General features: G+C 43.4%; 102 protein-coding genes, 1 other RNA gene and 2 pseudogenes (2 of these 105 cut by a window edge). 27 read left to right on the plus strand and 78 right to left on the minus strand.

Features of this window, described 5'->3' with window-relative positions; all coding sequences use genetic code 11:
• Positions 1 to 300, plus strand: partial view of an amino acid permease gene (locus E0H88_RS07165; protein ID WP_131273628.1) — the final stretch only. The gene continues 1,146 nt to the left of window position 1, outside the view; the window shows 300 of its 1,446 coding nt (coding positions 1,147-1,446); its start codon lies off the left edge, out of view; the stop codon is at positions 298 to 300.
• Positions 301 to 449: 149 nt separating this feature from the next.
• Here the strand turns inward: E0H88_RS07165 and E0H88_RS07170 are convergent, their stop codons facing one another.
• Positions 450 to 1,049 (minus strand): NAD(P)H-dependent oxidoreductase, encoded by a 600-nt coding sequence (locus E0H88_RS07170; RefSeq protein WP_131273629.1) that lies wholly within the window; start codon positions 1,047 to 1,049, stop codon positions 450 to 452.
• 116 nt (positions 1,050 to 1,165) lie between these two features.
• Here E0H88_RS07170 and E0H88_RS07175 point away from each other — a divergent pair, with 116 nt between their 5' ends.
• Entirely contained in the window at positions 1,166 to 1,789 is a 624-nt protein-coding gene (locus E0H88_RS07175) for a TetR/AcrR family transcriptional regulator (protein WP_131273630.1), read from the plus strand.
• Positions 1,790 to 2,158: 369 nt separating this feature from the next.
• Entirely contained in the window at positions 2,159 to 2,890 is a 732-nt protein-coding gene (locus tag E0H88_RS07180) for a Fic family protein (protein WP_131273631.1), read from the plus strand.
• A gap of 146 nt (positions 2,891 to 3,036) precedes the next feature.
• Here E0H88_RS07180 and E0H88_RS07185 read toward each other — a convergent pair whose 3' ends face one another.
• The 26 genes and pseudogenes from E0H88_RS07185 to ssrA all read right to left on the minus strand — a co-directional run bounded on the left by E0H88_RS07185 (position 3,037) and on the right by ssrA (position 39,284).
• Positions 3,037 to 4,386 (minus strand): ATP-binding protein, encoded by a 1,350-nt coding sequence (locus E0H88_RS07185; protein WP_131273632.1) that lies wholly within the window; start codon positions 4,384 to 4,386, stop codon positions 3,037 to 3,039.
• On the minus strand, positions 4,386 to 5,048 hold the full coding sequence (locus tag E0H88_RS07190; protein WP_131273633.1) for a response regulator: 663 nt from the start codon (positions 5,046 to 5,048) through the stop codon (positions 4,386 to 4,388). Before E0H88_RS07190 ends, E0H88_RS07185 begins: the two co-directional genes overlap by 1 nt.
• Before the next feature lie 139 nt (positions 5,049 to 5,187).
• Positions 5,188 to 6,486, minus strand: coding sequence for a TolC family protein (locus E0H88_RS07195; RefSeq protein ID WP_131273634.1), 1,299 nt, complete (start codon positions 6,484 to 6,486; stop codon positions 5,188 to 5,190).
• Positions 6,483 to 6,800 (minus strand): DUF3240 family protein, encoded by a 318-nt coding sequence (locus tag E0H88_RS07200; RefSeq protein ID WP_252152001.1) that lies wholly within the window; start codon positions 6,798 to 6,800, stop codon positions 6,483 to 6,485. The genes E0H88_RS07195 and E0H88_RS07200 overlap by 4 nt, the downstream gene beginning before the upstream one ends.
• Position 6,801: 1 nt before the next feature.
• Complete coding sequence (locus E0H88_RS07205) at positions 6,802 to 9,885, minus strand: efflux RND transporter permease subunit (RefSeq protein WP_086194905.1); 3,084 nt, start codon at positions 9,883 to 9,885, stop codon at positions 6,802 to 6,804.
• Between the two features lie 10 nt (positions 9,886 to 9,895).
• A complete protein-coding gene (locus tag E0H88_RS07210) occupies positions 9,896 to 11,134 on the minus strand; it encodes an efflux RND transporter periplasmic adaptor subunit (RefSeq protein ID WP_131273635.1) in 1,239 nt (412 codons plus the stop codon).
• A gap of 72 nt (positions 11,135 to 11,206) precedes the next feature.
• Positions 11,207 to 12,071: pseudogene (locus E0H88_RS07215) on the minus strand (IS982 family transposase).
• A gap of 698 nt (positions 12,072 to 12,769) precedes the next feature.
• Positions 12,770 to 14,818, minus strand: a complete 2,049-nt coding sequence (gene brxL / locus E0H88_RS07225) for a protease Lon-related BREX system protein BrxL (RefSeq protein ID WP_131273636.1) — start codon at positions 14,816 to 14,818, stop codon at positions 12,770 to 12,772.
• Positions 14,819 to 17,137: a BREX-1 system phosphatase PglZ type B gene (gene pglZ, locus E0H88_RS07230; RefSeq protein WP_131273637.1), complete on the minus strand. Its 2,319-nt coding sequence runs from the start codon at positions 17,135 to 17,137 to the stop codon at positions 14,819 to 14,821.
• Between the two features lie 42 nt (positions 17,138 to 17,179).
• Positions 17,180 to 18,979, minus strand: coding sequence for a DUF262 domain-containing protein (locus E0H88_RS07235; RefSeq protein ID WP_131273638.1), 1,800 nt, complete (start codon positions 18,977 to 18,979; stop codon positions 17,180 to 17,182).
• Positions 18,976 to 19,953 (minus strand): DUF932 domain-containing protein, encoded by a 978-nt coding sequence (locus tag E0H88_RS07240; protein ID WP_131273639.1) that lies wholly within the window; start codon positions 19,951 to 19,953, stop codon positions 18,976 to 18,978. Before E0H88_RS07240 ends, E0H88_RS07235 begins: the two co-directional genes overlap by 4 nt.
• 4 nt (positions 19,954 to 19,957) lie before the next feature.
• Complete coding sequence (locus E0H88_RS07245) at positions 19,958 to 23,431, minus strand: Eco57I restriction-modification methylase domain-containing protein (RefSeq protein WP_171458672.1); 3,474 nt, start codon at positions 23,429 to 23,431, stop codon at positions 19,958 to 19,960.
• A complete protein-coding gene (brxC, locus tag E0H88_RS07250; protein WP_131273640.1) occupies positions 23,431 to 26,895 on the minus strand; it encodes a BREX system P-loop protein BrxC in 3,465 nt (1,154 codons plus the stop codon). Before brxC ends, E0H88_RS07245 begins: the two co-directional genes overlap by 1 nt.
• A 61-nt stretch (positions 26,896 to 26,956) precedes the next feature.
• Positions 26,957 to 27,502, minus strand: a complete 546-nt coding sequence (locus E0H88_RS07255; protein ID WP_131273641.1) for a BREX protein BrxB domain-containing protein — start codon at positions 27,500 to 27,502, stop codon at positions 26,957 to 26,959.
• Entirely contained in the window at positions 27,495 to 28,274 is a 780-nt protein-coding gene (locus E0H88_RS07260) for a hypothetical protein (protein WP_131273642.1), read from the minus strand. The genes E0H88_RS07255 and E0H88_RS07260 overlap by 8 nt, the downstream gene beginning before the upstream one ends.
• A 504-nt stretch (positions 28,275 to 28,778) precedes the next feature.
• Entirely contained in the window at positions 28,779 to 29,804 is a 1,026-nt protein-coding gene (locus tag E0H88_RS07265; protein ID WP_131273643.1) for an HNH endonuclease domain-containing protein, read from the minus strand.
• A 20-nt stretch (positions 29,805 to 29,824) separates the two neighbouring features.
• A complete protein-coding gene (locus E0H88_RS07270) occupies positions 29,825 to 30,412 on the minus strand; it encodes a class I SAM-dependent methyltransferase (protein ID WP_131273644.1) in 588 nt (195 codons plus the stop codon).
• A gap of 72 nt (positions 30,413 to 30,484) precedes the next feature.
• The gene (locus E0H88_RS07275; RefSeq protein WP_131273645.1) at positions 30,485 to 30,715 is read right to left on the minus strand and encodes a helix-turn-helix transcriptional regulator; all 231 of its coding nucleotides are present in this window, start codon (positions 30,713 to 30,715) and stop codon (positions 30,485 to 30,487) included.
• 95 nt (positions 30,716 to 30,810) lie between these two features.
• Positions 30,811 to 31,713 carry a recombination directionality factor gene (locus tag E0H88_RS07280; protein ID WP_131273646.1) on the minus strand — a complete coding sequence of 301 codons (903 nt, stop codon included), beginning with the start codon at positions 31,711 to 31,713 and terminating at the stop codon, positions 30,811 to 30,813.
• A 175-nt stretch (positions 31,714 to 31,888) separates the two neighbouring features.
• Positions 31,889 to 32,953 carry a YqaJ viral recombinase family nuclease gene (locus E0H88_RS07285; RefSeq protein ID WP_131273647.1) on the minus strand — a complete coding sequence of 355 codons (1,065 nt, stop codon included), beginning with the start codon at positions 32,951 to 32,953 and terminating at the stop codon, positions 31,889 to 31,891.
• A gap of 149 nt (positions 32,954 to 33,102) precedes the next feature.
• Complete coding sequence (locus tag E0H88_RS07290; protein WP_131273648.1) at positions 33,103 to 34,137, minus strand: DUF932 domain-containing protein; 1,035 nt, start codon at positions 34,135 to 34,137, stop codon at positions 33,103 to 33,105.
• A gap of 13 nt (positions 34,138 to 34,150) precedes the next feature.
• Complete coding sequence (locus E0H88_RS07295; RefSeq protein WP_131273649.1) at positions 34,151 to 34,459, minus strand: hypothetical protein; 309 nt, start codon at positions 34,457 to 34,459, stop codon at positions 34,151 to 34,153.
• 127 nt (positions 34,460 to 34,586) lie between these two features.
• On the minus strand, positions 34,587 to 35,474 hold the full coding sequence (locus E0H88_RS07300) for a YagK/YfjJ domain-containing protein (protein WP_165493292.1): 888 nt from the start codon (positions 35,472 to 35,474) through the stop codon (positions 34,587 to 34,589).
• A 310-nt stretch (positions 35,475 to 35,784) separates the two neighbouring features.
• Positions 35,785 to 36,993 (minus strand): hypothetical protein, encoded by a 1,209-nt coding sequence (locus E0H88_RS07305; RefSeq protein WP_165493293.1) that lies wholly within the window; start codon positions 36,991 to 36,993, stop codon positions 35,785 to 35,787.
• Between the two features lie 608 nt (positions 36,994 to 37,601).
• Positions 37,602 to 38,741 (minus strand): tyrosine-type recombinase/integrase, encoded by a 1,140-nt coding sequence (locus E0H88_RS07310; RefSeq protein WP_131273652.1) that lies wholly within the window; start codon positions 38,739 to 38,741, stop codon positions 37,602 to 37,604.
• A gap of 183 nt (positions 38,742 to 38,924) precedes the next feature.
• Positions 38,925 to 39,284: a transfer-messenger RNA gene (gene ssrA / locus E0H88_RS07315) on the minus strand.
• Between the two features lie 131 nt (positions 39,285 to 39,415).
• Here ssrA and glpK point away from each other — a divergent pair.
• Positions 39,416 to 40,900: a glycerol kinase GlpK gene (glpK, locus tag E0H88_RS07320; RefSeq protein ID WP_131273653.1), complete on the plus strand. Its 1,485-nt coding sequence runs from the start codon at positions 39,416 to 39,418 to the stop codon at positions 40,898 to 40,900.
• Positions 40,901 to 40,956: 56 nt separating this feature from the next.
• On the opposite strand, the gene E0H88_RS07325 is transcribed toward glpK, so the two are convergent.
• The 3 genes from E0H88_RS07325 to E0H88_RS07335 all read right to left on the minus strand — a co-directional run bounded on the left by E0H88_RS07325 (position 40,957) and on the right by E0H88_RS07335 (position 44,423).
• The gene (locus E0H88_RS07325) at positions 40,957 to 42,486 is read right to left on the minus strand and encodes a DHA2 family efflux MFS transporter permease subunit (protein ID WP_092818827.1); all 1,530 of its coding nucleotides are present in this window, start codon (positions 42,484 to 42,486) and stop codon (positions 40,957 to 40,959) included.
• Positions 42,487 to 42,492: 6 nt separating this feature from the next.
• Positions 42,493 to 43,644 carry an HlyD family secretion protein gene (locus E0H88_RS07330; RefSeq protein WP_131273654.1) on the minus strand — a complete coding sequence of 384 codons (1,152 nt, stop codon included), beginning with the start codon at positions 43,642 to 43,644 and terminating at the stop codon, positions 42,493 to 42,495.
• 278 nt (positions 43,645 to 43,922) lie between these two features.
• Positions 43,923 to 44,423 (minus strand): thioesterase family protein, encoded by a 501-nt coding sequence (locus E0H88_RS07335; RefSeq protein ID WP_131273655.1) that lies wholly within the window; start codon positions 44,421 to 44,423, stop codon positions 43,923 to 43,925.
• A 102-nt stretch (positions 44,424 to 44,525) separates the two neighbouring features.
• Between E0H88_RS07335 and hemB the strand changes: the two genes are divergently transcribed.
• A complete protein-coding gene (hemB, locus tag E0H88_RS07340) occupies positions 44,526 to 45,539 on the plus strand; it encodes a porphobilinogen synthase (RefSeq protein ID WP_131273656.1) in 1,014 nt (337 codons plus the stop codon).
• Positions 45,540 to 45,557: 18 nt separating this feature from the next.
• Positions 45,558 to 46,682, plus strand: coding sequence for a glycine oxidase ThiO (thiO, locus tag E0H88_RS07345; protein ID WP_131273657.1), 1,125 nt, complete (start codon positions 45,558 to 45,560; stop codon positions 46,680 to 46,682).
• On the opposite strand, the gene E0H88_RS07350 is transcribed toward thiO, so the two are convergent.
• The 5 genes from E0H88_RS07350 to E0H88_RS07365 form a co-directional block, all read right to left on the minus strand.
• Complete coding sequence (locus E0H88_RS07350) at positions 46,668 to 47,576, minus strand: TIGR01777 family oxidoreductase (RefSeq protein ID WP_131273658.1); 909 nt, start codon at positions 47,574 to 47,576, stop codon at positions 46,668 to 46,670. The two genes, thiO and E0H88_RS07350, sit on opposite strands and share 15 nt — an antisense overlap.
• A gap of 72 nt (positions 47,577 to 47,648) precedes the next feature.
• On the minus strand, positions 47,649 to 48,092 hold the full coding sequence (locus E0H88_RS07355; protein ID WP_131273659.1) for an ABZJ_00895 family protein: 444 nt from the start codon (positions 48,090 to 48,092) through the stop codon (positions 47,649 to 47,651).
• A 120-nt stretch (positions 48,093 to 48,212) separates the two neighbouring features.
• A complete protein-coding gene (locus E0H88_RS16215; RefSeq protein ID WP_261182877.1) occupies positions 48,213 to 48,344 on the minus strand; it encodes a hypothetical protein in 132 nt (43 codons plus the stop codon).
• Between the two features lie 439 nt (positions 48,345 to 48,783).
• Complete coding sequence (locus E0H88_RS07360; protein ID WP_092818834.1) at positions 48,784 to 49,407, minus strand: LysE family translocator; 624 nt, start codon at positions 49,405 to 49,407, stop codon at positions 48,784 to 48,786.
• A gap of 426 nt (positions 49,408 to 49,833) precedes the next feature.
• On the minus strand, positions 49,834 to 50,025 hold the full coding sequence (locus E0H88_RS07365; protein ID WP_131273660.1) for an NF038215 family lipoprotein: 192 nt from the start codon (positions 50,023 to 50,025) through the stop codon (positions 49,834 to 49,836).
• Between the two features lie 271 nt (positions 50,026 to 50,296).
• Here E0H88_RS07365 and E0H88_RS07370 point away from each other — a divergent pair, with 271 nt between their 5' ends.
• Positions 50,297 to 51,178, plus strand: a complete 882-nt coding sequence (locus tag E0H88_RS07370; protein ID WP_131273661.1) for a 1-aminocyclopropane-1-carboxylate deaminase/D-cysteine desulfhydrase — start codon at positions 50,297 to 50,299, stop codon at positions 51,176 to 51,178.
• A 54-nt stretch (positions 51,179 to 51,232) separates the two neighbouring features.
• Positions 51,233 to 52,432 carry a BaiN/RdsA family NAD(P)/FAD-dependent oxidoreductase gene (locus E0H88_RS07375; RefSeq protein ID WP_131273662.1) on the plus strand — a complete coding sequence of 400 codons (1,200 nt, stop codon included), beginning with the start codon at positions 51,233 to 51,235 and terminating at the stop codon, positions 52,430 to 52,432.
• Between the two features lie 15 nt (positions 52,433 to 52,447).
• Here E0H88_RS07375 and E0H88_RS15890 read toward each other — a convergent pair whose 3' ends face one another.
• The 4 genes from E0H88_RS15890 to E0H88_RS07390 form a co-directional block, all read right to left on the minus strand.
• Positions 52,448 to 52,600, minus strand: coding sequence for a hypothetical protein (locus E0H88_RS15890; RefSeq protein WP_165493294.1), 153 nt, complete (start codon positions 52,598 to 52,600; stop codon positions 52,448 to 52,450).
• A gap of 139 nt (positions 52,601 to 52,739) precedes the next feature.
• Positions 52,740 to 52,898 carry a hypothetical protein gene (locus E0H88_RS16085; protein WP_252152002.1) on the minus strand — a complete coding sequence of 53 codons (159 nt, stop codon included), beginning with the start codon at positions 52,896 to 52,898 and terminating at the stop codon, positions 52,740 to 52,742.
• 214 nt (positions 52,899 to 53,112) lie between these two features.
• Positions 53,113 to 55,050 carry a mechanosensitive ion channel gene (locus tag E0H88_RS07385; protein WP_131273664.1) on the minus strand — a complete coding sequence of 646 codons (1,938 nt, stop codon included), beginning with the start codon at positions 55,048 to 55,050 and terminating at the stop codon, positions 53,113 to 53,115.
• Between the two features lie 223 nt (positions 55,051 to 55,273).
• Positions 55,274 to 55,618, minus strand: coding sequence for a hypothetical protein (locus E0H88_RS07390; RefSeq protein ID WP_092818839.1), 345 nt, complete (start codon positions 55,616 to 55,618; stop codon positions 55,274 to 55,276).
• Between the two features lie 478 nt (positions 55,619 to 56,096).
• Here E0H88_RS07390 and E0H88_RS07395 point away from each other — a divergent pair, with 478 nt between their 5' ends.
• Positions 56,097 to 56,519: a hypothetical protein gene (locus tag E0H88_RS07395; RefSeq protein ID WP_092818970.1), complete on the plus strand. Its 423-nt coding sequence runs from the start codon at positions 56,097 to 56,099 to the stop codon at positions 56,517 to 56,519.
• Positions 56,520 to 56,664: 145 nt separating this feature from the next.
• Here E0H88_RS07395 and E0H88_RS07400 read toward each other — a convergent pair whose 3' ends face one another.
• Complete coding sequence (locus E0H88_RS07400) at positions 56,665 to 57,426, minus strand: ferredoxin--NADP reductase (RefSeq protein ID WP_131273665.1); 762 nt, start codon at positions 57,424 to 57,426, stop codon at positions 56,665 to 56,667.
• Between the two features lie 85 nt (positions 57,427 to 57,511).
• On the opposite strand from E0H88_RS07400, the gene gigC reads away from it, so the two are divergent.
• Entirely contained in the window at positions 57,512 to 58,390 is an 879-nt protein-coding gene (gigC, locus tag E0H88_RS07405; protein ID WP_131273666.1) for a LysR family transcriptional regulator GigC, read from the plus strand.
• Between the two features lie 319 nt (positions 58,391 to 58,709).
• Here gigC and E0H88_RS07410 read toward each other — a convergent pair whose 3' ends face one another.
• From E0H88_RS07410 to ndhC, 16 genes are all read right to left on the minus strand, one after another.
• Positions 58,710 to 59,444 (minus strand): cold shock domain-containing protein, encoded by a 735-nt coding sequence (locus E0H88_RS07410; protein ID WP_131273667.1) that lies wholly within the window; start codon positions 59,442 to 59,444, stop codon positions 58,710 to 58,712.
• 124 nt (positions 59,445 to 59,568) lie between these two features.
• The gene (locus E0H88_RS07415) at positions 59,569 to 59,862 is read right to left on the minus strand and encodes a cold shock domain-containing protein (protein WP_092818845.1); all 294 of its coding nucleotides are present in this window, start codon (positions 59,860 to 59,862) and stop codon (positions 59,569 to 59,571) included.
• 83 nt (positions 59,863 to 59,945) lie between these two features.
• Positions 59,946 to 60,581, minus strand: coding sequence for a uracil phosphoribosyltransferase (gene upp, locus E0H88_RS07420; RefSeq protein ID WP_092818846.1), 636 nt, complete (start codon positions 60,579 to 60,581; stop codon positions 59,946 to 59,948).
• Between the two features lie 122 nt (positions 60,582 to 60,703).
• A complete protein-coding gene (nuoN, locus tag E0H88_RS07425; protein ID WP_131273668.1) occupies positions 60,704 to 62,197 on the minus strand; it encodes an NADH-quinone oxidoreductase subunit NuoN in 1,494 nt (497 codons plus the stop codon).
• Positions 62,198 to 62,200: 3 nt separating this feature from the next.
• Positions 62,201 to 63,805 carry an NADH-quinone oxidoreductase subunit M gene (gene nuoM / locus E0H88_RS07430; RefSeq protein ID WP_171259645.1) on the minus strand — a complete coding sequence of 535 codons (1,605 nt, stop codon included), beginning with the start codon at positions 63,803 to 63,805 and terminating at the stop codon, positions 62,201 to 62,203.
• A gap of 7 nt (positions 63,806 to 63,812) precedes the next feature.
• Positions 63,813 to 65,702 (minus strand): NADH-quinone oxidoreductase subunit L, encoded by a 1,890-nt coding sequence (gene nuoL, locus E0H88_RS07435; protein ID WP_131273669.1) that lies wholly within the window; start codon positions 65,700 to 65,702, stop codon positions 63,813 to 63,815.
• A complete protein-coding gene (nuoK, locus tag E0H88_RS07440; protein ID WP_004651041.1) occupies positions 65,699 to 66,007 on the minus strand; it encodes an NADH-quinone oxidoreductase subunit NuoK in 309 nt (102 codons plus the stop codon). Before nuoK ends, nuoL begins: the two co-directional genes overlap by 4 nt.
• A complete protein-coding gene (gene nuoJ / locus E0H88_RS07445; protein WP_171458673.1) occupies positions 66,007 to 66,525 on the minus strand; it encodes an NADH-quinone oxidoreductase subunit J in 519 nt (172 codons plus the stop codon). Before nuoJ ends, nuoK begins: the two co-directional genes overlap by 1 nt.
• Positions 66,525 to 67,067: an NADH-quinone oxidoreductase subunit NuoI gene (gene nuoI, locus E0H88_RS07450; RefSeq protein WP_092818850.1), complete on the minus strand. Its 543-nt coding sequence runs from the start codon at positions 67,065 to 67,067 to the stop codon at positions 66,525 to 66,527. The genes nuoJ and nuoI overlap by 1 nt, the downstream gene beginning before the upstream one ends.
• Before the next feature lie 18 nt (positions 67,068 to 67,085).
• Positions 67,086 to 68,102, minus strand: a complete 1,017-nt coding sequence (gene nuoH / locus E0H88_RS07455; protein ID WP_086174878.1) for an NADH-quinone oxidoreductase subunit NuoH — start codon at positions 68,100 to 68,102, stop codon at positions 67,086 to 67,088.
• Between the two features lie 3 nt (positions 68,103 to 68,105).
• Entirely contained in the window at positions 68,106 to 70,787 is a 2,682-nt protein-coding gene (gene nuoG / locus E0H88_RS07460; RefSeq protein ID WP_131273671.1) for an NADH-quinone oxidoreductase subunit NuoG, read from the minus strand.
• Between the two features lie 11 nt (positions 70,788 to 70,798).
• Positions 70,799 to 72,130, minus strand: coding sequence for an NADH-quinone oxidoreductase subunit NuoF (gene nuoF, locus E0H88_RS07465; RefSeq protein WP_092818852.1), 1,332 nt, complete (start codon positions 72,128 to 72,130; stop codon positions 70,799 to 70,801).
• Positions 72,127 to 72,636, minus strand: coding sequence for an NADH-quinone oxidoreductase subunit NuoE (nuoE, locus tag E0H88_RS07470; RefSeq protein WP_092818853.1), 510 nt, complete (start codon positions 72,634 to 72,636; stop codon positions 72,127 to 72,129). Before nuoE ends, nuoF begins: the two co-directional genes overlap by 4 nt.
• A gap of 14 nt (positions 72,637 to 72,650) precedes the next feature.
• The gene (gene nuoC / locus E0H88_RS07475) at positions 72,651 to 74,438 is read right to left on the minus strand and encodes an NADH-quinone oxidoreductase subunit C/D (RefSeq protein WP_131273672.1); all 1,788 of its coding nucleotides are present in this window, start codon (positions 74,436 to 74,438) and stop codon (positions 72,651 to 72,653) included.
• A gap of 88 nt (positions 74,439 to 74,526) precedes the next feature.
• On the minus strand, positions 74,527 to 75,204 hold the full coding sequence (locus E0H88_RS07480) for a NuoB/complex I 20 kDa subunit family protein (protein ID WP_086199188.1): 678 nt from the start codon (positions 75,202 to 75,204) through the stop codon (positions 74,527 to 74,529).
• Between the two features lie 7 nt (positions 75,205 to 75,211).
• Positions 75,212 to 75,757 (minus strand): NADH-quinone oxidoreductase subunit A, encoded by a 546-nt coding sequence (ndhC, locus tag E0H88_RS07485; protein ID WP_086199189.1) that lies wholly within the window; start codon positions 75,755 to 75,757, stop codon positions 75,212 to 75,214.
• A gap of 558 nt (positions 75,758 to 76,315) precedes the next feature.
• Between ndhC and E0H88_RS07490 the strand changes: the two genes are divergently transcribed.
• Positions 76,316 to 76,672 (plus strand): hypothetical protein, encoded by a 357-nt coding sequence (locus tag E0H88_RS07490; protein WP_092818855.1) that lies wholly within the window; start codon positions 76,316 to 76,318, stop codon positions 76,670 to 76,672.
• Positions 76,673 to 76,710: 38 nt separating this feature from the next.
• On the opposite strand, the gene bfmS is transcribed toward E0H88_RS07490, so the two are convergent.
• Together bfmS and bfmR are read right to left on the minus strand one after the other, a co-directional pair.
• On the minus strand, positions 76,711 to 78,378 hold the full coding sequence (bfmS, locus tag E0H88_RS07495) for a sensor histidine kinase BfmS (protein ID WP_131273673.1): 1,668 nt from the start codon (positions 78,376 to 78,378) through the stop codon (positions 76,711 to 76,713).
• Positions 78,379 to 78,409: 31 nt separating this feature from the next.
• Entirely contained in the window at positions 78,410 to 79,123 is a 714-nt protein-coding gene (gene bfmR, locus E0H88_RS07500) for a response regulator transcription factor BfmR (RefSeq protein WP_086174887.1), read from the minus strand.
• A 587-nt stretch (positions 79,124 to 79,710) separates the two neighbouring features.
• Between bfmR and E0H88_RS07505 the strand changes: the two genes are divergently transcribed.
• The 5 genes from E0H88_RS07505 to E0H88_RS07520 all read left to right on the plus strand — a co-directional run bounded on the left by E0H88_RS07505 (position 79,711) and on the right by E0H88_RS07520 (position 85,509).
• On the plus strand, positions 79,711 to 82,530 hold the full coding sequence (locus E0H88_RS07505; protein ID WP_131273674.1) for a ribonucleoside-diphosphate reductase subunit alpha: 2,820 nt from the start codon (positions 79,711 to 79,713) through the stop codon (positions 82,528 to 82,530).
• 346 nt (positions 82,531 to 82,876) lie between these two features.
• Entirely contained in the window at positions 82,877 to 83,005 is a 129-nt protein-coding gene (locus E0H88_RS16220; RefSeq protein ID WP_261183114.1) for a hypothetical protein, read from the plus strand.
• A gap of 140 nt (positions 83,006 to 83,145) precedes the next feature.
• Positions 83,146 to 84,429 carry a ribonucleotide-diphosphate reductase subunit beta gene (locus tag E0H88_RS07510; protein ID WP_131273675.1) on the plus strand — a complete coding sequence of 428 codons (1,284 nt, stop codon included), beginning with the start codon at positions 83,146 to 83,148 and terminating at the stop codon, positions 84,427 to 84,429.
• Positions 84,430 to 84,495: 66 nt separating this feature from the next.
• Positions 84,496 to 84,729 (plus strand): DUF2188 domain-containing protein, encoded by a 234-nt coding sequence (locus tag E0H88_RS07515; protein ID WP_131273676.1) that lies wholly within the window; start codon positions 84,496 to 84,498, stop codon positions 84,727 to 84,729.
• Positions 84,730 to 84,915: 186 nt separating this feature from the next.
• Positions 84,916 to 85,509, plus strand: coding sequence for a DUF805 domain-containing protein (locus E0H88_RS07520; RefSeq protein WP_131273677.1), 594 nt, complete (start codon positions 84,916 to 84,918; stop codon positions 85,507 to 85,509).
• A gap of 50 nt (positions 85,510 to 85,559) precedes the next feature.
• Here E0H88_RS07520 and E0H88_RS07525 read toward each other — a convergent pair whose 3' ends face one another.
• On the minus strand, positions 85,560 to 85,973 hold the full coding sequence (locus E0H88_RS07525) for a TM2 domain-containing protein (protein ID WP_165493295.1): 414 nt from the start codon (positions 85,971 to 85,973) through the stop codon (positions 85,560 to 85,562).
• A gap of 431 nt (positions 85,974 to 86,404) precedes the next feature.
• On the opposite strand from E0H88_RS07525, the gene E0H88_RS07530 reads away from it, so the two are divergent.
• The gene (locus E0H88_RS07530) at positions 86,405 to 87,007 is read left to right on the plus strand and encodes a hypothetical protein (protein ID WP_131273678.1); all 603 of its coding nucleotides are present in this window, start codon (positions 86,405 to 86,407) and stop codon (positions 87,005 to 87,007) included.
• 35 nt (positions 87,008 to 87,042) lie between these two features.
• Here the strand turns inward: E0H88_RS07530 and lysM are convergent, their stop codons facing one another.
• The 6 genes from lysM to E0H88_RS07560 form a co-directional block, all read right to left on the minus strand.
• The gene (gene lysM / locus E0H88_RS07535) at positions 87,043 to 87,525 is read right to left on the minus strand and encodes a peptidoglycan-binding protein LysM (protein WP_131273679.1); all 483 of its coding nucleotides are present in this window, start codon (positions 87,523 to 87,525) and stop codon (positions 87,043 to 87,045) included.
• A gap of 192 nt (positions 87,526 to 87,717) precedes the next feature.
• Positions 87,718 to 87,954, minus strand: coding sequence for an acyl carrier protein (gene acpP / locus E0H88_RS07540; RefSeq protein ID WP_004651013.1), 237 nt, complete (start codon positions 87,952 to 87,954; stop codon positions 87,718 to 87,720).
• Between the two features lie 83 nt (positions 87,955 to 88,037).
• The gene (gene fabG, locus E0H88_RS07545; protein ID WP_092818864.1) at positions 88,038 to 88,772 is read right to left on the minus strand and encodes a 3-oxoacyl-ACP reductase FabG; all 735 of its coding nucleotides are present in this window, start codon (positions 88,770 to 88,772) and stop codon (positions 88,038 to 88,040) included.
• Positions 88,769 to 89,755 carry an ACP S-malonyltransferase gene (gene fabD / locus E0H88_RS07550; protein WP_131273680.1) on the minus strand — a complete coding sequence of 329 codons (987 nt, stop codon included), beginning with the start codon at positions 89,753 to 89,755 and terminating at the stop codon, positions 88,769 to 88,771. Before fabD ends, fabG begins: the two co-directional genes overlap by 4 nt.
• 205 nt (positions 89,756 to 89,960) lie before the next feature.
• Positions 89,961 to 90,143 carry a 50S ribosomal protein L32 gene (rpmF, locus tag E0H88_RS07555; RefSeq protein ID WP_004279227.1) on the minus strand — a complete coding sequence of 61 codons (183 nt, stop codon included), beginning with the start codon at positions 90,141 to 90,143 and terminating at the stop codon, positions 89,961 to 89,963.
• 77 nt (positions 90,144 to 90,220) lie between these two features.
• Entirely contained in the window at positions 90,221 to 90,778 is a 558-nt protein-coding gene (locus E0H88_RS07560) for a YceD family protein (protein WP_131273681.1), read from the minus strand.
• A gap of 97 nt (positions 90,779 to 90,875) precedes the next feature.
• Between E0H88_RS07560 and E0H88_RS07565 the strand changes: the two genes are divergently transcribed.
• The 6 genes and pseudogenes from E0H88_RS07565 to rluB all read left to right on the plus strand — a co-directional run.
• On the plus strand, positions 90,876 to 91,538 hold the full coding sequence (locus E0H88_RS07565; protein WP_131273682.1) for an elongation factor P hydroxylase: 663 nt from the start codon (positions 90,876 to 90,878) through the stop codon (positions 91,536 to 91,538).
• Positions 91,539 to 91,622: 84 nt separating this feature from the next.
• Positions 91,623 to 92,240, plus strand: coding sequence for an L-threonylcarbamoyladenylate synthase (locus E0H88_RS07570; RefSeq protein ID WP_131273683.1), 618 nt, complete (start codon positions 91,623 to 91,625; stop codon positions 92,238 to 92,240).
• Positions 92,241 to 92,296: 56 nt separating this feature from the next.
• Complete coding sequence (locus E0H88_RS07575) at positions 92,297 to 92,584, plus strand: hypothetical protein (RefSeq protein WP_131273684.1); 288 nt, start codon at positions 92,297 to 92,299, stop codon at positions 92,582 to 92,584.
• A 510-nt stretch (positions 92,585 to 93,094) separates the two neighbouring features.
• The gene (locus E0H88_RS07580; protein WP_131273685.1) at positions 93,095 to 93,889 is read left to right on the plus strand and encodes a segregation and condensation protein A; all 795 of its coding nucleotides are present in this window, start codon (positions 93,095 to 93,097) and stop codon (positions 93,887 to 93,889) included.
• Positions 93,889 to 94,476, plus strand: a complete 588-nt coding sequence (gene scpB / locus E0H88_RS07585; RefSeq protein WP_131273686.1) for an SMC-Scp complex subunit ScpB — start codon at positions 93,889 to 93,891, stop codon at positions 94,474 to 94,476. Before E0H88_RS07580 ends, scpB begins: the two co-directional genes overlap by 1 nt.
• Positions 94,477 to 94,517: 41 nt before the next feature.
• Positions 94,518 to 95,372: pseudogene (gene rluB / locus E0H88_RS07590) on the plus strand (23S rRNA pseudouridine(2605) synthase RluB); the annotation flags it as partial.
• 410 nt (positions 95,373 to 95,782) lie between these two features.
• Here rluB and bioD read toward each other — a convergent pair.
• The 5 genes from bioD to E0H88_RS07615 form a co-directional block, all read right to left on the minus strand.
• A complete protein-coding gene (gene bioD / locus E0H88_RS07595) occupies positions 95,783 to 96,427 on the minus strand; it encodes a dethiobiotin synthase (RefSeq protein ID WP_092818873.1) in 645 nt (214 codons plus the stop codon).
• Entirely contained in the window at positions 96,424 to 97,194 is a 771-nt protein-coding gene (bioC, locus tag E0H88_RS07600; protein WP_092818874.1) for a malonyl-ACP O-methyltransferase BioC, read from the minus strand. The genes bioD and bioC overlap by 4 nt, the downstream gene beginning before the upstream one ends.
• 9 nt (positions 97,195 to 97,203) lie before the next feature.
• Entirely contained in the window at positions 97,204 to 98,406 is a 1,203-nt protein-coding gene (locus E0H88_RS07605) for an 8-amino-7-oxononanoate synthase (protein ID WP_092818875.1), read from the minus strand.
• Positions 98,403 to 99,698 (minus strand): adenosylmethionine--8-amino-7-oxononanoate transaminase, encoded by a 1,296-nt coding sequence (gene bioA / locus E0H88_RS07610; protein WP_131273688.1) that lies wholly within the window; start codon positions 99,696 to 99,698, stop codon positions 98,403 to 98,405. The genes E0H88_RS07605 and bioA overlap by 4 nt, the downstream gene beginning before the upstream one ends.
• A gap of 85 nt (positions 99,699 to 99,783) precedes the next feature.
• Entirely contained in the window at positions 99,784 to 100,515 is a 732-nt protein-coding gene (locus tag E0H88_RS07615) for an alpha/beta hydrolase family protein (protein WP_131273689.1), read from the minus strand.
• Between the two features lie 393 nt (positions 100,516 to 100,908).
• Here E0H88_RS07615 and E0H88_RS07620 point away from each other — a divergent pair, with 393 nt between their 5' ends.
• Entirely contained in the window at positions 100,909 to 101,487 is a 579-nt protein-coding gene (locus E0H88_RS07620) for a peroxiredoxin (protein ID WP_131273690.1), read from the plus strand.
• A gap of 83 nt (positions 101,488 to 101,570) precedes the next feature.
• Here E0H88_RS07620 and ftn read toward each other — a convergent pair whose 3' ends face one another.
• A complete protein-coding gene (ftn, locus tag E0H88_RS07625) occupies positions 101,571 to 102,035 on the minus strand; it encodes a heteropolymeric bacterioferritin subunit Ftn (protein ID WP_092818879.1) in 465 nt (154 codons plus the stop codon).
• Positions 102,036 to 102,505: 470 nt separating this feature from the next.
• Here ftn and E0H88_RS07630 point away from each other — a divergent pair, with 470 nt between their 5' ends.
• Positions 102,506 to 103,573 carry an SDR family oxidoreductase gene (locus E0H88_RS07630; RefSeq protein WP_092818880.1) on the plus strand — a complete coding sequence of 356 codons (1,068 nt, stop codon included), beginning with the start codon at positions 102,506 to 102,508 and terminating at the stop codon, positions 103,571 to 103,573.
• A 121-nt stretch (positions 103,574 to 103,694) separates the two neighbouring features.
• Here the strand turns inward: E0H88_RS07630 and rlmF are convergent, their stop codons facing one another.
• From rlmF to E0H88_RS07660, 6 genes are all read right to left on the minus strand, one after another.
• Positions 103,695 to 104,669 (minus strand): 23S rRNA (adenine(1618)-N(6))-methyltransferase RlmF, encoded by a 975-nt coding sequence (rlmF, locus tag E0H88_RS07635; protein WP_131273691.1) that lies wholly within the window; start codon positions 104,667 to 104,669, stop codon positions 103,695 to 103,697.
• Between the two features lie 232 nt (positions 104,670 to 104,901).
• A complete protein-coding gene (ligA, locus tag E0H88_RS07640; protein ID WP_131273692.1) occupies positions 104,902 to 106,941 on the minus strand; it encodes an NAD-dependent DNA ligase LigA in 2,040 nt (679 codons plus the stop codon).
• Positions 106,942 to 107,032: 91 nt separating this feature from the next.
• Positions 107,033 to 107,983 carry a cell division protein ZipA C-terminal FtsZ-binding domain-containing protein gene (locus E0H88_RS07645; protein WP_131273693.1) on the minus strand — a complete coding sequence of 317 codons (951 nt, stop codon included), beginning with the start codon at positions 107,981 to 107,983 and terminating at the stop codon, positions 107,033 to 107,035.
• A gap of 1 nt (position 107,984) precedes the next feature.
• Positions 107,985 to 111,437 (minus strand): chromosome segregation protein SMC, encoded by a 3,453-nt coding sequence (gene smc, locus E0H88_RS07650; protein ID WP_131273705.1) that lies wholly within the window; start codon positions 111,435 to 111,437, stop codon positions 107,985 to 107,987.
• 10 nt (positions 111,438 to 111,447) lie between these two features.
• The gene (locus tag E0H88_RS07655; protein ID WP_131273694.1) at positions 111,448 to 112,143 is read right to left on the minus strand and encodes a GntR family transcriptional regulator; all 696 of its coding nucleotides are present in this window, start codon (positions 112,141 to 112,143) and stop codon (positions 111,448 to 111,450) included.
• Between the two features lie 353 nt (positions 112,144 to 112,496).
• Positions 112,497 to 113,306: a sulfite exporter TauE/SafE family protein gene (locus tag E0H88_RS07660; protein WP_131273695.1), complete on the minus strand. Its 810-nt coding sequence runs from the start codon at positions 113,304 to 113,306 to the stop codon at positions 112,497 to 112,499.
• 30 nt (positions 113,307 to 113,336) lie between these two features.
• On the opposite strand from E0H88_RS07660, the gene E0H88_RS07665 reads away from it, so the two are divergent.
• Positions 113,337 to 114,095 carry a biotin--[acetyl-CoA-carboxylase] ligase gene (locus E0H88_RS07665; protein WP_131273696.1) on the plus strand — a complete coding sequence of 253 codons (759 nt, stop codon included), beginning with the start codon at positions 113,337 to 113,339 and terminating at the stop codon, positions 114,093 to 114,095.
• A gap of 9 nt (positions 114,096 to 114,104) precedes the next feature.
• Complete coding sequence (locus E0H88_RS07670; RefSeq protein ID WP_131273697.1) at positions 114,105 to 114,842, plus strand: type III pantothenate kinase; 738 nt, start codon at positions 114,105 to 114,107, stop codon at positions 114,840 to 114,842.
• On the opposite strand, the gene E0H88_RS07675 is transcribed toward E0H88_RS07670, so the two are convergent.
• On the minus strand, positions 114,821 to 115,343 hold the 3' portion of the coding sequence (locus E0H88_RS07675) for an RBBP9/YdeN family alpha/beta hydrolase (protein WP_131273698.1). It continues 65 nt past the right edge of the window; 523 of the gene's 588 nt are visible here — the last part of the coding sequence; its start codon lies off the right edge, out of view; its stop codon occupies positions 114,821 to 114,823. The genes E0H88_RS07670 and E0H88_RS07675 overlap by 22 nt on opposite strands.

Raw genomic sequence — 115,343 nt, forward strand, 5'->3', positions numbered from 1 at the left:
GTCTATCTCACCATTGCTTTTTCTCAATTACGTATGCGTAAGAAATTAGAAGCGGAAGGACAAGTGATTGACTTTAAAATGTGGTTATTCCCTTGGCTGACTTATCTGGCAATCTTCTTTATTATTGGCGCCCTGATTACCATGCTGGTTGAAGGAACATATTTCAAAGAAGTGACTTATACCAGCTTGCTTGCGCTCTTTATTGTCGGATTAGGCATCTGTGCACAAAAATTCAATTGGGGTAAAGATTCACAAAAAAAAATTTCACAAAATAGAATAAACTTGAGCGACAATATTTAATGCTCAAGCTGATAAAATAAATCTTGCTGACAGAATCAGCCCGGCTGGTAGGTGAATGTTTAATCTAAATTTTCACCTACCAATCGCAATAAAAAAATCTTTTATCATTCAAAAACTGCTCTTCTTTGATCAGCAGGCTTTCCAAGCCATTAAACTGCTGCATCCTGTTTGGCATACTTTTCCATTAGTCTTAACCATTTTTCACGTTTTAGCTCACTTGAACCGCGAACAGAACCAATATAAGCCGTTTTGATCTTTTTTATACCGCAGAACGCTAAGGTGGTTTTTTTCAGCTGCCGAGTACTCGGTTCACCATAATACCATTTATAGAACCAGCCCGGCTGGTCCAATGTGGTGATAATTCTGGCTGTTTTATTGAATAAATGCCCTTGGATACGGTGGCTGTTCTCCACATAACTAAAAGCAGTACGAGGCAAAAATACACGGTCAATAAAACCCTTTGTTATTGCAGGCAGTCCGCCCCACCATACTGGAAAAATCCAGACCAAATGATCAGCAAGCTGAATTTTTTTCCAAGCCTCTTTTAAATCCGGCTCGAGCTCCATTCTCTTTTCATAGCCATGTTTCAAATTAGGATCAAAATGCAAGAGCCCTACTTCAATCAAATCAACCTGTACATTGGACTTTACCAGATAAGATACATAGGCTTCGGTTAAGGCAGCATTAAAACTGGTTTTTGAAGGATGCCCATTAATAACAACGATTTGTTTATCTGTACTCAAACTCATAACAATCTCTATAATTGAACCATATTTTTCAAATTACAAGTGATATCTGAAAACAAGTAGCAAATTTATCGTATAAAATTTAAGATATCAATTGTTATCTCATTTCTTTTATCTTTATGAATCCAGCAAAACTTTCACGCGATGAAAAACAGCTTAAAACCCGTCTGGCGCTCATTGAATCTGGATTTTCACTCATTTCCAGTCATGGTTATGGGGCAGTTTCTATTAGAAATATCTCCAAGCATGCCAATTATACTCAAGGGGCTTTTTATTCTAATTTCAGCAACAAAGAAGATTTTTTATTGGAATTAATGCGATTACAGTTTGAAAAGGAAAATATTCAGCTTCAGAAAATAATATCCACAGAAAACTCAAATATTGATCATACTATTGATGGACTCCGGATTTGGCTTATTAATTTTTTTAATAATTTTGAATGGTTAAAAATATCCATTGAACTGCAATTATATGCAGCTCGTGATCAAGCTTTTGCATTGGAATATCAAAAAATTTGGCAGACGCATCAAGATGAAGTCGCCAGAATTTTAAGCAGACTCATTCCAGCAACGCAATTGGTCGATCAGAAGCGTATTGAGAACATAACTGTTGAACTCATCTCGTTAAGTTATGGTTTAGCCTTGCAATATATGATTTTTAAAGATGACATTGAAAAATATATAGATATTATTATTAAAAGTTTAAACCGCAGTCTTGAAGTCCTAAATACGGATATAAATTGAAGCCAATGTCTCACAACTGGAAGTAAGCTACATTTTTATAATAAATATATGAAAATAAAAAAGCCACTTATTTAAGTGGCTGATTTATAACAATAATTTTGGTGGAGGTGGCGTCAATTGAACTCATAACCCAAACAACTGTTTTTATTTAATTTATAAGAAAAAAATAATTTCATTGACCCAATTTTGACCCACTAAATTTCTGGTGATATTTCTGTAACTTAGGGGTTAGAAAAAACTTTGCAATCAGTATATGTAAGTATAGCACATTTAAATTTGGATAGATCTTGAAACGTTATAACATTTCATATATCGAAATTTGTTTTTAATGTATTATTGCTTATAAATGAGAACTCTAGGACAGAGGTAATGTTTGAAATTATTGATGATTTGAAAGCTAAATTAGATCAGCATCGCCCTCTTTCCGCTTCTATTATCAAAAACTTACAAGAAGATCTTATTGTTCGGTGGACTTACCATTCCAATGCGATTGAAGGTAATACACTAACGCTATTAGAAACTAAAGTTGTCTTAGAAGGAATTACTGTTGGTGGCAAAGCATTAAGAGAACACTTCGAAGCCATTAATCATAGAAATGCTATTTTTTATGTTGAAGACATCATTCGAAAAGAAGAACCTTTTTCTGAATGGCAAATTCGTAATATTCATCAGCTCATTTTAAAGAATATTGATGATGATAATGCTGGACGTTATCGTCAACAAAACGTCCTGATATCAGGTGCTACCACTACCCCACCTGACTATACTTTGTTAAATGATAAGATGGCTCAATTGGTAGATTGGTATAACAGTGAAGCACATAAGCTTCATCCTATTGAGCGTGCAGCTAAAGTACATGCTGATTTTGTTGGCATTCACCCATTTATTGATGGCAATGGTCGCACATCACGTCTTTTGATGAATTTAGAATTACTTAAAGCTGGTTATCCACCTTGTGTGATTACTGTAGAGAATCGTTTAGCTTACTATGAAGGATTGGATCAATGGATGGCTTATGGAAAAACTGCAGCTTTTACTCAGTTAGTTTCAGAAGCTGTATTAGAAGGATTTAAACCCTATCAGCTAGTATTAGGTATTTAAAGCAGCTTGAGCGGTAACATGATCGCTAGCTTGAGCGGTGTCTTGATTGGTTACCACTACTTTTAAACACCTAGTTAATTAGCTATTTTATCTGACTAAAAAGTGTCTAAGAAATTTGTGGCTATTAAGAGCGCCATTATTTAGTTCTAATGGTTAAATTCAATCCTAACAATAAGACCACCAATAGCATTTGTCCGACGTAACTCAACTTTTCCGTGATATAAATCGACAATTTGCTTAACAATCGATAAGCCGAGGCCACTGCCAATAATGACACTGTTCTGATTCACCCTATAAAATCTTTGGAAAATCAGAGGTATTTGTGCTTCATCCAAACCAATTCCATTATCCTCAATCTGCACAAAACTATAATTTTCAATACATCCACAACTGATTTTTATGACACATGGGCGTTCATGACTACGATAGATGATGGCATTTTCTAAAAGATTACGGAGCATAATTTCCAATTGCTCAGGTTGTGCCATAACTAGGGCTGACTCCAGTTGTAGCTGTAAGTCAACCTTTGCTTGATGAAGCTGAAAATCCATCATCGAAAGGGTACTTTGAATCATATTAACGAGATCGACCGAGCCTTGAATTTGATGAGCATTGGGTTCAATCCGGGCCAAGGTCAGTAACTGTGTAATCATTCGCGAGGTTTTATCAATACCAATCATAATGTCCTCAGCTGCTTCTCGCGCCTCCTCTGTAGAACGTGCACTCTGCAAAACTTGTGCATGCAGGCGGATCGCTGCTAGAGGAGTACGTAACTCATGAGCTGCATTCGAAGTGAAACGTTTTTCACGTTGCATACTTTCTGCAATTTCACTCAATAATGTATTTAATGAATTCACCAAAGGTTCAATTTCTTTCGGCACGACAGGATTAATAGGTTTTAAATGCTCAATCGACTGCTTTTCCAGATTTTGACTGATACTGAACACAGTGGACAGATGGCTGCGTATGGTCTGTAAAATCAACCAAGAAAGTAATGGTAAAAAAAATGCTGAAACCCCTATTAAAAATAACAGCATATCTCTCTGGATATCCTGACGGATCGTCCAGACCTGTGCAATTTGTACTTGTATAGTGTGGGTGCTGTCCCAAACTGAATAACTGCGATAGGTTTGATTACGAATCTGAATCCAGCCAAAGTTGACTTGCTGGATAAACGGGTGTGTGTCAACACCGACCGAACGATAAATTAACTTGCCATTACGATGCCAGATCTGGAATATAATCTGATTATAATGCTCCCCTTGGGCTTTCTCGATGACAGTATGGTCTGGGATTCTCCCCTCCAGTGAACTTGACGTAGTCGAAAGTAAAGCATGGGCTGTTTCGGCCAATGATTTATCAAAAATATTATTGGCGGTACGCTGCATTCCCCAGTAAATACAACCTAAACTACCCACCCAGACACTGGCGGTGATGACCATTAAAATAAATGATAGACGTCTGGTCAGTGAATAACTACGGATGAAATTGGCCATTAATAACTTTCATCCATAATATATCCAAAGCCTTGTACAGTACGGACGATGTTTTTACCCAACTTACGCCGTAAATTATGAATATAAACTTGGATCACATTACTGCTTATATCTGCATCATAGGCATAAAATGAATTTTCTATGCTCTCCCGTGAAATGATGCGGCCACGGTTAAGAATAAAGAGTTCCAGCAAATGAAACTCTCTCTGGGTTAGTTCAACTTCAGTTTTATCTCTCAGGACCTGTTTGGTCTCTTTATTAACTACAATGTTGCCAATCTGAATCAAATCACCCACATCACCTGAAATACGGCGTAATACTGCTTGAATCCGTGCAATGACCTCATACAAATCATATGGCTTAACTACAAAATCATCTGCCCCAGCATCCAAACCTAAAATGCGCTCCTGAATTTTATCCTGAGCAGTCAGAATAATAACGCCTACTTTATTCTTTTTACGGCGCAGTGACTTTAAAACCTCTAATCCGTTCCGGTCTGGCAAACCTAAATCAAGCAAAATAAATTGATAATCATAACTCGCCAAAAAATGATAGGCTTGCTCCGCTGTGGTAGCAATATCAACAACAAAATTCGCTTGGTCTAAACCACGTGCTGTCGCCTTAGCCAATAACGCATCGTCTTCAACTAACAATATTCTCATGTCTGAGCTACCCCCTCATTATGTTACTTACAAACCTATATTTTATTTCCATGAAAACGCTAGGTATTCGGCCCCCAATAAGACCGAATAATTTCTATCTAAAGCATTGATATATCATCACTTTACTATTTTACTTTGCCTAATGATCCTCATGTAAAGGCCATAACTGATGCGAATTCAGCAATAGTAAACTCAAGCTTTCTGCATAATCAATTTTGGCTTGATCAATTCGACCGCGCGCATCAACCAGTTGCTGTGAATGAAGTAACAGTTCATTTAAACTCAATTCACCGAGCTTATATGCTTTTTGCATCAATCCATGTTGTTGCTGTAACTGTGCCAAATTCTGTTGAGCCTGCTCACTCCGTACAGTTGCCGACTCCATCTGCGTAAACCAGTATTGCGTTTCCTGACGCAAACGGTTTTCTACTCGTCCGATCTCAAAATTGGCCTTTTGAGCTTCCGCCATGGCCATACCAGAAGCTATACGCACTTGTCGACTGGCGAGTGGAATTGAAACGCTCACACTCATCAAGTTTTCAACGCCAGACTGTTCACGACTATAGCCCACTCCGACCGTAGGATTAGGTACCCGATTGAGTTGCTCTCTTTTGACTAATGCATCTTGCTGTGCTGCCTGTGTTTTAACCAGCTCAAGCTCATGGTTGGCAGACAAAACCTGCTGTATCCATTCAGTCTGTGTATATTCGAGTGGTCGAATTTTGATGACATCACTGCTCCAGTGTTCTGGAATATTTCCCTGATAATCACGTGACAATAACTGCTGTGCTTGATAGTAAGCTGTTTTAGCCTGCATATATTGCTCTTCGATTTGCCGCGATTCATTGCTAAGTAGCATCAGTTCCAGTCGTGGGGCATCTCCAGCACGAATACGCTGCTGGGTCATTTGCATATAGTGCTGTATTCTTGCTTGCTGTTCCTCTAAACGCGTCAATTGCAAAGCACTGCGCATATATGCAAACCACTGATTTAGCAAATTTTTGGCAACTTCATGTTTGGCATCTTCATATTTTAATTCCGCAATACTCATCCCTCGTTGCGCCAAATCCTGATCCAGCTCGTATTTGCCAGGCAAACGAATCTGCTTTTCAATACCAAAGCTCGGCTCATAACTATTGGACTTTGTTTGACCATCCTGGGCGTTGCTGTTACGAAGCTGCATGCCTGCACGCACGGTCCAGGGATGGCCCAGTTTTAGCCCCTGTCCTGCAAAATTGGCATAGTCCTGGTCCGAAACTGCCGATCGAACAGTTGGATGCTGTAACAAGCTCTGTTTGACCGCATCGAGTTGCGGCAAGACTTGATCCAAAGCGGGTTCCGCGGATACGACAGAAGTCATCATCACACAACAGCCCAAGCCCAGTAAACGTAAGGCTTTACCCAGCAAACGGGGTTGAGTCGCTATCTCTGGTTTCATTCGTTCACTTCTCCTTGACCAGCATAACCCGATGTTATGGTTGGTAATACCCAATAGAAACAGTCACTTGATTTAAATTTCTTTTGGATATGGGCTAAAACTAAAGGTACAGTTGCGAGGGGTAAAATCAACAGAATCAAATTACGCTCAGTTGCACCCCGAATTTTTTCTTGAATGTTGCGATAATGTTGGCGGCTGCCGAAACCTTGTGCCGGGATACAGGTACATCCTGTCACAATCTCGGGAATAAGCCATAAATGGCTCATTAATTCTTCCGCAATATCACTGGAGATGTTGATAGAGAGTTGGCACATTTCAGACATGAGTATCTCGCACTAAACCAAATTGTTTGAACAAGTTAGGAAGTAAAATCAGCGTCAGTAAGGTGCAGGAAATTAATCCCCCAATCACCACGATCGCCAATGGACGCTGAATTTCAGCACCTGGCCCAGTGGTAAAGAGCAAGGGAATTAAACCCAAAGCCGCGATACTTGCAGTCATCATTACTGGACGTAAACGTCGCATCGCCCCCTCACGAACCACTTCTTCAATTGCAACGCCGCGTGAAATGAGCTGGTTAAAATAACCGATCATCACCAAACCATTCAGTACGGCAATCCCCATTAATGCAATAAACCCAACAGAAGCAGGTACCGATAAATATTCACCGGTAATGGCTAAGGCTACGACTCCCCCAATTAAAGCAAAGGGAATATTCACAAAAACCAGTACTGCCTGACGAACAGACCCTAAAGTTGTAAAGAGCAGGAAGAAAATCATGGTCAACGCTGCAGGGACAACCAGCATCAGACGCGCTGCTGCACGTTGTTGATTTTCAAACTGTCCACCCCATTTCAATGAATAGCCGGCCGGTAATTTAACTTTCTGGGCAACCTGCTGTTTTGCTTCCTCGACAAAACCAACCAGATCCCGGTCACGCACATTGGCACGGACAACGGACATTCTTGAAGCATTTTCCCTGTCAATTTTGACGACGCCTTCAGTCTTGACCATTTCTGCTAAAGAGGACAACGGTACAGCCGCTGAGTTTGCAACAGGTAAATTCATGTTCGCGAGGGCAAAACTGGATTGTCCCAGACGTGGATCACCTTTCATCATCAATGGAACTGGTCGCCCCTGTTCAATAATCGAACTAATCTGCTGCCCTTCAATGAGCATTTTGAGTTGTGCCTGTATGCTCTGACTATCTAACTGATTGCGGACAGCCATATCACGACGAATACGTAATTCCTGATATTGCACCCCAGAATTTTCCAAAGTCATGACATCTTCACTGCCTTTGATCCCTTGTAGAACGGTAGAGATTTGCTTAGACAGCTGATTCAGCTGATCTAAATCGGTACCAAAAATTTTGACGGCCAAATCTCCACGTACACCCGATAACATTTCTGAAGTCCGCATTTCAATCGGCTGACTAAAGGTGAGATTGACCCCAGGAACATCGGCCAATACATGGCGAATTTTGGCTAAAATCTGCTCCTTACTTTGTCCCTGCCACTGATCTTGCGGTTTCAAAATGACAAAGCTATCGGTTTCATTTAAGCCCATAGGGTCAAGGCCCAGTTCATCCGAACCGGTTCTTGCCACAATGCGGGCCACTTCTGGAACTTGTTTTAGAATTCTTCTTTGAATGTCCAGATCAAGTGCAATCGAATTTTGCAGGCTGATCGATGGCATTTTTTCCAGCTGCAATATGGTGTCACCTTCATCCATGGTTGGCATAAAGGACTTACCAATGAGTGGAAAAATGAGTGCAGCAACCACCAAAGCACCTCCGGCCAAAGCATAAACACGTTTCGGATGGGCCAAACTTGCATTTAACACCTTGCTATATGCCTGTTCCAGCTTAGCAACAATATACGGCGTGTGATGTGCTTGAGATTTTAAAAAATAGGAACACAGCACCGGAATAATCGTTAATGAAAAAATCAGTGAGCTCGACAATGCAAAGACAATGGTCAGTGCCACTGGAGAGAAAAGCTTCCCTTCCAGACCTTGCAACGTCATTAACGGAATGAAGACCAGCATAATAATGATCATTCCTGCAGTCACCGGCACCGCCACCTCACAAACTGCGCGATAAATGACATTCAGCGGGGGTAAAAACGAACGGTGTTTGGACTCGTGTGCATCTGCCAGTTGCATTTCGATATTTTCAACCACCACAACCGCCGCATCGACCAGCAAACCAATGGCAATGGTTAAACCACCCAATGACATCAGGTTGGCACTTAATCCAAACTGACGCATCATTAAGAAAGTACTCAACGCAGATAAAGGTAAAATCGCGGCAACCACCAAAGCGGCTCTTAAATTGCCTAAAAACAACAGCAATAAAATCAGGACCAATACAATCGCCTCGACCAAGGTTTTACTCACGGTATGAATGGCACGATTCACCAGTTCACCACGGTCATAAAAAGGCTTGATCGTAACGCCCGGGGGTAAGTTTTTCTCAATGTCATGCAAATGTTCACGCACACTTTGCACAACCTGACGTGCATTGGCGCCTTTTAAGGTGAGGACAATCCCTTCAACAGCTTCACCCTGACCATTTTCGGTTACCGCTCCGTAACGGGTAAGGGCACCGGTATGAACATCGGCGACATCCTTCACTTGCACCAGCGTCCCCTGATGATTGGAAACAATAATCTCACCCAGCTCTTGTAAATTGGTGACACGACTATCGCTACGAATCAGTAATGATTCTCCATTTTCATTCAGACGCCCCGCACCGTCACTTGCATTATTTAATTCAATTGCTTGTTTTAACTGATCAAGAGATAGACCTCTCGATGCCAGAGCATCCAGGTTAGGTGTCACTTCAAAGGTACGTGCCAAACCACCCAGGACATTGACATCCGCTACCCCTTCAATTTTTCTGAGCTGTGGACGGACGACCCGATCGAGCAAGGTTCGTTTTTCCATATCACTCATAGGACCATGTAAAGTGAACATAAAAGATTCACCTAATGGCGTCGTCATAGGCGCAATCCCGCCAGAGGCATTGCCAGGCAAAGCTGACATGACTCCAGTCAAACGCTCATTGACCTGTTGTCGGGCCCAATAAGGATCTGTCCCTTCTGCAAAATCCAGGGTAATGATTGCAATAGCATATTTAGATTGTGAACGTAGTACAGTTTGATGAGGGATTCCCAACATTTCCTGTTCTATCGGTACCACAATACGGCTTTCCACCTCTTCTGGCGTCATGCCAGGAGATTTCATCACAATTTGAACCTGTGTGCTTGATACATCGGGAAAGGCATCAATCGGCAATTTGGTAAATGCCAAATAACCCGCAACACTGATTGCCATACCCAATAACAGCATTAGGATTCGTTGACTCAGTGAAAATGCAATAATACGTTTTAACATGTGCCTAACCTCAATTCACCGCAGTGCTACTGCTGGCAGGTGGTGCCTGCTCTGCACCGAAACCTGACCAAACGGCTTTTAGACGTTCGACACCCCGCACAGCAACTTGAATTCCAGGTTTTAATGCATTTCCAATCACATGACTTTGCTGCTGGTTCGCCCCCACCAGTTCCACAGGCGTTGCCACGAAACCATTTTGGTTCTTGATAAAAATGAAGTGCTTGTTATCTTTTAAAGTTAAGGCAGCACTCGGTATTACCCATGCGGTTTTTGTTGTCGGGTTATGGCTTTGAATATTCGCTTTAACAAACTGTTGTACTTTTAAACAGTTATCCTTGGCCTGCATTTGGACTAGAACATTTTGAGATTGCGTATTGCCTGAAAGTGCTGGTGCAATTTGTTGTACCTGCCCAGTAATTTCACATCCCTCAACTTTGACCAGATCGCCAATCTGGATATATTTGCTATCCGCTAAAGGGGCTTGTAACATTAATTGCAAAGGTAGATCACTATTCACCAACTGACCCAGTACTGCGCCGGTTTCTACATATTGACCTGCAGATACCTGTAAACTTTCTACACTACCTCTGGCGGGACTTTTAACATACACCACAGGATTCAGTCCCTGACTGCTACTTGCTCCCATAAACTGCAACATGCGTTGCTTGGCACTCAGATCAATATTCAGTCGTTGCACTACATTCTGGACTTCCTGTACACGTTTTTCAGCGATAATCCCTTCTGCATATAAACTGCGTTCACGTGCCAAATTCTGGCTGGCTAATTGCAGTTGTGCACGAATTTGTAAAATGTCATTTTGAATCTGGATTAAATCGGGACTGTGAATAGCTAGTACAGGACTGTAGAGACCAACTTGTGCTAAAGGTTGCACCAATACCTGTTGCACTATCCCCGCTACAGGACTGGTTAAAACCACTTTACTTTCAGGTGACCACTGCGCTTGCCCCTGCAAAGTCATTGCAAGTCTTACATCAGTTGTTGCTTGTCCTAAACTTTGTAATTGAATACCTGCTTGTTGAATCTGTTTGGGCGAGATTAAAATCTGATTACCAGAGATATCTATGGTTTCTGATTCATTGGTGACTACATTCTGTGTCTTTACTTTTTCCGCTTTATTTTTATTTAGTAATAAACTACTCGCCCACCAAACTCCTAAAATTACCAAGACCAATGTGCAAATACTGATAAATATTTTTTTATTTTGTAATACACGCACTTGTTGACTCACTGATCTACCCTCAAAAATATTTTCTCTAAGGATAAATTCAAGTTCTTAATATCTAATTAACCCGAATCCTGTTTAAGCCGATGTTTCCATAAGACGAATCATTGGCTTATTTTGATGACAAAGTTGATAAGCGCACAGAGAAGCATAAATGCCTGTCAAATAACCTGTAATACTCCGTGCTTTGCTCGTGACTAAGTTGTATGTCCCTTTTAGCAAGCTGAATAATGTTTCTATTTTATTACGTTGTTTTAAGTGGTAGTTATCCGCTTTTGATAATTTAATCGCTTGCATGTTTTTACGATGATAGGTCATCAAATCAATACCTTGATCTTTAAGCCTGCTCTTAAGCTCATGACTAATATAGCCGCGATCAGCATACAATTTGGTAGTCATTCCTTTGACTAGTTGCTCCACCATTTTGATATCTGCTGTATGTCCATTGGATAAAACCGTATTTACTATTCCACCTGATTGATTCATCAGCAAATGCAGCTTACAGCCAAAGAACCAACCCATTGAGCTTTTTCCACGTGTTGCAATAGCCGATAAAGACTTATGACGTTGTATTCGCTGATTTTTACAGACAGGTAATATGGTTGAATCAATCCATAAATAATTGCTTTGCTGATCTTTCATCAAAGCAAAATGTAGGGCATGTAAAGCCAGTTGATGTGTATTCATCAGATGAATCATGCGTTGATAATACGGTAGATGTTTAAATAGATGGCTATTGTTATATTTTAACGCTGTAAAGAATGCTTTGAAATTATTGAAATGAGAGCACTTATACCAAATTGCAATAAAGGTAATTTCAGAAATACTGAGCAGGGCGAACTCTTGAGCATCGAAAGTTCTGCTTTAAGAAATTCCAATAGATTGATTCAAATCTTAGAAAGAAATCATCAATTATGCAGAATAATTGGGTACTATCAATCATAAGGACTAGAGCTTTAAGTTTGGTGTGGTAACTCAACTGATGGCTCTAGTCCTTCTCTTTTTCAAGTCAATTTCTTATCCGCGATTCGGGTTAAGTTATTAAATTTTTCGATGTAATTTAAATTCTCATCTTTGCTGAGATGGTGGCAGTTTAACTGACCAAAAATCCCTAATGAAATCTGTTTGTTAAAAAAATATAAGTTGTAGATTTTCACCCGAATTTACCCCCTGATCATCTTTTTAAACAACTACTGCTCACTTTCTATAAAAATGTTCAAATCAGAATACTATTATCATACTGACTACTTGGGCGAAGCTGGAGTCACAGAAACCTGTCTATACAGCCTTTGCAATCTCACTCAGGCCTAAGTTGTGCTCTATTACTGTAAGCGTCCGCTGAACCCCATCGCTATTTTTTAATTTGGGTCAGGGTTCCACCGGTGTGGCAGTAATTCTTCTATTTGGGTCACTTTCAGTGTTGGCAGCCTTTTTAGTACATCACTCAAAGAGGCTGAGGGATAGTAACCATCCACTAAACACACCTTTCTAATCAATCTTATCATTGTTATTTTATCCCCCATTTATTTTAAACGGGGACTCTTCATTTATAGCCATGGATATTTATTCGGTAGCAATGCCTGTTACTAAAAAGCGCAGACAAACAATATTGAATTCAAACTAAGTATTATCAAATGCCTTTTACTCTAAGATAGCTTTCAGCAGTGCATCTCGCGCATCTTGATAAAATTGAATATCTACTTTAGTTGCCATTTCATCAGATAGCTCATATAACTGTCGTCGAGCTGTAACGGGCATTAATAATGCGATTGCACCTTTCTCTACAGCCAATTCAGCAATATTAACAGCATTATTAATTGATTCAATAGACCCCCCAAGGTTAATTTCACCGACAACAATAAGTCCACCTTTTACCGGTTTTTTGAGTAATGTACTGCACATAGCAACTAATGCAGCTACGCCAAGTTTTGAGCCTTTCTTAGCTGTATCAAAAGCACGTAGTTGAACACTGAACTCATGAGCACGTGGATCACGATCACCAACAAGTTGATTGGCTCTAGCATATAAATTTTGCTCAGCATAACGCAGAGATTCTCTAAATGCTGAAGGTGCAGGGTTATTCAAAATTTTCACACCAGATCCAGGTCCATCATTCACTTCAATACGATAAAGACCAGCATTGTCATCAAAGTCAGCCCCACCTTCACTAATGGTCCAAATCTGTCCAGGCTCTAACGGATCATCACCAATTTCATTATCAGAACGTAATTCCGGAGTGGCTACAAATTTTTCAACACCATCATCACCAACGAAATAACTGAAATGAGTATTACGAAACTCGGCTGCACCCACACGCTTCTGTTGCTCTTTTACACGTCGACGTACTTCCAATGCTAATCGAACCGCCCACTCCAAATCCTCATTACTAATTGAAGACTCCGGATGTGGATACAATAGTTTTAATAATCCAGAAACCGTTTTGTTTACTGCATTAGTATCGCGACCACTAAGCGCACCACCTAAATGAATTCGGTTCTGCATCGCCGAGACTCTACTTTGGTTACGCAGTTGGCTCATGCACTCGGAGAAAAAATCGCTAACTAGACCAAAGTGGTCAGTTGTCAGAGATTTATTCATTTTAGGAACATCCCAGCCTGGAAGGTAGCAATGGATACGATCCATCCAAGCAGTATCATCACGCATTTCTGCAGGTAAGGGGCCAAAAAGGTGCCCAACACGCTGCTGATGTTCGACATCTACATCAAAGTTACCAACAAACACCATAGAACCATCAGCACGAATACTTTCTTTACCTCGGCTGAACTCTCCACTTTCCATGTAGCCTTTCATAATGTTAATGCCTTCTTTCGAGTCGAAAGAAACGCCACTTACTTCATCAAAACATACCACATCGTACTGGCATACTAGGCCACGCTGGCCGTTAGCATTATTGACGAACATTTTTGCAATAGTCGCTTTACCACCTGAAATCAGATGGGCGTATGGAGACACTTGTTGAAACAAATGACTTTTACCTGTACCGCGAGGACCTAATTCAACTAAATTATAATTGCGCTCTACAAAGGGTACCATACGCAATAAAATAGCATCTTTAGATCTTGTTGTTAGTGCAGAAGGCTCAAGTCCGATTGAACGTATTAAAAAATCTTTCCAATCGTCACTACTAAAAGATTTGCGTGCTTTTGCCATTACTTCAAGCACATTCCGCTTAGATAATTGAATTGGTCGAATTTCTTTGATACCGAAGGCATTACCGTTTTCTTCAGCAATAACCGCATCGTATTCAAGAGTTACTTCAGCATAAAAGCCTCCCGTCAAAAGGCGCTCATTATCATCAACCAGTTTATCTGCAATGCGCACCCGGTTAAGATTAATACCGGGTAAATTGGCAAGATAACCCCGTTCTTTTTCTACAAACCTAGCACTAACAATGTCAATTAACTTAATGGAACCATCTTTATACGCTCGTGCTTTGAACAACTCCTCTTCACCAGCGCGAACCGTGCGAGATGAAAGTTGTCGTTGCACAATTTCAAGACCTTCTTCTATCTCATCTGGGTCGGTGCTGGCACAGTAGCGACCTAGCATAAATTCAACCACATAGGTGGGTACTGGGAATTGACGAGCAAAGGTTCTAACTAAATCTTTACGAACAATGTAACCTTCAAAAGTGGAGGCCGCTTTGTGATCCAATGCATCCAATTCCATTTATTCATTTCCTATAATTGTCGGTTGCTTAGCCAGCACATTTCCTTGTCCATCGAGTAATACTAATACTGCAGTTGTGTTTTCATAGTGATCATCCACCATCAGATTACACATTCCATCTTTAAGTGGTTTGCGTTTAGTAATTTCCGTACTCTCGTCGCCCGCATGTGTTCTCAAAACGGCTACTATGGACTTAGAATCTGTTTGTGCTTTGATCTTGCATGTAAGGCCAAGCCAACGCAAATCAGATAATGTTGCAGAGGCTGTAACATTAGTGACTAAGCTTGGATTTTTACGAACTGCAATTACTGGTGTTAAGCACTCCTGTAAGCTTAAACCACCATGATCATAATATCTTCCAGCGATAAAACTACTAGCGCCTGGAGCCATTGCGATACTAACAGCATTGTTCCAAAACCAACCTACTTGTTGGTAACCACTATCCATTGAATCTTTGATAACTGCACAGCGTCCCCATCGAGTTTCTGTTAAATGCTTAGGCAATTCAACTTTAGCCATCGGTGTAGGAGTTAGCAACCAGCCGTGGTCGGTGACAATACGAATTTTCTGCCAACCTACATCCAGAAGTTCGCCAACCGTTTCTACTATTTCGGCCAGCAAAATATCAATCCGTGTAGCAAGTTTCAGTTGTTTTTCATGACCTTCGCCGTCGATATCGCCATTTTGAATCCAGGCATTAGAACTCGGATCACCTGAATCACCTCTATTAAGATATTGCCAGCCTTTTTCTTTTAAAAATTTCTCCAAATAGTACATAGAGAAATCTGTGTCGGCATCTAGCAAGCTAGGTTTAAATTCACGATCAGTAATTCTTCCTGTCAAACGATTATGAATAGGGGTTATAGCCGCTTTAGCTGTTGCAGTCACCGAGGGTAGAGCGGCCCAGTTTGATGATAACTCTACTTCACCTACACTATTTAGCTTTGAAACCAATCGCTGGGCGATATCGAATCGCAGGCCATCTACAAAAAATATCACCTCACCATGAGATGCATAATTGGCTGTGGCTTCATTAAGCTGATCATTGCCTGGATATCCTTTAACCTTAACTAATTGTTGAAAGTTAAGTGTTAGATCATCCAACCAAGGTATATAAATTATCGCTAAAATTTGCTGTACTAAAGTTTGTAGGCCGGATGGCAACTGGAAAGCTAAAGACTTGAGCATCTGATCATCGGCCTGCCAGTGATGCTCACGATACTGTAAAGCCATTTCATTAGCATCCGCACCTGAAAATACATGAGATGTTTTTTCAGCTACTTGACTTAAATGCCCTAATACTCCTGCCAATGGCGCTAGACCAAGTTCATACCATATCCAAGTACGCCGCTTGGCATGCTGTTGTTCCAGAGCAATAAGAGTTTGACGTGCCTGAGTACTTCCTTGTTCAACAATTTTTTGCAGTGCTCGTGCCAAATCTTGCTCTTCACTAGCGTTAATAGAAGGATAGCTTTCACCATTAGCAGCTAAATCATGCTGAACCTTAAGTAAAAGTTGAGGTAAACGAGGGTAATGCTTGCAAGACTCTATATAACGTTGCCATACACTTTCCCAAATACCTTGACGTTGGCACAACATTTCAGCTGCCGTAAGCTCACCTTCCTGCTCGGGATTAAAGTGATATTCTGTCTCGCAGATACCTACTAATGCCTGCCAACGCCCCTCATTCCAGCGTTCTCGACAAGCTTTGCTATCATTCATCCAACTGAGTAAATCACGTACCGAATCACTGGACACAAGTTTGTTAAAGTCTGGTGCTTCCAATCGGCGGTTAGCCAAGTCCTTACACCCACTTTCTAGAATCTCAGGCAGTACACGCAACATGGCTTGCTGAGTTTTTTCATCCTGTGCCACATCTAGTCCCACTCCACCATTACTAGATATCAGAAAAGCGTTTACCGTCCAATCTCGACTAGAATTACTGTAAATCCACCAACAACCTCTGTACTGTAATTCAGCTAAGGGTTTAAGTGCATCAGAGCAGGAACTAATAGCTCGTAATTCACTTCGATCTATGCCCGGTAAATATACAATCGGAATTCGATCTGTAGGCAATTCAATTTCAGGTAATACTTTTTCGACTACACACTTAATCCAAATAGCCGGCCCAGTTTTCTTCTCAGGTGCATAACTACCAAGAACAATCAATTCTGGTAGAGTGGCCTGTAGTAAATGCAGGGCTGGCTCCCATTGGCGTAGCTTGTCAGTCCAAAGGATTACACTGGGTGCGACTTGCACATTAGAGTTATAGGTCGCGCTAGCGCGTACTTCACTGGCAAGCAAATCAATAAGTTTCATAGCATTCCTTAAAGAAGATAAACAAACGCTGCAATAGAACTACTAGGCATCTGCATTTAAAACCATCAGCGGATACTTTTTCATCACCTCTGCAACCAGCTTACCGGTTCTGGCCTCAATTTTGTCTACAGACCAACTGTCTTCAGTTATAAGCGACTCATTCAGATAAAGACCATTGTTGTAACCAACCTTACGATCTTGACTATCTACTCTGTTCTTTTTCTCTTCGAAGCTTTTGTTACCCAATGCACTGTTGTAACCAGAAATAGTTAGATTACCCAGGCAGTGGACATAAGACTGGCGGTACTCTTCAGCAAGTACTCCATCGCCATCTGCAATCATTTTCACCCAACTAGCTGGAATATTATCGCCTTGGGGAAAGATATGCTCGATAGTCCAAATGTATTGCTTAGCTTTTAACGCCCATAGATCTACCTGACTCTCACGGGTCATTCTACTTTCTTCTAAAGCACAGAGCACAAAACGACAAACCGCTTTGTTATCTTCGTAAACTGAACCCTTGAGACTTTTCTCGAACTGCTCATCACTAGCGCTTTCAGCTTTAAGTTTACTTTGGATATGCCTAACCACCTCAACACCATGTAAGGTCAAAATGCTTTCAGCCACATCCATAAAAATACGTGTCAGATCGCGTGTTGGGGGTAAGTCAGTCGTGTTACGACGAACAAAAAAAGCAATAAGAAAATCTACGATTTGTTCCAGATGAACATCTTCTAGCTTCAGCGCGGCCTTACGTTCGAATAACACCATCAGCAGTAAGTACGCTGCAGCACCCTGGATACGGTCCAATGAAAGTAACAACGCAGAAAGTTTAGGCTGACCAGAAACCGGACGGTAGCCAACAATCTGTGCATAGTGCTCAGACATTCGAATCATTGCTTGTAAAAAGGCTTCTGCATCATTACTGATTAATTTTTCATAAACATGTATCAGATTAGATTTGGTTGCAACCGGTACGGAAACAATATCTTTTAAGCTTGATTTAAAGGCATTGTAATACTGACGGAAAAATCGCTCCTGCACAGCATAATCATCGCTAAGTGCCTCAATAACTTTTTTCCAGCGATTGTACTGTTTATCAATACTGCCCTTATCCTGGGATTCCAGCACAGCCAGCAATTTATTCTTGATTAGATCAATCGCAGTGAGGGGTACGCCACGATTGTTCAGTGATTCAAACAAGGTATACGCATCAGAATGCCCTGCCACTTCAATTTTAACCAAGGTCGCTGTATTTACCTTTTCCAGTAATCCCTGCAATTTGGTAAGTGGATCGGTGCTATGCTCCAGAAACAACTCGATGCGGCTAAGAAAATGTCGGAACGCTTTGAACACTCGACGATTACCAGCATTTGCAACAGCTTCTACATCCTCAAGAATGCCAATTTGGCCAAGCACCGTAAAGTAATCCTGCTGATTACTATTCTGCACTTGAGGAATCAAGCGTGGTTGATTTGGCGCTTTCTTCAAAACCAATTTATGCTTGAGATTGTAAAGCTCGATCTGCTGCTCAATACTAAGGTTAGGCAGCTTATTAAAGCTGTCATAGATTGCAGCTAAAAGAAGCGACAACGTTGTCATACGCTGCTGACCATCCACAAGCTCAAGCTCTTGCACAGCTAGCGTGTCTTGCGATTGATTGATGCAGATAATTGAGCCAAGAAAGTAATGCAGCTCGTTATCCAATAAATCATCGAAAAGCGCATCCCATTGCGCCCGGCTCCAAGTGTATTCGCGTTGGTAGCGTGGAATGGCATATACCACACCACTTTCAATATCAAGCAAGGTCGAAACTGGGTAGTTATAGACAGATTTAATCATAGTCTTGCAATAACCTCTGCTGTGGTGCGGTAGTGTCCAAGATAGTCTTCAAACGAAAATTCTCGATTTTCTATTTGTTCTGAAAAGTCATTAATCCAATCTCCAGCCTTATGCTGAAAACCATCGATCATATTTTCTGGGGCGATCACACCAGTAGGACGACTGGCGTAGTCAGTCAATACATTCAGTGCCGCATAACCTTGCTCACCCAATGCACTAAAGTAATCACGAGTTAAGTCAGCAATTGACTGTCTAAACTGAACTAGTTCCTCAACTCTGCGTGGTTTGATCGAAGTATCTATTGGAATTTTCACATCAAATACTTTACAGGCTAGAGGTAACATCCAGCGTACTGGTACGTGAAAGCGCTGAAGGTTGTGTAATTGCCCAATAAATAACTGCTCAAGCGCCTTAATTTCACTAAGATTTTCATGCCAGCGACGCATTTCTTCATGAAACTGTTTGGTATGAGCAAAACTAATTTCCACACTTTTACCGCCAAATATCACCCCATTCAGACAAATCCATCGACAAAAGCCGATTTCAAAACGTAGCCGACGAGTACGATTATAGCTATTGGTAATACGTACAAAAGGCACCCAACGATCATTATTCCAAGGTGCAAAATCACTACCCTTGTGAATCAAATCAATATGGCAAAAAGACCGAGATTTAGGCATGATGACATTTAAACAAGCCATATCTTCCAAAGCGGTAAAGTTAAATACAGACTTTAATGCTTCTGCTGCAAGATCATAGGCTTGTTGGTTAGTGACCAAATGGTAATCTTCAGTTACCACAGCAAATGCATAGTCACTTTTACTATCTACTACTGCGAAATGACGTGGTAATGCCTGATAACCTACCGCATCAAAAAGATCATTACTCTGCTGAGCTGACTGGATGAAAACCGGTTTTAACTCGACAGGGAAAAATGCCTCTGTAGGATCAAACTCTTTCCAATGACGTTCCATGTATTCAATCCCGAGCTTTGCGCTTTTCAGCTAATGTCAGATGATGGTCATTAATCCGATCACCTTGCTTGCCTCCGTACGCAAGACCCAGATCGTACCAAGGTGCAGTTTCTACATCAGCGCCACGATCTTTAGTCCATTTGATATTTGGCTTCCAGCGCAGAATACCAGCGTCTTTTTTGCTGACATCGCGAGCGTTGAGGAATGGGCGAATGTTGAGGCGCACGCCGTCGTTCAAATCAGGCGTCCAGCCAATAGGCTGTTCAGATAACGGTTTCCAACGTACGAAAATATCATAAGGTGCTTCACCTTCAAGGATCGCTTCCAATTCCCTGTTCAGTGCTTCGGCAGCTGCAAGACGTTCTTGCGCACCATCTTCACCATTGGCCATGCCGCTTTGCTGAGTACGAACCCAGTCACCTAGGTAAGTATAGACCAGGCGTTCGAGGCCGGCTTTATCGAGCTTGTGATAGTTGACTAGAGCACTAAAGCCATCTTTTAATCCGTCCCAGATATGCCAAATAAAAGGCCGATGCTGAAACATTTTACAGTGTTGCTCAAAAAACTTGTCGCGAAGCCAGAGATTAAGGGAATGGCTGCCAACAGTTTCTAATAAACGGTTTTTTAGTGGTGTAGTCCAAGCCTCACCATAAGCAGCTTGTAGCAGTGCCTCCAAACGTGTATCTGCTGCCTTTTCACCACGTACAGCAGGCAGACAAACTATACCATCGTCATCCGTATAAGCATCTAGCTCCTTACATCGATCCACCCACTCACGCTGCTCAGCAGCCAATTCCATTTCTGAATCTAATTCTGCTGGCCAGCGATAGCCAAGCAGACGCGCAACAGCGACTTGCAGCACGCTGTCATCAACACGTAGTTCGCCGTGAGCAGTCCATTGGGTTTTTTCATCCCAAATTACCGAACCGCATGGGTAACCGTGGAAGATCCATTGAGTCGGGTCATTGGTATAAGGTTGAGGCAAGCCGTTGGGGTATTGCTCTTCAGCAATTCTAGTCCAATTAAAAAAATCAAAAGGAACTTTAATTATAGTGGCATTAGCAACTGCAACTTTCTGATCAATTTTTCTGACTTCATTTTGAAAGTCACCTGATCTAACAAAAGAACAAAGTGCGGGGAGAGTTTTGGAGTTTATAGTGATTATTGGACATATATTACTGTCAAAAGCCTCTCCTATATACAGGGCACTTGGCAATGAGCTCATTTGTGAAATTGCTAGACCTTTAGTTCCCCATGCAGCAAGACCTTGTCTGCGCGCTAACGCGTATCCATTGTCAACCCAATCAATAATGTACTCAAGTCCCCCATAAAATGTATGTTCACTCACTGTACTTTGCAAAAAAAGCCAGCGAGAGGGAATATCAGCAACTTCCCAATAAGTTCTGCGAAATCTTCCATCATCTCCTGATTTCAGCCCTTGAAAAGACGCTGCTGTGGTAGATAATAAAGCAGCTTCACCTAAATTATCCAAGATAACAGCGGCTCCAGGATTGTTCAGTTGCTCACTTTGCCCTACACTTATTACATAATTATTTAACAACCCCGCAGCTTTTTCGATAATAGTGCGAGATTTAGACACATCTAAGCCATGAATAAGAGCATCTTGCTCATCATTGTGTAGCAAATTCGTCGATTCCCGAACTGTGTTACCACGGCTTAAAGTTAGCAATTGTACATTGAAATCCCACATAGGCGTCTGAAATGCATTCGCGCCTAACCGAGCAATTAAATGCCAACTATCATTGTGCAACAACTTTTCGCGAAACTTGCGGTAGCTGCTCTGGAACAACCAGTTCTGAGGTAAGACAACGCTTGTAGTGCCACCCTGAACGCAATATTCCAGGCAGCGATCGAGAAACACCGTGGCCAAATCATTTTTGCCTTCGGGGTAGTTGGCTTCGCAGTAGTCCTTTAGGGTGTCGTTTTGTTTACCACGTGCTAGATAAGGTACGTTCGTAATTACCCATGTGTATTGTCTTGTCAGCAGCTCAAAAGACTTAGCCAGACCTTGAGCGACAATACCTGCTTCAATGCTCTGACTTAATTCATCTCCAGTGCTTGTTTTTTGTAGTTGTTCATCTATTTTAAAAGCACTCGATAGAGCCTGTTGTAAATCTTCCCATGACACTATTTTTGCTGCATGTGAGCGACGTGGGTTGATTAAACTGCCTAAAACAGGTGCATCTTTAAAGGTCTGAAACAACCAGTCTAGGGCGATCGTCAAGTTTTGTTTACCGGCTGCTGCAGTAATAGCTTTCCATTCATCTTTTGCAGTATGGATTGATATTCCAGAGCATGCCAAGTGCAGTTCTGGTAATGCACGATAGCCACCAGCATTTGGATAACGCCAGGCCTCTAAGGCCAAGGCAAATGCTGCTAACTCCACACAGCGTTGATCCAGCTCTAAACCATGTAGGTTTTCACTGAGCACCCTATCAATTGCTTGCTGTGCTGTCAGATTTTCGACTTGCATACGCATAGGAACCAGCATCAAAAAAGCTGCAACTAAAAAGTGCCCCGAACCACAACAAGGATCCAGCGCTTTGAGTTCACTTAGTTGTTTAGGCCAAGCATCAAAAGTACCTGAAGCCGGTTGCCATTGCTGGTTTTTTTCGTCTTTGACAAAGCGCAGATAGCTCAGTGGTACACCAGGAATGGATGCTTTTTCACGTAGCTCTTGCTCACTACTGGCTTGTTGCCAATCACTTTCACTTAAACACTGCTCAGCCCACCAAGCACCCAAGGCGTTATCGAGCAGAAAACTAACCATGTAGGGTTCAGTAAATAACTGAGTAACTGGTGACAATTCGTCTGCACCAATCTTAACTTCTGACTTATTGACCTCTTCTTTGCGTTTGCTTTGCCAGAACTGATACACCCAGCCAAGACTGTCCTGGGCTTGAAAGATTTCTAAAGCAAGACCGTTTACTAACTGCTCAAGACTACGCTGATGCTCAGGTGCGAATTCCAATTCAAATACTGGGGAGCCAATACGAAAAATTTGCGGTAGCATTTTTGAAGCCAACACACCCGCTAACTCCCACCCACTTTCGCAGCCGCGTTCCAATTCATCACGAGCAAGATCAGCTTCTTGTACCAATTCATTACAATCAGCCAATGTAAGCGAGGTATGCTCATCATACATGAGCAAATTATTTTGTTCCAAAAACCGTGCAAATAACATGCGATGCCAGTGCTCATAAGCAACTTCGGTAACTAACTTATGAATGGATTGCTTACCATTTGTATTTTTGTTATCACCAAGCTGACGTCCATGAGCACGAAGGCGTTTACGTAATTTACGCTGTTCATCACTGAGGTAATCAGCTGATTTTGCATCACCAATACTGAGTTGTGTAAGAGCTTGAGTAGCAGCTTTTTCCGCAATATCGCGAGCTTTAATCACATTCGCTTCTAACGTACGACGAAGGGCTTTATCGAGAGGTTGTCTAATCATCAGAAAGTCACCGGTCCATCGTTAAGTTTTTCAAGCACCTGCTTTTTGACCTCAATCAGCCAAGTATCGATATCAGCTTCTGTTTCAAAGGTTCTTCTCGGTAAGCTGATGCGTTGTAGTTTAGGCTGAAGAAGTTGTACTGCTTCCATACGAGCACTATCGAATTTGCTCGCCAGTGATTCGATGCGATCAGTCCATTGTTCTAAACTTACGTTATCGATGCTGTCGATAATAGCATCAGCATCATTGAGTAAAGGCTGTTCCAACTTAAGCAGTTTACGTTTGTCGAGAATTTCATTTTGCTTCTCCTCGCTTAATTGTTGCCAATGACTATCCGCTTTTAATTGAGCCATACACTCATCGTAGCGTGTAAGGTAACTCTTCACACGAAACTGTATGGCATCCCGCAGTTTATCAACCAACTGTTGTGTTAAACCAGTTAACGGGTTTGGCTCATCTAGCAGCGAGCGCTGACTGATAATGGCATCTACTTCAGTTTGAATAGCAGCTTGGAAAGATAAGTTACGACTAAAGTCCAGGAGATCTTTCAGCCTTAACCATTCGCGTTGGCGTACTTCAATTCTTTGGGCTATGTCGGTCCAATCTTTAATTGCTGCCTTAATAGCATCTTGCTCATCTAGCGCATGCTTGAGTTGTGCATTTCCAGCATAACGCGCGAGTTCATCAAATATTCGGCTATCAGGAATTTCCGGCATTGGGGCATCACCACCAGCTTTCTTTGCTAAATCACGTCCCTTTTGGGCTAGCAAAGGTAACTTGGCACTTTCTTCGTTTGGTTGACATTCAATACCACTGCTCGCAAGTACACTTCGTATTTTGATCAGATCTACTGGACGAATGATAATACTTTCTGGCTTAAAAGTAGTTTGAGTGATTTGTTTACGCTCTAACGTAGTCGCAGTGACTGAGTTATTACGGCCGTCATTAGCAATAAGGAGGTTTGTAGCTAACAATGCGGCGATACCACCATCAATAGCGTCCTGTGGCCAGCCATAAGGAGCTGCTAAAAAGTGGTCACGAATTTCACTACCTTTTTTTCCTACACCGATGTAACGTAGGATCGCAGCGCATACAGGGTGTTTTTCGACTTCCCCAGTATGGCTTACTGCTTCCAATGCATTTTGACCGCCATCTTTGCTAGCACGATCATAAACTTTACCCCAGCCAGTATTATCAGCAGCATCAAATTCACGATAAAGGCGAATCAAAGATGATTCTGCAGCAGCTTTCACCCGATCAGTAATGGTATTACCGTCTACTTCATTTCCACCTGCCTGTAGTACTTGCACACCATCAAATATTTCTCGCAATAACGTCTGAACTTGTTTTTGTGCCTCGCGGTGGCGAGTGTCCATTGCAATACGTGCATCTTTTCCCGCATCAGTATTTGGAATACCACGTTGTTCTAAAGTGGCGTCAGCAGCTTTTTCAGCAATAATTGCATTGGTTAGTTCAGATCGATTACGTGCTGGCACGAATACAAAAATAGTTGGTTCACTAGGTTCACGACTACGAGCATCAGCCAGAAAGCTCCTTTCATCAATACTCCAGCCATCTTGTACCCAAACATAAATTTTCTCATTAGCATCTTTGGGAAGCTCAGAGTCAAAAGTAGAGATGACCTGGCGTGACTCCTTACACTTGCCTTGAGTTATGCGTACCTTGGCGATTTGACTGCGCATTTCTTTATGCAGTAGATCTACACGGATATTGTCAACGCGCTGCATATTACCACGCAAGTCGGCCTCTTCCTGACGCAACGTGGCGTACCACTGAGCACTCTCTTGGGTCTGTAAACGAAACTCAGTACCAATAGTGGTCTGCATCGGCATAACCAACCCTTCGTCGGCTAATACCTGTAGCAATTTTGGCACACGAGTACGGATGGAGTCCTTACCATCGTTAAGGTTGTCAATCAATAAGTCCGCTAGCATATCGGCAGTAGCACGTACTCCACAGTCAGCGTTTAGATCAGTTGGTAATTTACCAATCAGCAATACTAGACTGAGGATACGAGATTTTAGTTGGTCGTCTGCATCACCAGCAGAAAGACGGCTAATCGTTTCAGCAATTTCTTTAGAAATAACGCCAGTTTGCTGTAAATTGATCGCGATTTGGTTATAGATGAAATCTGCTGGCACAACATTACCAAGTGGCTGATTGGCTGTGGCTTGAGCTGCTTCATGAATAACCTTAAGTTGGTTACGAAGTTGCGATACAGTACCGGTGGTATCAACGATACGTAGTACTTTCTCCCAGAAGCGGCGGCGAACTGGTAGCAAAGGATAGTCAGCTACCATCACCTGTTCGTCATCCTGATGATATTCAATTTTGGTGCCGCGCAACTGACGCGAAATCTCCCCAAGATGGGATTGTAGTACTTGATCTACTATAGGTTTAGCAGATACTTTCTTCTGTAGAATGACTTTTCGGATTACTGAATCTACATCAGTATCAGATAATTGAATTGGGATTTGGAAGCGACCCAGCAAACGTTGTAAGTTAGGCATGCCAGATAAAGCACTTTGACCCGTTGCAACAAAAAGAAGTTTATTTTGGAAGATTGAATGCTTACAACAAGTTTCCACCACCTCTTGTACTTGGTGTGCTTTGTCTGTATCTGAACCCACATATTGTTGCACTTCGTCAAGCACTACTAAGGTAAGCGGGAACTGGCCTTTCGATGCTAAAGCATCGTTAATAGCATCAACCATTTGTTGGTTTGTTACATCCTGCACGTTAGGATACTGCTCACGCAGTAGTTTACGTACCTCCTTAATATCGCTACCCAGGGTACTGTCTATTTCAAGTAATGCCCTGGCAATACTGTGTGAAACATAGAGATCTTCCAGTTCGTCATTCCAATTACCATCATCGGCTTCAACTTTTGCTTTGACTTGTTCGAAGATACCCTGCTTTTTTAACCAGAGTACAAAGCGAGCCTGATGATATTGCTCAGGTAAAGCCGCAGACTTAAAAATAATGTTAAGTAATGCTAAACGTACGTTGTTATTAGCACCCGAACCCAAAGTACCTGAAGCTGCATGCAGACCACCATGGCGGTTAGCTGCATTACTCAACTCTTTAAGAAGATCTTTGATTTCTTGCGGTAAGTCGGCAATATCTCGGGCAAAGGTACCTTCACTGAAAGGTTGATTGATCCACAATGCACGTAACATTTTGGCTAAATGCGATTTACCAGAACCAAAGAAGCCAGAAATCCACACGCCAGGCTGTTCATGTTGGCTACTTAAATTGCGCAGATAGGTAGAAAGTATTTTTTCGAAACCAGCTTGATACTGTCCATCGCATACGAAGGTTTTTAACTCGTAATGTAAGGTCTTTAGTGCCTGATCGGACTGGTCATCTTTTACTTCTGCAACACCGTTATTTTCAAGGTGGTTATCTTGAGGATCAAGTTGGTAAATTTCGCGATTTAACATTCTTCATGGATTCCTTTGCGCATTTTGAGTCAAGCGGGGCTGTATTATTTTTTAGACGCTTTTAAGTATCAGCGGTTATTGCAGTAGCCTGATATCCCCAACCGTCTCTAGCATCGAGAAGCCGATAGCTATTGTTAATATACTCACCAGGAAATAGCACCAGTAGACGTCCTGGAATATATTCAGCTAACTGTTTAACAAAATCTGAAACTGAGGCGAAACCAAATAGTGTTCCACAGCCAATCAGTACAACAACAGTCTTTTCATCAGCTTGGTTGGTAATGAGCTCAGCCAAACCTTCGACTGACTGTCGGACAAATGTTTTATATTTAGGTACAAGAGCTTCTGGATCTTCAAAATAGTCCTCGCGATATTTTTGTTTCGCCATCCATTCAGGAAATAGGCGAGTAATATCTAATTCTAGCCACGGATGATTAGCACTCTCTGTTGCCAAACGGAACTCTTCAACACGGGCACGCAGTTTGAGCTCATCTTCTTTATGGTAAACGGCAAATAACACTCGTTGCTCGTTGGCCAAGCCCTTCATCCAAGGAAGGCTGATGTAATTAGTATAATTTTTGATAAGTCGGTTTAGTCGGTTACTCATACAACCATAACTCCTCTTCTTTATTTAAATAGTCAGGAAAATTTATCTCCACCACCTCACTAGAGTGCTTGAAGTTTATCAGTCCGCTATAGCTAGCTTGACGGGCTAGCTCTAACAGTCGTTCCTGACGGCAGTCGAGTAGGTTTAACCATTCGTTTGTAAATAGTCTATTGCCGGTTGCACCCTGCAAGTAACCTAGAAATAAGGCAAATACAACATTTACCGGACGCACGTTGGGCTCTTTACGGTACTTTTTAGTACGACCTTCTAAAAAACCTGCATTAGTCCAAGTGCCATTGACATTTTGTGCGAGTGATTTAAGCATCGCTTTACTGTATCGACCTGGACACTGTTCATCTACTGCTTGTTCCATATCTTCGCGCGGGAGCCATTGACCAGGTGCAAGCGATAAGATTTTTTCTTGGGACAAACGTAGCAGTGGATCTCGAGTCAATGCCATTTGACAAGCTAACAGTGGTCTTGCTGACTCATCACTTTCCCACAATTGGCGAAATATACGAAAAAGAGGTGTACTAGTATCCATACCATACAGATCGATAAGATGGCGCCAGGTTAGCTTCCGTGCCTTCTCAGTCGGCTTATGTAGCACATTGAAGAGCTCTATATCTTCCTGATACTCGGCAAGAGTTGCATCAACACTGCGACCATTAAATAGTTCAGTAATTTCTGCCAGCATCATAGTGCGGGCGGAATGAGCACCGTTACGGCCAAACTTAAAGCCAAATTTTTGTTGAGTTTCTTGTGTAATCATGACTTAAGGCTCAAATTAAGTTTGGAAGGCAAGTAGGTTAAAAAAACCAAGCTAACCAATACGAACACCCCAACTAGATGTTTTACCGAATCGCACTGGATAAAGTACAATAATACCCTAAAGTAGTGTTTGTAATTTCAACGACTTTACTTGGATCATTTTTATGAAATTCCAAATAAGTAGAGAATAAATAAAGTATTTTACCTAAAATTAAAAAAATATGCATCTAAGGATAACATGAAAAAGACATGATATTATGGTTATCAAATCACTTCACCAACCATACAATCAGAACTCATACTTAAAACCACAACTCTAGATCTTTAATAATATGATCTTATATTGAGCAGCTAGAAAAGTGGTGGTTCACCGGATGCTTACCTTAGAAGGTGAGTAATGAAATATGATCTATACATATTTCACTCCTTTTCAAACTCTACAACAGATGGAAAGAAATGGCTCAGGTATTTCTTAAATTAAATCCTTAAAAACAGAGCTACTCAATTACAAAACTGCATTACCTTGAGCAAATGGTCGCCACTTATGCTGCATACCCAGATGTAACGTCGCGCAGTTATACGTATCTTGCAGAAAACCTCGCCTTGTGGGTTCAGTAAATCCGGTCTGCGCAATCAGTGTTTCACGTAACGGATGATGACTGGTAATCAAATACTCATTCCACTTATGCAGTCTTTCCAACAAATTCACTGAAGGTAAACGATCAAATTTTCCTTGCTGCCCTCGATTACATTCAGGACAGGCCAAAACCAAATTAGCCACACCATTAATTGGCTTTTGAATATCACACTCACGAAGCCTATGTGGAAAGAAATGATCCACATCGGCTGAATGCTCTTGAAGTTGTTCTATCGTGATCGGAGCAAAGCAATAAAAACAACGGCTTTTCTGGTAACCATTTAAAGCTGACTTTGCAGATGTCACGTTCACTCTTCTGATTTTATTATCGGCAACTAAAATTCCGCGATCATCATGCTGTATCTGGACCAAATGCTTTGGCAAATTCATATCCCACGCTGTTTCGACTAAACGCCACCTTGCCTCAGTTTCATTAATTAAATCTTGCGAATTTTGTGCTTCGAATAGCTGGAATACTTCATCCGTGAGGATAATGCCTTTATGTGTTTTACGGGCGTCCATAAAAAAGCGTTTAGGTAATTCTTGTTGATGCACGTTATGAAAAGCATCGATGACATTCACAAAACCAAACTGTACAGTCTTTTCAATTAAAGTCTGTTGGTCTATTTCACCGGAGTTAAATGTACGACAAAAATCTAAAAATTTACTTGAACTCGATGTTGCCTGCTTATCAACTAATTTTAAATGCTCACAGATATGTCGGCTGAAAGGTTCAGCTAATTGATCTAGTGTAACAATCGTATTGCCCTCAGCTTTTAAGTCATAGAGTGATTTCGCCAATGCAAACTTATAGGATGCAACATTACGACCAAATAAAATAATGGCACGCCAATAGTTCTCTAGAGATGGTTCAATTTCGTAAAAACCAGACATATTAACCTTTTCTGTAAAAATTATTGATCATGCTTTTTTAATATAATATTCAGCCATTTCTCTGTCCGATCCGGCCTTTTATCAATTGTGATCCACCGTTGGACTAAGCTGATATTCTTAAATTGATTCAGCAATTCTTCGGCCTGGTGTTCATTCAAATCGGTAAAATGCCGACCATCCTTCTCTCGATCCAAATCTCCATGTTTAAAAGACATATAGATCACACCATGTGGCTTCAATGCACGAAGCATATTTTGCAGAACTTCAACTAAACGACTACGCTCACAATGCAATAATGATGCACACGCCCAAATTCCATCATAAGCTTGATCAGCATCAATCTCATAAAAGCTCTGTAACCTCACAGGAATACCTGTAAGCTGAGTTGCTTTTTTGACGAGTTCTTCTGAATAGTCTATTGCATCGACCTGATAGCCTTTATTTTTAAAAGCCAGAGTATCTCGTCCTGAGCCACAGCCAACGTCAAGAATCCGAGCACCTTCCTGCAGCTCAACTAGAAATGGCTGATATAGGCTTTCCATATCAACTTCAAACGTTGAAGCTGTAAATTCTTCTGCATGCTTATTGTAGTAGTCTATTGTTTTCATTACGGACACTTAGGCTAAAAGACATTTTCAGTCTACAAGAAAACAAAAAAATAAGGGAGCTAAGAGCATCCCTTATTCTCGACTCGCCAACTTACGTTCAATCCATTGATGGATCTCATAAGCTGACCAGCCGATACGATTTTGAGTAATTTTAACTTTCTTTGGAAAGGTTGGATCATAGTAAGGTGAGTCCTCATCCATCATCTCGTAGATGGTAGAACGTCCCACACCGACAAATTCTATGACCTGCTTAATGCTGATGAGTTGATTCATTTGAAATGTTTGACCGATAAACGCATTCATGAGGCTAGCTCCTAATCATTGATGCGAGCGGCTATTCGCTCAAATAATAGAGCTGGTCTGTAAAATTTAACGTTAGCTATCTTCTCTCCTCTCGCTTAATTCACAGCTCTTACACTCTGCTGCAGCACCTGCTGAATATCCTGTACAAATCCTTCAGGTGAAGCTTGTTGCTCCACTGCCCGGTTTTGTTCCTGTTCAGGGTAGTATTCTTCCAGCACATCTAACCCTTCCTCTATATCCGTTTCAAATCGCGCATTCGCAAAACCCTTCCTTGCCGTAAAGTCCAAAGCCTCCTGATAAAACCCTGCCTGCTTGCTCTGTTCATCAATTTGCTTGGCTTGAGTAATGGCATCATTCAGACTAATGCCCTCCCGTAAAGTCAGATCCACGTAATACACCGGCTGACGATAGCTTTGAGTAGTGCTTTTGCCTCTTAAAGTGAGTTGCAAAGGCAAGCAAGACAATAAGCCTCCTGAAGCTGCATGGTAATAACTCAGCCGTGCAGCCAAAGTCCGAATACTGTTAAAGCTCGTAGTTCTAAAGATGAAGGTGCCAAACTCATCCGAGTCATCCAGGTTCACATGTAAACGTCCATAAGGTTTACAGTTGCCGCCTTGTGCCAGAGAACATAAATCTGGCGATGGACAGGGATGTTGCTCTACACCTTGATTGGTTAATCGCTGGCATGTTTCACCGTTGCCGACACAGACTGGCCGTCCAGTCTGACGGTCAAATAGGCTGTATTCTGCACGTAGGTTTAAGTCAGGATCATTGAAGATCATTCTGACGGGGATTGAACGCAGCTTTTGATTCGGCGTATTGGCTCGAAGCTGTTCATCCAGTGGATGTTTTACCCAGCCATTCTCCTTGCTTTGGATTTGGGACGTAATGGTGAACTGATCGTCTTTTTCAGGTAGGCGTTTTCCATTCTTTTCTACTACCCGACCAATACTAATACGCCCTAGAGCTGGTGGTGTAATCGCTAAACCTTTAATCATTTTATTTTCCTCAATTTGATTTTGTACAGATCATCCAGCTTTATGCAGATCACCTGATTCAAGAAATATGTATATAGCTCGCTACAAAAGCCGCGACCGTTTGCCCTCTATTCCTAGCGAATAGAGGGCAGGCAGCGTTTTTTGCGCCTCGCTAATTGAATGGGCTGAAACAGGCTTAGTCGGTATAGATGTTGAATCGACGACTACCCTGCTTTTGAAGTGGATAAAGCTCGATGAGTTCAGGCTGATGCTGAAGTAATGCTTTGGTATTCAGACTGATGGAATCCTTAGCTTTTTTCCAGACCACCGAGCCATGAGCAAAGGTGGCTCGTTCAGCATCTTTCATCAGCATTTGGATGTGATGCTTCAGCTGGTCAAAGCGTTCCTGCTTATGCTGAATCTCTTCTTTCATTTTGATGAGTTGATCAAACATCAAATTGGCATTTTCATTTTGAGAAAGATCTTCAACGCTCAGCGGTACATGCGCTGGATAGAGTTTCAGAATGGCTTTGGCTGCGGATTCACTGGCATCGACTGATGGCGGAGTATCCGTTTCCACACATTCCCAGAAATATCGTTCTGCTTTAACAATATGCTCAATCACGGATTCAGACCGTGTCACTTTGAAGATCTTGGTTTCATGCCCACAGATCAGAACACAGACATGTGCAGCCTGTTTGCCTGTTACCGCAAGTTGGTGTTGCACCTGACAGAGTACGTATAAAGGCACACCATCTCGCCAGAGTTTGGCACCATGTTCACCAGCAGTCTTACACTCCAGGATCTGGACGTCATCGCTACCCACCACCGCATAATCCAGATTTGCCAACATAAAGGCTTTGTCTGGGTCGGGATGCTGAAGCACGGCATTCACTCGTCTCACTTTATTATTAGTGTGCAGGCTGTAGTACTCAGCCACCAATGGCTCTAACTGTTTGCCCCAATACAGCGGTGCAACGCCTGAGCTGTCATCATCAACGTTCTGCTGAGTTCGACCAGTCTTGATCATCCACAGTTCCAGCATTGACATGTAGGGATTCAATCCACATGCGGTTGCGGCATCACTACTGCCAATGCCTTGCTTACGCACTTCTAGCCATTCCTGGTAATCCATGTTTTTGGTATTGGCTAAACGTTTGGCTGTCGCTGTTCGTTTAGCTGCGGTATTTGATTCATTCATCTCATTCGTAATCGGGAAATGAGGGCTTTGAGGGGTATTTATCGGTGCAATCTGATTCATGCTCTGATCCTTATAAATATTGAGTTCTGTAAAATTTTCGGCATAAAAAAAGCCACATCTGGAGATGTGGCAAAAGGGGGTTTTCACTGGAGAAGGATCATCTGCATGACCCTTGAACATTATTGTAATAACACTGGCTTAAATGAAAATTAAACCACTAAGCGAAGCGCCTGTTCTAGTCCACGCTGCTTTAACGCAGCACCAGCACCAAACCAGGCTGAATCGAGGCGATGATCCGTACTCATGGCACGACGTTCATGATCGGCAAACTCGGTGATTGAACACAGCAAACCATAGGCAGTATCTTTGGTTGAGCTGAGTTCTGCACCACGACCTTGTCCATTAAACATGTCCATGACTTTAGCCATGGCACGTCCATTCGGTTCAGGCTTTTCTTTGACTGGAGTTGGAGTAGCGATATTGCGATAGAATTGAATGATGTTCTCCTCCTGATCGGCAGCACTCATGCTGGTATTGTTAAACACTGCATCAAAATAGGCAGCCGCTTCTCCTTGGGTCACTTTACGCTGAGTCAGCTGTTTCATCTCATACATATGCTCATCCCAGGCACGGACTGAGATGCCCAATTGCTGCTTAACCTTGTCAGCATCAAACTTGGTACTGTGCGGGACTTTGACTACACCTGCACTAATGTTTTGTCCACGTAAGGCAATCGCTAAGGTGTTATTACACACCACACGGATATTGGTGAATTGTGCGGTGGTGGCTAAGGTTCCATCACAAGCGGTTGCCAGTAAAATATAACCATTACTGACATCCTTGCCTTTTAAAGCCGTGCTTTGTCCAGTACGTGCCAATGCCCAGAACTTCTTACCGCCTTTAAGGACACCTGCGGTTTCTAATTCAAAACCAGATTGTTCAGTCAGATCCCGATAGAACTCAAGAATCTCCATTGGTTGTACTTCCTGGTAACGCTGACTGACCACAGACAAGGGGGCATGAGTATCGGAACGATACAGTACTCGCTGTTCTTCATACGGCATGATGATGCTCTGCCCACGTTCATTCTGTGCCATGTAACTTACATTCGAGGATTCGATGCGCCAATCCATACCTGCTTGCTGGGCCCAGATTTCAATCGGCTGATTTTGAGTGAGTTGATTACCTAAGCCATGCCAAGGGGTATCACCGACGTAAGCCATTTGTTCAAGTTGATGTGCCATAGTTAGTCTCCTTTTAATATCCGTTATAGACTTGAGGGGATTGACGTAAATTGGCATCAAAATGGTTTTTACATGAATGGCAATAGTACATAGGCTGATTAGTTTCATCATTCATTAACACCTTAAACACCCCGCTAATAACGATCCCTGCAATTGCCCCAATAACTGGGGGTAGATTGGTTGAACGAATTAGGTTTACCCCTAATGCTGACATTGTGGCAGGAGAAGTCAGTAAAGTTGGAACATCGGATACTGCTGGCACTCGTGACTTGATCTCAATCAAGCTGATCTGACTAGAATTACAAGATGGGCATTGTTTCATAATATATAGCTCCAAATAACGAAAAAGCCTGCTTTTGAAGGCAGGCTTAAAATTCATTGATTTAATAGCTCAAAGTAAAAGAGCCATGACATTCATAGTGATGTTATATATTTGAAATAATTTAGCTTTAGATTCCTCTTCTCCAGCCAACATTAAATTGACCTGTCCCAAATGTTTTCATTTTAGGTAATTTGACTTTTAAAAATTGATTGGTTTTCTCAGGATTCACGAGATACATTGCCGCATTGATTGCATTAGCTACTTCCCTGGCATTATTACGATGAATCATTCCCACTCCCAAAGAACCAACATCTCTAAATTTGGCTTTATAATCCGGATAGTTGGATGTAAAAAAAGTCCCTTTTCCATTGAGAAGCTTCTGCCAACACTTACCCACTTCTAAACCTAAGTAGCAGTCATTTTGATGCTTGTGACCATCGTAGATCAGTAGTAAATGGCTGTGGTATCCTCGCTGCTCGCCTTGCTCTACTGCCCAGGCATATCCCTGTAAATCAGAAAAACAACCATCCTTATTGGATATTCTATTTCTCAAGGTTTTCATATATTGAGCATATTCAACCATTGATACGTCTATTGCTCCCTCCTCATCAAAATAAAGATCAACTCTCACAAAAAGCAATTTTGCATAATGCTGTGTAAGTTGATTTACATATTCTTTTAAAGACTCACGGTTCAAGATTTCCTGTCTTTTTAACTTTTCTGTATCTGCCTTCAGCGCAGATCCTTGGTCCTTTATAATCCCAATAAGAGCTTTAGTTAAATTATCATCTAAGTATATAATTAAATTATAATTTATACCAAACCCATCTACTTCTAACCTCCTATCAATTAAAGCAACTATATCAGAAAATATTCGAATAGATAGGCAATAAGATAGTCTTGGCTTATCATGAAATTTAAAGGGTACAATTAATTCAGATAGAGTTTTCCTGAACTCTTTTAACAAAATCCCTTGGTAAGGGATTTTTCTTATAAAAAGATCAATTTGAGTCATCACATAGGACTCATTGTAAAATAATGAAGTATCAAACATGCTCATCACGCTTAGGTTATTAATCATACCTAAGCATGCTATGTATTTTTTTATGAGCTTCTTATCTATCACTGCTAGCCATAAGCAGTGAGACCAGTTCAATGGTAAATCTCTATGTAAGGAAATGAATAGATTAGATATTTTTAAATTCTTATTAGATATATTAAATAAATATTAAATATAATTATAAAAACCCATTAAGAGAATAGCTCAAGAACATGGGGTGGCTAACGATCATAAGAAAGACAATCCAGCCCACCCTTGTCATTCATCATTTTTTTGAAGCTAAAGTTAACTTATTCTTTTTCGACTTTGATCGAAAGGTTAAACTCAACTCTCGTTCAGATACTTTCTCAGTTTTTAGGCTATTCAATAAATTCTTTAGCTCTACTGGATAGTAGAATTTTTCAGATTTTGTAATATAGCCCACTGCTCTTTCCTTAAAAGCTTCCCTTTCCTTCACATTACTCTTTTTAATATGACAATACGGTTTCTTAAATTTTGCTGGTGCTACCGCAATAGGAGCATGATGACATAGGCCATGACCAAATGTAATTTTCTCACACCAATAGAAATTTATTTCATGTTGAAGAGCATTCATATCACCTAGCTCAGAAGTAGGAAAAATGAATATAATACGAAAATATAGTCCATATTTAATAACCGACCATTCCCATTTCCCGATATAACCTACCATCCTACTCAAAGGGTCTACATTTCGCGCATTGTTTAAAAATTTGTCTTTAAACTCTGCTAAATTTATACATGGACTATCTGCTTCAAAGATAGCTGCATTCCCTAAAGTTGTTGTATTTAATCCCTTAGCACCTAAACTCAACTCTACGCAAACAAATGATAAATCTCCATATTTATCGAAAATTTCATCTATATAGTTGTTATAGTCACGAAATTTTGTATTTGTTTTCTTAATTAAAACTTTTAACTTTTTTTCATGCTCTACCTTCGTTAAGGTTGATCTTAAAGTATTTACAAATAAGTTTATATTTTCTTTAGTGGAATTTGAAAGCTTATCATCAGTGAGCAAATGTGTAGGAGTATTTCCATAGAAATCCACTTGCTCTCTTATCCATATAGCCGTTTTATGTTCCGAATTTTGTGCATACAATACATTTACAAACATTTGTAAATTTATACTGTAGCGTTGATAGTCATAAAAAAGAACTTGCCTATTTCCGCAAGAATACTCAAAAAAATCATAAGGAATAAATACACTAGATAGGTTTGTACAACGAAATTCGAAATTGTTATCTCTTCTTGAAGGTGCTCTCCGAAACAAGTCACTCTTGTAATGTAGGATGTAAGCTATGAATACTTCAATTTTTTCAGCTTTTTGAAAATTTTCAGCACTTGCACCTGGCAAATATCTTGTACTCCTAGTGTCGTAGAAATGCATATTTTGATGCAACTCACGCATAATCATTTTTATTTCATCAACTAAAATATCTAGCTTAACCCTCAAAATAACCACCAATTCAATAAGATAAGTATTAAATAATAAATTTATAAACCGTATATTTGTATAATATAGATAAATTAATGTTTATTAATACCTTATTTTTTTAATAAAAAATATATTTTTATATAAAAAAATTAAAAGAATTTAATATTAAAAATATTAAATTCTTTTTTGGTATTTATTTTATTTACTTATCTTAATATTTTACTATATATTTTTATTTACAAAATATTTTTCCTTATACAAAAATTAAAAGTGAAGTACTTCAAATCAGAAGCTAATTTTTGAAATTTACTGCATCTAACAATGAAATTTTTTAAATTTTGAATCAATTATTTTAAATATTCAAACCAAAAAATGAGCCAAATACAATAGATATTTGGCTCATTCTAAGACTTTCTGAAGCAGAGATTTGTAATGAAAAAATGGATTTGGCAAGCTAACAATTGGACAAACTTCAGATAGAAGTTAATATTGAATAGGCTCTAAGAAAGCAAAGGCCAGGCTAAAAAATTTGCCAATTTTAAAAACAAAAGTGAGAGTGAAATGCTTGAAGAATTGATTAATGAATCGTATTTACTTGAAATGTGTGATGAAGAAGGGAGGGCTCTTTACTGAGCCATCCATTCCCTCACCTGCTCCCCATACCACTCCATCAACCTTACTCTCTCATCCCAGTACTGTGCTCGGTTGTAGGCCGAGCGAATTCTATTTTGGGGCACATGAGCAAGCTGGCGCTCAATGGCATCTGGATTAAACAGATTCGATTCATTTACGACAGTACTGAATAGAGATCTAAAACCATGTGTGGTCATTCGTCCCGCATAGCCTGAACGTTTGATCACAGCCAAAATAGACTCACTACGCATTGATTCTTTGTTATTCAAACGATGTGGAAATAACAGTTCCTGATTATGAGTAAGCCTCAAAGCCTTTAGCTCAGCAATCATCATGTCCGTCAACGGTACACGATGCGGAAGACGGTTCTTCATACGCTCTTCAGGGATATCCCACTTACGCCCTTCCAGATCAAATTCTTCCCAGCGTGCTTGTAGCAACTCACTAACCCGAACACCTGTCAGCATAATCAGAATAATGGCATGATGTGTCTGAGCATCACTTGGGTATGCTCTTATCTTTCTTAAAAATTCAGGCATTTCAGAGGCTGTAAGCGAAGCCAGGTTTTTGACTCTTTTGTTTTTGAGAGCATAAACCAGATCACCTGCCGGATTATCATAACGATAGCCATGCGCAATGGCGTACTTCATGACCATGCCGCAACGAGATAAGGTACGTTTTGCAATTTCGAGCGAGCCTCTAGCTTCAATCTTTTTAATGATCTGCAGAATCTCAGGTGCCTGAATTTGATTAATACGCTTATTAGCAAGAGCAATATAAAGCTCATCTAATGAAGCTCGTACATTACTGATATGTTTGGATGACCAGGTTTCTTTTTGATTATTGAACCAATCTTCTGCGACTTCCTTAAAATAAGGCTGCTCCGCTTCGACCTCAACTGTATTCTTGAGTTTATACTTCAGATCAAGCGCTATCTCTCTTGCACGCTTTAAACTCAGCTCAGGATAGATACCTAATGCTTTGGACTTCCTTTGTCCATTTTCCGTATATCGGATAGACCAATATTTTTTGCCATTCGGATCGATTCGTAAAGACAGACCATTAATATCAGAAAGGCGGTACTGTTTTTCCTGTGGTAATGCTTTTTTACACAGCACATCGGTAAGCGACATATCTTTGTCCCACATAATTAAATTTATTTAGTGGGTCAAATTGTCCCAATTTTGACCCCCAGAAAGCAAAAATAGGGTCAAACAGCTTAGGATCGGGTCGGACAATACAGCCAATAAAAAAGCCTTTAAACATTGAGTTTAAAGGCTTTTTTAGATTCCGATGGATTACCTCGGAAAGAATTTTGGTGGAGGTGGCGGGAGTTGAACCCGCGTCCGCCAGCACTACGCTCGAGAATACTACATGCTTAGATATCGTCTATTGTTTTAACTCTTTGTGACCCGACGAACAGGGTACAAATCGCGATCCTCTAAGTTTAGTACAAAGCCCCGAGGCTTGGCTTTATACGGACTTGTGTGCGTGCGCTTCAGTCGGGATCTCTAACCACAAGTATTCAGAGATGCGGACAAGCTGCCCTTAGGCAGCTAGAGCGTATGATTCGTCGTTTGCGACTATTAAAATGCAAATTTGATTTACGAGAGAAAATGCGCTCTCGACATGCATCTATGAGTTTCATCACCAGCGTCGAAGCCAGAAACACCCCCAAAGTAATCACAATCATAACATAAATGTTCAAACCCGCAGCGCGTTTTTTAAACATTTACACAAACTGATGCGATTAATTCAATAATTGCGTTAATATTTTATTTTTCAAGTCCTATAAAAGAAAAAAATTATGAGCTATTTACTTGCACTCGATCAGGGAACCACTTCTAGCCGTGCGATTATCTTCAATGAACAGGGAAAAGTGCAGGCAACAGCTCAGCGTGAAATACATATCTCTACCCCACATTCAGGCTGGGTAGAACAGAATGCACAGGAAATCTGGACCACACAAATTGCCGTTGTGCAGCAGGCCCTTGCTTCTGCCCGTATTCTGGCCAAAGACATTAAAGCCATTGGACTGACCAATCAGCGTGAAACGACCGTAGTTTGGGATAAGCGCAATGGCAAGCCGCTTGCCCCTGCCATTGTCTGGCAAGACCGCCGTGCCACTGAATGGTGCAACCGGCTGCTGCAACAAAATCTGCAACAGACCATCCAGCAAAAAACCGGTTTATTGATCGACCCTTATTTCAGTGCCGGAAAACTGGTCTGGCTGCTGGAAAATATCGAAGGCCTGTATGATCTGGCACAACAGGGACATGTGGCTTTTGGTACCGTCGATAGCTGGCTGATGTGGAATCTAACCCAAGGTGCAGAACATGTCATTGAAGCCAGCAATGCCTCCCGTACCATGCTGATGAATCTGCAAACTCAGGCCTGGGATGAAGAATTTCTGGAGCTGTTTAATATCCCTAAATCGGTTCTGCCGCAAATTATTGCTTCGGATAGCTATATGGCCGACACGGCTACAGGTTTATTGGGCGCAAATATCCCCATTATGGGAATTCTGGGCGATCAGCAATCGGCCCTTTTTGGTCAGTCCTGCTTTGAAGTGGGCAGTGCAAAAAATACCTATGGCACGGGTTGCTTCATGCTGTTCAATACCGGGCATAAGGTGCAATTTAGCCACAACAAGCTCTTGAGCACCTTAGCCTGGCAATGTCATGAAAAAACCACGTATGCACTGGAAGGCAGTGTATTTATGGCGGGTGCCATTGTGCAATGGTTACGTGATGGTTTAGGAATTATTCAAAACAGTCGTGAAGTCGAACAGCTGGCTTGTCAGGTAAAAGATACCGACGGCGTAGTTTTGGTGCCGGCGTTTACCGGACTCGGTGCGCCGCATTGGGACAGTGATGCGCGTGCCCTGCTCTGCGGCATGTCGCGTGGAACAAATAAAGCTCATATTGCCCGTGCGGCCCTGGAGTCGATTGCCTTTCAGGTCTCCGATGTCCTGATGGCCATGCAATCCGATATTACCCACCCCTTAAAAGAACTGCGTGTCGATGGCGGTGCAAGTAGCAATGACATGCTGATGCAGTTTCAGGCGGATATCTTAAATGTGCCGGTATTGCGCCCTAAGATGCTGGAATCTACCGCCTGGGGTGCGGCAGCCATGGCCGGATTAAAAGCTGGCGTATTTTCCAGTATGTCGGATATTTCCGCATCCTGGCAACTGGAGCGGGCTTTTGAACCCAATATGAATGAAGACCAGCGTCAGTTTCATTTAGACAAATGGCAAACTGCATTAAAGCGGGCCAAATCAGATATTTAATATATTCAAATATTAGTTCCAGATAATCAAAAACCGCTTCGAAAAGCGGTTTTTGATTAATGTGCATGTCCACCCCCGGTGACACCGCTTTTGGGTCTTGGACATAGCCAGATAATCAGCGCGGCAAAAACAAACACCATCGCCAGAATTAAAAACACATGGTTGGCAGATAAGGTGGAGGCTTCTTTATCGACCAAACTCGAAATATAGGCCAAACTGCTTTCCGGACTCATTCCTCTTTGCAGCAGGGTATTTTGCACTTCATCCACATGCAGGCTTCCTGCCATCTCACTACGTGCCACCTTTGCATGATCATCCCACAGGGTTACCGCAATCGAGGCTCCAATTGCCCCTGCCATGGTTCTGAGGAAGTTCATCAACCCTGCGGCAGAAGCCATTTCCTGTGGCAACACTGAAGCCAGCGCCATATTCGAGAGTGGAATAAAGAAGAACGGTACGGCAAAACCTTGCAAGATTTGCGGCAATGCCAAGGCCATAAAGTCGGCTTCTGTGGTCCAGAAGGCCCGCATCAAGGTTACCCCGCCCAGCAGGCACAAACCAAAACTGGCCAAAGCCCGCTGATCATATTTGGTCGCCAGTTTAGCTACTATGGGCGACATCAGCAAACTGCCAAAACCCATGGTTGCGGTCAGGTAGCCGGCCCAAGTAGCGGTATAGCCCAGATTCACCTGCAACCACTGGGGAATCATGACAATACTGCCAAAGAAAGCACCAAAACCAAAGGCTAAAGCCAGGACAGAAATGGTAAATCCACGATATTTAAAGATCTGGATATTCACTACCGGATGGCGCTCGGTGAGTTCCCAAATCGTAAAAACGATGAGTCCGATCAAGGCAATCATGGCCAAAATGACAATAAAGGGATGATTAAACCAGTCATACTCATGGCCTAAATCCAGCATCAGCTGCAATGCCCCAATCCATAAAATCAGCAGCATTAATCCGCCCCTATCAATTTTCAGTGTATTGGTGGCTGTTTCCGCAGATTTCAGCAAACGCATCGCAGCGAGCGCACAGCCAATCCCGACCGGAATATTGATAAAGAAAATCCAGTGCCAGGACCAGTTATCACTAATGGTCCCGCCCAGAATTGGCCCCAGAATGGGTCCTACCACGGTGGTCATGGCCCACATGCCCATGGCCTGCGACTGTTTCTCCGGCGGGAAAATACGCATCAGCAGGGTTTGACTGAGCGGCATAATCGGCCCGCCAAACAGGCCTTGTCCAATCCGGCAAAATACCAGCATTTCCAGGCTGGTGGATAAACCGCATAGCACCGAAAACAGGGTAAAGCCGAACAGGCTGATGACAAAAATCCGGACCGTGCCAAAGCGTCCCGCCAGCCAACCGGTTAAAGGCACACAAATGGCTTCGGCAACGGCATAGGAGGTAATGACCCAGGTCCCTTGCGATGCAGAAACCGCAAGGCTGCCGGTAATATGCGGAACCGAGACATTGGCAATGGTCATGTCCAGCACGACCATAAAGTTGGCAAAGGCCAAAACAAAAGCCGCCAGAAGCAAGCGGCCGCCAGTCAGGTTCGGTATTGGAGCGTAGTTATTCATACATGACTACTTCGAAGACAAATCGATCTTCGCTTCCATGGACAAGCCGACCCTTAACGGATGTTCAGCCAGTTCTTTGGGATCAAGCTTGATGCGAACCGGCAAGCGCTGAACCACCTTAATCCAGTTACCCGTCGCATTTTGTGCCGGAATCAGTGCAAAGGCAGAACCGGTTCCGCCAGAGAAACCTTGTACCGTGCCGTGATACTCCACTGAATCGCCATACAGGTCAGAGGTTAACACCGCTTTTTGACCGGGACGGACTTTCTCCAGCTGGCTTTCTTTAAAGTTGGCATCAACATACAGCTGTGAGGTCGGCACCACCATCATCAATACTGTGCCGGGTGCCACACGCTGACCGACCTGAATATTACGGCGTGTCACCACCCCCTCAAAAGGTGCCTTGATTTCGGTACGTGCCAGATCTAGCAAGGCCTGCTTTAATTTGGCCTGTGCCACCAAAACATCAGGCGTGCTATTTTCATCCGCACCGCGAATCAGCGCTTCATTGGCCGCCAGGTTGCTTTGTGCGGCTTTTTGGCTAGATTTCGCTTGCGCCAAACCGGCTTGAGCCGATTCATAAACCGCTTTGGCGGCATTCAGTGCACTTTGCGCAGTGCTGAGTTCTTCCTTAGAAATGGCACCAGAGGCACTGAGCTTTTCACGACGGCTTAAGTCATCCTGTGCCTTGTCCATTTCTGCTTTGGCCTCGGCCACTTTGGCTTCGGCACTATGAATGGCATCATCACTGACAAAAATCTGTGAATTCAGCGAGCTGCTATTGGCCTGCGTCTGCTTGTATTGACGCTGTGCCTTGACCAGTTCCGCTTTGGCGGTAGCCAGGGCAATTTCTGCATCGCGCTGATCAACACGAACCAGCAGCTGACCTTTTTTGACCATTTGAGTATCACTCACCAGTACCTGTTCAACCTGTCCAGTCACCATGGAGGTAATTGACGCTGTTTCAGCCCCGACATAGGCATTGTCGGTATCGACAGAATGGTTGAAAAATACTGTCCAGACGGCATACAAAATCACGGCAATGATTAAAATCAGCGCGACAAAACCCAAGGCTTTTTTACGCTTGGCTTTTAAGGTTGTATCTGAAACGGGTTCATCGTTTTTTGTTTCTGGCAGGGTGTTTTGAGCATCTGTCATCAATATGTCCTAAATCCAACAAACTTGGTCACCAGCCATCCTGAATGCCTTGTAGTGTTAAGCTACAGGCATAGAGACAAGAGTTGCCCTGAGATGATATCGATGAGAAAGTCATTTTTTCAATTTTATACTGCCAATTTTAATGGTAAAAATTCATAATATGAGAATAAAAATGTAACTCGCCAGTTTAGAAAACAAATTCGGCACCGAATTTTCATTCAATGCCGAATTATTGCTCTTGGTTTTACTTCTTTTACCTTGTCAGGCTTAAAACAAACTTAATACGCATAAGAAGCAATTGCGGTTGCAATCGGTTTGTTTTCATCATTCACTAAAGTCATGCGCATGGTGCACCCCTTACGGCCTAAACGTAAAGTTTCGGCATGTGCGGTAAAGGACTTGCCACGACCCGGCGCGAGATAATCGACCCGCATATCGACTGTTGCCAAACGCGATACCTTTTTAATGGTCTCGGGTAAATCATCAGGCGTAGCTTTCTTGTACAGCTCCCCCATAGCCACAATGCCGCCAATGCTGTCCAAAATGGTCGCCGCAACGCCGCCATGCAAAATCTGGAATGCCACATTGCCAATCATATACGGCTGCATGTCGATATGGGCCTCAATCTGCCCATCCACCACCCGCATGTTCATGCCATTGTGCTGAAAGAAAGGAGATTTGTTAAAAGCCTTGCATAACTGGTTCAGCAGTACATCAATATCAACTTTCGAGCCGAAATGTATATGACCGGTCCAACTTTTTTCTCTTTCGTTTACCATTCGCTCGAATTTCCTGATTGAATAAAAATCTGTTAAACATCACCCAAAAACATATTCTAGGGCTACAATAGCCAAAGTTTAATACTGATCATTGAGATTGTTATGACCTATACGTTCAATCGTCCAGCATTTCCCGCTACCCGCATGCGCCGCATCCGTAAAAACGACCAGTTACGTGCCATGGTACGTGAAACCCAGCTGACGACCGATCATCTCATTTACCCAGTATTCGTCCTTCCGGGGCAGAACCAAACCCAAGACATTCCAAGCATGCCGAATGTACAGCGTCTGTCTGCCGACCTGCTGTTAAAAAAATCTGAACGTCTACTGGAATTGGGCGTTTCTAAATTAGCGCTATTTCCAGTTACGCCACAAGAAGATAAAAGTCTGTCCGCTGAAGCGGCCTGGCGTGAGGATGGTCTGGTCCAAAATACCGTTCGCCTGCTAAAAAAAGAATTGCCAGAAATGGTGCTGATCACGGATGGCGCTTTAGACCCCTATACCACGCATGGCCAGGACGGCATCATTGATGACACCGGCTATGTTTTAAATGATGAAACAGTAGAATGTCTGATTAAACAAGCCTTAAGTCATGCCGAAGCCGGTGCAGATGTGGTGGCACCGAGTGACATGATGGATGGCCGGATTGGTGCTATTCGTCATGCGCTGGAAGCCAATGGTCATATCTACACCAATATCATGGCTTATTCAGCCAAATATGCCTCCAGCTTCTATGGTCCCTTCCGTGATGCAGTCGGTTCATCGACAAACCTGAAAGGTGGCAACAAGTACAATTACCAGATGGACATCGGCAACCGTGCCGAAGCGCTGCATGAAATTGCCCTGGATATTCAGGAAGGTGCAGACATGGTGATTGTCAAACCGGGCATGCCTTATCTGGATATCGTCCGTGAAGTGAAAGACACGTTTGGCGTGGCGACATTCGTGTATCAGGTCAGTGGTGAATACGCCATGCTGGCCGGTGCCATTCAAAATGGCTGGCTGTCCGACAGCGTGATTATTGAATCCCTGATGAGTTGCCGCCGTGCCGGTGCTGATGGCATCTGGACCTACTTTGCCGAAGAAGCAGCTCTTAAACTGAAAGACATGAAATAAGGATTTGTGGTCTAAGCGATGAAAATTGCCATTATTGGAGCGGGCATTAGCGGTCTGCTGTCTGCTTTAGAACTGGTGGAACAGGGATGTTCCGTGATGATTTTCGATCAGCGGCAGGCAGGAAAAGCTGCCTCCTGGGCCGGTGGCGGGATTCTCTCCCCAATGTATCCATGGCGCTATCCGCAAGCCGTGAATCAGCTGGCGCAATATGGCAAGCCATTGTATTTAGACTGGAACAAAAAGTTAAAGCCTGTTTCGGGCATTGACTTTGAAATTCATGAAAGCGGTATGCTGATTTTTGATGAAGCTGATTTTGAGAGCGGTCTGAATTATGCCGAGCAGTTTCAGGAACCGATGCAGCAATGTGAATATTTACAACAGGAACAGATCGAACAGCTGAATCCTTATATTGATTCCAAATTTCAGCACGCCATTTATTTTCCCCAGATTGCCAATGTTCGAAACCCGCGCTTACTGCAATCCATGGTGGCCTATTTAAAACAGCATCCACAAGTCGAATTTATCGAACACTGCCCGATTGAACAGTTTAATATCAAAAATGGCAAGGTTCAGTCTGTACAGGCTAAAAATGGCAAAACGTATGATGCAGATCAGTTTGTGATCGCCACTGGCGCATGGTCGCAGCGCTGGTCTGAACAACTGGACCTGGAAATTCCAGTTCGTCCGGTTCAGGGACAGATGGTGCTGTTTAAAACCCCGGCAAACTGGTTGCCGACCATGTGCATGAATGATGTGATGTATTTAATTCCACGTCTGGACGGTCATGTGGTCTGTGGTTCCAGTATGGCGGATTGCGGTTTTGACACCACCCCAACAGTAGCAACCAAGCAGAAAATTCTGAAGGCCTGTTTCGAGATGGTTCCCGAACTGGCTAATTTTCCCATCGAAAAACAATGGGCCGGTTTAAGACCGGGTTCCCCAACGGGTATCCCTTATGTCGGTAAAATACCCGAGATGGAGAATGTGTGGGCCAACTTCGGACATTTCCGTAATGGCTTGTGTATGGGTCCCGCCTCTGCACAATTGCTCAGACAGCTGATGCTGGGCCAAACTCCTCTCGTGAACCCGGCAGCTTATAGCCCTACACGCCTCAAATCTGAAACAGAGTTAATGGTTCACTAATATCTCTTCTAAAGCGCTGTTCAATGTCGGATATTTAAACTCAAAACCGGCCTTTTTGAGTGCTTGTGATTGTACATATTGACCATTCAATACCAGTTGTGACTGTTCACCCAGCATGCATCGCAAAACGAAAGCCGGTAAAGAGAACACCGGTTTACGTTTTAAAATCTGGGCAGCAGTTTGGACAAACTGCGCTTGCGAGACTTTTTCAGGTGACACGACATTAACTATTTGTGCTTCAGTTTCATGCAGCATTAAAAATTCGATGGCACGCAGCACATCCTGAATATGTACCCACACGACGGGTTGCCGTCCGTGTCCAATCCGTCCCGCCAGATTCAGTTTAATCGGCAAGAGCATGCGCGGCAGAATCCCGCCATTTTTGCCAAACACAATACCCAGACGAATAATCCTGGTTTTTTGCTGCGTAAAACTGAGGGCAGCCTGCTCCCATAACTGGCACAATTCCGACATAAAAATAGACTGTGGTGTGGACTGTTCGGTGCATGTTTCTAACCATTGTTCAGTCGGGTCTATACCGTAATAGCCAACGGCGGAACCGGAAATAATCCGCTTTGGAAAAATCTGTCTTTTTTCCAGATAGCGATAGAGCTGCTGCGTGGTTTCTACCCGACTTTCAATCAGTTGTTGTTTTCTTTTGGCTGTCCAGCGTCCCTGTCCAATGCTTTCACCCGCCAGGTTGATCACGTAATCAATGCGGTCGGTTTTCAGTTCATCTAAATGCTGAATCCAGGTGAGATCCGGATGATTTGAGCGTTTATTTTTCTGGCGGGTCAGCCCCACCACGGCATAATCCCGAGCCAGCAAATAAGGCAGCAGATGCGAGCCGATAAAACCACTGCCGCCGGTAATCAAGACACATGCTTTTTGCATTTTCGGATCTCGCCTGTTTTTTCTTATCTATAGATCAAGACGGTATAAAACTCAAGCCTACATCCGTTTCGTTTAGCCAAACATTTTTTGCGCCATGCGCTGTGCCTGTTTGCCGTAAAACCAATAGGTCAAAAGATACAGCGGAATGGCAATCAGCAAGACCATGATCAGCACCATACTCATAAATTGCGGATTTTTGAGATATAAAAGAAAATTCTGCCAGACTTCGGGGTCATTCCTGGCAAAAAGGACAATGCCGAGCAATAAAAAGGCCAGGTTATAGCCCCAGAAAATCAGGCTGAATCCCAAGGTGATTTTTTTTTGTTCTTGCGCGGTTGGCGCGCGTCGTTGCTGTTTTAAAAACTTATACAGCACCAAAATCATGGCCGTTAAATAAGGCACTATAGTCAGAATGCCGCCCATACCGGTTGGCAGTAAAGCAGCCAATACACCGCAGATACAGGTAAAAATAAAACAGAAGAAAAAAAACCATAAAAAATATCGGGTTAGTGACACAACAGGCCTGCATGAGCAACTTTTAGATGATCAGTATAAAAAAAATTGAGTTTTTTTTCATTTTATTGTCAACCAATCTGTAAAGTGCTGCGTTATATAGGGTATGAAGTTCATAAACCGTTAATTTGTACCGGCATCCACAATATTTTCGGTGAACTTTTCTAAAGCAATAAACTTGGTTTCAGGTTTTAGTGAGGAACAGCAGCCCAAGCTAAAACTTGCAACAGATTTTTTGACCGACGATTTCATCATCACTCGAATCGTCGGTCTTTTATTTTCTACATTCTATTTTAATCTTAAGGTTCAGTCCGGGAATAGATCTATACACTTCTTGCATCAATCACTGTTTTTATAAAATAACAAATAAATCTCTTTCATAAATCAAAAAATGTTCAATATTAAATATTTTAAATCAGCACGGCCTCATATTTAATTGATTTAATTTTTTACCTTCTCGTAGGCAATCTCTCTACTTTTGAAAGGTCAAAAGTAGACAAAAACCTTTTGTTTCCCATACACGACATCCTTGTCGTGATGGGAAACGTGTGGCATCCATGCCACACTCATGAATCCAATATCGACTAAAATCTATTTTCAATTTCAGCTTTACGAGCAATTTTCGTTTCTAAAATGATTTATGAAAGAATTCTAATAAATAAGCCATTCAAAATTGATTTACCCATGCCGTGATTTACTTCATTCCAAAGATGAGCTTCAATCCCAACAGCGTCATGATCCCGCCTGCGGCACGGTCAAAAGCGGCTTTAAATTTTAAATAGACACGGCGTGGTTTTTCCGCCGACAAGGCCACTGCAACCAGTGAACACCAGCCTGCATCAATAAAGAAACACAGTAGTGGCAATACAAAATAATAATAGGTCGGAATTTCTTTGGGTAAAAGTGCGGTAAAAATACTGGCCAGCACAATCGCAATTTTCGGATTGGAAAGCTGGGTAATCAAACCTGTGGCGAATGCACGGCGCAATGACATTTGGGCCTGTAAATCATGGCCAGATTCAATCGGTGTTTTGGCATGTTTAATAATTTTAAACGCCAGCCACAGCAAATATAAACCGCCGCAAATTTTCAAAGCCAAATAAGCAGATGGCACCGCCAATAAAAATGCCTGCAATCCAAGCACAGCCAACAGGCCGAAAATGGCAGCGCCTGTGCCTGTCCCTAAAGCGGTAAACACACCATGCCGACGTGAAATCGCAATTGAATTTTTAGCGACATAAATCGAAGTCGGTCCGGGACTCATTGCACCTAGCATTAAGGCAAATGCAATTGAGCCCAAAATCCAAAATGATTCCACAAGTCCACCTATTGAAATTAATTCCGCGGCAATTTTACAATTTAAAAGCCTGAATATCCTCCTGAATTTCACCTCTTTTTCAGAATTTCACCGCATCATTCATCAAAAATTAAATCAATCGCCCAATAAATCACTAAGCAGGCAATCAAAGCCCTCATTTATTAGAAAATGGATAAAATGAATACAAGTATGGCTCTGCGTAGCGAGAGATATGGGGGAATATAAAATAGAGGTTTATAGGGTAAAAGATCGTTACAGTTACAATGAAATTGGCTGCATACATATATTTTTATGACCGTACTCAAACAGACAAAAAATCCGCACATCATTTCATTAATAATTTTTTAGATACATATAAATTCAGACCTACCAATTGGCAGGTCGAGCTTGATTTAGCGCGAGATTAAATATCGGTTTCAGCTCGGTTTACTCTTGAGCCATTGGCTGGATTTCACGTGCGCCAAGTGGAGCAAGCCGATAATCTTGATCATGCACCGGTACACCGCCAATAATCATGCTACGAACTTCGGTTTTTGGCTTATTATACTCATCCTTCGCATCACAGGCTGTCAGCAAAAGCAGCAAGCAAGCCGATAAACCCACGGATAGCGTCTTCATCACATATCCTCTTTTTCATCATTGTTATACCTTTTAGATTAACACTAATGAATATTTTTCGATCATTATTTTTATTATTTTAATTCAATTACTTAAGATATATTTACAAATAAGCCCTGTGTAAATATGCGCAAGAGCAAAAATCATCAGGCATTATTTTCAGGTCCTGCCTGATATTGAAATATCGCTGTGATGATCTTGACGAAACAGCCTGCCATAAATCATTTTATTTTACGTACAATGCAGTCTCATATTGATGGATCATGATGAAATGTTTGACCCTATTGCCCAGTCCGTGACTTACCAAAAGCTAAGACTTAATGCTCCAGTGACTGTGACCGTGAAGCGTTTGGATCAGATTCATCCACAAATTTCAGGCAACAAGTTTTTTAAACTGAAATATAACTTTCTGGAAGCACAGCAGCAAGGGCTTAAAAAAGTCCTGACTTTTGGCGGTGCCTATTCCAATCATATTGCTGCCACCGCTTATGCAGCGCATCTGTTTAGCTTTGCCAGTGTAGGCATGATCCGGGGTGAAGAACTCAAAGATAAAACGCTCAACCCTACCTTGGCCACGGCGCAGCAATTGGGGATGCAACTGCATTTTGTTTCACGTGAACAGTACCGGCAAAAAGATCAGCCTGAATATCTGGCCGCCTTAAAACAGCAATATCCGGAGCATTACCTCATTCCCGAAGGTGGAACCAATTCTCTTGCCATTCAGGGCTGTAAGGAAATTTTAATAGCGGAAGACCGGCACAACTTTGACGTGATCTGCTGTGCCGTTGGAACAGGTGGCACCATTTCAGGGCTGATTGAGGCAAGTGCGGCACATCAAGGCGTGCTGGGTTTTTCGGCCTTAAAAGGCGATTTTTTAAAGTCGGAGGTCGAGCAATGGACGACGAAGAAAAACTGGCAAATCACCGATGCCTACTGCTGTGGTGGTTATGCCAAAACCACGCCAGTGCTGTTACAGTTTATGCAGTCCTTTGAAGCCGAGCACCGCATTCCTTTAGAACAGGTTTATACCGCTAAAATGATGTACGGACTGATGGATTTAATTCAGCAAAATTTCTTCCCTCAAGGTTCACGAATTTTGGTCATTCATACGGGCGGCTTGCAAGGTCGGCATAGAGATGAATATCTATCCTGAAATTGAGCGCAAAATTGTCTATAATGCCCTGCTTTTATCTCCCGCGGGTTACTCATGTCTACAAATCAGTATGATGTCATTGTTTTAGGTGCAGGTGCATCAGGTCTGATGTTGGCATTTATGGCAGCCCAGCGTGGCCGTAAAGTTTTGGTCCTGGAAAAAGCCAACAAGGTGGGCAAAAAAATCCTGATGTCAGGTGGCGGTAAATGTAATTTTACCAATCTGTACGTCGAGCCTGAAAACTACATTTCACATAACCCGTACTTCGTAATCTCGGCCTTAAGCCGCTATACCAACTGGGACTTTATTGGTCTGGTCTGTGAACATGGCATTGAATATGAAGAACGTAAACACGGTCAGTTATTTACCTTAAACGGGGCTAAGGAAATTTTGGCCATGCTGCTAGCTGAATGTGACAAAACCGGCCTGGTCGACATTAAAGCCAGCTGTGAAGTCAAAGCGGTTACCGCTATAGATGATCAAGGTTTTCAGGTTGCGACTACTTTAGGTTATTTCCAGGCTGAATCTGTCGTTGTGGCAACAGGCGGTTTGTCTGTACCGACGCTGGGCGGCTCAGGGATTGGTTATGACATTGCCAAACAGTTCGGCCATCATGTGCACCCGACCCGTGCAGGCCTGGTGCCCTTTACTTTTTCCGACCAGTTTAAAGAGGTGACCACCCGTTTAAGCGGTAATGCCGTCGATGCTACCCTGTCGAATGATTTAAACAGTTTTACCGAAGCCCTGCTGTTTACCCATCGCGGTTTAAGTGGCCCAAGTTCATTACAGTTGTCCAACTACTGGAATGTCGGCCAAAGTTTTACCATCAATTTCCTGCCTAATCTTGATCTGACAGATTTCTTTAAAACCAAGAAATCTAGCCAGCCCAAAGTGTTACTACGCACCTTGTTAAATGAGCATCTGCCAAAAAGTGTGGTACTGGAACTGCAAAATCTGATCTGGGCAGAATTTGCCGACACAGCGATCGGTAATTTGAGCGATGATAAACTGGAACAGGTCGCCAAGCGCCTGCATCATTTTGAAGTAAAACCCTCAGGAACCGAAGGCTACCGGACTGCGGAAGTGACCTTGGGCGGTGTCGATACCACTGAAGTATCATCCAAGACCATGGAAAGCAAAAAACAGAAAGGCCTGTACTTTGTCGGCGAGGTTCTGGATGTGTCGGGTCATTTAGGTGGTTTTAATTTTCAATGGGCATGGGCGTCTGCACATGCCGCATCGCAATACGTTTAATCCATTGCAACTGAATTATTCTAAATAATCCGTACGTAAAATTTCAATATTCTGCTTCTGCTGCATACGCACAATTGCTTGATCCATCTTTGCAACTGCTTGTGTATGTTGGCAGTCTTGTTGAAATGCTTGCCCGACTAAACCTAAAAGTTTTTTAACTAACATCATAATTTCCCCTCAATAATTATTTATACGTCCCAGTATAGAATGATGAATATTTCAAGAATATTAAAACTAAGTCTTTATATTCTTTAAATATTACAATTATATTTAGCATAATACATGCCAACAATCGAGCATTTATTGATTATTTTTTATCTAAATTTTCTCGATATTCTGGTTTTTTCTGTTGATGTTCAACTTTAAGTTTGGCAAATATAAATTTATATGCACTCATAAGAAACCCAACTGTTATACCTGCGATCACAATTGGTGCAAGAAACTTATTCGGTTCTCTTTTACTCATTTTGCTCTCCTCTTCAGGATTAGGGTCTGTTGACGATCCGTCCATAATTTTGACAATGCATATTTTAACGGATCTGAGGCTTGCAATAGAAAATTCAGTCATTTTACTGACCGCTTCATAACAATAGGGCAGCAAAAAACATACTCATCCCTTATGCACAAACAAAGCAGCGCTTCGTTTGTGCTCATGTAGTGGATTTTTCTGATTCTAACGATTATTTTTTATTCTCGCTGGAGCCAGGATTATTTTGACTTTTGTCACTATTGATATCAACATAAGATTCCGCCTCACCTGTAGATCCAAAAGGCTTATTTTCTGGCGGGTGTTTAGGATCAACACGGAAAGAATCGGGAACGCTCTGATCCTGATTTAGTTCATCTTGGGGTGCCGTGGTTAATGAGGCAGGAGTTGGATTGGATAAACCCGGAGTCGAAACATTTTTTTGATCAGCTCCTGGAAAGTGAGACTCGGCAATCGGATTTGCCGGATCAGAAGCAGATGCTGCTCCCCCATCCATTTCCAGTTCAGAAGATTTATCCACCGATGCATCAGAACCTGATTTTGAATTTTCCGTGCCATGTTCAGTAAATTCACGTGTGGCCTGGGCGGAAACTGAGCTTGAACTCTGCCCTGAACTGATTCGGTCCGAATTGTCCTGATGCAAGGGATTAGGCTGCTTCGCCTCTTTTCTGCATTTATCAATCAGGTCGGTCAAGACACGTTGTGCCGGATCGCGCCCACCTAAACCAAAGGCTAATGCGAAGGCAACGGCGACAGCACCCAAAGTTAAGCCAAAGGCCAGATTGACAATGGAATCGGCAATGCCCATGGCACGCAAGCCCATGGCAATCACCAAGCCCATAATCAATATACGAACCAGATTTGCCAGCCAGCGTGAACTGACATATTCACCTCGTCCAATCACCTTGGCGACCAGATTTGCCAGCCAGAATCCAATCATCAGGATGACTGCACCCAGCAAGATATTAGCACCAAACTGGATAAACATCGAAATCAGCACACTGATCTGTTCAAAACCAAGCCGGTTTGCTGCTTCAGATACCGCAAACAGCATGGTAAAGAACACAATCAGATAACCAATAATTGACGATACTTTAGTTGTGCCTAAAAAGCGTTGTGCATCCATTTTGGCAGGAATTTCATCCACACCCGTCCCAGAAACAATGTCTACCACCAGTTTAGCCACAAAGCGTGACACCACATACGCCAGAATAAGAATTAAGGCAGCTGCAATAATATGTGGAATGGCATTCATGATTTCATACAACATGGCCGTGGCCGGTTGTGAAATCGCTTCAACGCCCAGCGCTTCAAAGCCAATAATCAAGGCAGTAATGATAATAATCGCAAAGACAAATGAGCCGAGTACCTGGGGCAGATTGGAATTTTTAAACATCCCGATTTTCTGGGCATGCTGCTGTAGATTTAAACTACCTACCAAACCTTCGACAATACCGCGTACAATTTTTGCCAGAATATAACCGACAAATACAATCACAGCGGCAATAAAGATATTCGGCAAGAATGAGACAACTTCATTCACCATGTTCTGTACTGGAGCCAGCAATCCGGTTAAGCCCAAGATAGACAGTACAATTGGCAAGAATAATAACAAAATCAGCCAATAAACAATGTCACTAATGTTCTGGCTAATTGGGCTGACACCCACATCAGCACTTAACTTTTCATCCAGCTCAGTTCGGTCCAGCAGTTTTTGCAGTCCCATTTTGACCAGATTCGCAACAATCCAGCCAATAAAACCGACCGCAATAGCTGCTAAAAGTTGAGGAATAAACAACAGGAATTGCTGGATCATATTGCTGAATGGCCCGCTCACGCTGGTGAGATTCAGCACATTCAACGCGCCTATGACGGCAATGATCATTACAATCCAGAAGATGATACGTGAAATGATATTTTCAACATTTGAGCGATGTCCTGTCGCTCCAGAAAGTCTTTGATTTGTTCCAAGCTTTTGTAAAACTTTTTTAATTCCTGCCGCAATAATAAGGGCAACAATCCAACCTATGATTAAAATGGCGATGGCAGCGAGAATAGGATGAAACTGATTCCAATAGTACATCGCATCAAATTCACCCCCTCTAGGGCCTCCAGAAAAATACTCATTCATATTGTCATGTCCTCTTGTTATTACTTATTGAATTTCTACAGATGAATACTGGTTTATGTTGGCTCAGCTCAACCTAAAATGATGACGTTAAGAACACATTAGAATTCGATTATTTTTTCTTCAATACAAACCAGCATAAATACAACAAAAGCGCACATTAGATTGCAAAAAGCTCCAATCCTTTCAGACCAGAGCTTTAAAAAATGACATTGAGATTATGCGTTTAGTTGCTGTTTCCTCGGCCGATACCGACATTATCGGTCGCCTCACCTATTGCACTTTTTTCACCCGGTTCTGTTACAGTATCGGCATCTGTAGCAACGGCTTCATCGGTTGCTGTTGCAGTGCCGGTAGTCGCGGTATTGTTTGGTGTGGCAGGTTGGACAGTGGGGTCAGGATGCCCTGGAGGAGCATCTTGTGATTCCGGTTTAGTATAGGCAAACATGTAAACCAGTACGGCAATGAAGAACACCCCTACAAGAAGAAGGATATACACTGGCAAACGTTTTTTTTGAGATCTTTCTTCTTCACTCGTAACATGAGGCGGTTTATTAAAATCATGTGTCATGTTTTTTCCCCTCTTTTATTTCATTCCATGTATTTATATTAACTATATTTCCTGATCAGTTATGTATAAAAGCATAGTGACATGGTGAAGACTTGTAATTTTCACTTAAAAAACAGCAGTTCAGAAAGCAGTTGTTTAAATGTGTTTAAGGCAAGAAGGGTGTGTCGATTCAATTTCCAGTCAGGCTGTCATTCTTTTCTATAGCTCTTTTAAAGTTACTGCTGCTGTTGCCTTTATCGCAGTCTATGGGACTGTTATTCCATTTTTATATGTGGAACAAGACACTGTTATTTTAATTGAAGCCCCAGCAAAATTTTAACCATGCAGAGGAAAGGAGTTTAAGTTACGGTTTTTAAAATAGGAAAATTAACCGATTTTTTAAACTTGGCTGAGCTTTCAGGATGAAGCATGCTTTAGGTGCTGAAAGGCTTAAAATGAGCTATAATTATCCACCTCGTTTTTCATGCTGCTTAACTTTATGGCGTATCGTCAGCAATCTGTAACGCTTGATTTGGACACTGACGTCACTCATCAATGTTGTTTGCATTACACTCGTGATGGACATCTCATTGGGATTATTGAATTTAATAAGCCGAGTTACGTGCTTAAATGGGGTGATCTGGAATATTTCCGTCGCCGTACCGAAGAATTTTCTGTGATGCCGTTTCCTGAATGCATCAATGCCATGGTAATTGACATTCGCAATATTGCCCCGTTTATAGACAATGAAGTGCCCATTATTCCTTGGCGCTTACTGGAAGAAGAATGTCCGATCCGTCTGGTGGTTCCCCAAGAACGGCTTGAATATTATGCAGGGATTTTTGAACCCACCTGGCTGACCAGTGATGTGGATACTGCCATTCAGGAAATCCGTGAATTTATTGATATGTTTGTTCACTAAACTAGTGATCATAAAAAACCTCCACATTGGAGGTTTTTTGTGACTAAATCTCCTCCCTTTTTTAAAGGGAGGTCGGGAGGGATTAATTTTTAGATGATTTACATCTGATTGAATTTCCCCAACTCCTCCTTTTACCTCAAGTCACTTACCAATAATTCTCCACCGCAATATTACCTTCACCACGGCGGTTCATTTTCAAGCCACGTGCTTTTAATGCTTCTTTGGTGTCTTCCACCATTTGCGGGTTACCGCAAAGCATGACATGGCTGGTGTCTACATTGAATTGCAGTCCCACCACTTTTTCCAGTTCACCATTTTCAATCAGTACCGGTAAACGGTCATGCAAGGCTGCATGGGGGTCACGGGTAATAATCGGGACAAATTTAAAGCCCGTATGCCCTTCACCAAAGGTTTCAGCTATTTCCTGAATACGCTCGACATAAGCCAGTTCGGCTTCAGTACGTACACTATAGACCAGATTGATCTTTTGATATTTCGACCAGGTTTCAAAGTCTTGCAGCATGGAAATAAATGGTGCCAAACCTGTGCCAGTGGCGAGTAGCCACAAGTCATGCGGCAAAGGAAGCTGATAACGTGCCAAGGTTAAAAAACCATAGGGGATTTTTTCCAGGTACAGCTCATCACCCACTTGTAGATGTTGCAGGTTAGAGGTGAATGCCCCGTCCGGCACGACAATTGAAAAGAATTCCAAGGTTTCATCAAAGGGCGATGACACCACAGAATAAGCCCGCACCACCAGTTCATCGCCTACTTTTAGGCCAATACGTGCAAACTGACCTGCGGTAAATTTAAAATGCGCAGGTCGAGTCATGGTAAAACTGAATAAGGTATTGGTCCAGCGGTGTACAGATAAAACTTTTTCTAAGCTAAATTTTTCAATTGACATGATTTCAGCGTGGCATGAAAGACTGTGCTCATGGTAGCATGACCACATAATTTATTAATATTTTTTAAATGTTAAGGCTCTATTCATGCGCATGACCTTACGCCAGTTGGCTGTTTTTGTAGCAGTCGCACAAGAAGGCACAGTAACCAAAGCCAGCGATGCCGTTAAGCTCACGCAAAGTGCTGCAAGTATGGCTTTAGCGGATTTGGAAGATGGCTTGGGTGCTCCACTGTTTGACCGTCTCGGTAAACGTCTACAACTCAATGATTTAGGTCGTTTCTTACTTCCTAAAGCGCTGGAAATTTTAGGTCGCTGCGAAGCTTTTGAACAGGCGGCCAAAGGTGAATTGCAAAGTATTGACCTGCGCCTGGGAGCAACCTTAACCATTAGTGATTACCTGATGCCCGACCTGATGGCAGACTTTTTGCAAATTCAGCCGCAGGCACATTTGCAGTTGCAAGTCGGCAATACCCGTCAGATGATTGAAGCCGTGAACCAGTTCCAGCTGGATTTAGCCTTGATTGAAGGTTCATGTCATCTTCCACAGTTGCAATGTATACACTGGCGTGATGATGAACTGGCGGTGTGCTGTTCACCCGAGCATCCATTGGCAAAACTGGACCGCGCAATTACCGCTAAAGATTTTGACCATGTCGAATGGATTTTACGTGAAGAAGGTTCAGGTACTCGTGAGGTATTTGACAATGCCATTTTAAAAGACCTTCCAGATGCCAATATCCGTTTAACACTCGGTCATAATGAAGCGATTCTTAAAATTGTGGCTGGCGGTTTAGGCATGTCCTGTATTTCTAAACTCGCCATTGAACCTTTACGTGAAAAAGGTCAGCTGGTCATTTTAGACACCCCTTTCTGGCAGCTGACCCGTCCTTTATTCATGTTGGTGCATCGTCAAAAATATCAGGGACCTGGTCTAAAAGCCTTTATGAAATTCTGTGAAGAATAAAAAATATTAAAAAAAGCGCCTAAATGGCACTGCTGTCCCATAGTTGAATCCCAGGTATTAGATTCGTGAGTGTGGCAAGGATGCCACACATTCCCCATCACGACAGGATGTCGTGTATGGGGAATAAAGACTTTTGCCTACTTTTGGTCTGTCAAAAGTAGGGTTTAGCCTACACAAAGTTACCTCAACTTTTAAAGAAAAGACAAGGCTGTGAAAAATTAAATATCAAATACTTAAATTTAAAATATCATCATATTGATTCGATACTGAAATAAAATTCAAATTATGGGACAGCAGTGGCCTAAATGGCGCTTTTTTCTTACCAGCGTGAATCATTTTCACACGGTATGCCGTCACCATCACCATCCATTTTATGATTGGGACAGTTTTGCACATACCACACAGCTTCTGCTCTTGAGCTCATTTGACTGCAATGCTGCCGTTCATCACATTTAAATTGTGCTGTTGCCAGCCTCACGCCATTTTGCTGATCAATACTGGCACTAATTTTTTCCGAGCGCGGTCTAGTGGTATTGTAAGTTTCACCCGCCAGATTACGCTGCCCTTGCTCCGACAATACCGCTTCGGGTAAATCTCCCAGCGCTTCACGCTGTTCTGACACAATACGCTGCTGCTCTATAATCAATTGCTGTGCTTTCAGCTGCTCTGCGGTGCGATAATCCTGATATTGACCATAACCGATCACAGCAAGTCCAGCCAGAATGATCAGAATAATGCCGGACAAGATTCGGCCTTTCTGTGAGGCTTTATTATAACGTGGTGAAGCCGTCTTCTTTTTTCTGCCTTCCGGCTTGACCGGCATGTTATCCTCTGAGGCAGAAAGTAGGTCCAGTCGCACAATACGATCGGCTTTGAACTTGCCGTCATCCTCCACAATAATAAATTTTAAATTCTCCCCTACTTTAGGTTCGACACTGCTCTGGGGAACATCTTTAATGTGAAAGAAAATGTCCTTCACTTCTCCGTCCTGTACTGCAATAAATCCAAAACCGCGCTCTGCGTTATAGGTTTTGACTTTCCCCTGAAGCAACATAAAACACTCTTTTTCATTTATATTTTTCCTTATTATAATAAAAAAGAGGCTAAAAAGCCTCTTTTCCGATCATCGTCAAAAGTAACCCGGAACATTCTCATGCTGAACTAAAAAACCAGAATATTCAGCCTCGAAAATTTGACAACAAGGCAGATGTAATCGACTGATTATGCGTCGATACTTTTGATTTTTTCGCTTTTGCTGAATGATCTGCAACGCGCTCTATGCGAACGGCCTTGTACTTGTCGCCATTCTTCACAGCTACAAATTTTACCCGTTCATTACGTTTCGGTTCACCTTCTGCCGCAGGGAAATCTGAAATATGAAAGAAAATATCCCCTTCAGCCGAACCAATAAAACCAAAGCCTTTTTCAGGGTCATACTTCTTGATCTTCCCCTGATATACTTCATTTTTCATGCTGCTGCCCTATGCTAAAAAATGCCATGTCTACAGTATATAAAAAAAGAGGCATGAAGCCTCTTTTAATTTGTCTTCGAGACTCAGTCTTTTTGTACTGAACCGAAAATTTTATCGCCCGCATCACCCAGCCCTGGAACAATATAGCCATTTTCATTGAGACCATCATCAATAGAGGCGGTGAAAATGGTGACATCCGGATGTTTTTCTTCTACTTTTTTAATGCCTTCTGGTGCAGCCACTAAAACCATGACACGGATATCTTTACAGCCGCTCGCCTTCAATACGTCAATCGCTGCAACCAGTGAAGAACCGGTGGCCAGCATCGGGTCGATAATCATTGCCAAACGGTTTTGTACATCGGGTACCAGTTTTTTGTAGTAAGTACGCGCTTGCAAGGTCTCTTCGTCACGCTCAAGACCCAGTACCGAGACTTTCGCACTTGGAATCAGGTTCAGGAAACCGTCCAACATGCCAATACCGGCACGCAGAATAGGGACAACGGTAATTTTTTTACCCGCAATGCGGTCTACAGTCACTTTGCCATTCCAGCCGTCAATTTCATGCTCACACATCGGCAAGTCTTTGGTGGCTTCATACGTCAGCAGCATGGTCACTTCTTGTGCCAATTCGCGGAAGTTTTTTGTACTGATGTCTGCACGACGTAGCAAACCTAGTTTATGTCGGATAAGCGGATGACGGATTTCATGAATAGCCACGGGAGAGTACCTAAAAAATAAGATAAAATTTCAGCTATTATAAATGTTTTTTATATCTCTTATAAACCAAAAAGCCCCCTATGAAAGGAGGCTTTTTGCTAAAAACTTATAGTTTTTTTAGATTATTGCTGAGAGAGCATGAAATGCAATGGAGATAAAATCTCTGCTTGCAGCGCTAATTTAATGATTGGATCTGGATAAACACCAATCACCAATACCGCCAATGCCGCAGCAAGCACCATAATACCACCCACTTTTTGACCCCAATGTTTATCGGCATCAATACGTGGCGTATCTGGCGGAGTCATGTACATCACCACCATCACACGCAGGTAATAGTACAGACCGATACCTGAACCTACCACAATCATGGCAGCAAGGAACCAATGCTGGGTTGTTACCGCAGCCATCACCACCAGGAACTTACCAATGAAGCCAGCAGTCAATGGAATACCCGCAAGAGACAGCATCATGACAGTCAAGGTCGCAGTCAATACTGGACGGCGCCAGAACAAGCCACGGTAATCTGCCAGGCTTTGTGCTTCATCCACATTGTTAAATGGACTAGACATCAACGCAACAGCACCAAATGCACCAATCGTTGTCAACACATAAGTGATTACGTATACAGATACGTTACCCAGGCTTGCATAAGTCATGCTGATTAAACCAATCAGCAAATAACCAAAGTGTGCAATTGAAGAGTAACCCAGAATACGTTTCAGGTTGACTTGACGTACTGCAAGGAAGTTACCCACCAGAATAGAAAGCACCGCAATAATCGTAATGATGGTTACGATTGAATCTACCAGGATTGCGCCTGAAGCAAGTAAATAACGTACAAACAGACCAATGGTTGCCACTTTAGCCACAGTCGCAAGGAATGTTGCGATTGGCGCTGGAGCACCTGCATACACGTCTGGCGTCCATTTATGGAATGGCGCAAGAGACAATTTAAATGCCACGGCAAAAACGATTAAGCCTAGACCTAAAATCACCATTGGCTGTTTGATGGCTTGCATCAAGGCCTGAACATTGTCATAGAAAGACAATGAACCGGTATAAGCATAGATATATGCCATGCCCATTAACAGCATTGCAGAAGCAGTTGCTGAAAGGACAAGGTATTTAATACCCGCTTCTAAAGATTGTGAACGTTGGTGCGTATAAGCCAAAAGACCGTATACAGGAATCGACATTAGCTCAAGGCTAATGAAGAAAGATGCATAATGAGAACTTGCCACCATCAGCATTGCGCCCGCTACCGAGCACAGCATCAGGATATACAGTTCTTCACGGTTATCTTGATAGCTTTCAATATAAGCATGTGACAAGGTACAGCAAGCCAGTGCAGCAATCAGAATGACCAATTGGTAAAGCAAGGTAAATGGGTCAAGCATAAACATGCCCATCACGTTCGCTGGTGCAAAAGCACCACCGAACATCGCGATCAGGACATAGGCTGCAGCAAGGTTCAAGCCGACTACAGAGGCTGTTGCAATTAAATTATGGTTACGTTTAATTGCAATGAGAAGCATCACTACGATCGCAGTTAAAGCCACGATCATCACAGGAGCTAATGGCATAAGCTCGGAAAATGACATTGTGAAGTTCATGGCTTATTGGATCTCCACATTTTGTTGAGATACGACCTGTTGAGTCGCATCGACAACTTCTTGAACTGGGATATAGCTGTTGGCCAACCACGCCATGCTTGAATTTGAAATATCAAGGAAGCTTTGTGGATAGATACCGAGCCATAGTAGACCAAAAGCACACACTAACAAAATAACAATCTCACGCGCATTCAAGTCTTTCAATGGGCTTGTATAATTTTGTTTTTGCTCTTCATTTGGCGTACCGAACAATGCTTTGTGAATCAGGATCAAGCCGTAAAGACCTGCCAATACCAAGCTGATTGCTGCCACAATGGTGAAGGCCGGGAATTTGTTGAACGAACCCATCAAAATCAGGAATTCACCAATAAAGTTACCCAAACCAGGAATACCGACAAGCGCAGCAACAAAGAACATCAGGAAGAAAGCAAGGTATGGGAATTGACCGCGCATACCACCCATTAAACGCAAGTCGCGCGTATGAACACGCTCGTACACTTGACCACACATAATGAACAAGGCAGCAGATGACAGGCCATGTGCCAGCATCATGATCATTAAGCCTTGGAAAGTCAGGATATTACCTGCGTAAAGTGCAAGCAATACAAAACCCATGTGCGAAATTGAAGTATACGCCAGCAAACGTTTCATATCGGTTTGCTGGAAAGCACACCAGGCACCGTAGAACACGCCGATTAAACCGAAAATGATCGCGATGTCTGCAAACTGTGCAGAAGCCGCCGGGAAGAATGGCATAACAAAACGCAGCAGACCGTATGCAGCAGTCTTAATCAGAATACCTGCCAAGTCGACAGAACCGGCTGTCGGTGCTTGAGCATGGGCATCTGGTAACCAGCCGTGCAATGGGAACACTGGAAGTTTTACAGCGAAACCAATGAACATACAGATCATCAAGGCATAAGCCACTGATGGCAACTGTGCATCAAGCGTATTCGCCACACCTAACAGGTAGTTGTAATCGAAGCCGATCATGCCAGTCATCATGTATCCGTAAACCACAAGGCCTAGAATACCGATCAGCATGATCAAACCTGCTACCTGGGTATAGATGAAGAACTTGGTCGCAGCGTATACACGTGACTTGCCGTCTGCTCCCTTATGGCCCCATAAGGCAATCAGGAAGTAGATAGGTACCAGCATCATCTCCCAGAAGAAGAAGAACAGGAACAGGTCAATCGCCAGGAATACACCGATGACCCCACCCAAAGACCATAAAAGGTTGAGGTGGAAGAAACCAACGTTCTTTTGAATCTCGCCCCATGAACAGCCTACTGCAAGTACACCCAGTAATGCAGTCAAGCCGACCATAAGCAGTGAAAGACCATCCACCGCCAGGTGAATGTTAATGCCGAGGGTTGAAATCCAAGGCAGCATGAATTCGGCAGACCAAGTTGGAACTTTTGCGCCGAGTTCATAGTGATACGTACCGGAATTCCAAAGCGCAACAGTCAAGCCCAAAGTAATGAGCATACCGAATAGCGCAATGTAACGCGGCAGTTTGTCGTCGAGCTTGTCGACGACCCAGCATACAAAACCTGCAATGAACGGTACGAGGATCAGCGCGGGTAAAATCCAGTTGTTTGTGATTTCCATCTTATTTCCCCACTACCTGAATCACGATCAGGATCATCAGCAACACCACTACACCGAGTGACATACTTGATGCGTATTCACGCAATGAACCTGTTTGACGTGAGCTGGTGAAGCTATGACCACCTTTAACAATGGCAGGAAGCACTAACCACAGGCCGTCAATCGGATCACGACCTAAAATTTTCGCGATAAGCAAATATGGTTTCACAAATACGATGTTATACAACGCATCAAAACCAAGTGCATTACGGCAGATATTAGCAAGGCCAGCACCGAATGAAGTACGGGCAAAACCTTTCACTGCGTTGTAGGCAAAGACAAATAATACGATACCTACCACAAGACCAGCCAATGCAATACCCACAGCGGTATATTCAGCACTATGCATACCATGCATTAAATGTTCATCAACAATAAACGCAGGAATTTTCGCAGCATTTAAGATTGATTCAACCGGTGCTTTCAGGAAGTAAGCCAGACCAGTTGAAAGAACGGCAAGAATCGCAAGAGGAGCCCAATAAGTCGCACCTTTGATTTCGTGATATGGCGTGTTTTCTTTACCAAAGAATACAACCCAGATTAAACGGAATGTATAGATTGAAGTTAAGAATGCACCCGCAACACCTGTCCAGTACAGGCAGTCATAAAGCGCAATAGATTGGCCTTGAACCCATACCGCACCTAGAATTGCATCTTTCGAGAAGAAGCCGATGGTCAAGAATGGAATGGCTGCCAATGCACCGCCACCAATCGCGAAGCAGGCAAACAGGAATTTGTTATGTTTGAACAGGCCACCCATCTTGAAGATGTTTTGTTCGTGATGGTAAGCCAGAATCACCGCACCAGAAGACAAGAATAACAATGCCTTGAAGAATGCGTGTGAAAGCATGTGGAACAGACCCGCCTGGTATGCTTCAGCACCTACCGCCATAAACATATAACCGAGCTGACTCATGGTTGAGTAAGCCAGGATACGTTTGATGTCGGTTTGAACCAATGCAGCAAAACCGGCCACAATCAATGTTACCGCACCAGTGATCGAGATGAACATCATCACTTCTGGTGTCATTTCAAACACGGAGAACATACGGCAGCACAAGTAAACACCTGCGGTTACCATTGTTGCCGCATGGATCAACGCAGAAACAGGTGTAGGACCTGCCATTGCATCGGCCAACCATGTTTGTAATGGAATTTGCGCAGATTTACCGGCAGCACCCAGGAACAACATTAATGATGTCCAGATTGCAAGTGAATGGTCACCCGCCAATACTTGAGGTGCATTGGCAACGATTGTACCAATGTGCAAAGTACCAAACTGCTGGTAAAGCAAGAACAAGGCAATCAGCAAGAATACGTCACCGATACGGGTTACGGTAAATGCCTTGATTGCTGCAAAACCATTTTCAGGGTTTTGATAGTAGTAACCAATCAGCAAGTAAGAGCAAAGACCTACGCCTTCCCAACCCAGGAACAATAACGCCAGGTTATCGCCAAGAACGAGCAGCAACATGCTGGCAACGAACAGGTTAAAGTAAGAGAAGAAACGTGCGAAGTCTTCTTCACCGCGCATGTACCAGGAGGCAAAGATGTGAATCAAGAAACCTACACCGGTGATCATGCCGGTCATCAGCAATGATAGACCGTCCAGGTGCAGGCTCATGCCCGGTGCAAAACCGCCGACATTGAACCAGGTCCAAAGATGTTGAACCTGAGCTACTGAACCATTGTCTACAAAGCCCATGCCGGCAATCAGTGCAAATAAAGCAGATAAACCGACTGAACCTACACCAATAATGGCTGCTACATTTTCAGGAAGCTTATTGCGCCCCGCCGCCAAGAGGACAAAGCCAATGAGCGGAAATAAAATTGTTAAATATAAATAACTCATCCGCGCATCTCACTAGCAGCATCCACATCCAAATGATGGAAGCGATGGTAGAACTGAAGGACGATCGCAAGACCAATACAAGCCTCTGCAGCAGCAAGGGTCAAGATCAGGATGAACATGATTTGTCCATCTGGCTGTAACCAAGCACTACCTGCAAGAACGAACGCAAGTGCTGCTGCGTTCATCATGATTTCAAGGCTCATCAACATAAATAATAGGTTGCGTCGCACCATTACACCGTAAAAACCCAGTGCAAAAAGAATGGTTGCAACGATTAAACCGTGTTCTAAAGGAATGTTGCCCATTATTCTTTTTCCTCTTTTGCACTTGGTTCACGTTTACCTAAGTGGAATGCTGCAACGAGGGCTGCAAGCAATAACATTGCGGCAACTTCGACCAATAGTAAGTAGTGAGTAAAGAGCGCTGTACCTACAGCTTTAGGTCCCACAACTTGAGTGCCCATTACAGGACCTGCTGTTGTGTAATCCGAACCAAGCATCCAAACCAGCACCAAGCCCATCAGGAAACTCATCAATGCTGGATATGCCCATGCAGAAGACGTCAGCCATTTACGTTCCTGTTCAACCGTATGTTGACCAAGATTCAGCATCATCACCACAAACACGAACAACACCATGATCGCGCCGGCATAAACGATAATTTCTAGTGCGCCAGCGAATGGCGCACCAACGATCATGAATATCCCTGCTACTGCAAGGAGGGACACGATCAGGCTTAATAAAGCATGCACAGGATTCGCGTTAGTCACCACACGAACCGTAGAAACAATGGCCACGAGTGCCATCAAATAAAATGGCCACATCATGGTAATAAGCTCCGTACGTCAACAGGCGCACTTTCACGTTGTGCTTGACCTTTATCTTTACCTGTCACTGCCATACCGGTTACACGGTAGAAGTTGTAGTCAGGATATTTACCAGGACCTGAAATGAGCAAGTTTTCTTTTTCGTAGACCAAGTCTTGACGAACGTATTCACTTAACTCGAAATCTGGTGTCATTTGAATTGCTGTCGTTGGACAGGCTTCTTCACACATACCGCAGAAAATACAGCGCGAGAAGTTGATACGGAAAAACTCCGGATACCAGCGACCATCTTCTTTTTCTGCTTTCTGTAAAGAAATACAGCCAACCGGACATGCAACCGCACACAGGTTACACGCCACGCAGCGTTCCTCACCATCCGGGTCACGTGTCAATACAATACGACCACGGAAACGCGGCGGAACAATTTGTTCAGCTGGCACTTCTGGATAAAGAATAGTGTCACGTTTACGTGTCACGTGGCTGAACACCATCCACAATGAACGTACGATTGACCCGAATCCAGCTAGAATTTTATACATTTTGTACTCCCTGCTGTCCTAGGCCTGATTCATCAGAATCACAGCACCAGTCACCAACAAGTTGACCAACGCCAATGGCAAACAAATTTTCCAACCAAAGTTCATCACCTGGTCGTAACGTGGACGCATTAAAGAACCACGAGCCAAGACAAACATCATCACAAAGAATGCTGTTTTGATAATGAACCAGAATACTGGTGGAATAAATGGAATTTCTAGGTTAAATGGTGCTAACCAACCGCCAAAGAATAGAGTGACGATCAATGCTGAAATAAGAACCACGTTGACATATTCTGCAACGAAGAACATACCCCATTTCATACCGCCGTATTCGACGTGATAACCTTCCGCCAATTCTTGTTCAGCTTCCGGCTGGTCAAATGGGTGACGGTGAGTTACCGCAACGCCTGCAACAATAAAGATAATGAAACCCAGGAATTGTGGAATCACGAACCATACATCGCGTTGTGCCTCAACAATTTCACGCATGTTGAATGAACCGGCAATTGCCACCACACCCATCAGCGAGATACCCAGGAACACTTCATAAGAAATGGTTTGAGCCGCAGAACGCAGACCACCCAATAACGCATATTTGTTATTTGAAGACCAGCCACCGAATAGTACGGCATATACTGCAATACCAGCCATTGCCATAAAGAACAACAGGCCGATGCTCATGTCTGCTACGCCCATGGTCGGACTTACAGGAATCACCATGAACGAAAGTACCGCAGTTGCCATGGCAACTGCAGGTGCTAAACGGAAAGTCAGTTTGTCAGCAAACTTAGGTGTCCAGTCTTCCTTGAACATGATTTTCAGCATGTCGGCAACGATCTGGAACATCCCCCCGGGACCAACACGGTTTGGACCGTAACGGTCTTGCCATAACGCAAGTAAACGACGTTCGATGAATGACATCAACGCAGCGACAAGCACCACTACAAGCAAGATTACAATCGCTTGAACAACTGAATAAGCAATTGGCCAGTTCTCAGCCCATAGCGGTGTTTGACGTATAATTTCTTGATTCATGAATTACACTCCTACCGCGACGGATACAGGCTCTGCAAGTGATACCGTTGGTGCAAGACCAACCGGATAACCGATATAACCTGTCGGCAAATATTCGATCACTTGAACTGGAAGGCTGATTGTCGCCTCACCTGCTTTCACAGTAATTTTTTGACCATCTTGAACGTTTAGGCGCGCAGCATCTTGCTCACCTACTGCAAACATGGCTTCAGGAATACGCGATTCCATGGCCGGAGTTTTTACAGTAAATTCACCAGAAGCAAAGATGTGATGCATAGGTACCAAACGGAAGCTTTCAGCATTTGCAAGTACTGCTGCTGGAGCCACGAATGTACGTGCAGGACGTTTAGCCAAACGATCGAATAAACGAATGCCTGAATCACCGCCTTTTAAGTGACCACCCACGTTATCCTGGAATTTGTTCCAGGCTTGTGGAGAGTTCCAGCCTGCAGACCATGCAAACGGAACCAGTGAAGATGGGGTTTCATTACCCACATAACCTTCCATAGAGAATGTTAATGCAGAATCGACATCGATTGGCTGTTTAGGCTCATGCACAGAAAGCGGAGCACGCATTGCGGTACGACCTGAGTAACGACGTGGTTCACGTGCAATTTTCAAGCCATGAATACGGTAACCCGCATCTGGTGCGACATCTTGAATGGCTTCAAGAGCTGGAACATTTTTCACTACAGATTCAATGACATCATCCAGTAATGTCCAGGAAATCGCTTTGCCTTTCACACCGGTTTCAATGGCATGTAACCAGCGCCAAGATTCTTTGATCGCCAGTTCAGGTTTGTAGTAACTTGGGTCATACACCTGATAGAAACGCTGTGCACGGCCTTCTTGAGATACCACAGTACCATCACCTTCCGCGAAGCTTGCAGCAGAAAGTACAATGTTAGCTTTCTTCACAGTTTCAGTTTCAGAGTGATCCAATACAATGACGTCTTTGCCCGAAAGTGCAGCATTGACTTGTGCAGCAGGTAAACGGCGGTAAAGGTCATTTTCCACAATGACAACAGTGTCGTAGTCTTGTGCAAATACTTGCTCCAGGCTTTGACCACCGAAGATTGCCAAGCCCATTGAGTTCACTTCAGGAACCGTCAATGTCAGACCTGCATTTGAACCTAAGTTCTGAGCCACTTGTGCAGCAGCTTCCATAATGGCAGCGTCTTGTAAGCTGGTACCAGAGATGATCAATGGCTTCTTCGCAGCTTTTAAAGTGTCAGCGATGGTTTGTGCAAATGCTTTCGCATCGTCATCAAGACCGGTAACAACTTCGCCTGCAACTGCCGCAGCAACAGCAAAACCTAAACGTGCGATATCGTTTGGAGAAGCCACTACTTCACCTGTCGCAACGTCAGCTAAACGCGTTTGAGTCGCAGCAAGAATGTAGATTGGAGATTTGGCATCTTGCGCAATACGCTGTACCGGTTCAGCCAGCCATTCCTGGGTACGGCGTTCTGCCGCCATTTCTTTGGCTTTGTTTTTCGCAGCCTGGCGAACAGACAAGGCCATACGTGGCGCAGTTTGAGTCAGGTCTTCACCAAGAATCAAGACTGCATCGTAGCTTTCAATTTCACGCATGGTTGGGTTATAAACACCCTCGGTTTGCATGATTGAAGCTGCAAGCTCAACCAGGTTCTGCTCTTTTTGAGCCATACCGGTTGAGTAGCTGTCTTGACCTACAAGTTCGCGAAGCGCGAAGTTCGTTTCAAGCGATGCACGTGGTGAACCAATACCAAGAACTTTTTTGCCCTGGATTTTCTCAATGACGGTATCAAGTGCTGTATCGACTGAAACAGTCGTTACGTTTGCACCATCACGGAATTGTGGCTGACGTGGACGGTCTGCACGGTTCACATAACCTGTACCAAAACGGCCTTTGTCACAAAGGAAATATTGGTTAACGTCACCATTGAAACGGTTTTCTACGCGACGCAGTTCGCCATAACGCTCACCCGGAGAGATGTTACAACCAGAAGAACAGCCTTGGCATACGCTTGGCGCATACTGCATGTCCCACTTACGGTTATAGCGTTCTGAGTGAGTTTTGTCGGTGAATACACCTGTTGGACATACTTCAGTCAGGTTACCCGAGAATTCAGATTCCAAAGTACCTGATTCTGGACGACCGAAATAAACACGTGATGCATTTGCATATACGCCGAAGTCTGTACCACCAGCATAATCTTTATAGTAACGCACACAACGGTAACACGCGATACAACGGTTCATTTCGTGGGAAATGAATGAGCCTAGCTCCTGGTTGTAATGGGTACGTTTAGTGAAACGGTAACGACGACGGTCGTGCTGTGTCATCACGGTCATATCTTGTAAATGACAGTGACCACCTTCTTCACAGACTGGACAGTCGTGCGGGTGGTTGGTCATCAAGAATTCAACAATCGAAGCACGGAAATCTTTGGCTTCTTTGTCTTCAATCGAGATGTAGGTATTGTCAGATGCAGGCGTCATACATGACATGACCAAACGGCCACGCGTATCTTCTGGATTCGCGTATTGAGTCACGGCACACTGACGGCAAGAACCGACAGAACCTAAGGATGGATGCCAACAAAAGTATGGGATATCAATGCCAAGACTCAAACATGCTTGTAGCAAGTTTTCCGAGCCGTTGACTTCATACGATTTGCCATCGACATGAATTGTAGCCATAGTCGAATTCCTTAAGCTTGTTCTACGGAGCTAACTTGAGCGGCGGCATTAACTACCTTCGCTTCAAATTCGCCACGGAAATGTTTGAGTGCGCCCATAAGCGGTTCCATCGCACCAGGTGCGTGAGCACAGAAAGTCTTACCAATCCAAAGCTTACGAGTCAGTTCTTGTAAGTGATCGATATCTTCTTTCTTGCCTGTACCATCTTCCAGTGCTTTAAGCGCTTTAACCGCCCAAGGTAAACCGTCACGACAAGGGGTACAGAAACCACATGATTCTCGTGCAAAGAATTCTTCCAGGTTACGTGTTGCTGAAACCATACATTGGGTTTCATCAACTACCATGAGCAAACAGGTACCTAAACGTGAACCTGCTTTCATGATGCTTTCCGCATCCATAGGAAGATCGATATGCTCGGCAGCCAGGAAGTCAGTCGATGCACCACCTGGTAACCATGCTTTCAGCTTTAAGCCGTCACGCATACCACCGGCATGCTCTTCGATCACTTCACGTGCAGTGGTACCAAATGGAAGTTCCCAAAGACCCGGGAATTTCACCTTACCTGAGGCACCGTAAATTTTGGTACCTGGATCTTTTGATTTACCTTCAGATAAACCGATATACCATTCTGGACCACGCAGCATAATGGCTGGCAAGTTGTTGTAGGTCTCTACGTTGTTGACAATCGTAGGACGGCCCCAAGCACCTGCAACTTGCGGGAATGGCGGTTTGGTACGCGGATTGGCACGACGGCCTTCAAGCGAGTTAATCAATGCAGTTTCTTCACCACAGATATAACGGCCCGCACCGGTATGCACATGCAATTCGAAATTCCAGCCAGTTCCGAGGATGTTATCCCCCAGGTAACCTTTAGCACGAACTTGCTCAAGCGCTTCGTTAAGATACTTCGCAGCTTCGATATATTCACCACGAATGAAGATGTAACCTTGAGTTGCTTCTAAGGTATAAGCAGCAATCAGCATCCCTTCAATCAGTTGGTGTGGAAGATCTTCCATCAGCAAACGGTCTTTGAAGGTACCCGGTTCCATCTCATCGGCATTACAAATCAGGTAACGTGGACCCGAGTTGTCATTCGGCGCCATCAACGACCATTTAATTCCTGCCGGGAAACCTGCACCACCACGGCCTTTTACAGTCGCCGCTTTAATGACTTCAAGCACTTCTTTCGGTTGCATGCCAATCGCTTTTTTAAAGCCGGCATAACCTTCCAGCGCTTCGTAATCATCGGCATTACGAACATTGGCTTGTTTGCTTAAACGCCATGTTAATGGGTGAGTTTCCGGGTTACCGTCGCCATAAATTGGTTTTGGTTCAGTATTCATACATACTTCTCCAAGAGCTGTTTAACCGAAGTCACTTCAACCAGACCATGAGTATCTTCATCAATCATTAAGGTTGGACCTTTGTCACAGTTACCTAAGCAGCAAATTGGCAGCAAAGTGAAACGACCATCCGCTGTGGTTTGGCCAAACTGAATGCCCAGCTCACGCTGGAAGGCTTCTGCCAAAGTTTCCGCACCCATCAAGAAACATGCAATCGAGTCACACAATAAAATTACGTGACGACCGACCGGTTGACGGTAAATACGGTTATAGAATGTCGCAACGCCTTCTAAATCTGCAAGGCTCATGCTCAGCATTTGAGCAATTGCATTCATTTGTGCGTCGTCTACCCAGCCATTACGGCGTTGTACACATTTCAGCGCATCCAGACATGCGGCACGCGGGTACGGGTAGTGGCCCATGTGATGTTCAATTTCATGGATTTCGTCCGCAGTTAAAATCCCTTCAACATTCACACGTGGCTTTTTATCAGTCAAAATCATCATAATGCGTTTACCCCTTAGCGATCCACGTCAGCCATTACGACGTCAATTGTCGCTAAATAAATGATTAAGTCAGATACTAAACTGCCATTAATCACAGAAGGCATTTGCTGTAAGTGCGTGAAAGTTGGTGTACGGATACGGGTACGGTAACTCATGGTTGACTTGTCTGAAGTCAGGTAGTAGTTAGACGCACCTTTCACCACTTCCGCCATCACAGATGCTTCACCTGCAGGCATTACAGGACCCCATGACACGCTTAAGAAGTGCGTAATCAAGGTTTCAATATCTTGTAATGTCTTGTCTTTTGGTGGTGGAACAGCCAGTGGATGGTCTGCTTTGTACGCACCAGAAGGCATGTTGTCCAAGCACTGCTTGATGATTTTCAGTGACTGTTCGATTTCACGGAAGTGAACGATTACGCGCGCGTAAGCATCGCCTTCGTATTCAACCGGCACGTCGAAGTCGTAGTTTTCATAACCACTATAAGGACGGTATTTACGTACGTCGAAGTCAATACCTGTAGCACGTAAACCAGTACCTGTTACACCCCAAGCCAATGCCGATTTTGCATCGTATTGCGCAACATTACGGGTACGGCCGACAAACACCGAGTTTTTCAATGCCGCTGTGTAGTACTCGTTCAGACGTTTTGGCATCCAATCAAGTAATTCACGAACTAACTTATCCCAGCCATTTGGCAAGTCATGTGCAGTACCGCCAATACGGAACCATGCCGGATGCATACGGTAACCGGTAATCGCTTCTACGATGTCATAAACTTTTTGACGGTCAGCAAACATATAGAATACTGGGGTCATACCGCCGGCATCCTGAATTGCAGTACCGATATATAACAAGTGGTTATTGATACGGAACAATTCAGACATCATGACGCGGATACATTGTGCACGGTCAGGAACAGTAATTCCCGCAAGTTGCTCCACGCCCATCACATAAGGCATGTTTTGCGCACAACCACCCAGGTAGTCAACACGGTCGGTATACGGAATGAATGAATGCCAGGTTTGACGCTCAGCCATCTTTTCCACACCACGGTGGTGATAACCGATATCCGGCACACAGTCTTTTACTTCTTCGCCGTCCAACTGCAAGATCACACGGAACGCACCATGCGCAGATGGATGGTTAGGACCCAGGTTCAGGAACATGAAGTCTTCATCGGCGTTACCGCGTTTTAGGCCCCAGTCTTCTGGAACGAAACGAAGGTGTTCCTGTTCAAAGTCCTGCTTCGCCTGGTTCTGCATATACGGGGTATATTCAGTCGCACGCGCAGAATATTCTTTACGTAACGGGTGACCTTCCCAGTATGTCGGCAACAAGATACGACGGAGCATTGGATGCCCTTCGAAGTTGATACCAAACATGTCGTAAGCTTCGCGTTCGTACCAGTTGGCATTTGGCCAGATGTTGGTTGCTGTTGGAATGTTGAGATCGCTCTCACTCAAGGCAACTTTAATACGAATGTCGGCATTACGCTCTAGCGACAACAAGTGATAGAACACAGTGAAGTCCGACGCAGGCAAACCGTCACGGTGAGTACGCAAGCGCTCATCTACCGCAGACAAGTCGAACAGCATCACATAAGGACGTTCTACTTTCCGCAAGAACATTAAGACTTCTTGCACACGTGCGCGCTCAACCCAGACTGTTGGAAAGTCTTCAAAAGTCGTTTGCACAAAGAAGTTCTCACCAAATTTGGTTTTGAGCTCTTCTATAATTGCAAATGCTGGGCGTGAATCAACTGGTGTTGATTCTGGCATAGCAATGTCAGTTTCAGCCATTGGCTTGGCTTCCTATTTAATACAAATTCAGTCAACCTTAAACGACAATTACACCCAGACCGGGTGCATCAATATTTTGTCGCTCAGATTATTTAATTTCATCCATAGAGCGTAAGTTTTTCACTGCAATACGTTCAGCATTCTTACGGTCACGTTCTGGCTGCATCTTTGGCTTATACACTGGCTGAAGATCATCACCAATCACCGCTGAAAGTGGACGGCGCTCTAATTGAATTTGGTCTTGTAACAACATTAATGCTTGCAATAATGCTTCAGGACGTGGCGGACAGCCCGGGATGTACACATCGACAGGGATGATTTTATCCACACCTTGTACAACCGAATAAATGTCGTACATACCACCCGAGTTTGCACAAGCACCCATTGAAATTACCCATTTAGGCTCTAACATTTGCTCGTATAAACGCTGGATTACAGGTGCCATTTTCACGAAGCAGGTCCCTGCAACGATCATTAAGTCCGCCTGACGTGGCGAAGCACGAATAACCTCGGCACCGAAACGCGACATATCATGCACACCCGTCAAAGTGGTTGCATATTCTACGTAACAGCATGAAGTACCAAAGTTAAAAGGCCATACAGAGTTTTTACGGCCCCAGTTTACAGCTGTATGCATTACATCCTCTAAACGAGTCATGAACACATTTTTATTCACTTCTTCTTCAAGCGGATCTGTAACGATTTGACGCTCTTGAAGTGGATATTGATCAGCATCCGGATTCGCACGGGTTAATGTATATTTCATTCCCGGGTTACTCCTTACTAGATGATGTAGTCGCAGATTTTTTCACACGACCAGATGATTGAGCTGGAATCTGACCTGTAGGGTCAACAACCAACTCTTCAATAGAATTGAAGCGTGTAATGTCGGCAAGGTTCATATTCGGTGAACCCACTTTCGATTTCATCACTGCCGCTTTGAGACGATCGGTTGGTGCCCAGTTTAATGCCCCTACAGCAATGGCATAAATCAAAGCAATCAATAAATCGACCACAAAAATCACAACGGTGGTAAAACCGAACCAACCTACTTCACGAACTGATGTAGCCCATGCGTAGAGATACAGTGCTTCCAGGTCAAATACCACAAAGAAAATAGCAACCAAGTAGAACTTTGCAGACAAGCGGATGCGTGCTCCACCCGCACCTACTACACCTGACTCAAATTGCTCTTGCTTTGCACGGCCCCATGATTTACCCCCAAGGAGTAAAGGAACTGTGAGCATAAAGACACAAAGAAATGTAACGCCGATCACGAAGGCAATAATTGCCCAATCGTATGGAGTAATGGCACTCATGCGGGGATAACTCCTGGCAGGCCTAATTTATTAACAAAGAATGTATGTATTGGCCTTCAAATACACCAAACACAAAATTAATCCCGCCAATTGTACCTGATTTATGATTTCACTTGCTAGCTTATAAGCCTTAGTCTTTTGGATGATTTTTTCGGCATTACTGCTTTTAATTTGCATTTATTCCTTTACAGTACACCTTAATCGTTTTATTTAATAAAAACGATTATTTTTATTAAATTTTCTCACATTAAGATTTTTTGAGGAAATCTTGCCCATTTATTTTTCAATCTAAAAATGCATTATTGCTGAATATTCTATCAATTTTAAAAGCCCAGTTTATTTTGAGTATTTATTTAAAAAATGATTGGATCCACGAAAACTGACTAAATTTTATACCGAATTAAAAATAACCACCCTTCTTTGCTTTATAAGCTACCTCATATTTTTTGCATAAGCTGCTTTATTCTTGTGGCTTTTTTGCAACACTTTGACATGCGTTTAACAGTTTGTGATATTTGTATTGAAAACTCAAAAAGTGAATAGACAGGAGAAACTATAATGACATTAAAATATGCCCATGAATCTGAATATTTCTTCTTTGCACAACTGTTAGTGCACCATGTGGAAAGATACATTGATAAACACCCAGATGCACGTGATGCCATTTTTGACCTGCGTGATATTTATGATCTTTTCCGCCAGGACTTTGCCTCCACCACCACCAATCTCGAAGCTATTTTAAACGTTGCCGATGAATACAGAGTCGAAACATTAAATGGGGACCAGAAATTGATTAGCCATTATGCAATTGACCCCAAAAACAATTCCTTGCTGCTAGATTTCAATGCCGATGCCCTTGCCAGTTTAAAACAGGGAAAAAGCCTGATTGAACCAGATGCCACCAGTCATGAATAAGACTAAAAAAAGCACCGGATTCGGTGCTTTTTTATGAGCTAAAATTCTGTATTCAGGATCCCGTCTTTTACAACATGGGCTTTCTTTTTGCTTTTATTAAAGCGTTGCACAGGCCATGACATGGTGAAGCGTGCCCCACCTAAAACCGGGCTTTGATCAACTTCAATTTTCCCACCAAACCAGTAAGCAATACGGCTCACAATGGACAGACCTAAACCATAGCCCCCGGAAGCACGGGTACGGCTATCATCCAGACGGGCAAAGGCTTCAAAGATGCGCTGACGCTCTTCCTCAGGAATACCAGCACCGTCGTCCTCCACCTGGACATAGGCCAGTCCTGCATCATTGATGCCACCACTGACAATTACTTTATGATCACAATAGCGAACTGCGTTGCCGACCAGATTTTGCACCACACGATGCAAGTAACGCCGCTCGGCATCCACCACCACACTAATAGGTGGCGCTTTGAGTTCAATTTCTTTTTGAGTTTTTAATGCTTCGGTTTCAATCACCACCTGATCCAGCACTTCAAACAGCACGATTTTTTCAAAGTCTAAAGAAGGTGTACCCTGCTCCAGCTTTGCATAGGTCATGATTTCATCAATCAAGGTGTTGAGCGCTTCAATGTCCTTATCAATCTGTTCGACCTGCTGCAGACGATACTCATAGTCATCTTCTTCGGCCAGCATTTCCATGCCGAAACGAATGCGTGCCACAGGCGTACGCAGTTCATGCGAAACTGCTCGCATCAGCTCGCGCTGCGCTTCAATCAAACGCTGAATATGATCGGACATGCTGTTGTAATTGGTCGCCAGGCTAGCCATTTCATCAGTACCATCGACCGGCAAACGCAAGGTCATGTCACCCGATTTCATGCGATGCAAGGCGTAATTCACCTCGCGTAAGCGACGCTGCATCGGCACCAGCAAGCCATACACCCCAAGGCTTAACACAAACAAACTGAGCAAGGTAATGCCTGCAGCCAACTGGAAAGGCATCCAGTTAAATAATGGGACAGGCCCTAAAACCAGCACCTCGGAAGGTGAGCTGGGCATAGGCGAAACAATCGAGATGGTGGTACCCCGAACCGAAGCATTGTCACGGTACAGAATAATACTGTGATCCAAGCGAAGCCGGCCAATTTGTTCGGAATCGAGCGGCAGGTTTTGCACTTTTTCAATAGCAATAGGATAAGAAAAATTCGATTGAATTTTGGCGAGATATTCTTTTTCCTGCCCAGGGTAATACACCAGATAATCCAGAATAAAAATCGGCAAGGCTTTCATCTGGCGCTCGCCTATTTTATTCACTTTCACATACAGCAAATGGCGGGGATCATCTTTCAGGCCAATAATGATATAGGCAATGGAATTTTCTGCATCGTAACGGACAGCTGCTTTACGCTCTTCAATCCGCTTTCTCTCGGTACGGGATAAATCCACCTTAGCTGCTTCAACATAATAAATTGGCAACTCAAGCAAATCAGATGCATCAGAAATCCAATCTTTTTTCTGCTGTTCATTCGGCTGTCGGGCAATGCCCTCGCTAATAATATAGGAAATTCCGTCGGTTAAAGATTCACGATACTCTTGCGCACGCTGGTAATTGATGATTTGTACCAACAGATAGCCAAATAAGGCGACCAAGGCCACTAAAATCACCAACCCCGCATAAATGCGCAAGAATATACTGTGTTTAAACACGAAGCTGTCCTATAAAATTAGCAGGCAGACATTAAAGACCGGTTTCTTTAACGAACAAATACCCCTTACTACGTACCGTTTTAATACGTTTTGGATTTTCAGGATCATCGCCAATTTTTGGACGGATACGTGAGATACGTACGTCAATTGAACGGTCCTGACCGTCATATTCAATACCGCGCAAACGCTCAAAAATATCTTCACGGGAAAGAATACGACCTGCATTTGAAGCCAGCAACCATAACAGGTCATATTCAGCGCTGGTGAAGTCAACCAAGTCGCCATTCAAAGTCACTGATCGGCCACCATTATCGATGACAAGATCATCAAATTCTATACGTTGAGCCACTTCATCTTCAGGAGCCTTGTCTGTACGGCGCAGCAAGGCACGGATACGGGCAAGCAACACGCGTGGTTGAACAGGTTTGGCGACGTAGTCATCCGCACCCATTTCCAGACCCAACACCTGGTCCATGTCTTCAGTACGTGCGGTCAGCATTAGAATCGGCTGATGATAATGTGGACGCACTTCACGACAAATGGTTAAACCATCTGCACCCGGTAACATGACATCAAGTACCACCAAATCCGGTTGTTCAGCAATGATACGACGAATTGCACGATTACCGTCAGGTTCTACCCCAACTTCCAATCCATTACGGATAAGGTATTCTTGAGTCAAACGTGCAAGACGTTCATCGTCTTCAACAATTAAAATTTTAGGTAACTTTTCTTCTTGGCTCATAAAATGCCCCTTTATATTGGATTAAGGTATCCTTAAAAATCCATTGGATACGCTTTAATATATTCAGCAATATACACACGTTTACATTGTAAACAAGATACCGTTCACCAAACTGATACATCAAAGTAGCATTTTGTTATATTTTTTTTAAACATTGAATTTATTGAAATTTTCATATTCCAGTGATTTTCACACAAATTGAAGAAATATTTAGTTACAAAATGTCTATTTTTTAATCCATCCTGCTATTTGCACAGTTTCTGACTAGTTAGCTCATTTCTTTTAAGTTATCCACAATGTTATCTATAAGCACATTTTTTTAGCTTTGTTATGCTATGCCTTGCCTGATAAGGCTTATAGAAAAATCAATAAAAATAGCAATATTTTTACAGAGATTAATGCATGTACTAAGAAAAATATTTAGCAAAATGTCAATATTGATCTACCCTAAATTTTCCCGTATCTTGTGTTCAATTAATTTTAAAACCACTAGGTCTTGTGTTTATTCCTCAAATACTGTGGCATAAAATTTGCCCAGTTCAAACGGTCCATAAACATAAAAATAGATGACAATGGAGCTATGCTAAATGAGCGTAATCACTTCAACTCCTGGTCAACTTCAGGTGATTAAACGCACCGGTGATGTTGCCACTTTTGACGCAGAGAAAATTTCTGTAGCGATTGGTAAAGCTTTTTTGGCTGTAGAAGGCCAGCAAAGCGCAGACTCTAGCCGTATTCATGATCGTATCGAGCAATTGACTGAAATGGTGATGAATACGTTTAACCGTCGTTTACCGTCAGGCGGCACGATTCATATTGAAGAAATTCAAGACCAGGTTGAACTTGCTCTCATGCGTACAGGTGAACAAAAAGTTGCACGTGCGTATGTCATCTACCGCGAACAACGCTCTGAAGCACGTAAACAGACTGGCGCTCATCACCATCCGACTTTACAAGTGACTGCTGCCAATGGTCAGCTTAAACCGCTTGACCTGGGCGCACTAGAAGCACATGTGGCAAAAGCAGCTGAAGGCCTGGAAGGTATTGACGTTAAAGCCATTGTCGATGAAACCGTAAAAAACCTGTATAACGGCGTAAAAGAGTCCGACATCTCTACAACAATGATGATGGCGACGCGTACCCGTATTGAACAAGAACCCAACTATACTTATGTGACTGCTCGCCTGCTTCGTGACAATCTTGTGGCAACCGGTTTGGAGTTCCTGGGTTTAAGTACTGACACTCTAGAAAATGACGCTTTAGAAACCTTCCTGAAAAAAGGTGTAGAGCTGGATCTGTTATCAGCAGATCTATTGAATTTTGATCTGGCAAAACTGGCAGCAGCGATTCAGCCAGAACGCTCGAACCAGTTTACCTATTTAGGTCTGCAAACCTTATTTGACCGTTACTTTATCCACTCTGACGGCATCCGTTTCGAATTACCGCAATTGTTCTTTATGCGTGTGTCGATGGGTCTTGCGTTAAATGAAGATGACAAAGAAGCACGTGCCATCGAATTCTATAACTTGCTGTCCAGCTTCGACTACATGGCATCTACACCTACCCTATTCAACTCTGGTACTTTGCGTCCACAGTTGTCGAGCTGTTACTTAACAACCATTGCCGATGACCTTTATAACATTTATGGTGCAATGCGTGACAACGCGATGCTGTCTAAATGGGCTGGCGGTTTAGGTAATGACTGGACCCCAGTTCGTGCCTTGAACTCATACATCAAAGGCACTAACGGCAAGTCTCAAGGTGTTGTACCGTTCCTGAAAGTTGCCAACGATACGGCTGTTGCGGTAAACCAGGGTGGTAAGCGTAAAGGTGCAGTGTGTGCATACTTAGAAACCTGGCACCTGGATATCGAAGAATTCCTGGAACTGCGTAAGAACACCGGTGATGACCGTCGTCGTACCCATGACATGAATACTGCAAACTGGGTTCCAGACCTGTTCATGCAACGTGTCTTTGAAGATGCTGAATGGACATTGTTCACGCCATCTGAAACGCCAGATCTTCACGATTTAACCGGTCAGGCATTTGCTGAACGCTATGCTTACTATGAAAGCATTGCCAAAGAAGCCGACATGCTGCACAAGAAAGTGCGTGCCAAAGACTTGTGGCGCAAAATGCTGTCTATGCTGTTTGAAACCGGCCATCCTTGGATCACATTCAAAGACGTATGTAACTTGCGTTCACCGCAACAACACGTAGGCGTGGTGCATTCATCTAACTTGTGTACAGAAATTACGCTAAACACAAACCAAGACGAAATTGCGGTATGTAACCTGGGTTCGATTAACCTGGTACAGCACGTTCAAGGTGGTGTACTCGACCGTGAGAAGTTGGCGCGCACTGTAAAAACAGCCGTTCGCATGCTCGATAACGTCATCGACATCAACTACTACGCTGTTCCGCAGGCAAAAAATTCGAACCTGAAACACCGTCCGGTCGGTATGGGTATCATGGGCTTCCAAGATGCTTTATATGAAATGAAACTGGCTTACGGTTCTGATGCTGCGGTTGATTTCGCTGACGAATCTATGGAAGTCATTTCTTACTATGCAATCCAGACTTCTAGCGACCTTGCACTTGAACGTGGTGCTTACGAAACATTTAAAGGATCACTTTGGGATCAAGGCATCCTGCCAATCGATTCTTTAGACATCGTGGCGAAATCACGTCCAGAACGCATGTTCGAAGTTGACCGTACACAACGTCTGGACTGGGACACTTTACGTGCCAAAGTTCAAAAAGACGGTATGCGTAACTCAAACGTAATGGCGATTGCACCAACTGCAACCATTTCGAACATCTGTGGCGTGTCTCAGTCGATCGAACCAACGTTCCAGAACTTATATGTGAAATCAAACCTTTCTGGTGAATTCACAGTAATCAACCCGTACCTGGTACGTGCGTTAAAAGATCGCGGTCTTTGGGATTCAGTGATGGTCAACGACCTGAAACATTTCGAAGGTTCTGTTCAGAAAATTTCACGTATTCCTGAAGAGCTTAAAGCGATTTTCGCAACTGCGTTTGAAGTTGAACCACGCTGGATTGTGGATGCTGCATCACGTCGTCAAAAATGGATCGACCAGGCTCAGTCGCTTAACCTGTACATCTCTGGTGCAAACGGCAAGAAACTTGACCTGACTTACAAAATGGCATGGTTACGTGGTCTTAAAACAACGTATTACCTTCGCGCATTGGGTGCAACGTCTGCCGAGAAATCGACCATTAACACTGGCGCACTAAATGCAGTTAAACCTGCCACTGTTGCAGCGCCTGTTACTGCTGCGGTAGCGCCTGAAGTGAAAGCTGAAGAAGACGGTTTTGCTCAAGCAGCACCAGTACCAATGGCATGCTCAATTGACAATCCTGATTGTGAGGCTTGTCAGTAACTAACTAAAGGTATCTAACTCAGAATAAAGGCTACGCCTGTAGCCCCTCTGACTTTTGAAACGTAAGGCTACGTTGGCATAGTTATTTCGAGAAAATAATTATGAAAGAAAAAATAGATATCTTTGGTTGGAAGTACCAACTTTCTGAAAGTGAAATGCACTTTCTTCAAGCAATTATGGTTTTTTTCGTAATGTGCTTGATCATCTTAAAAGGTTTAACAACGCCTTTTGCTTACAAAGTATACGGAGTAAGCATAGCTGGATGGTGTGTATATTTTTTTAAAAGTTTATTTAGTTGAAATTCATTAGTGGATTTCAACTTCCATTGATAATAAAGGAACCCACCATGCTCCATATGACCCATAACTACCTGTTAGGACTTATTGCCTTGGTGGTTTCCTTTTGTTTTACCTTTTACGTGCCGATTGGTTATTTCTGGTTTAAAGCACGTCAACAGCGTAATCAAAATAAGTAGTGAGGATATTTGCTCTTCCGTACAAAACAAGAGCACTCATCGACAAAACTTAATTTTGCTTACACAGAATAAGCGTATAGTAGACATCTTCGTTTGTGAGATGTCAGATAACAGATATAAGCATCGAAGAGAGAATTGATATGTCTATCCTAAGTTGGGACGATTTCGAAGATGATTCGCAAAAACCGGCTTCACCTGAACACAAGTCTGCGCCCGTCGAACCGCAAAAAGCGGCTCATACACAAGTGGTATCTGATGCACGCAACGAACCGACGCGTGTGGCAGCTGCACAACCCCTTAGAGCCACTCAAAACCGAGGATCAGATCCAACCGATTCATTGGCAAGAGCATCTGCTTCCCTAGATAACCTTGACGTTGCTCCGGGTCTGGAAGAGCTTGAAATGGGCGCTCAGCGTGTACAGGTTGACGATAAAGCCATGATCAACTGTCGTGCCGACCTGAATCAGTTGGTTCCATTCAAATACGAATGGGCTTGGCAAAAATATCTGGACGGTTGTGCCAACCACTGGATGCCACAAGAAGTCAACATGAACCATGACATCGCACTTTGGAAGTCTGAAAATGGCTTGACTGAAGATGAGCGTACCATCGTCATGCGTTCGCTCGGTTTCTTCTCGACTGCAGACTCACTGGTGGCAAACAATCTGGTCCTGGCGATTTACCGTCACATTACCAACCCGGAATGCCGTCAGTACATCTTGCGTCAAGCCTTTGAAGAAGCGATTCACACTCATGCTTACCAGTACTGTATCGAGTCGCTAGGTATGGATGAAGGCGAAGTCTTCAACATGTACCGCGAAGTACCGTCCGTGGCACGTAAAGCGGCTTGGGGTCTGAAATATACCCAGTCTTTAAGTGATCCTACCTTCAAAACCGGTACACCTGAAAATGACCAGATCTTGCTTCGCAACCTGATCGCGTTCTACTGTGTACTTGAAGGCATTTTCTTCTACTGTGGTTTCAGCCAGATTCTGTCTATGGGCCGTCGTAACAAGATGAACGGTGTTGCCGAGCAATTCCAGTACATTTTACGTGACGAGTCGATGCACCTGAACTTCGGTATCGACATGATCAACCAGATCAAGATCGAAAACCCAGGTTTATGGACGACCGAGTTCCAGGAAGAAATCATCCAGATGATTCTTGAAGGCACAATGCTTGAAATCGAATACGCACGTGACACCATGCCACGCGGTGTACTTGGCATGAACGCGGCGATGATGGAAGAATACCTCAAGTTCATCTGTAACCGTCGTTTAGCGCAACTTGGTTTGCCTGAACAGTTCGCTGGTGTGAATAACCCATTCCAGTGGATGTCGGAGATGATGGACTTGCGTAAAGAGAAGAATTTCTTCGAGACGCGTGTAACGGATTATCAGACTGGCGGTGCGTTAAGCTGGTAAGCAAGCACAAAAGCGGAATCTAATGATTCCGCTTTTTTCTTCAAATAAAAATAATGGTGAATAAAAATGAGTAAAGGTAAAAATCAACATGTCGTTCCACATACTGATGGATGGGCTGTTAAAGGTGCAGGTAATTCTAAAGCAACTAAAGTAACCTCTACACAAGCTGAAGCAATTAAAGTTGCTGAAAATATTGCTCGTAATCAAAAATCTGATACTAAAATTCATGGTACAAATGGACAAATACGTGCCGGCAATAGCTATGGTAATGATCCTTGCCCACCTAAGGATATAAAATAATCCAATTCTAAAAAATCCCCCTTCAATAGCGGGATTTTTACTCAAAACAGAAAAATCTCAATAAAATATTTTATTAATACAGTAACTTAAAAAAGTACCAAGTTTGAATTTTTATCATTTCTGCTATAGTGATATGCAATAATCAGGCTAAATTTATAACATATACTATAAAAATAGAGGCTAATAATGAAAGGAACAATTCTGGATTATTCAATCCAAACCAATACAGGCATTATCAGTGGCGACGACCAAAACCGCTATAACTTTACTGGTGCAGAATGGCGCGGTCAGCGTCCGCCTAATCGTGGTGAACATGTCGATTTTGCTGTCGACAATGCCGGCAATGCCACTCAAATCTATATTGCCCTCAACCGCAACAGCACCATGCAAACCCTGTCCGAACAACTCGATAAAATTTCCAACCAGAATCAATCTGAAGAACAGTTCAATATGATGGACTGGTTTGTAAAATGCCTGAAAAATTATGTCACTTTTGATGGACGTGCACGCCGTAAGGAATTCTGGTTCTTTATGCTGGTTTCTTTCATTTTGGGCATCATCGTTCAAATCATTGATGCAATACTCGGTACAGACAAAATGTTGAATGGATTATTAAATTTGGCATTATTCCTGCCAAGCCTAGCCGTAGGTGCCCGTCGTTTACATGACACAAACCGGTCCGGATGGTGGCAGCTTCTTGCGCTGACCGTTATTGGCATCATTCCTCTCATTATCTGGTGGGCTTCGGACACCAAACAGGAAAACAATCAGTGGGGATAACCTGCTAAATAAAACAGATAAAAGGGCTATATTGCCCTTTTTCAATAAAATTAGCCGTATTTTCGAGCAAAATCTTCATCTGAAGTACATAAGTAAATGATGAACTCAATGAAAGCGACAAGTGCAGGAATAAAGGTCCAGCAGAAAATCAGGTAAACAATGCCCCAACCAATTTGCCCCAAATAAAATTTATGAATACCAAAGCCACCCAGGAAAAAGGCTAAAATTGCAGCCACAATCCTGTTTTTTTCGCCCACCTGATTGGTAAATGCAGATGCTGAACTCAGGACATAAATGTCATTGGCCTGACCGGTTCCATCCACAGTAAAATCGACTTTCTGACCCCGGGCAGGTGGAATTTGCCCACGCCAGCCCGCTCCAGAAAACTGATAATGGTTTTGATCATCCCCGCTAATGACACCCGAATTACTCTGAATGGAAAAATCTAATATCTGCCCTTTCATAAAAACCCTTATTTTTCTTTATATTGGCTTTTAAATCATACGTTCAATCACTCACTTTTAAAACTTTTTTAATCACATTACCCTAGCCTGTTAGCTTCGTTTTTTCTTTTGGGTAATTTTTTAACAGATAAAAAGCTCTCTAACCATTTGATATCTTAAAGTGTAAAAATTTGAATTTAAAAATGGTATAACAAGATTTACGTTCCTATTCAAATCTATAACAAAATTAGATAAACCCAAGTAAACTCAAAAACTTAAAATAGATAAATACAAAAAATGACCACATGAAAATCATCTGTTAAAACAAGCATTAAAAATTTAATGGCAATTTAATTGGAGGAAAATTTACCGCCTGTTTCCGAAAGGAACAATCATTGTGAAAGAAATAGCAATCATGCCCTCTTTATATTTTTCTTGAAAGGTGATGATGAATGGACATACCTACTGAATATCCTCTATTTCAATGCCGTTATCTTCCCCGCTATTTCATCGGGCTGATCTTTATTCCTGCCATATTTATTGTTTTAGCTCAACACTCACTCAGCAGCTACACCAGGGTTCACGATTTCAGCAGCCTGATTCAGTATTTATTGCATCAGTCCATGCCGGGTTGTCTTGTTCTGACACTGGTCATCATGCTGGCATTGATTGCAATAAATATGAAACTGGTCGTCACCAGCCAAAGCATATCCATACAAAGTTTTGGAATAAAGCTCAATAACATGGTACAGCGCAACAGGCTCTTAAAGACCCAGCTTTACTCCTCTTATATCTCAAGGTATCGTGCACATAAGCCACTTACAGCAAAAGCATTCGGCCAAGAGCAACTGTGGAAAGTGAGTCGTCTCGGATTTATTCTAAAACCCGAGTTTCGCAAGCAATATAAAATGGCACATATAGATCTAAATATGCTCAATAAAGACAACCGAAAAAAACTGATTCAGATTTTAGCAAAGCATTATGATTTAGACCCTAAATTTTTTTTAGGTAGAGCACAACTGGCCAGACAGAAATTACAGCACAAGCTTCGATAAAAAAGCGCTCTCGGCGCTTTTCTATTGAGTTCTATTTAAGCAGGAATACGCAGTACCTGCCCGGGAAAAATGTCATCCGCATCTTTTAACAAGGGACGGTTAGCCTCGAAGATTTTGTTGTATTGATTGACATCCCCATAATATTCTTTTGCAATTCTGGACAAGGTATCGCCCGATTTAACCGTATAGAATTTACTTTCCGGAGCAGGCGTAACCACTGTCATTTGGTCATCGACTTTAGCCACATGATCGATATTCCCTACAGCCAGGACAATTTTTTCGCGGTCGGCCTGGCTTTGTACTTGCCCCTTAATGGTCGCCAAATCGCTGCTGCCATTATAAGTCACCGACAAACCGGTCACCGGCAAGCCTAAAGCTTTAATATGTCCCAGAAGCTTGTTTGCAATTTCTTGTGCAGAAGGTTCTGCTGGAGTAGGTGATGCGGCCGGAGCTGGCTGCGGTTCTGCTGGTGCCGTATTTTTTTTACCAATACCTTTTACAAAATCGAAAAGACCCATTGTATTTCTCCATCATTATTATTCATGCGATTTGAAATAGCGCCCTTTTTTTATACCTAAAATTTATTCGCTGAAAGGTTGTCTTTGGTCAGGCAACAGTAAAGATATGTAATTATGATTTTGATCATGAATAAAAATAAAAAAGCCACCTAAAAGGTGGCTTCTTCATATTCAGCAGAGCTGAAACAACAATTAACCTAGTTTCTTAGAAACATAGTCAATCGCTGATTGAACAGTTGTGATTTCGTTAGAATCTTCATCAGGGATAGTGATGTCAAAATCATTTTCGAAAGACATAACAAGCTCAACTAAGTCCAAAGAGTCAGCACCTAAGTCATCCATGAAAGATGCTTCGTTTTTGATTTCTTCAGCTTTAAGACCAAGTTGTTCTGCAACCGCTTGTTTGATACGTAGTTCGATATCGCTCACAGGAATTCTCCTCATTGCTTGTGGCGTTTTTAATGCCGTTAGTTTAATTGAATATATTATTTTTGCAAAGTTTATACTTGAGCTTAGCTCATGTATAGACCACCATTTACATGTAAAACAGTACCAGTGATATAGCTTGCTTTCTCACTCGCTAAAAAACTCACGGCATTTGCGATATCTTGTGGATCACCTAAACGGTTTAAGGCCACTTGATCACTCATTTTTTTACGAATGTCTTCGCTTAATTGATCCGTCATTTCCGTTGCAATAAAACCAGGTGCCACGGCATTCACGGTAATTTGGCGGCTACCCATTTCTTTTGCAAGACTGCGGCCAAACGCCTCTATGCCTGCTTTGGCAGCAGAATAGTTGGCTTGTCCCGGGTTTGCAAAGTGGGCTACAACAGAACTGATGTTAATAATGCGGCCAAAACGCGCTTTGGTCATACCTTTTAAAACACGTTTAGACAGACGGTATACGGCTTTCAAATGAATGTTGAGAATGTCATCCCAATCATCTTCAGACATACGTAGTAACAAATTATCTTTGGTAATGCCGGCATTATTGACCAATACCAGAACAGGACCGTATTTTTGTTCAATATCTGTAACTAATGCATCAATGGCTGCCGCATCACGCACATCCAGCACTGCACCAGCGCCATTTTCAGTAAAACTGGCAGATAATTTTTCTGCACCTGCTTCTGAAGTGGCAGTTCCCACTACAAAATAACCGTCTTGAATCAATTGCTGAGCGATGGCTGCGCCAATCCCTCTGCTCGCGCCTGTCACTAATGCGACTTTGCGTTGCTGTGTCATGCAATTTTCCCTTCAGCCACTAAAATGGCATTTAGCGCATCCTCCATACGACTTTTACTGTCGAGTGGGAATGCTTTATTGATATTTGGTAAACGCTTCGCAAGGTTAGCCAACACATTGCCCGGACCACACTCAACCACATACTGCACTCCCTGATCTTGAAGGAACTGCATGGTCTTGGTCCATTGCACAGATTGATACAATTGTGCAGTCAATGCCTGACGTAATCCTGCTACATCTGTCGCGATTTCCGCGTTGACATTTTGTATTACAGGAAGGCTAGGCAGCTCAATGGCAGTTTGTTCCAAAGCTTGCGCAAATTTGTCGGCAGCCGGTTTCATCAGCGAACAATGCGATGGAACAGACACAGGTAAGCTAATCGCTTTCCCTCCATTTTCTTTTGCCAATTCCATTACCGCTTCGACCAGTGTCTTGTCGCCGGCAATCACTACTTGACCTTGAGCATTATAGTTGGCAGCTTCTACTGAACCGCGTCCCTGGATATTGACCTGTTCGCATAGTTCAAGCACTTTGGCATCTTCCAGACCCAAAATTGCCGCCATTGCACCCTGACCTTGAGGTACTGCATCTTGCATGAGTTTGCCGCGCAAATTCACCAATTTAACGGCATCACCCAGTGAAATCGCTCCGGCAGCAACCAATGCACTGTACTCACCCAGTGAGTGTCCTGCAAGATATTTTGGCGCTACCCCACCCAACTCTAGCCACACACGCCAGAGTGCAATACTGGCAGTGAGCAGTACAGGCTGGGTAAATTCAGTCTGATTTAAACCTTCGCCGCTTTGTGCGATCTGCCAGAGGTCAAAACCTACCGCTGCCGATGCTTCTGCAAAAGTTTCTGTCACGCTACTAAACTGTTCAGCCAATTCTGCAAGCATGCCGACTTTTTGTGAGCCTTGACCCGGAAATACAAATGCTGTTTTCGTTGCTTGAGCGATCTGCTCGAGTGGTTTAGCAGACATAAAAAAATCCTTTAATGAAGTGACATTGTTATTCGACGATCGGTTAAATATTCAACATACACTTATGTAAGCTTATTTACGGAACGAAATTTACCACTTAATTTTTGTTTTGGTAATTGCCAAATACAACAAAAAGACGCCATAAAAAAAGGGAGCTTAACGCTCCCATTTTTTCTACTAAGCTTGACGCTTAATACATCATCAATTATTCAGCAGATGCTTTAGCGAATAATTGGCGACCACGGTAGATACCATCTTTAGATACGTGGTGACGACGGTGAGTCTCGCCAGTAGCTTGGTCTACAGTTAATGCATTCTCGGTTAAAGCGTCATGTGAACGGCGCATGTCACGGCGAGAGCGACTTTTACGGTTTTGCTGAACGGCCATGATGGCTCCTTACAAAGATCGAAAAAATGGATCAGAACAAATTCAGTTGTCTTATACTTAACAGTATAACACAAAAATTAGTTAAGTTTACCCTTCAAACTTGCCAAAACGTCAAACGGGTTATCCCGTTTTTCTTCGACAATGTCATCTGTGGCAGGTTGATGCTTATGCTCACAAGTGTCATGCTTAGGAGACAAAGGCAACAACAATAACAATTCATCCTCTATCAGAGAAAGTAAATCAGCCGTCGCAGGCGCATCATAGCTACCTTTTGTCGTTGCTTCACTTTCACCTAAGACGATGAAATCAGCATCCTCATCCAAGCGCTCTATCAGTGATTCATCATCCACAAGCGCTAAATGAAAGTCTGAAACGAGAGGGATTTCAACGGGATTCAGACAACGCTGACATTCCATTGGCACTTTCGTTTCAACATGACCATCTAACCATACGATACGATGATACGCATCCATTGATAGCTTACAGTCTATGTTAATCAATTGATCATCAATTGATCCAACAGCTTCACGGGAAATACGAACAAAGCGAGACAATGGCAGTGTACCTGACCATGTAAAGCCTTGTTCAGCCCATTTAAACGGCTCAATCTGTGCCGGAAAGGTATTTGCTGACATAATTAAGGCGGCAATTCTACAAATTCATCGGTACTCTGTCAAAGATTAAGATACAATTTTGTACTTATTTAGACAGATCAATTGGGTAATACAAGTCATGCATCAGTTGCAGCCGCAACCTGAAGTCACCACTTCATTACAGTTAACCACTTATTCAACCTCAAGTTCTGCTGTTTCTATTGACCCTGTGCAACGCTCACCCTGGGCCAGTTTGCAAACTGAAGCTCAACAAGTTGATTGGCTTATACTACACTTTAATCACTGGTTTTCCCACTTAAATGTGTGTTTAGTCAAAGGTGATTTTGAACCTGAATATTTCCCGGCAACCAAAGATGCGCCTGCCCGCATTCAATTTGCCCACGGTTTCTTTAATAGTGCCCTGCATGAAATCAGTCACTGGACCATTGCCGGTGAAAAGCGCCGTTTATTAGCAGACCTAGGCTATTGGTATGCCCCCGATGGTCGCACGGCAGAACAGCAGGCTTTATTTGAGCAGGTCGAGATTAAGCCGCAAGCGATTGAATGGATGTTCGCCAAGGCCTTTGGTCGTAAATTCCGTGTATCCCTGGATAACCTGACCGGAGATGGCGGAGATGGCGCCACATTTAAAGACAATGTTTTTGCTCAAGTACAGCGTTATTTTTCCGGTGAAGCGAAGTTGCCACGTGATGCTGCACATTTTATTGCCTGTATCTGTGCCTGCACCCGGGGTGGCAAAACATTACAAAGTGACGAATTTCAACGTGACATGCTGGATTAAATTACACAAAATCATCAAAGCCAGATTGCAAGACTTTGTAAAATCAACAGATAATCTCTAATAACAAATCAGGGGAGAATAAATATGCTGCATTTAAGACTACATCCTGATAATCCTCAGCCGCGTCTGATCAGTCAGGCGGTAGAACGAATCCGCGCCGGGGATGTCGTGGTCTATCCGACCGATGCCGCCTACGCCATTGGCTGCCAGATTGGAAACAAGAATGCCATGGAACGGATTGCCCAGATTCGTGGTCTCGGCCCCAAACATCAATATGCCATTATCTGTTGTGATTTATCCGATATCGCGACCTATGCCAAAGTGGACAATGCCATGTATCGTTTGCTTAAAAACAATACCCCGGCGGTAACCACCTTTATTTTACCTGCGACCAGCGAAGTGCCGCGTCGCCTGATGCACCCGAAAAAGAAAACCATTGGCCTGCGCATTCCCAGCAACCGTGTTTGCCAGATGTTGCTTAAGGAATTGGGTGAACCGCTGTTAACCAGCACCCTGATTCTTCCCGGTCAGGACGATCCTTTAGATGACCCTTATGACATCGAACAGCAGCTGGAAAAACGTATTGATGTGTTTATTGATAGCGGCTTGGGCACCTTAAGCACCACCAGTATTGTAGATTTATCCGGTGAAAATCCTGAAGTGATCCGTCGCGGTATGGGTGATGTCAGTGCGTTTGAGTAAGCACGGTTAAGTTTAGATATTAAAGGGAATGTTCAGGATCAAGGAGTAGTGCGAGAATGGATCTGTTTTATGTGCTGCTCAACTATCATGATTTTGAGACAAATAGCCGCATTTATGCGGAAATGCCCTGGACACTTGAGTCTAAAGTGAAAATTATGAAGGCAGATGCTGAGCAATCCCCTTCTGCGATGATCGACAACACCTATGCATTTTTCCTGGAAGTTGCCGTTATTCACAAATTATCCAGCCTCGATCAAACTCAAGATTTATGCATCCGAGACAGTGCGCAACGGATCATCGAATTCGCACTCAAGTTATCGACATCCACCTCAACAGCTCATTAAGCACAATTGGCAAGGCGTTGATTGATCAAACATACCCAACTCACAATTGCATGACTGACTTCAAGCAGAGAATGAATTGATTTTTTGAAATTAAAGTTATGTTCAAGAGCAGTTCGCAATTCCGCTGCATTTTCAAAACCCGTATAAGGTCAATAAGTTCAGCAGCTGCGATCGATTTTACTATTTACACGTTGTCAAGCTTGCTTCAACTGAACTTCGCTCATGGCTGCTGATATAGCCCGTTTTTCATAACAATGTAAAATCCATCCAATGGATCGGGCAAAAAAAAATAAAACCCTACAACAGCTATGCATTTCACATTATCAAGCCAGTTAAAAAACCTGACTGAATTTCAGGTTTTTTTGTATTTGATGACTTAACTAATTTATTTGAAGTCAAATTTCCATTACACTAGCGCTTATTAATTTACGTGCTTTTTCTTTCGATGCGAGATCGAGGCAAAAGCATCTTCCTGCATGCCTTTGAAAATTCGCGTGGCTTAAAACTGCAATGAATCAACCTGTCCATAATCCTATGGAGCCAAGCTCATCTATCCGCGTTATGGATGAGTGGCAAGATACGATTCCAGAGGATTTATATATTCCTCCTGCTGCATTTGAAATTCTGCTAGAGCATTTCGAAGGTCCACTCGACTTCCTAATTTACCTGATTCAAAAAAACGGTTTCGACTTATTACAGCTCGATATCGCTCCCATTGCTGCTCAGTATCTGTCTTATATGGATGCCATGAAGTCGCTGAATATTGAGCTGACAGCAGATTATATGGTGATGGCGGCATTATTGGCCGATCTTAAATCACGGCTGCTGTTACCAAAACCGAGTGCCAGCGTTGTCGTTGAAAAAGATCCCAAACAGGAACTGATTGACCGGCTGGAAACCTATTTGAGGGTAAAACAGGCAGCTGAACGCCTGGGGCAGATGCCGGTTCTGGAACGTGATACTTTTCCGGCAAATATTAGTCTGGGTCAGGTGGTGCAAATCAATGAAGGCTATGAGGCAAGCCAGTTACGTGATGCCCTGTTTTGTATCTTCAACCGCCCAGAACCAATCATCCATCAAATCCAGCAAGAACCGGTGCTGCTTGAAGAACGTATTGCCTTTATTGAAAGCCGCTTAGAGTCGGGTGAAATTCTACATTTTGAAACCCTGCTTAAACCCAGCCAGGGGCGCATGGGCATGGTGGTTACATTTATGGCCATTTTAGAACTCACCCGGCAACAGAAAGTGACTATTATTGCCAGCGGTATTGAAGCGCCACTTGCAATTCAAGGAGTAGCTGCCTAATGGATCATCAGACCACATCTCTCTCTGTTGCCGAGAATCAACATGAAGTGCTGATGCAGCTAGAAGCCATTATTTTTGCCAGTGAAAGCGCAGTTTCGCTTGCACGTTTGAAAGAAGCATTCCAAAATCAATATAATAAACAGGAATTGCGTCAGTTGTTACAACAGCTCGCCATGTTACAACATGGCAGATCGATTGAACTGGTAGAAACCGCACAAGGGTTCCGTTTCCAGGTTCGGGCAAAATATCGCAATATCATTACCCAGGTGTGGCCGGAACGACCAACTCGCTTGTCGCCCACCCTGCTCGAAACCCTTGCTGTGATTGCTTATCATCAACCAGTAACCCGAGCAGATATTGAACAGATTCGTGGAGTTTCAAACAATAGCCAGATCTTAAGATCATTGTTTGACTGGAACTGGATTAAAGAGTCCGGTTTTAGAGAGCTTCCGGGAAGACCCGCGTTGTTAGTTACAACGCCACAATTTTTAAATGCTTTTGGTCTGACCTCTTTAGGCCAATTGCCTCCCCTGCAGGATGCCAAGGAAGCTTTTATGACGCTCGATGCTCACGCAGCGAAGTCGTAGATAGGTGAACTGTTGATGATAATTTCTAAGGTTATGCTGTCATGAGTGAAAAATTACAAAAGGTGCTTGCACGCGTAGGTTTGGGTTCTCGCCGTTATATGGAAGAAGTCATTGCCGCTGGTCGTGTAAGCATCAATGGACGCGTTGCCCAAGTGGGTGAACGCATTGAACCAGGTGATGAGCTTCGCATCGATGGTCGTAAAGTCCAATTTCAGATTGAAGATGAAATTCGTCGTCGCGTTCTGATTTATTACAAACCCGAAGGTGAAATCTGCTCACGCAATGATCCTGAACAACGTCCGACCGTATTTGAACAATTGCCTGCAATTGCCAATGATCGCTGGGTGATGGTGGGTCGTCTGGACATTAACTCAACCGGTCTTTTACTGTTTACAAATGATGGTGAATTGGCCAACCGCCTAATGCACCCATCAAATGAAATTGAACGTGAATATGCCGTTCGTGTAATGGGTGAAGTGACCCCACAAATCAAAAACAACATGCTTCAAGGCGTGGTTTTAGATGATGGCCCGGCAAAATTTGAATCTTTCGCGGAAATTGGTGGTGACGGCATCAACCGCTGGTATCAGGTGGTGGTGAAAGAAGGCCGTAACCGTGAAGTGCGCCGTATTTTTGAATCACAAGGCTTGAAAGTCAGCCGCCTGCTGCGTACCCGTTACGGTACCGTGATTTTACCGCGCGAACTTCGTACCGGTCGCTGGATGGAGCTGGATAAAGCCGACATCGACAACTTGACCAAATCTGTTGAGTTGAAACCGCGTCAAGGCACAGGCCTGTTTGGTATGGCAAAACGCCGTACTGAGCGTATGCAAGAAAAACCTATGGCTGCACGTCGTGGCGGTTATTTGCGTCAGCAACGCCGTGACAGCGAAGAAGGTGAAAATCAAAACCCAATGGCTTATGCTCAGCGCGATCGCCGTGAAAACCAGAATGGGTATGCACAACGTCGTGACAGCAATGGCAATAGTTATGGCCAACGTGAACGTCGTGACGGCAATAATGGCAACGGTTTTACCCCACGCGGTGAGCGTCGTCAAGACAGCAATTCAAACACTTATGCTCAGCGTGAATCGCGTCAAGGCAACAGCTATGCACAGCGTGAAAACCGTCCTGACAACTTTGGCAATCAGGCTACATATGGCCAACGCGAACGCCGTGATGAAAATGCACCACGTAAACCATTTGGCAACAAAAGCTTTAAGAAGTTTTAATTTTTAAAGCTTTTCCTTGCAAATAAAAAGCCACTCGATTGAGTGGCTTTTTTATACCCTTTTTTAGGGGAGAATTAGGATAAAACGGGAATATCAATCCACTGTGCATCTGGGAAATGCATCGCCAGATAGCTTTTCAGATAATTCGAAGTATCTCTGGAAATCAGCTGGTCCTGTGATTCATCATTCAGGTTATAGGCCAGTGCAAACAATTCCAGACCACGACTTTTCAAGGCTTCCAGACTGAGTAAAGTATGATTGATACTGCCCAAACGACCGGAACTGACCAGAATCACCGGAAATTTCTGTTCAGCAATATAATCAATGGTTAACAGTTCTGTGGTTAAAGGCACCATTAAACCACCCGCACCTTCCAGCAAAACCGCATCATATTTCTCACAAAGCTGCCGGGTGGCATCGGCGATTTTCTGGAAGTCGATTTCACGCCCATCAATTTTAGTCGCCAAATGCGGGGAAGCCGGATAAGTAAAAATTTCTGGCATGGTGAGTTTGCTTTCATCTTCCGGAAACCAGCCCATCTGCATCATTTTACGGTGCTGTTCAATATCTTCAGAAATATCGGTATTGCCGGTTTGCACCAGTTTCTGGGTGATGGTTTTCTTGCCCTGTTCATTCCACAACTTCGCCAGATAACCTGTGGTATAGGTCTTGCCAATACCAGTATCAATGCCACTGATAAAATAAACGGGTGCTGTCATGGCTTGCTCCGTGCAATGCAATAAATAGGATGATAGCTCAGCTGATAATGGCGCTGACCAGATTGATCCAGCCTCGAAAATTGCTGATAGTCCTGATAAAACTGCTGTAAAGACTGTTTAGTCCAACGATGCTGTACGGCGGTTGCCGTGACCCCGGTGGCCTTTAAATGTTGCAGCACAGCTTTAGGATGGGAAAAATTCAGCGTTTCCAGGCTCTCGGAAAGATGCAGGATTTCAAAACCTTGTTTGAGCAGCTTGTTCTGAATCTCATCAAGAGTCAGATAATTCAGCCCCTGACCAGTCAGTGCCTTAATTTCCTGCAAATTCTGCTGACCGAAAGTGGAAAAACACAAATAGCCATTTTCGATAAGCGCCGCTGCACTTTTTCTAAAGATCGAATCGATATCGCTCACCCATTGCAAAGCCGAACTGGAAGCGATCAGGTCAAGGGATTGCGGAAAATCCAGCTGTTCCACATCGCCAATCAGCCATTGCAATTTTGGATCATGCTGAAAATGCTGCTGAACTTCAGGATATAGGTCATTTAAAAACAACTGCTTTATTTCAAAGTTTTGTATCAGCAAATGGCTTAAATTGCCCGAGCCACAACCGATTTCAACAACACGGTTCAGGCTGGTACTTGGCAGATAGTGCTGCATCAATTGCAGCAGCTGTTGGCAAATCTGTTTTTGTACGATGGCATGTTTGGCATAGCTTTGCCCTGCCTTGGCAAAACGCTGTGCAACTTGAGACTTATCAATATTCACGGCTACAACTCACAGCAACGCCACCAGCTGCTCAAGGCCAGCCTGATGGACTTGAGACGTCAGTGAAATACGCAATCTTGAACTGTGTTTCGGTACTGTAGGTGGACGCACCGGCATGATATAAAATCCGGCCTGTTGTAGCTGCCGGGCTTTTTCCACCGTCTTTTGCGACTCGCCAATAATCACCGGCACAATATGTGAAGTCGAAGGACAGTCAAAACCTTTGGCCTGTACCGACTGTTGCAGATTTTGACTGATCTGTTGCAGATGCTGACGTTGCTGTTTTAAGCCTAAAACTTTCTGGAAAATAAAATGAGTCCACGCCATACACAGGGGTGGCTGTGCGGTACTGAAAATCAGTGGACGCATGGAGTTGATTAGATATTCCCGGATGACGGGATGGCAAATCAGATACCCTCCGACCGATGCCAGTGCTTTCCCGAAAGTTCCAACCAGTAGGTCAATCTGATCAATCACCGCATACTGTTCTGCACAGCCCAAGCCTTGCTCGCCGCGCACACCAATGGCATGTGCTTCATCAACATACAGCATCACTTTAGCAAATTGTTGTTTGATACGAACCAGTTCAGCCAGATCGGTTTCGTCGCCATCCATGCTGAAAATGGATTCCGTAACCACAATAATGCGCTCAAAAGCCTCATCTGTATGATATTGCTGTAAAAGCTTTTGCAGGTGCTTCAGGTCATTGTGCCGATAACGTACATATTTTGCAGAGGATAAACGGATACCGTCAATCATGCTGGCATGCACCAGTTTGTCGGCCAGAATCAGGGTCTTACTGTCGCTTAAAGCGGGCAGAATCCCGATATTCATGTGATAGCCACTGTTAAATAACAGCACAGCTCGTCCATGAAATGCCTGACTCAAACTGGCTTCCAGCTGCTCGTATTCAGGAAAGTTTCCGGTTAACAGTCTTGAAGAAGATGAACTCATGATCCGAAGTTCATTCGGTGTTTCATCAAAAAACTGCTCACGCAGCTGCAGATCCGCTGCCAATCCCAAATAATCATTGGACGACAGGTTAAGCATCTGCTGCCCCTGGATTTCAATCATTCGGCCTTGCTGGACATTGGAGGTAAATTGCCGCAGATTGCCCTGCTGTCTGAGTTCATCCAGCTTGCTTGCATAATCATTTAACAAAGGACTATTTAACAAAGGGGCATTTGACAGCTGGTCATTTAACAATTTCATGCGGATACCTCCTGCATCAGCTCCACCACATTTACCAATTGTTCCAGCAAGGTATTCAATTGCTGTTCAGTAATCACATACGGCGGCATCACATAGACCAGCTTGCCGAATGGACGTATCCAGATGCCCCGCTTAACAAACTGTTGTTGCAGGCTTTTCATATCCACATTAAATGTCAGCTCTACCACACCAATCGCACCCAGCACCCGCACATCCTGCACATAATCCAGCTCTAAGAGGGATTGCAGATGTTGTTGTAACTGTTTCTCGATGCGCTGAATGTTGGCTTGCCAGTCTTGGGCCAATAAAACCTCGGTACTTTTCACAGCCACCGCACAGGCCAGCGGATTGGCCATAAAGGTGGGGCCATGCATAAATACCCCCGCCTCGCCCCGACTGATGGTTTCAGCCACGCGCTTGCTGGTGAGGGTAGCCGAAAGCGTCATATAGCCACCCGTCAAGCCCTTGCCGATGCACATGATATCCGGCTCAACCCCGGCATGTTCCCAGGCAAACAATTTTCCGGTGCGGCCAAAACCCGTGGCAATTTCATCAAAAATCAGCAGCACCTTATATTGTTCACACAGCAATTTGGCCTGACGCAAATATTCAGGATGATAAAAACGCATCCCGCCCGCACCTTGAACAATCGGTTCCAGAATTAAAGCGGCAATGCTGGAATGATGCTGTTTTAAAACCTGTTCCAGTTCTGCAATATCATCCTGATTCCATTCATCATCAAAGCCAATTTGTGGCGCTGCCACAAAGAACCGATTTGGCAGGCTGGAACCAAAAATCTGATGCATGCCTGTGACCGGATCGCAAACCGACATGGCATTCCAGGTATCACCATGATAGCCAGAACGCGGCGTAACAAAATTGGTTTTCTGACTTTGGCCTTGTGCAGGCCAAAACTGCACCGCCATTTTTAATGCCACTTCTACCGCAACCGATCCAGAGTCAGCATAGAAAATTTTGTCCAGACTAGGTGGAGTAATTTTTAATAACAGTCTGCCAAGTTCAATCGCCGGATCATGGGTCAAACCACCAAACATGATATGCGACATCTTGTGCAATTGATCCGTCACGGCCTGATTCAGTTCAGGATGATTATAGCCATGAATGGCACACCACCAGGAAGACATGCCATCAATCAGTTGCCGTCCATCTTCCAGCTCGATGATGGCACCATGCGCCTGTTTTACCTTAAAGGTCGGCAATGGATCGGTCATGGAGGTATAAGGATGCCAGATATGCGCAAGATCAAAGTCCAGGTCGGTTAACTCGGTCATCCAATACTCCATTCAGATGCTTGAAAATCAATTTTTCATGATCTTAAACCTGCATGAACCAAAAATAAATTGCGAGATAAACCAGTTATCCGTTTGTTTGTTCTATTTTCTTTAAAAATTGGCAGATTTTGCCAGTTATCAGTTCAGCTTCAAATAAGGGAAAGCCATGTGACCCGCTAATCAGCTCTGTTTCCAAAAACTTTGCATTGAATTTCTGAAAATTTCTTTGAACTTTGTAACTAACTAAAAAGTCCTGTTTTGCAAAGACATGATATTGATGACCTGGGTAATCCCTCAAGATATCAACATTATTTAAATACTCAAGGCAAAATAGTCCTTGTCTTAAAGTTTCAATCGATTGAGCCTGAATCAAACTTTGTAAAGTGATGAAGTCAGCTTTGGTGGTTGCTGTGCCTTGACACACCATATAGCCAAATTTTTTTAAGGTGGAAATGGCATCCTGCTCAAATGACTGTTTGAACTGCTGAAATGTCGACTGATCCATTGCCATTGGCCAGGTATCATTCGCAACGAAACAGGGATTGGAGCCCAAAGTAATCAATACTTTTTCCTGTCCATCCAGCTTTTGAACCTGGTCGGCCAGCACTGTAGCCAACTGTCCTCCCAAAGACCAGCCGGCAATCACATCAAACTGACGCGCCAGTTCCACTTTTTGCTGTAGAGCCTGTTCATCTAAAGCATTAAAGATGTTGCAAAGTTCAACCTCATGTCCTTGCGCTGCCAAAGCCTGCTTTAATGGATCAAGCAGTTGGGTTCCACCGCCCCAGCCCGTGATGAGTAAAATACGTTGATTCAAGGTAAGCTCTAAAAAAACTAAATTATTTGAACAGTATAAAACCTCTCTTTCAATTCACACAGCAGCATTTCAAAATTCATTTAGCCTCCGCTATTACAGGCGAAATGCAACCCTCCACCCGGATCAGTATTTTATGCATCTCCCTATAACCATACAGGAATCATCTTTTTCCGATTCCCCTTAAACTGTATAGGAAGTTACTTTAAAACATCCGGTTGCAACTTGATCAACCCTGTATAAATATCCATAAGTTTTTATTTTTATTACATTTAATCAATAAACCCTTGATCATGGCAGCAATTAAAATAAATACCCATCATTTCTACTCTTCCCTACATTTTAAATTTTGTTAAGATCGATACATCTTCTTATCCATTCTAAAAAATATACGATATGAATGAATCAAAAAAATTAAGCAGCGTTTTACTTACGCTTGGTTGTTTGCTCTGTTTTAATACAACAATACATGCACATGCAGCAGAAGAATCTATTTTTTTAAAATCAGAAAATACCCATAAACAATGGGTCGGAAAAGCGGCACCTGCATTTAAATTGCAGGATCAAAATGCTCAATGGCACTCCTTGAGCCAGTATAAAGGCAAATGGGTGGTGTTATATTTCTATCCTAAAGACAACTCTCCCGGCTGTATCCAGGAAGCCAATCAGTTTAAGGCACTCTATCCACAATTTTTAAAAAGCAATGCCGTGGTTTTGGGGGTGAGTCTGGATGATGTGAAATCCCATCAAAAATTTTCAGAAAAATTAGCCTTACCTTTTCCGATATTGGCAGACCACAAGCACCAGTTATCGAATCAATTGGGCATTGTGCGTAATCTGGGCATTACTCAAATAGCCAAACGGGAAAGCTTTTTGATCGATCCTCAAGGCAGCATTGTTTATCACTACAATAGTGTGAATACGCAAACCCATGCTGCTCAGGTCTTGGCGGATATCCGGAAATTTTCTCAATAGTCTGTCTTTCTACCATCTCAATCATAAATTTAAAAAATAAAAAAGCCCGACTCAGGTCAGGCTCTATATTTGAGCATTTAGACTTACATTTGCGATTGAATATAGTTTTGCAAACCAATCAATTCAATCAGACGAATCTGTTTTTCCAGCCAGTAAGTATGATCTTCTTCAGTATCCGACATTTGCTGACGAAGCATATCACGGCTCACGTAATCGCCTTTTTCTTCGCACAATTTCACGCCTTGTGCCAATTTCTCACGTACATGATATTCAAGTTTTAAATCCGCTTTTAAACAGCTGACCACATCTTCACCGGTTTCGATGTCATCACGGTTCATATTCGGTGTACCTTCTAAAAACAATACACGGCGAATAAGCGCATCGGCATGAGCAGCTTCTTCCTGCATTTCATGGTCGATCCGTTCAAAAATCTTGCTTAAACCCCAATCTTCATACATACGAGAATGAATAAGATATTGATCACGAGCTGCCAGTTCGCCACCAATCAACATATTTAGATAGTCTACGACCTCTGGATTGCCACGCATTTCAAATACTCCATACCCTTTTTCTGACATTATGGACAAAACCGGGCATCAATGCAAAATAAAAATTATGTAAGTTTATGATTTTTATAAAATTAAAATGAGAAACATACGCATTTGCAGTTCATTTAATAATATTTTCCATATAAAAAATAAACCTTTGCAGAATTAAAGCAGTTTCACAAAGGCCAATTTAAACAGTAAAAGTATATTTTTAAGATTTGTAACGCTTACATATGGTTCTTATTTTCTTAGCCGATAAATGACCTTATCCATGATTCCTGTCTGGGCTGAGCGTCGTTCAGCACCTCGTACTTGCTGTTTAAACCCATTAAATACTCGAGTATCGATCAACAGGAAAGAAAGCGTCTTACATACACATTTTAGCTAAAGTCAGCATCAATCAGTCAAAGACAGGCCTGAGATTTCACTCTAAGATATACGCAAATTTAAAAACAACAATGGTTTAACTCATGACGAATCCACAACAGACTGCACCCATTCTTGTCACAGGTGCGACAGGCTACATTGCCAGTTGGGTCATTAAAAATTTACTGGAGCAAGGCCATACCGTACATGCTACTGTCCGCAACCTGAACAAAAAGCCAAGTTTTGCCCATTTAGAGAAAATTGCCGCTGAAACTACCGGTACACTTAAACTTTTTAAAGCCAATCTCCTTGAGCCCCATTCATTCGATGCAGCCATGCAAGGCTGTGAAATCGTGCTGCATATGGCATCACCTTTTGTGGTGAACAACTTTAAAGATGCGGTCAAAGACATTATTGAACCTGCGATTTTAGGCACTGAAAATGTACTGAACAGCGTCAATAAAACCGAATCGGTTAAACGTGTGATTGTCACTTCAAGCATTGCTGCCACTTATGGCGATGCCATTGACATTCAGCACACTGCAAAGAATGAGTTTGATGAGTCGCATTGGAATACCACCAGTTCCGAAACACATCAACCGTATTCCTATTCCAAGGTTATGGCAGAACGTAAAGCATGGGAGATGCAACAAGCACAGCAACGCTGGGAACTGGTATGCATTAACCCGGCGCTGGTTCTCGGTCCATCGCTCACGCCAAATACCCAGTCAGGCAGTGTCGAAGTGCTACAGCAGTTTGCTAACGGCATGACCTTGCTCGGTGTACCGCCTATGTGGAATGGGATCGTTGATGTCCGTGATGTCGCAGATGCGCATGTTCAGGCAGCGTTCAACCCTGATGCCAAAGGTCGCTATATTATTAGTGGCGGTACGCTGAGCCTCTTGGAAATGGGGAAAATTTTACGTCGCAACTTTGGTGCCAAGTTCCCTTTCCCACGCAATCTGCTGCCGAAAGCAGCTTTTAAACTGCTTGGGCCTTTGGCCGGTTTTTCCAAGTCATTTGTTGAACTGAATATGGGCTATCCCATCTATTTTAATGCCCAGAAGAGCAAGCAAGACCTGGGGATGCAATATCGCAACATTGAGACCAGCCTGGTAGAGCATTTCCAGCAATTACTGGATGATGGGGTCGTGAAAAAATATATTCCTTAATTGTACTAGCTCAAACCTGATCTGACAGTTACCCAATTTTTTATTGTGTCTGTCAGATTAAATTTGAGCTACTACACCGACTTATGCGCCCACAAGCTCACTATTTCTGCCTAAAAACAAGCTAAGCAGAAGTCCAACGCGCATTTTTCCACGCCTGCTGTTTCTTTGCATCTAGAAAAGTCCAAGCGACAAAACGACTCTCTTTTTGCCCCTGCGTCATTTTAATGGTTTTCACATCCACTGCTCCGCTCTTACGCAAGGTATTTAAGAGCATTGGCAACGTTGTTTTCTTAGAAACCAGTGTACTAAACCAAAGGCATTGCTCAGCAAACTGTGTACTTTCTTGTACCATCTGGCAAACAAATCGTTCTTCGCCACCCTCACACCATAATTCGTTCTTTTGCCCGCCAAAGTTTAACACCAGCTTCGTCCGATCAACCGGTTTGCCCAGTTTTCTTAATTTTTGCGTTGCTGTGGTATTTGCTTCATCTTGCGAGACATGAAATGGTGGGTTACACAGGGTCAAATCAAAACGATCTGAGGGTTTCATCACACCTTTGAAAATATTGATTGCTGTTTTCTGTAATCGAATCTGAATCCCCTTTCTTAGATTCGGATTTGCCTGCACAATAAATTGAGCACTTTTAACGGATGCAGCATGAATATCTGAGCCGACAAATTTCCAACCATAACTACGATGACCAATGATCGGATAAATACAGTTTGCTCCCACCCCAATATCCAACACTTGAACGGCATGCCCTGTTGGAATCTGACCTTTATTGTTGAGACTCAACAGGTCAGCTAAATAATGAATATAGTCGGCCCTACCGGGAATAGGTGGGCAAAGATAATCTTGAGGAATATCCCAATATTGAATGCCATAAAAATGCTTGAGTAATGCTTTATTGAGCATTTTTACAGCGTATGGATCAGAAAAGTCGACTGAAAGATCGTTATATTGATTTGGGCGGACAAAAGGTGCAAGTTCCGGACAGCTCTTGATTAACTGGGGAAAATCGTAACGACTGCGATGCAGATTTCGTGCATGTAATTCCAATTTTTGTTGCGGAAAAGATTTCTTTGCTTGCGCCATGTGTATGCCAATAATCAACGGGAGAACAGAATAATCTGATAAGTCAGGATCTAGACCTGCAAATGAATCAATATTGTACGTGAATTCAACTCACAATGACGACCCTGTGCTTTTATTTGTCTGTCCCCTACCACAGTCACCAACGCTTATCATTTTGAAATCGCTGTAAAAAAGACACCTCAAGATTCATCATCCTCGGTGTCTTTTTCATTTAGGTCATTGTTTAGAAAGATCAGTCTTCTATTTGACCATGCTCTTTCATCAGTGCAATAAACTGTTCTTCATTTAAAACTGGGATACCCAGTTTTTCTGCCTTATCCAGCTTGGAACCAGCTTTCTCGCCAGCAACCACACATTTGGTTTTACTGGATACACTGCCACTAACCCGAGCGCCTAAGGCCTGGAGTAACTGTGTCGCTTCATCCCGTCCCATACTGCTGAGCGTGCCTGTCACTACCCAGCTTTCGCCATTTAGTGGCTGACGTGTCGGGGCGACTGGCGCATCCCAGTGAATTCCTGCTTCGAGCAAACGCTTGACCACTTCCAGGTTATGCGGCGCCTGAAAGAAATCGACAATCCATTCAGCAGTAATATCCCCGACATCCGGGGTTTTCTTCAAGGCTTCAATATCGGCATTTTGCAGTGCTTCAAAAGTCTGGAAAGTATTGGCCAGCATACGCGCCGTGGTTTCTCCCACGCCGCGAATCCCCAAGGCATAAATAAAAGAAGCCAGTGTGGTTTTCTTGCTGTTTTCAATGGCATCAAACAGGTTTTGTACCGACTTTTCACCCATTTTATCAATGCTTAAAAGCTGTTCACGATGTTCGTGCAAGCAGTAAATATCCGCCACATTTTTAAGCAGGTCGAGATGTAACAAACATTCCACCCAGCGATCGCCCAGACCTTCAATATCCATGGCCTTACGCGAAACAAAGTGGCGAATGGCTTCTATCCGCTGTGCAGCACAGTACAAACCGCCAGAGCAGCGTGCCAAGGCCTCGCCCTCAGGCATCACCACCGGTGAATCGCAGACTGGACATTGTTCCGGAAGATGAACCTCCACCGCCTCGTCCGGACGGAATTCTGGCCAGACTTTTTCCACTTTCGGAATCACGTCACCGCTACGGTATACGCTGACGGTATCGCCAATTCGGACACCTAAACGGTGGATTTCGCCAATATTATGCAGGGTGACATTGGACACTGTGACCCCACCGACCGCGACAGGGTTTAAACGTGCAACCGGGGTTAAAGTTCCGGTACGCCCCACTTGCCAGTCAATATTTTCTACCGTGGTTAAAGCCGCCACCGCCGGGAATTTATAGGCAGTTGCCCAACGGGGTTCACGGCTCAAAAACCCGAGCTGTCTTTGCTGTTTTAAGTCATCGACCTTGATGACCAGACCATCAATTTCAACACTTAAATCGGCACGTTCTGCATTGATTTTTTCATAGGCTTTTTGTACATCCTGAATCGTGTCACAAATAAAATGACTTTCCCCGATGGTAAAACCAAACTGGGTTAACCATTCCAGACTGGCATACATAGTGGTCTGGCCATGATGAGGTTCGCACTGTGCTATACCATAAGCATAAAAGGCCAGTGGACGTGAGGCTGCAACATTTGGATCGAGCTGGCGCAGACTGCCTGCCGCTGCATTACGCGGGTTGGCAAAGGTCTTTTCGCCTTTGGCTTCATTTTCGGCATTCAGTTTTTCAAAACCGGCTTTAGGAATCAGCACTTCACCCCGCACTTCAAGCAGCGTCGGCACCTGAGCCTGTGCAGAGCTTAAAACTTTCGGCAAGTTACGGATGGTTTTGACATTATGGGTAATATCTTCACCGGTTTCGCCGTCACCACGGGTAACCCCACGCACCAGCACACCATTTTCATACCATAGGGAAATGGCCAGGCCATCAAACTTCAGTTCGACATCGTACTGAATTTTCTGGTTTGGTAAACGCTCTTCAATGCGGCGCGCAAAGGCAAACAGTTCTTCCTGGTTAAAGACATTGCCCAATGACAGCATCGGTACGGCATGGGTCACGCTGGCAAATTTCGTGAGCGCTTTGCCACCGACTTTACTGGTTGGCGTATCCGCCTGCACATATTCAGGATATTGTTCTTCTAAAGCCTTGAGCTGATGAAAGAGTTGATCATATTCACTATCTTCAATGCTGGGTTGATCCATTACATAATAGGCATGGTTATGCTTGGCTAAAATTTGAATCAATTGACGCATTTGCGCTTTGATAGTGGAATTTTCGGTCATATCTACACCATAAAAAAGGGCGGTCTATTTCCGCCCTTCATAACTATTTGATCTACCCGCTATTATAGAAATCGGGTCACTCAGTTTCAAACTAAACTTCTGCGCTTTGACCTGCACGGTAATCAATTGCGAAATGACGCCATTGTTCACGTAATTGTGGCGTAAATTCCTGATTGTTCTGGTCATACACGGTGCCGTCAATTTCACGGGCAATCAGGCGTGAAATGCTGTCCATGGTATCGAAGGCATTTTGCACATCGCTGTGTGGCAATGCCAGGAAGAAGGCCAAACCTTTTACCTGTTCAGTGGACAGGGTTTCCAGATCAAAACCGGCTGCACCTTCGTCGGTAATCTGCAATACCGAGAACAGTAACTTGCTGCCATCTTCACTATAACGATGGAAACAGGCCATTTCACCAAAACGCAGGCCATATTTCAGCAACACTTTTAAGGTTTTCTCTCCGGAAAGCACCCGACGTTCCGGGTAAATATTCAGGGCAATAAATTCGGCCGCGGTCGACAAGGCACTGGCTTCATCCACACGTTGCTGCTCATGCAAATGCTCATCCAGAATGCTGCTTTCATCGTCAAAGTCTGAAATTTCAGCTTTTTCAATGCTGCTGTTCAGGTTGAATTCATCCGCTTTTTTATCTTCACCCTGCTGTGCCGGCTCTGGGCTGGCTGCCGATTTTTCCTCTTTTACCGCTGTAGCATCGGCTTTTAGCTCCGCCTGAGCGGGTGCTGCTGCCTGTTCAGCCTGAGCGGTTTCAGCCTTTTCTGCTTGCGCTTCTGCCTGCTGAGCCGCCGGAAGCTGTTCAGCCGCCGTTTCAGTTAAAGTCGGTTCAACACGTTCGGCTTCTTTTGCACTTTGTAATTGATCACGCACATGACGCGGAATGACCGGTTGCTGGCTGTCAGAATTGACATGAAGTTCCGAATCTAGTGACGGTGCTGCATCCCCAGGTTTTTTAAACAATAATCTTAAACCGAATAGCATAATGATGATGGCGATAACTATGCCAACAATCGTAGTGACTTCCATACTATGACTCCGCAACTAAACCGTATTCTTTTGCCTGTTCCAAATCGACAGTGACTAATTTTGAGGTGCCCGGTTCTGGCATGGTAACACCTAACAAATCGGTTGCCATCGTCATTGCAACTTTATTATGGGTAATGTAAATGAATTGCACCTGTTCAGAAAGTTCTTTTACCAGGTTACAAAACCGACCCACGTTGGCATCGTCCAAAGGTGCATCGACCTCATCCAGTACACAGAACGGTGCCGGATTTAAACGGAAGATGGCAAACACCAATGCCAATGCCGTTAATGCTTTTTCACCCCCTGAGAGTAACGCCAGAGAACTGTTACGTTTACCCGGTGGGCGCGCCATTAGTTTTACACCCGATTGCCAGTCATCTTCAAGGCTTAAACTGGCTTCTCCGCCATTAAATACTTTAGGGAACAGTTCTTGCAGTTCATGATTGACCTGGTCAAAGGTGGTCATGAATAACTTGCGGGTTTCCTGATCAATACTCTTCATGGCGCCTTGTAATTGATCGACCGTTTTTTCCAGGTCTTCAATCTGATGGCTCAGTTCTTCAAAGCGCCTGGAGACTTCCTCATATTCTTCAGAAGCTGCCAGATTGACCGCACCCAGTTTTTCAAAGCGCTGCTGTGCCTGTTCCAGCTGTTTTTGATGGGCCGCCAGATCAATATTCAGGCCACCAATCACCTCACTATTCAATGCAGCCAATTGCTCTGAATAATGCTGGAAGTCCGATTTGGCCACTTGCCAGGCCAGACGTTTCTCTTCCAACTGGCCACGCAAATTCTCGTCTTGCTGCTGGTGCTGATGACGCTGTTCGGTCAGATGCTGCTGTTTTTCCTGAACACTGTTCAGCTCAACCTGCCATTCATTCCAGGTCTTTTGCAACTTTTCGGTTATTTGCACCTGCTCGTTGAATTGCGATTGCAGCGCCGGCAGTTCCAGTTGCACCGGATCGACAAACTTTTTCGCCTGTTCCATTTGCGCAATAATCTGCTGATACTGTGCTTTTGAGAATGAAGCATCTTTTTCCAGCAATTCAATTTGCTGCCGGGTTTGCGTGACCTGACGACGTAGCAGCTCCAATTCCTGTTGCGCCTGCTGCCAGGTGTGCTGGGTGTTTTCCAGCTGTTCGGTCAGTTCCTCAACCTGGAATTGCAGGGTCTTATAATTCGGTAAAGCCTGTTCCAGTTTCAGGTTTAAGGCATGCAGGTCGATTTCCAGATCATCTTTCTGCATGGCATCTTCTTCCAGCTGCTCATCCAGCTGTTGAAGCTGACTGGCCAGTTGCTGTTTCTGAAGCGAAAAAGCCTGAGCCGTACTTTGTACTTTGGCCATGTTGACATCCAGCTGCTGCAATGCTTTTTGCTGTAGCTTTAACTGGTCTTGCTGATCTTGAATGTTTTTTTGCAGCGTTTGAATCTGTTTAACCAGTTCCGGCAATTGTTGTTCCGCGACTTCAAGCTGTGGCAACTGCTGTGCCAATGCTGTTTCAATTTCTTCCAAACGGATACGATGACTCAGTGCCCCTTGTCCTGCCTGACTGGCTTCATCGTAAAACAGACCGATCACCCAATCCTGAGCGACCTGATAACCATCCAGCGTCAAGATGGACTGACCAACGCCCAATTGCGACTGTAAAGCCAAAGCCTGATGAAGATTCTCCGCAACTGCCACCTGCTGCCAGATGGAATGCTGCGGCGATTCAATCCATTCGGCCAGACAAGGCAAACTGGCCAGTTGAATCTGCCCTTGTGCAAGCTGAACCTTCAGTTGACGGGCAATACTTTCCGTGAAATCTGCATTGGCATCCAGTACTTGTGCAGAGAGCCATTTGGCCAAAAACTTTTCAATCAGATTGGCATGCTCTTTGGCCTGATCCTTGAGCTTCAACACCTGCATCAACTGCACGGCATTGTTCTGGACTTTAGGGCTGTTCTTGATCAGCAACTGATGGAGGTTCTTCTGTTCCGACTGCAACACCTGAATCGCAGATTTTAAACTTGAAACATCATTTTTTTGCTGCGCATACTGGCTCTGTGCCCATTCTAATGTCTGTTTCTGCGTTTGAATGGCTTGTTCCAGCTGTTCAATCTGCTGAGACAGTTGAACTTTTTCACTTTCCAGCTGTTCAATATCCTCCAGCTGGTCCTGATTTTGAATCTGTGCGGCTTGCTGTTGCAGGGTCTGCTTTTGCTGTTCAATCCGGGCAATATTTTTAGCGAGCTGCTCACTTTGCGCCAGCATCTGCATTTTCTGCTGCTGCTGTTTTTCAACCTGGGCTTTGACCAGTTCAAATTGCTGTTGCACCTGTTGCTGCTGCGCTTTCAAATCCCCCAGAGTTTGACTCTGGTCCTGTCCCTGACTTTCTTGCTGCTGTAATTGTTTAGCCTGCTGTTCATGCTGAGCTTGCAAAGTTTCAATTTGCAATTCAATCAGTTGCAGCCGTTCTTTGGTCTGTAGTTTTTGCTGTTCCAGCTGACTCAAAGTTGTCGTATTTTGCTGGAACAAGGACTGCTTCTGTTCCAGCGTCACTTTCAGTTCAGCCAGTTTCTTTTCTGCCTGTTGCCATTCATTTTGCAACGGCGTGGACTGCTGAATCAGGCGCTGGAATAACGCACTGGTCGCGGTCAGGTCATGTTCCAGGGTAGTAAGTTCCGAACGCACCAGCTTGAAGGTTTCGCCCAGCTCATTCATCTGCACCGTATATTCTTGCTGTAAGCGGCTGCTTTGTTCACACTGGAACGACAGCACTTCCACTTTGATGGTGCGAATCCGGGTTTCCAGTTCTTTATACTGAATGGCAGTTTCGGATTGACGTTTCAGGGTTTTCAGCTGGGATTTCAGTTCCGCGGCAATATCTTCAAGGCGGGATAAATTCTGTGTGGTGTGGTCCAGATGCAATAGGGTTTCACGACGGCGTGCCTGATAACGGGAAACCCCTGCCGCTTCTTCAATAAACACCCGCATTTCTTCAGGTTTGGCATCCACCAGACGGTTAATCATGCCCTGTTCAATAATCGCGTAGGAACGCGGACCCAAACCGGTTCCTAGGAAAATGTCGGTAATGTCACGACGACGGCATTTGGTGCCATTTAAAAAATATTCAGACTTGCCATCACGGTTGACCTGACGGCGCACCGCCAGCTCCTTATAGGCATTGTAAGCGCCACCGAGCTTGCCATAGGTATTGTCAAAACGCAGTTCGACACTGGCCACACCGACAGGTTTTCGTTTTGCAGTTCCGGTAAAAATTACATCCTGCATGCTGCCGCCACGCAGCTGGCGTGCACTGGATTCCCCCATGACCCAACGTATGGCATCAATCACATTGGATTTACCACAACCGTTAGGTCCAACCACAGCGGTACGATTTGCCTTGAAATGTAAAGTGGTACTATCGGCAAAAGATTTAAAGCCGGAAAGTTTTAAGCTGCTTAAACGCATAATGTCCTGATCAACGTCGTGAACGTCTTGCCCATGCAAGTTCGATTTGTTTCATCCGTGTCAGAGATTCCAACACAAGGTTGCGCAAGTGTCGACAAAAATCATCCATAAATAAAGTAGCTTGTTGTGATTTTCGGATCAAAACTGCATCAGTCACCAACTTGAACAACTCAAATGATTCCTGCAGTTCACGGTGTGAGATATTTAAGGTTAAAAAATAGCTGCGGCGCAGTGAAGGTAACAGTTCCTGATAGACTTTCATCAAGTAAGGATTGCCGACCATTTCGTGCTGGCGTGACAAGCCCTGAAAGATTAGATCATAAAATTTTTCAGTATGACCGTGACGGGTTTCTTCATGCAACTGCTCAAGCAATGTCTGAATTCTTTCGGCTTCATGCGGACGCCAGGTTTCGGCCATGCGTTGCACGATTTGGCCACAGAGCAATGCACACATCTCAAACAGGGCACGTACCTGCTGGGCAGACATTTCCGAAACAATCGCCCCACGGCGGGGATAGATTTCGATCAGCTGCGTACGCTCCAGCAACAGTAATGCTTCACGTACCGAACCACGGCTGACATCCAGTTCAGATGAAATGCGCAATTCCTGAATGCGCTCTCCCTCAACCAGTTCACCGCGAATGATTTGCTCACTAATATGCCTGGCAATCTGCTCGGACAAACTGTCCTTTTCTTGTTCTTGCATACTGTTCCTATCTTGTTTTTATAAGATGCAATCAAAAAAACTTTTGAATAAATCCTGATTGTTACTTGCTTTTTTACTTGATTTTAATTACAAAAGATATGACATTGTCAGACAATTTTCAAGTCGTAAAAGCCAATATCAGGGTGTGATAAGCGGATCGAATACAAGCGTCTATCCCCTTTCAGCTTCTGTCTTTAGCCCTTATTCTCCCTCATAAGCAATTCATTTAAAATAAAAAATAAATACAGCTTTAATTCTTTCATTTCCAAAAGCAACAGAATAAGTGATATTCTAGTGTGCATGTAAAAAACCATAGCACACCTTCTCATCTCTTTTATATCGTTTTTTCTAAATTAAAAAAAGGTCGAAAAACCTTGATAAATAAAATACACCCCGACAGTTGCCAACAGGCAGGCAAAACATCTTTTCAGCATGGCTGGCGATAACTTATGCGCCACTTTTGCGCCTAGCTTCGCCGTCATGAAGCTCATGACACTAATGCCAATAAAGGCATAGATATGCACATAGCCAATGCTATGCGTTATTTCAGCCTCAGTATTGGAACCAAACCACATAAAGCCCAAGGCACCGGCAATGGCAATCGGCAAGCCGCCTGCGGCTGAGGTGGCCACTGCTTTCTGGATCACCACGCCATGACGGCTTAAATACGGCACGGTCAGACTGCCACCGCCAATGCCGAATATGGCAGAGGCAACCCCGATTCCGCCTCCGGCCAGGATTTGCATGGCTCGGGAAGGTAAATGATGACTCGGGTCCACCGCTTTGCTTGCGCCATTAAACATGGTGTAAGCCACCCAAAGGGCAAAAAAGCCGATAAGCAATTGCAAACCCTGACCCGACAGATAATCCGCAATCCCTGCCCCTAAGAATGCCCCTAAAGCCAGTCCGGGTGCCAAGTTACGAAATACATCCCACATCACCGCGCCTCTTTTATGGTGCGCTGTGACCGAGCTGATGGAAGTCACAATAATGGTGGCCAGCGACGTGCCTACGGCCAGATGCATAATCACCGAAGGATCATAATGTAACTGGCTAAATACAATATAAAGAATGGGAACAATAATCAGGCCGCCACCCACCCCAAACAGTCCAGCAGCAAAACCCGCCATTGCACCAATCAATAAATATATGATTAACTCCATTATTCACATTCCACAGTTACTTAGATTTAAATGGATTTAGAGACCCGACAGCTGCAAAAAATCCTGGATGATGCCCATCAGCTTCCTGAAATTTTGCTACTCAAACCCGTCACCACATCGACCAATGACGATGTACGTGAAATTGCATTAAAAGGCGTACAGAGTGTTCTGGTTTGCAGTACCCGACAAACTCAAGGTCGTGGACAGCGCCAACGACAGTGGGTATCCCCTGAAGGCAACATCTATTTAAGCACATTGCTGAATACGCGAACAGCCATTGATGGCCGGCTTGCGCTTGAAATTGCACTGAATATTTTACAAATGCCGAGTTTGCAAGATTTAGATTTGCAAGTGAAATGGCCAAACGACCTGTATAGTTGCCAAGGTAAATGGGGCGGCATTCTGGTTGAACCGATTTCCCCGCATCAGTTTATTGTCGGGGTCGGGATTAATCTTGAGCCTGTTCCCAAAGCCCAGATTGACCAGCATGCGACCTCACTGCGTGAATTAGGATTACAGGATATTTCACGTATTCAGCTGATTGCAGAACTGTTTATGGCCATCCAGCAAGCCAGCGCATGGTTTGATCATGACTGCTATAACCTCGCTGCACGCTTTAATCATTATGCGGCTTTTAAAGATCAGGCCGTTGAATTTGAGCACCTTTCGGGAGTATGTTCAGGAATCTTCCTGGGCATTCAGGATGATGGTTCGGTCACTATTGAAACCTCTGACGGTTTAAAACAGTTTTATCAAGGGCGCTTACGCTGCCTGGACACCTCTCTTTAGAGAAATGCAATGAAGAATTTATGGCTGGATATCGGCAATACCCGACTCAAATACTGGATTACTGAAAACGACCAGATTGTTGAACATGCGGCAGAATTGCATCTGCAATCTCCTGCCGAACTGCTATTGGGCTTAATCCTGCATTTTAAAAATCTGGATTTACAGCAAGTCGGGGTATCTTCCGTTCAGGACAAAAAAAATAATGAACGCATCCAGAAAATTCTCAAGTTTTTAAATGTGCCTGTCACTTTTGCCAAAGTGCATGCCGAATATGCCGGCCTGCGCTGTGCTTATGAAGATACCAGCAAGTTCGGGATAGACCGCTGGCTGCAAATGCTGGCGGTGGTGAATAATCCAGCGCAAAAATACTGTGTGATCAGTTGTGGAACTGCGCTGACCATTGACCTGACCGATGGCCTGCAACACTTGGGCGGTTATATCCTGCCCAATCTGTATTTACAGCGTGATTCCCTGATTCAAAATACCAAAGGCATCAAGATTCCCGACGCAACATTTGATGAGCTTAGCCCGGGTCGCAATACCATCGATGCCGTTCATCACGGCATTCTGCTCAGTCTGGTCAGCACCATTGAAAAGGTCCTGCAAAAATACCCCAGCCAACTGATTTTAACCGGGGGCGATGCTTCGCTATTTGCCAAATATCTTGCCCAGTATCAGCCTGTTATCGAGCCGGATCTGCTGCTGAAAGGCCTGCAAAATTATATCTATTCCTTGGCCGAGGCCTGATTTTCAGAAATAAGATAAGGCTGAATGACCTGCCAGACTTCGGGCAGTTCACTACAGCCTTCAGAATCGATAAAATGCCCCTGATGCTTGGCTGCAATCAGTTCGGCATCCAGGCTTTCAGCCTGTTGAATACTGCACTTGGGCGGTACATGCTCATCCCCTTGCGAATAAATCACCACGCGATGCTCAATCTGGCGTTTTAGCAATTCAAAATCAATCCGCGCAGCATCAATAAACGGGTTCACTTCATTCAGACGTCCCAGACGCCCATTAAAACCGGCAATCAAAACCAGCTGTTGAATGCGCTGATGAATTAAATGTTTGGATAAATAATGCATTGCCGCAATAGTCCCCAAGCTATGCGCAATCACAATACTGTTTTCATCCAGACGACCCGCCTGCTGTTCTATCTGCGATTCCCAGACTGACAGCCGGGGATGTGTTGATGGATCCAGACGCAAAATGTTCACACTAAAATGCTGTTCAGCAGCAAGCCGTTGC

Origin of the sequence: Acinetobacter sp. ANC 4216 (genome assembly GCF_004331195.1) — a bacterium.
Taxonomy (GTDB): Bacteria; Pseudomonadota; Gammaproteobacteria; order Pseudomonadales; family Moraxellaceae; genus Acinetobacter; species Acinetobacter kookii.

Bases quoted from the DNA above. Each gene is read 5' to 3' on its own strand.
- E0H88_RS07365 (WP_131273660.1), bottom strand. From the start codon at position 50,025: ATGAAGACGCTATCCGTGGGTTTATCGGCTTGCTTGCTGCTTTTGCTG.
- E0H88_RS07510 (WP_131273675.1), top strand. From the start codon at position 83,146: ATGTCTATCCTAAGTTGGGACGATTTCGAAGATGATTCGCAAAAACCG.
- E0H88_RS07560 (WP_131273681.1), bottom strand. From the start codon at position 90,778: ATGTCAGCAAATACCTTTCCGGCACAGATTGAGCCGTTTAAATGGGCT.
- E0H88_RS16220 (WP_261183114.1), top strand. From the start codon at position 82,877: ATGCTCCATATGACCCATAACTACCTGTTAGGACTTATTGCCTTGGTG.
- E0H88_RS07655 (WP_131273694.1), bottom strand. From the start codon at position 112,143: ATGCAAGAACAAGAAAAGGACAGTTTGTCCGAGCAGATTGCCAGGCAT.
- E0H88_RS07275 (WP_131273645.1), bottom strand. From the start codon at position 30,715: ATGAATGCGTTTATCGGTCAAACATTTCAAATGAATCAACTCATCAGC.
- nuoG (WP_131273671.1), bottom strand. From the start codon at position 70,787: ATGGCTACAATTCATGTCGATGGCAAATCGTATGAAGTCAACGGCTCG.
- E0H88_RS07295 (WP_131273649.1), bottom strand. From the start codon at position 34,459: ATGAAACAATGCCCATCTTGTAATTCTAGTCAGATCAGCTTGATTGAG.
- E0H88_RS07670 (WP_131273697.1), top strand. From the start codon at position 114,105: ATGAAGAATTTATGGCTGGATATCGGCAATACCCGACTCAAATACTGG.
- ligA (WP_131273692.1), bottom strand. From the start codon at position 106,941: ATGACCGAAAATTCCACTATCAAAGCGCAAATGCGTCAATTGATTCAA.
- E0H88_RS07280 (WP_131273646.1), bottom strand. From the start codon at position 31,713: ATGATTAAAGGTTTAGCGATTACACCACCAGCTCTAGGGCGTATTAGT.
- E0H88_RS07260 (WP_131273642.1), bottom strand. From the start codon at position 28,274: ATGATTACACAAGAAACTCAACAAAAATTTGGCTTTAAGTTTGGCCGT.
- E0H88_RS07240 (WP_131273639.1), bottom strand. From the start codon at position 19,953: ATGGAACGTCATTGGAAAGAGTTTGATCCTACAGAGGCATTTTTCCCT.
- nuoI (WP_092818850.1), bottom strand. From the start codon at position 67,067: ATGTATAAAATTCTAGCTGGATTCGGGTCAATCGTACGTTCATTGTGG.
- rpmF (WP_004279227.1), bottom strand. From the start codon at position 90,143: ATGGCCGTTCAGCAAAACCGTAAAAGTCGCTCTCGCCGTGACATGCGC.
- E0H88_RS16215 (WP_261182877.1), bottom strand. From the start codon at position 48,344: ATGATGAAATCGTCGGTCAAAAAATCTGTTGCAAGTTTTAGCTTGGGC.
- E0H88_RS07205 (WP_086194905.1), bottom strand. From the start codon at position 9,885: ATGTTAAAACGTATTATTGCATTTTCACTGAGTCAACGAATCCTAATG.
- smc (WP_131273705.1), bottom strand. From the start codon at position 111,437: ATGCGTTTAAGCAGCTTAAAACTTTCCGGCTTTAAATCTTTTGCCGAT.
- nuoJ (WP_171458673.1), bottom strand. From the start codon at position 66,525: ATGTGGCCATTTTATTTGATGGCACTCGTGGCCATTGTTTCTACGGTT.
- nuoK (WP_004651041.1), bottom strand. From the start codon at position 66,007: ATGGGCAACATTCCTTTAGAACACGGTTTAATCGTTGCAACCATTCTT.
- E0H88_RS07630 (WP_092818880.1), top strand. From the start codon at position 102,506: ATGACGAATCCACAACAGACTGCACCCATTCTTGTCACAGGTGCGACA.
- E0H88_RS07565 (WP_131273682.1), top strand. From the start codon at position 90,876: ATGCATCAGTTGCAGCCGCAACCTGAAGTCACCACTTCATTACAGTTA.
- E0H88_RS07410 (WP_131273667.1), bottom strand. From the start codon at position 59,444: ATGTTGCTTCAGGGGAAAGTCAAAACCTATAACGCAGAGCGCGGTTTT.
- bfmR (WP_086174887.1), bottom strand. From the start codon at position 79,123: ATGAGCCAAGAAGAAAAGTTACCTAAAATTTTAATTGTTGAAGACGAT.
- fabG (WP_092818864.1), bottom strand. From the start codon at position 88,772: ATGACACAGCAACGCAAAGTCGCATTAGTGACAGGCGCGAGCAGAGGG.
- E0H88_RS07400 (WP_131273665.1), bottom strand. From the start codon at position 57,426: ATGTCAATTGAAAAATTTAGCTTAGAAAAAGTTTTATCTGTACACCGC.
- scpB (WP_131273686.1), top strand. From the start codon at position 93,889: ATGGATCATCAGACCACATCTCTCTCTGTTGCCGAGAATCAACATGAA.
- E0H88_RS07580 (WP_131273685.1), top strand. From the start codon at position 93,095: ATGAATCAACCTGTCCATAATCCTATGGAGCCAAGCTCATCTATCCGC.
- E0H88_RS07190 (WP_131273633.1), bottom strand. From the start codon at position 5,048: ATGAGAATATTGTTAGTTGAAGACGATGCGTTATTGGCTAAGGCGACA.
- nuoF (WP_092818852.1), bottom strand. From the start codon at position 72,130: ATGAATACTGAACCAAAACCAATTTATGGCGACGGTAACCCGGAAACT.
- ftn (WP_092818879.1), bottom strand. From the start codon at position 102,035: ATGCGTGGCAATCCAGAGGTCGTAGACTATCTAAATATGTTGATTGGT.
- glpK (WP_131273653.1), top strand. From the start codon at position 39,416: ATGAGCTATTTACTTGCACTCGATCAGGGAACCACTTCTAGCCGTGCG.
- E0H88_RS07390 (WP_092818839.1), bottom strand. From the start codon at position 55,618: ATGACACATGATTTTAATAAACCGCCTCATGTTACGAGTGAAGAAGAA.
- nuoL (WP_131273669.1), bottom strand. From the start codon at position 65,702: ATGAGTTATTTATATTTAACAATTTTATTTCCGCTCATTGGCTTTGTC.
- E0H88_RS07350 (WP_131273658.1), bottom strand. From the start codon at position 47,576: ATGCAAAAAGCATGTGTCTTGATTACCGGCGGCAGTGGTTTTATCGGC.
- hemB (WP_131273656.1), top strand. From the start codon at position 44,526: ATGACCTATACGTTCAATCGTCCAGCATTTCCCGCTACCCGCATGCGC.
- E0H88_RS07185 (WP_131273632.1), bottom strand. From the start codon at position 4,386: ATGGCCAATTTCATCCGTAGTTATTCACTGACCAGACGTCTATCATTT.
- E0H88_RS07180 (WP_131273631.1), top strand. From the start codon at position 2,159: ATGTTTGAAATTATTGATGATTTGAAAGCTAAATTAGATCAGCATCGC.
- E0H88_RS07665 (WP_131273696.1), top strand. From the start codon at position 113,337: ATGGATTTAGAGACCCGACAGCTGCAAAAAATCCTGGATGATGCCCAT.
- brxL (WP_131273636.1), bottom strand. From the start codon at position 14,818: ATGGAATTGGATGCATTGGATCACAAAGCGGCCTCCACTTTTGAAGGT.
- E0H88_RS07370 (WP_131273661.1), top strand. From the start codon at position 50,297: ATGTTTGACCCTATTGCCCAGTCCGTGACTTACCAAAAGCTAAGACTT.
- lysM (WP_131273679.1), bottom strand. From the start codon at position 87,525: ATGGGTCTTTTCGATTTTGTAAAAGGTATTGGTAAAAAAAATACGGCA.
- E0H88_RS07200 (WP_252152001.1), bottom strand. From the start codon at position 6,800: ATGTGCCAACTCTCTATCAACATCTCCAGTGATATTGCGGAAGAATTA.
- E0H88_RS07265 (WP_131273643.1), bottom strand. From the start codon at position 29,804: ATGTCTGGTTTTTACGAAATTGAACCATCTCTAGAGAACTATTGGCGT.
- E0H88_RS16085 (WP_252152002.1), bottom strand. From the start codon at position 52,898: ATGAGTAAAAGAGAACCGAATAAGTTTCTTGCACCAATTGTGATCGCA.
- E0H88_RS07310 (WP_131273652.1), bottom strand. From the start codon at position 38,741: ATGTCGCTTACCGATGTGCTGTGTAAAAAAGCATTACCACAGGAAAAA.
- bioA (WP_131273688.1), bottom strand. From the start codon at position 99,698: ATGACCGAGTTAACCGACCTGGACTTTGATCTTGCGCATATCTGGCAT.
- E0H88_RS07515 (WP_131273676.1), top strand. From the start codon at position 84,496: ATGAGTAAAGGTAAAAATCAACATGTCGTTCCACATACTGATGGATGG.
- E0H88_RS07300 (WP_165493292.1), bottom strand. From the start codon at position 35,474: ATGACTCAAATTGATCTTTTTATAAGAAAAATCCCTTACCAAGGGATT.
- E0H88_RS07570 (WP_131273683.1), top strand. From the start codon at position 91,623: ATGCTGCATTTAAGACTACATCCTGATAATCCTCAGCCGCGTCTGATC.
- E0H88_RS07660 (WP_131273695.1), bottom strand. From the start codon at position 113,306: ATGGAGTTAATCATATATTTATTGATTGGTGCAATGGCGGGTTTTGCT.
- E0H88_RS07645 (WP_131273693.1), bottom strand. From the start codon at position 107,983: ATGGAAGTCACTACGATTGTTGGCATAGTTATCGCCATCATCATTATG.
- E0H88_RS07255 (WP_131273641.1), bottom strand. From the start codon at position 27,502: ATGAGTAACCGACTAAACCGACTTATCAAAAATTATACTAATTACATC.
- rlmF (WP_131273691.1), bottom strand. From the start codon at position 104,669: ATGGCGCAAGCAAAGAAATCTTTTCCGCAACAAAAATTGGAATTACAT.
- E0H88_RS07270 (WP_131273644.1), bottom strand. From the start codon at position 30,412: ATGAAAACAATAGACTACTACAATAAGCATGCAGAAGAATTTACAGCT.
- E0H88_RS07415 (WP_092818845.1), bottom strand. From the start codon at position 59,862: ATGAAAAATGAAGTATATCAGGGGAAGATCAAGAAGTATGACCCTGAA.
- E0H88_RS07235 (WP_131273638.1), bottom strand. From the start codon at position 18,979: ATGATTAAATCTGTCTATAACTACCCAGTTTCGACCTTGCTTGATATT.
- E0H88_RS07330 (WP_131273654.1), bottom strand. From the start codon at position 43,644: ATGACAGATGCTCAAAACACCCTGCCAGAAACAAAAAACGATGAACCC.
- E0H88_RS07620 (WP_131273690.1), top strand. From the start codon at position 100,909: ATGAATGAATCAAAAAAATTAAGCAGCGTTTTACTTACGCTTGGTTGT.
- nuoE (WP_092818853.1), bottom strand. From the start codon at position 72,636: ATGATGATTTTGACTGATAAAAAGCCACGTGTGAATGTTGAAGGGATT.
- gigC (WP_131273666.1), top strand. From the start codon at position 57,512: ATGCGCATGACCTTACGCCAGTTGGCTGTTTTTGTAGCAGTCGCACAA.
- E0H88_RS07245 (WP_171458672.1), bottom strand. From the start codon at position 23,431: ATGATTAGACAACCTCTCGATAAAGCCCTTCGTCGTACGTTAGAAGCG.
- E0H88_RS07290 (WP_131273648.1), bottom strand. From the start codon at position 34,137: ATGGCACATCAACTTGAACAAATGGCTTACGTCGGTGATACCCCTTGG.
- nuoN (WP_131273668.1), bottom strand. From the start codon at position 62,197: ATGAACTTCACAATGTCATTTTCCGAGCTTATGCCATTAGCTCCTGTG.
- ndhC (WP_086199189.1), bottom strand. From the start codon at position 75,757: ATGAGTGCCATTACTCCATACGATTGGGCAATTATTGCCTTCGTGATC.
- E0H88_RS07605 (WP_092818875.1), bottom strand. From the start codon at position 98,406: ATGAAATTGTTAAATGACCAGCTGTCAAATGCCCCTTTGTTAAATAGT.
- E0H88_RS07530 (WP_131273678.1), top strand. From the start codon at position 86,405: ATGGACATACCTACTGAATATCCTCTATTTCAATGCCGTTATCTTCCC.
- E0H88_RS15890 (WP_165493294.1), bottom strand. From the start codon at position 52,600: ATGATGTTAGTTAAAAAACTTTTAGGTTTAGTCGGGCAAGCATTTCAA.
- E0H88_RS07170 (WP_131273629.1), bottom strand. From the start codon at position 1,049: ATGAGTTTGAGTACAGATAAACAAATCGTTGTTATTAATGGGCATCCT.
- E0H88_RS07325 (WP_092818827.1), bottom strand. From the start codon at position 42,486: ATGAATAACTACGCTCCAATACCGAACCTGACTGGCGGCCGCTTGCTT.
- nuoH (WP_086174878.1), bottom strand. From the start codon at position 68,102: ATGAATCAAGAAATTATACGTCAAACACCGCTATGGGCTGAGAACTGG.
- E0H88_RS07525 (WP_165493295.1), bottom strand. From the start codon at position 85,973: ATGAAAGGGCAGATATTAGATTTTTCCATTCAGAGTAATTCGGGTGTC.
- E0H88_RS07285 (WP_131273647.1), bottom strand. From the start codon at position 32,953: ATGAATCAGATTGCACCGATAAATACCCCTCAAAGCCCTCATTTCCCG.
- E0H88_RS07335 (WP_131273655.1), bottom strand. From the start codon at position 44,423: ATGGTAAACGAAAGAGAAAAAAGTTGGACCGGTCATATACATTTCGGC.
- E0H88_RS07375 (WP_131273662.1), top strand. From the start codon at position 51,233: ATGTCTACAAATCAGTATGATGTCATTGTTTTAGGTGCAGGTGCATCA.
- E0H88_RS07175 (WP_131273630.1), top strand. From the start codon at position 1,166: ATGAATCCAGCAAAACTTTCACGCGATGAAAAACAGCTTAAAACCCGT.
- pglZ (WP_131273637.1), bottom strand. From the start codon at position 17,137: ATGAAACTTATTGATTTGCTTGCCAGTGAAGTACGCGCTAGCGCGACC.
- E0H88_RS07395 (WP_092818970.1), top strand. From the start codon at position 56,097: ATGGCGTATCGTCAGCAATCTGTAACGCTTGATTTGGACACTGACGTC.
- bioD (WP_092818873.1), bottom strand. From the start codon at position 96,427: ATGACAGCACCCGTTTATTTTATCAGTGGCATTGATACTGGTATTGGC.
- E0H88_RS07195 (WP_131273634.1), bottom strand. From the start codon at position 6,486: ATGAAACCAGAGATAGCGACTCAACCCCGTTTGCTGGGTAAAGCCTTA.
- E0H88_RS07505 (WP_131273674.1), top strand. From the start codon at position 79,711: ATGAGCGTAATCACTTCAACTCCTGGTCAACTTCAGGTGATTAAACGC.
- E0H88_RS07385 (WP_131273664.1), bottom strand. From the start codon at position 55,050: ATGAATGAGTATTTTTCTGGAGGCCCTAGAGGGGGTGAATTTGATGCG.
- nuoC (WP_131273672.1), bottom strand. From the start codon at position 74,438: ATGGCTGAAACTGACATTGCTATGCCAGAATCAACACCAGTTGATTCA.
- fabD (WP_131273680.1), bottom strand. From the start codon at position 89,755: ATGTCTGCTAAACCACTCGAGCAGATCGCTCAAGCAACGAAAACAGCA.
- E0H88_RS07575 (WP_131273684.1), top strand. From the start codon at position 92,297: ATGGATCTGTTTTATGTGCTGCTCAACTATCATGATTTTGAGACAAAT.
- brxC (WP_131273640.1), bottom strand. From the start codon at position 26,895: ATGTTAAATCGCGAAATTTACCAACTTGATCCTCAAGATAACCACCTT.
- E0H88_RS07520 (WP_131273677.1), top strand. From the start codon at position 84,916: ATGAAAGGAACAATTCTGGATTATTCAATCCAAACCAATACAGGCATT.
- thiO (WP_131273657.1), top strand. From the start codon at position 45,558: ATGAAAATTGCCATTATTGGAGCGGGCATTAGCGGTCTGCTGTCTGCT.
- E0H88_RS07490 (WP_092818855.1), top strand. From the start codon at position 76,316: ATGACATTAAAATATGCCCATGAATCTGAATATTTCTTCTTTGCACAA.
- E0H88_RS07480 (WP_086199188.1), bottom strand. From the start codon at position 75,204: ATGAAATATACATTAACCCGTGCGAATCCGGATGCTGATCAATATCCA.